The organism is Staphylococcus sp. HMSC14C01 (assembly GCF_001808085.1).
Taxonomy (GTDB): domain Bacteria; phylum Bacillota; class Bacilli; order Staphylococcales; family Staphylococcaceae; genus Staphylococcus; species Staphylococcus hominis.
In genome coordinates, this window is the sequence record NZ_KV792048.1 from 1 (window position 1) to 102,238 (window position 102,238).

115 protein-coding genes, 1 tRNA gene and 2 pseudogenes are annotated in these 102,238 nt (G+C 32.1%); 99 read left to right on the forward strand and 19 right to left on the reverse strand.

Annotated elements, in window-relative coordinates; all coding sequences use genetic code 11:
- Positions 1-30 precede the first annotated feature (30 nt).
- From rnjA to def, 3 genes are all read right to left on the reverse strand, one after another.
- Positions 31-1,710 carry a ribonuclease J1 gene (gene rnjA / locus HMPREF3131_RS08215; RefSeq protein ID WP_002448244.1) on the reverse strand — a complete coding sequence of 560 codons (1,680 nt, stop codon included), beginning with the start codon at positions 1,708-1,710 and terminating at the stop codon, positions 31-33.
- Positions 1,710-1,928, reverse strand: a complete 219-nt coding sequence (locus HMPREF3131_RS08220; protein WP_002448185.1) for a DNA-dependent RNA polymerase subunit epsilon — start codon at positions 1,926-1,928, stop codon at positions 1,710-1,712. The genes rnjA and HMPREF3131_RS08220 overlap by 1 nt, the downstream gene beginning before the upstream one ends.
- Positions 1,929-2,283: 355 nt before the next feature.
- Positions 2,284-2,835: a peptide deformylase gene (gene def, locus HMPREF3131_RS08225; RefSeq protein WP_002448106.1), complete on the reverse strand. Its 552-nt coding sequence runs from the start codon at positions 2,833-2,835 to the stop codon at positions 2,284-2,286.
- Between the two features lie 134 nt (positions 2,836-2,969).
- On the opposite strand from def, the gene HMPREF3131_RS08230 reads away from it, so the two are divergent.
- The 12 genes from HMPREF3131_RS08230 to auxB all read left to right on the forward strand — a co-directional run bounded on the left by HMPREF3131_RS08230 (position 2,970) and on the right by auxB (position 14,865).
- Positions 2,970-3,599 carry a YkyA family protein gene (locus HMPREF3131_RS08230; RefSeq protein WP_017175751.1) on the forward strand — a complete coding sequence of 210 codons (630 nt, stop codon included), beginning with the start codon at positions 2,970-2,972 and terminating at the stop codon, positions 3,597-3,599.
- Positions 3,600-3,765: 166 nt separating this feature from the next.
- Positions 3,766-4,878: a pyruvate dehydrogenase (acetyl-transferring) E1 component subunit alpha gene (pdhA, locus tag HMPREF3131_RS08235; protein WP_002448048.1), complete on the forward strand. Its 1,113-nt coding sequence runs from the start codon at positions 3,766-3,768 to the stop codon at positions 4,876-4,878.
- Between the two features lie 3 nt (positions 4,879-4,881).
- Positions 4,882-5,859, forward strand: a complete 978-nt coding sequence (locus tag HMPREF3131_RS08240; RefSeq protein WP_002448131.1) for an alpha-ketoacid dehydrogenase subunit beta — start codon at positions 4,882-4,884, stop codon at positions 5,857-5,859.
- A gap of 221 nt (positions 5,860-6,080) precedes the next feature.
- The gene (locus HMPREF3131_RS08245) at positions 6,081-7,385 is read left to right on the forward strand and encodes a dihydrolipoamide acetyltransferase family protein (protein WP_048762323.1); all 1,305 of its coding nucleotides are present in this window, start codon (positions 6,081-6,083) and stop codon (positions 7,383-7,385) included.
- A gap of 3 nt (positions 7,386-7,388) precedes the next feature.
- Positions 7,389-8,795 (forward strand): dihydrolipoyl dehydrogenase, encoded by a 1,407-nt coding sequence (gene lpdA, locus HMPREF3131_RS08250; RefSeq protein WP_002455496.1) that lies wholly within the window; start codon positions 7,389-7,391, stop codon positions 8,793-8,795.
- A 144-nt stretch (positions 8,796-8,939) separates the two neighbouring features.
- Positions 8,940-9,212 (forward strand): UPF0223 family protein, encoded by a 273-nt coding sequence (locus HMPREF3131_RS08255; protein WP_048762325.1) that lies wholly within the window; start codon positions 8,940-8,942, stop codon positions 9,210-9,212.
- A gap of 130 nt (positions 9,213-9,342) precedes the next feature.
- Entirely contained in the window at positions 9,343-9,882 is a 540-nt protein-coding gene (locus HMPREF3131_RS08260) for a helix-turn-helix domain-containing protein (protein ID WP_017175747.1), read from the forward strand.
- A gap of 13 nt (positions 9,883-9,895) precedes the next feature.
- On the forward strand, positions 9,896-10,990 hold the full coding sequence (locus HMPREF3131_RS08265; protein ID WP_049382528.1) for an ABC transporter ATP-binding protein: 1,095 nt from the start codon (positions 9,896-9,898) through the stop codon (positions 10,988-10,990).
- Complete coding sequence (locus tag HMPREF3131_RS08270) at positions 10,983-11,786, forward strand: ABC transporter permease (RefSeq protein ID WP_049382527.1); 804 nt, start codon at positions 10,983-10,985, stop codon at positions 11,784-11,786. The genes HMPREF3131_RS08265 and HMPREF3131_RS08270 overlap by 8 nt, the downstream gene beginning before the upstream one ends.
- 5 nt (positions 11,787-11,791) lie before the next feature.
- On the forward strand, positions 11,792-12,601 hold the full coding sequence (locus tag HMPREF3131_RS08275) for an ABC transporter permease (protein ID WP_017175744.1): 810 nt from the start codon (positions 11,792-11,794) through the stop codon (positions 12,599-12,601).
- Complete coding sequence (locus tag HMPREF3131_RS08280; RefSeq protein ID WP_061544461.1) at positions 12,598-13,671, forward strand: ABC transporter substrate-binding protein; 1,074 nt, start codon at positions 12,598-12,600, stop codon at positions 13,669-13,671. Before HMPREF3131_RS08275 ends, HMPREF3131_RS08280 begins: the two co-directional genes overlap by 4 nt.
- Positions 13,672-13,743: 72 nt before the next feature.
- Complete coding sequence (gene auxB, locus HMPREF3131_RS08285; RefSeq protein WP_017175742.1) at positions 13,744-14,865, forward strand: lipoteichoic acid stability factor AuxB; 1,122 nt, start codon at positions 13,744-13,746, stop codon at positions 14,863-14,865.
- A gap of 360 nt (positions 14,866-15,225) precedes the next feature.
- Here the strand turns inward: auxB and HMPREF3131_RS08290 are convergent, their stop codons facing one another.
- Positions 15,226-16,572: an Nramp family divalent metal transporter gene (locus HMPREF3131_RS08290; protein ID WP_054105434.1), complete on the reverse strand. Its 1,347-nt coding sequence runs from the start codon at positions 16,570-16,572 to the stop codon at positions 15,226-15,228.
- A gap of 179 nt (positions 16,573-16,751) precedes the next feature.
- A complete protein-coding gene (locus HMPREF3131_RS08295) occupies positions 16,752-17,363 on the reverse strand; it encodes a YktB family protein (protein ID WP_002448079.1) in 612 nt (203 codons plus the stop codon).
- A gap of 354 nt (positions 17,364-17,717) precedes the next feature.
- Between HMPREF3131_RS08295 and HMPREF3131_RS08300 the strand changes: the two are divergent.
- Positions 17,718-17,972 (forward strand): annotated as a pseudogene (locus HMPREF3131_RS08300) (GNAT family N-acetyltransferase); the annotation flags it as partial.
- A gap of 239 nt (positions 17,973-18,211) precedes the next feature.
- Positions 18,212-19,027, forward strand: a complete 816-nt coding sequence (locus tag HMPREF3131_RS08305; protein WP_002448077.1) for an inositol monophosphatase family protein — start codon at positions 18,212-18,214, stop codon at positions 19,025-19,027.
- A gap of 68 nt (positions 19,028-19,095) precedes the next feature.
- Here the strand turns inward: HMPREF3131_RS08305 and HMPREF3131_RS08310 are convergent, their stop codons facing one another.
- On the reverse strand, positions 19,096-19,287 hold the full coding sequence (locus HMPREF3131_RS08310; RefSeq protein WP_002448174.1) for a DUF5325 family protein: 192 nt from the start codon (positions 19,285-19,287) through the stop codon (positions 19,096-19,098).
- 98 nt (positions 19,288-19,385) lie between these two features.
- On the opposite strand from HMPREF3131_RS08310, the gene typA reads away from it, so the two are divergent.
- Complete coding sequence (gene typA / locus HMPREF3131_RS08315; RefSeq protein WP_017175739.1) at positions 19,386-21,230, forward strand: translational GTPase TypA; 1,845 nt, start codon at positions 19,386-19,388, stop codon at positions 21,228-21,230.
- 61 nt (positions 21,231-21,291) lie between these two features.
- On the opposite strand, the gene HMPREF3131_RS08320 is transcribed toward typA, so the two are convergent.
- Complete coding sequence (locus HMPREF3131_RS08320) at positions 21,292-21,486, reverse strand: DUF2197 domain-containing protein (protein WP_002449988.1); 195 nt, start codon at positions 21,484-21,486, stop codon at positions 21,292-21,294.
- 1 nt (position 21,487) lies between these two features.
- Positions 21,488-21,973 carry a hypothetical protein gene (locus HMPREF3131_RS08325; RefSeq protein ID WP_017175738.1) on the reverse strand — a complete coding sequence of 162 codons (486 nt, stop codon included), beginning with the start codon at positions 21,971-21,973 and terminating at the stop codon, positions 21,488-21,490.
- Positions 21,974-22,111: 138 nt separating this feature from the next.
- On the opposite strand from HMPREF3131_RS08325, the gene HMPREF3131_RS08330 reads away from it, so the two are divergent.
- The 3 genes from HMPREF3131_RS08330 (at position 22,112) to HMPREF3131_RS08340 (ending at position 27,649) form a co-directional block, all read left to right on the forward strand.
- Entirely contained in the window at positions 22,112-22,387 is a 276-nt protein-coding gene (locus HMPREF3131_RS08330) for an Fpa/YlaN family protein (RefSeq protein WP_017175737.1), read from the forward strand.
- 244 nt (positions 22,388-22,631) lie between these two features.
- Positions 22,632-23,864 (forward strand): cell division peptidoglycan polymerase FtsW, encoded by a 1,233-nt coding sequence (ftsW, locus tag HMPREF3131_RS08335; protein WP_017175736.1) that lies wholly within the window; start codon positions 22,632-22,634, stop codon positions 23,862-23,864.
- Between the two features lie 335 nt (positions 23,865-24,199).
- Positions 24,200-27,649, forward strand: coding sequence for a pyruvate carboxylase (locus tag HMPREF3131_RS08340; RefSeq protein WP_070436619.1), 3,450 nt, complete (start codon positions 24,200-24,202; stop codon positions 27,647-27,649).
- A gap of 123 nt (positions 27,650-27,772) precedes the next feature.
- On the opposite strand, the gene HMPREF3131_RS08345 is transcribed toward HMPREF3131_RS08340, so the two are convergent.
- Positions 27,773-28,693, reverse strand: a complete 921-nt coding sequence (locus HMPREF3131_RS08345) for a COX15/CtaA family protein (RefSeq protein WP_017175734.1) — start codon at positions 28,691-28,693, stop codon at positions 27,773-27,775.
- Positions 28,694-28,931: 238 nt separating this feature from the next.
- Between HMPREF3131_RS08345 and cyoE the strand changes: the two genes are divergently transcribed.
- From cyoE to HMPREF3131_RS08365, 4 genes are all read left to right on the forward strand, one after another.
- Positions 28,932-29,843: a heme o synthase gene (gene cyoE / locus HMPREF3131_RS08350; protein WP_017175733.1), complete on the forward strand. Its 912-nt coding sequence runs from the start codon at positions 28,932-28,934 to the stop codon at positions 29,841-29,843.
- Positions 29,844-29,872: 29 nt separating this feature from the next.
- Positions 29,873-30,334, forward strand: coding sequence for a DUF420 domain-containing protein (locus HMPREF3131_RS08355; protein WP_017175732.1), 462 nt, complete (start codon positions 29,873-29,875; stop codon positions 30,332-30,334).
- A gap of 245 nt (positions 30,335-30,579) precedes the next feature.
- Positions 30,580-31,641: a CAP-associated domain-containing protein gene (locus HMPREF3131_RS08360; RefSeq protein ID WP_049382518.1), complete on the forward strand. Its 1,062-nt coding sequence runs from the start codon at positions 30,580-30,582 to the stop codon at positions 31,639-31,641.
- 18 nt (positions 31,642-31,659) lie between these two features.
- Positions 31,660-32,094: a YlbF/YmcA family competence regulator gene (locus HMPREF3131_RS08365; protein ID WP_049382517.1), complete on the forward strand. Its 435-nt coding sequence runs from the start codon at positions 31,660-31,662 to the stop codon at positions 32,092-32,094.
- Positions 32,095-32,261: 167 nt separating this feature from the next.
- Here the strand turns inward: HMPREF3131_RS08365 and HMPREF3131_RS08370 are convergent, their stop codons facing one another.
- Entirely contained in the window at positions 32,262-33,197 is a 936-nt protein-coding gene (locus HMPREF3131_RS08370) for a glycerophosphodiester phosphodiesterase family protein (RefSeq protein WP_017175729.1), read from the reverse strand.
- Positions 33,198-33,341: 144 nt separating this feature from the next.
- Here HMPREF3131_RS08370 and HMPREF3131_RS08375 point away from each other — a divergent pair, with 144 nt between their 5' ends.
- Positions 33,342-33,593: a DUF2129 domain-containing protein gene (locus HMPREF3131_RS08375; protein ID WP_017175728.1), complete on the forward strand. Its 252-nt coding sequence runs from the start codon at positions 33,342-33,344 to the stop codon at positions 33,591-33,593.
- A gap of 17 nt (positions 33,594-33,610) precedes the next feature.
- Here the strand turns inward: HMPREF3131_RS08375 and HMPREF3131_RS08380 are convergent, their stop codons facing one another.
- Positions 33,611-34,000 (reverse strand): DUF7147 family protein, encoded by a 390-nt coding sequence (locus HMPREF3131_RS08380; RefSeq protein ID WP_019835748.1) that lies wholly within the window; start codon positions 33,998-34,000, stop codon positions 33,611-33,613.
- 70 nt (positions 34,001-34,070) lie between these two features.
- Between HMPREF3131_RS08380 and rsmD the strand changes: the two genes are divergently transcribed.
- Entirely contained in the window at positions 34,071-34,622 is a 552-nt protein-coding gene (gene rsmD / locus HMPREF3131_RS08385) for a 16S rRNA (guanine(966)-N(2))-methyltransferase RsmD (RefSeq protein ID WP_002450015.1), read from the forward strand.
- Positions 34,615-35,100 carry a pantetheine-phosphate adenylyltransferase gene (gene coaD, locus HMPREF3131_RS08390; protein ID WP_017175726.1) on the forward strand — a complete coding sequence of 162 codons (486 nt, stop codon included), beginning with the start codon at positions 34,615-34,617 and terminating at the stop codon, positions 35,098-35,100. The genes rsmD and coaD overlap by 8 nt, the downstream gene beginning before the upstream one ends.
- A gap of 46 nt (positions 35,101-35,146) precedes the next feature.
- Here the strand turns inward: coaD and HMPREF3131_RS08395 are convergent, their stop codons facing one another.
- Positions 35,147-36,286 carry a nucleotidyltransferase gene (locus HMPREF3131_RS08395; RefSeq protein ID WP_019835747.1) on the reverse strand — a complete coding sequence of 380 codons (1,140 nt, stop codon included), beginning with the start codon at positions 36,284-36,286 and terminating at the stop codon, positions 35,147-35,149.
- A gap of 126 nt (positions 36,287-36,412) precedes the next feature.
- Here HMPREF3131_RS08395 and HMPREF3131_RS08400 point away from each other — a divergent pair, with 126 nt between their 5' ends.
- The 5 genes from HMPREF3131_RS08400 to pheT all read left to right on the forward strand — a co-directional run bounded on the left by HMPREF3131_RS08400 (position 36,413) and on the right by pheT (position 41,893).
- Entirely contained in the window at positions 36,413-36,967 is a 555-nt protein-coding gene (locus HMPREF3131_RS08400; RefSeq protein WP_017175724.1) for a YceD family protein, read from the forward strand.
- A gap of 84 nt (positions 36,968-37,051) precedes the next feature.
- Complete coding sequence (gene rpmF / locus HMPREF3131_RS08405) at positions 37,052-37,225, forward strand: 50S ribosomal protein L32 (protein ID WP_001830121.1); 174 nt, start codon at positions 37,052-37,054, stop codon at positions 37,223-37,225.
- Positions 37,226-37,340: 115 nt separating this feature from the next.
- Positions 37,341-38,081 carry a TrmH family RNA methyltransferase gene (locus HMPREF3131_RS08410; RefSeq protein ID WP_070436620.1) on the forward strand — a complete coding sequence of 247 codons (741 nt, stop codon included), beginning with the start codon at positions 37,341-37,343 and terminating at the stop codon, positions 38,079-38,081.
- A 351-nt stretch (positions 38,082-38,432) separates the two neighbouring features.
- A complete protein-coding gene (gene pheS / locus HMPREF3131_RS08415; RefSeq protein WP_017175722.1) occupies positions 38,433-39,491 on the forward strand; it encodes a phenylalanine--tRNA ligase subunit alpha in 1,059 nt (352 codons plus the stop codon).
- Positions 39,491-41,893 (forward strand): phenylalanine--tRNA ligase subunit beta, encoded by a 2,403-nt coding sequence (gene pheT, locus HMPREF3131_RS08420; RefSeq protein ID WP_049416184.1) that lies wholly within the window; start codon positions 39,491-39,493, stop codon positions 41,891-41,893. Before pheS ends, pheT begins: the two co-directional genes overlap by 1 nt.
- A gap of 438 nt (positions 41,894-42,331) precedes the next feature.
- Here the strand turns inward: pheT and rnhC are convergent, their stop codons facing one another.
- Positions 42,332-43,258, reverse strand: a complete 927-nt coding sequence (rnhC, locus tag HMPREF3131_RS08425; protein WP_017175720.1) for a ribonuclease HIII — start codon at positions 43,256-43,258, stop codon at positions 42,332-42,334.
- Positions 43,259-43,471: 213 nt separating this feature from the next.
- On the opposite strand from rnhC, the gene zapA reads away from it, so the two are divergent.
- The 13 genes from zapA (at position 43,472) to HMPREF3131_RS08490 (ending at position 56,917) form a co-directional block, all read left to right on the forward strand.
- Positions 43,472-43,738 (forward strand): cell division protein ZapA, encoded by a 267-nt coding sequence (gene zapA / locus HMPREF3131_RS08430; RefSeq protein ID WP_017175719.1) that lies wholly within the window; start codon positions 43,472-43,474, stop codon positions 43,736-43,738.
- Entirely contained in the window at positions 43,739-44,260 is a 522-nt protein-coding gene (locus HMPREF3131_RS08435) for a CvpA family protein (RefSeq protein WP_061544464.1), read from the forward strand.
- A gap of 73 nt (positions 44,261-44,333) precedes the next feature.
- Positions 44,334-46,046, forward strand: coding sequence for a DNA polymerase/3'-5' exonuclease PolX (gene polX / locus HMPREF3131_RS08440; RefSeq protein WP_017175717.1), 1,713 nt, complete (start codon positions 44,334-44,336; stop codon positions 46,044-46,046).
- A 9-nt stretch (positions 46,047-46,055) separates the two neighbouring features.
- Positions 46,056-48,407: an endonuclease MutS2 gene (locus HMPREF3131_RS08445; protein ID WP_017175716.1), complete on the forward strand. Its 2,352-nt coding sequence runs from the start codon at positions 46,056-46,058 to the stop codon at positions 48,405-48,407.
- 180 nt (positions 48,408-48,587) lie between these two features.
- On the forward strand, positions 48,588-48,902 hold the full coding sequence (trxA, locus tag HMPREF3131_RS08450; protein WP_002449989.1) for a thioredoxin: 315 nt from the start codon (positions 48,588-48,590) through the stop codon (positions 48,900-48,902).
- A 96-nt stretch (positions 48,903-48,998) separates the two neighbouring features.
- The gene (uvrC, locus tag HMPREF3131_RS08455; RefSeq protein WP_049382514.1) at positions 48,999-50,783 is read left to right on the forward strand and encodes an excinuclease ABC subunit UvrC; all 1,785 of its coding nucleotides are present in this window, start codon (positions 48,999-49,001) and stop codon (positions 50,781-50,783) included.
- A 421-nt stretch (positions 50,784-51,204) separates the two neighbouring features.
- Positions 51,205-51,819, forward strand: a complete 615-nt coding sequence (locus HMPREF3131_RS08460) for a succinate dehydrogenase cytochrome b558 subunit (protein ID WP_017175714.1) — start codon at positions 51,205-51,207, stop codon at positions 51,817-51,819.
- 80 nt (positions 51,820-51,899) lie between these two features.
- Complete coding sequence (sdhA, locus tag HMPREF3131_RS08465; RefSeq protein WP_048762346.1) at positions 51,900-53,666, forward strand: succinate dehydrogenase flavoprotein subunit; 1,767 nt, start codon at positions 51,900-51,902, stop codon at positions 53,664-53,666.
- The gene (sdhB, locus tag HMPREF3131_RS08470; RefSeq protein WP_029376803.1) at positions 53,666-54,523 is read left to right on the forward strand and encodes a succinate dehydrogenase iron-sulfur subunit; all 858 of its coding nucleotides are present in this window, start codon (positions 53,666-53,668) and stop codon (positions 54,521-54,523) included. Before sdhA ends, sdhB begins: the two co-directional genes overlap by 1 nt.
- A 175-nt stretch (positions 54,524-54,698) precedes the next feature.
- On the forward strand, positions 54,699-55,496 hold the full coding sequence (gene racE / locus HMPREF3131_RS08475) for a glutamate racemase (RefSeq protein WP_002450014.1): 798 nt from the start codon (positions 54,699-54,701) through the stop codon (positions 55,494-55,496).
- Between the two features lie 30 nt (positions 55,497-55,526).
- A complete protein-coding gene (locus HMPREF3131_RS08480; RefSeq protein ID WP_017175711.1) occupies positions 55,527-56,108 on the forward strand; it encodes an XTP/dITP diphosphatase in 582 nt (193 codons plus the stop codon).
- Positions 56,108-56,620: a YfcE family phosphodiesterase gene (locus tag HMPREF3131_RS08485; protein WP_017175710.1), complete on the forward strand. Its 513-nt coding sequence runs from the start codon at positions 56,108-56,110 to the stop codon at positions 56,618-56,620. The genes HMPREF3131_RS08480 and HMPREF3131_RS08485 overlap by 1 nt, the downstream gene beginning before the upstream one ends.
- Positions 56,621-56,843: 223 nt before the next feature.
- Positions 56,844-56,917: transfer RNA gene (locus HMPREF3131_RS08490), tRNA-Arg, on the forward strand.
- 52 nt (positions 56,918-56,969) lie between these two features.
- Here HMPREF3131_RS08490 and HMPREF3131_RS08495 read toward each other — a convergent pair.
- The 4 genes from HMPREF3131_RS08495 to HMPREF3131_RS08510 form a co-directional block, all read right to left on the reverse strand.
- Positions 56,970-58,016, reverse strand: a complete 1,047-nt coding sequence (locus tag HMPREF3131_RS08495) for a tyrosine-type recombinase/integrase (RefSeq protein ID WP_049420380.1) — start codon at positions 58,014-58,016, stop codon at positions 56,970-56,972.
- A 60-nt stretch (positions 58,017-58,076) separates the two neighbouring features.
- Entirely contained in the window at positions 58,077-58,628 is a 552-nt protein-coding gene (locus tag HMPREF3131_RS08500; RefSeq protein WP_070436621.1) for an Ltp family lipoprotein, read from the reverse strand.
- 99 nt (positions 58,629-58,727) lie between these two features.
- Positions 58,728-59,189 (reverse strand): ImmA/IrrE family metallo-endopeptidase, encoded by a 462-nt coding sequence (locus HMPREF3131_RS08505; protein ID WP_069723836.1) that lies wholly within the window; start codon positions 59,187-59,189, stop codon positions 58,728-58,730.
- 12 nt (positions 59,190-59,201) lie between these two features.
- A complete protein-coding gene (locus tag HMPREF3131_RS08510) occupies positions 59,202-59,531 on the reverse strand; it encodes a helix-turn-helix transcriptional regulator (protein WP_070436622.1) in 330 nt (109 codons plus the stop codon).
- A gap of 156 nt (positions 59,532-59,687) precedes the next feature.
- Here HMPREF3131_RS08510 and HMPREF3131_RS08515 point away from each other — a divergent pair, with 156 nt between their 5' ends.
- The 3 genes from HMPREF3131_RS08515 to HMPREF3131_RS11350 are packed head-to-tail and all read left to right on the forward strand — an operon-like array spanning position 59,688 to position 60,837.
- The gene (locus tag HMPREF3131_RS08515; RefSeq protein ID WP_070436623.1) at positions 59,688-59,930 is read left to right on the forward strand and encodes a helix-turn-helix transcriptional regulator; all 243 of its coding nucleotides are present in this window, start codon (positions 59,688-59,690) and stop codon (positions 59,928-59,930) included.
- Positions 59,927-60,688: a phage antirepressor gene (locus HMPREF3131_RS08520; protein ID WP_070436624.1), complete on the forward strand. Its 762-nt coding sequence runs from the start codon at positions 59,927-59,929 to the stop codon at positions 60,686-60,688. Before HMPREF3131_RS08515 ends, HMPREF3131_RS08520 begins: the two co-directional genes overlap by 4 nt.
- 2 nt (positions 60,689-60,690) lie before the next feature.
- Positions 60,691-60,837, forward strand: a complete 147-nt coding sequence (locus tag HMPREF3131_RS11350; protein WP_176743908.1) for a hypothetical protein — start codon at positions 60,691-60,693, stop codon at positions 60,835-60,837.
- Positions 60,838-61,029: 192 nt separating this feature from the next.
- Here the strand turns inward: HMPREF3131_RS11350 and HMPREF3131_RS08525 are convergent, their stop codons facing one another.
- Positions 61,030-61,236: a hypothetical protein gene (locus HMPREF3131_RS08525; protein WP_070436625.1), complete on the reverse strand. Its 207-nt coding sequence runs from the start codon at positions 61,234-61,236 to the stop codon at positions 61,030-61,032.
- 128 nt (positions 61,237-61,364) lie between these two features.
- Here HMPREF3131_RS08525 and HMPREF3131_RS08530 point away from each other — a divergent pair, with 128 nt between their 5' ends.
- The 52 genes and pseudogenes from HMPREF3131_RS08530 to HMPREF3131_RS08770 all read left to right on the forward strand — a co-directional run bounded on the left by HMPREF3131_RS08530 (position 61,365) and on the right by HMPREF3131_RS08770 (position 100,618).
- Complete coding sequence (locus HMPREF3131_RS08530; RefSeq protein ID WP_070436626.1) at positions 61,365-61,550, forward strand: hypothetical protein; 186 nt, start codon at positions 61,365-61,367, stop codon at positions 61,548-61,550.
- A gap of 78 nt (positions 61,551-61,628) precedes the next feature.
- A complete protein-coding gene (locus tag HMPREF3131_RS08535) occupies positions 61,629-61,877 on the forward strand; it encodes a hypothetical protein (protein WP_070436627.1) in 249 nt (82 codons plus the stop codon).
- Positions 61,870-62,355 (forward strand): siphovirus Gp157 family protein, encoded by a 486-nt coding sequence (locus HMPREF3131_RS08540; protein ID WP_070436628.1) that lies wholly within the window; start codon positions 61,870-61,872, stop codon positions 62,353-62,355. The genes HMPREF3131_RS08535 and HMPREF3131_RS08540 overlap by 8 nt, the downstream gene beginning before the upstream one ends.
- Complete coding sequence (locus HMPREF3131_RS08545) at positions 62,356-63,057, forward strand: AAA family ATPase (protein ID WP_070436629.1); 702 nt, start codon at positions 62,356-62,358, stop codon at positions 63,055-63,057.
- A complete protein-coding gene (locus HMPREF3131_RS08550) occupies positions 63,044-64,456 on the forward strand; it encodes a DEAD/DEAH box helicase (RefSeq protein WP_070436630.1) in 1,413 nt (470 codons plus the stop codon). The genes HMPREF3131_RS08545 and HMPREF3131_RS08550 overlap by 14 nt, the downstream gene beginning before the upstream one ends.
- Before the next feature lie 17 nt (positions 64,457-64,473).
- Positions 64,474-65,019: a DUF669 domain-containing protein gene (locus tag HMPREF3131_RS08555; protein ID WP_037541329.1), complete on the forward strand. Its 546-nt coding sequence runs from the start codon at positions 64,474-64,476 to the stop codon at positions 65,017-65,019.
- The gene (locus HMPREF3131_RS08560; RefSeq protein WP_070436631.1) at positions 64,997-67,309 is read left to right on the forward strand and encodes a phage/plasmid primase, P4 family; all 2,313 of its coding nucleotides are present in this window, start codon (positions 64,997-64,999) and stop codon (positions 67,307-67,309) included. Before HMPREF3131_RS08555 ends, HMPREF3131_RS08560 begins: the two co-directional genes overlap by 23 nt.
- A 270-nt stretch (positions 67,310-67,579) precedes the next feature.
- Positions 67,580-67,900 (forward strand): VRR-NUC domain-containing protein, encoded by a 321-nt coding sequence (locus tag HMPREF3131_RS08565; RefSeq protein ID WP_070436632.1) that lies wholly within the window; start codon positions 67,580-67,582, stop codon positions 67,898-67,900.
- A 17-nt stretch (positions 67,901-67,917) separates the two neighbouring features.
- Complete coding sequence (locus tag HMPREF3131_RS08570; RefSeq protein ID WP_070436633.1) at positions 67,918-68,346, forward strand: hypothetical protein; 429 nt, start codon at positions 67,918-67,920, stop codon at positions 68,344-68,346.
- Positions 68,346-68,528, forward strand: a complete 183-nt coding sequence (locus HMPREF3131_RS08575; protein ID WP_017174805.1) for a hypothetical protein — start codon at positions 68,346-68,348, stop codon at positions 68,526-68,528. Before HMPREF3131_RS08570 ends, HMPREF3131_RS08575 begins: the two co-directional genes overlap by 1 nt.
- A gap of 4 nt (positions 68,529-68,532) precedes the next feature.
- Positions 68,533-69,075 (forward strand): sigma factor-like helix-turn-helix DNA-binding protein, encoded by a 543-nt coding sequence (locus tag HMPREF3131_RS08580; protein ID WP_070436634.1) that lies wholly within the window; start codon positions 68,533-68,535, stop codon positions 69,073-69,075.
- Positions 69,076-69,079: 4 nt separating this feature from the next.
- Entirely contained in the window at positions 69,080-69,526 is a 447-nt protein-coding gene (locus tag HMPREF3131_RS08585; RefSeq protein WP_070436636.1) for a DUF3310 domain-containing protein, read from the forward strand.
- Positions 69,527-69,528: 2 nt separating this feature from the next.
- Positions 69,529-70,245, forward strand: a complete 717-nt coding sequence (locus HMPREF3131_RS08590; RefSeq protein WP_070436638.1) for an HNH endonuclease family protein — start codon at positions 69,529-69,531, stop codon at positions 70,243-70,245.
- The gene (locus tag HMPREF3131_RS11585; RefSeq protein ID WP_061544523.1) at positions 70,242-70,427 is read left to right on the forward strand and encodes a hypothetical protein; all 186 of its coding nucleotides are present in this window, start codon (positions 70,242-70,244) and stop codon (positions 70,425-70,427) included. Before HMPREF3131_RS08590 ends, HMPREF3131_RS11585 begins: the two co-directional genes overlap by 4 nt.
- Entirely contained in the window at positions 70,424-70,804 is a 381-nt protein-coding gene (locus tag HMPREF3131_RS08600) for a YopX family protein (protein ID WP_070436640.1), read from the forward strand. The genes HMPREF3131_RS11585 and HMPREF3131_RS08600 overlap by 4 nt, the downstream gene beginning before the upstream one ends.
- On the forward strand, positions 70,805-71,149 hold the full coding sequence (locus HMPREF3131_RS08605) for a thermonuclease family protein (protein WP_070436642.1): 345 nt from the start codon (positions 70,805-70,807) through the stop codon (positions 71,147-71,149). It abuts the gene before it with no gap.
- A gap of 3 nt (positions 71,150-71,152) precedes the next feature.
- The gene (locus HMPREF3131_RS08610; protein WP_037541360.1) at positions 71,153-71,395 is read left to right on the forward strand and encodes a hypothetical protein; all 243 of its coding nucleotides are present in this window, start codon (positions 71,153-71,155) and stop codon (positions 71,393-71,395) included.
- The gene (locus tag HMPREF3131_RS11355; RefSeq protein ID WP_061544527.1) at positions 71,388-71,570 is read left to right on the forward strand and encodes a hypothetical protein; all 183 of its coding nucleotides are present in this window, start codon (positions 71,388-71,390) and stop codon (positions 71,568-71,570) included. Before HMPREF3131_RS08610 ends, HMPREF3131_RS11355 begins: the two co-directional genes overlap by 8 nt.
- On the forward strand, positions 71,571-71,882 hold the full coding sequence (locus HMPREF3131_RS08620) for a MazG-like family protein (RefSeq protein WP_061544528.1): 312 nt from the start codon (positions 71,571-71,573) through the stop codon (positions 71,880-71,882).
- 36 nt (positions 71,883-71,918) lie between these two features.
- Entirely contained in the window at positions 71,919-72,122 is a 204-nt protein-coding gene (locus tag HMPREF3131_RS08625; protein ID WP_048680220.1) for a hypothetical protein, read from the forward strand.
- Between the two features lie 15 nt (positions 72,123-72,137).
- A complete protein-coding gene (locus tag HMPREF3131_RS08630; protein WP_061544529.1) occupies positions 72,138-72,419 on the forward strand; it encodes a DUF1381 domain-containing protein in 282 nt (93 codons plus the stop codon).
- The gene (locus tag HMPREF3131_RS11210) at positions 72,412-72,585 is read left to right on the forward strand and encodes a hypothetical protein (protein ID WP_256262201.1); all 174 of its coding nucleotides are present in this window, start codon (positions 72,412-72,414) and stop codon (positions 72,583-72,585) included. The genes HMPREF3131_RS08630 and HMPREF3131_RS11210 overlap by 8 nt, the downstream gene beginning before the upstream one ends.
- A complete protein-coding gene (locus HMPREF3131_RS08635; RefSeq protein ID WP_070436644.1) occupies positions 72,585-73,010 on the forward strand; it encodes a hypothetical protein in 426 nt (141 codons plus the stop codon). The genes HMPREF3131_RS11210 and HMPREF3131_RS08635 overlap by 1 nt, the downstream gene beginning before the upstream one ends.
- A complete protein-coding gene (locus tag HMPREF3131_RS08640; protein ID WP_070436646.1) occupies positions 73,010-73,282 on the forward strand; it encodes a hypothetical protein in 273 nt (90 codons plus the stop codon). The genes HMPREF3131_RS08635 and HMPREF3131_RS08640 overlap by 1 nt, the downstream gene beginning before the upstream one ends.
- Before the next feature lie 14 nt (positions 73,283-73,296).
- Entirely contained in the window at positions 73,297-73,485 is a 189-nt protein-coding gene (locus HMPREF3131_RS08645) for a DUF1514 family protein (protein ID WP_070436648.1), read from the forward strand.
- 13 nt (positions 73,486-73,498) lie between these two features.
- Positions 73,499-73,948, forward strand: a complete 450-nt coding sequence (locus HMPREF3131_RS08650; RefSeq protein ID WP_049419963.1) for a hypothetical protein — start codon at positions 73,499-73,501, stop codon at positions 73,946-73,948.
- Positions 73,949-74,244: 296 nt separating this feature from the next.
- Positions 74,245-74,505 carry an HNH endonuclease gene (locus HMPREF3131_RS11360; protein ID WP_176743909.1) on the forward strand — a complete coding sequence of 87 codons (261 nt, stop codon included), beginning with the start codon at positions 74,245-74,247 and terminating at the stop codon, positions 74,503-74,505.
- Positions 74,506-74,648: 143 nt separating this feature from the next.
- Positions 74,649-75,116 carry a phage terminase small subunit P27 family gene (locus HMPREF3131_RS08660; protein ID WP_070436653.1) on the forward strand — a complete coding sequence of 156 codons (468 nt, stop codon included), beginning with the start codon at positions 74,649-74,651 and terminating at the stop codon, positions 75,114-75,116.
- Positions 75,106-76,815: a terminase large subunit gene (locus HMPREF3131_RS08665; RefSeq protein ID WP_070436655.1), complete on the forward strand. Its 1,710-nt coding sequence runs from the start codon at positions 75,106-75,108 to the stop codon at positions 76,813-76,815. The genes HMPREF3131_RS08660 and HMPREF3131_RS08665 overlap by 11 nt, the downstream gene beginning before the upstream one ends.
- An 11-nt stretch (positions 76,816-76,826) precedes the next feature.
- Positions 76,827-77,024 carry a hypothetical protein gene (locus HMPREF3131_RS08670; protein ID WP_049417276.1) on the forward strand — a complete coding sequence of 66 codons (198 nt, stop codon included), beginning with the start codon at positions 76,827-76,829 and terminating at the stop codon, positions 77,022-77,024.
- A 15-nt stretch (positions 77,025-77,039) separates the two neighbouring features.
- Entirely contained in the window at positions 77,040-78,278 is a 1,239-nt protein-coding gene (locus HMPREF3131_RS08675; RefSeq protein WP_070436657.1) for a phage portal protein, read from the forward strand.
- Positions 78,253-78,837: an HK97 family phage prohead protease gene (locus HMPREF3131_RS08680; protein WP_070436659.1), complete on the forward strand. Its 585-nt coding sequence runs from the start codon at positions 78,253-78,255 to the stop codon at positions 78,835-78,837. Before HMPREF3131_RS08675 ends, HMPREF3131_RS08680 begins: the two co-directional genes overlap by 26 nt.
- Positions 78,838-78,930: 93 nt before the next feature.
- Positions 78,931-80,145 carry a phage major capsid protein gene (locus HMPREF3131_RS08685; protein ID WP_070436661.1) on the forward strand — a complete coding sequence of 405 codons (1,215 nt, stop codon included), beginning with the start codon at positions 78,931-78,933 and terminating at the stop codon, positions 80,143-80,145.
- Positions 80,146-80,159: 14 nt separating this feature from the next.
- Positions 80,160-80,336: a hypothetical protein gene (locus HMPREF3131_RS11365; RefSeq protein WP_176743910.1), complete on the forward strand. Its 177-nt coding sequence runs from the start codon at positions 80,160-80,162 to the stop codon at positions 80,334-80,336.
- 8 nt (positions 80,337-80,344) lie between these two features.
- Positions 80,345-80,668, forward strand: coding sequence for a head-tail connector protein (locus HMPREF3131_RS08690; RefSeq protein ID WP_070436663.1), 324 nt, complete (start codon positions 80,345-80,347; stop codon positions 80,666-80,668).
- Complete coding sequence (locus tag HMPREF3131_RS08695; protein WP_070436665.1) at positions 80,638-80,961, forward strand: phage head closure protein; 324 nt, start codon at positions 80,638-80,640, stop codon at positions 80,959-80,961. Before HMPREF3131_RS08690 ends, HMPREF3131_RS08695 begins: the two co-directional genes overlap by 31 nt.
- Positions 80,961-81,386 (forward strand): HK97-gp10 family putative phage morphogenesis protein, encoded by a 426-nt coding sequence (locus HMPREF3131_RS08700; RefSeq protein WP_070436667.1) that lies wholly within the window; start codon positions 80,961-80,963, stop codon positions 81,384-81,386. The genes HMPREF3131_RS08695 and HMPREF3131_RS08700 overlap by 1 nt, the downstream gene beginning before the upstream one ends.
- Entirely contained in the window at positions 81,376-81,774 is a 399-nt protein-coding gene (locus HMPREF3131_RS08705; protein ID WP_070436668.1) for a hypothetical protein, read from the forward strand. The genes HMPREF3131_RS08700 and HMPREF3131_RS08705 overlap by 11 nt, the downstream gene beginning before the upstream one ends.
- 6 nt (positions 81,775-81,780) lie before the next feature.
- Positions 81,781-82,371, forward strand: a complete 591-nt coding sequence (locus HMPREF3131_RS08710) for a major tail protein (RefSeq protein WP_070436670.1) — start codon at positions 81,781-81,783, stop codon at positions 82,369-82,371.
- Between the two features lie 70 nt (positions 82,372-82,441).
- Positions 82,442-82,975, forward strand: coding sequence for a phage tail assembly chaperone G (gene gpG / locus HMPREF3131_RS08715; RefSeq protein ID WP_070436672.1), 534 nt, complete (start codon positions 82,442-82,444; stop codon positions 82,973-82,975).
- Positions 82,976-83,178: 203 nt separating this feature from the next.
- Entirely contained in the window at positions 83,179-88,434 is a 5,256-nt protein-coding gene (locus HMPREF3131_RS08720; RefSeq protein ID WP_070436673.1) for a peptidoglycan DD-metalloendopeptidase family protein, read from the forward strand.
- Positions 88,435-88,444: 10 nt separating this feature from the next.
- Positions 88,445-89,938, forward strand: a complete 1,494-nt coding sequence (locus HMPREF3131_RS08725; protein WP_070436675.1) for a phage distal tail protein — start codon at positions 88,445-88,447, stop codon at positions 89,936-89,938.
- 15 nt (positions 89,939-89,953) lie between these two features.
- The gene (locus HMPREF3131_RS08730) at positions 89,954-94,717 is read left to right on the forward strand and encodes a phage tail spike protein (protein ID WP_070436677.1); all 4,764 of its coding nucleotides are present in this window, start codon (positions 89,954-89,956) and stop codon (positions 94,715-94,717) included.
- Complete coding sequence (locus HMPREF3131_RS11370; RefSeq protein WP_037540968.1) at positions 94,695-94,850, forward strand: hypothetical protein; 156 nt, start codon at positions 94,695-94,697, stop codon at positions 94,848-94,850. The genes HMPREF3131_RS08730 and HMPREF3131_RS11370 overlap by 23 nt, the downstream gene beginning before the upstream one ends.
- 43 nt (positions 94,851-94,893) lie before the next feature.
- On the forward strand, positions 94,894-95,190 hold the full coding sequence (locus HMPREF3131_RS08735) for a hypothetical protein (RefSeq protein WP_070436678.1): 297 nt from the start codon (positions 94,894-94,896) through the stop codon (positions 95,188-95,190).
- Positions 95,191-95,201: 11 nt separating this feature from the next.
- A complete protein-coding gene (locus HMPREF3131_RS08740) occupies positions 95,202-95,621 on the forward strand; it encodes a hypothetical protein (protein WP_061815671.1) in 420 nt (139 codons plus the stop codon).
- Positions 95,605-96,003, forward strand: a complete 399-nt coding sequence (locus HMPREF3131_RS08745) for a hypothetical protein (RefSeq protein ID WP_064617406.1) — start codon at positions 95,605-95,607, stop codon at positions 96,001-96,003. Before HMPREF3131_RS08740 ends, HMPREF3131_RS08745 begins: the two co-directional genes overlap by 17 nt.
- Before the next feature lie 49 nt (positions 96,004-96,052).
- The gene (locus tag HMPREF3131_RS08750) at positions 96,053-96,313 is read left to right on the forward strand and encodes a phage holin (protein WP_069724899.1); all 261 of its coding nucleotides are present in this window, start codon (positions 96,053-96,055) and stop codon (positions 96,311-96,313) included.
- Positions 96,314-96,647: 334 nt separating this feature from the next.
- Positions 96,648-98,006: a PDDEXK family nuclease gene (locus HMPREF3131_RS08755; RefSeq protein WP_070436681.1), complete on the forward strand. Its 1,359-nt coding sequence runs from the start codon at positions 96,648-96,650 to the stop codon at positions 98,004-98,006.
- Between the two features lie 103 nt (positions 98,007-98,109).
- Positions 98,110-99,414: pseudogene (locus HMPREF3131_RS08760) on the forward strand (N-acetylmuramoyl-L-alanine amidase); the annotation flags it as partial.
- 504 nt (positions 99,415-99,918) lie between these two features.
- Positions 99,919-100,245, forward strand: coding sequence for a DUF3467 domain-containing protein (locus tag HMPREF3131_RS08765; protein WP_049420311.1), 327 nt, complete (start codon positions 99,919-99,921; stop codon positions 100,243-100,245).
- Complete coding sequence (locus HMPREF3131_RS08770; RefSeq protein ID WP_049420310.1) at positions 100,223-100,618, forward strand: hypothetical protein; 396 nt, start codon at positions 100,223-100,225, stop codon at positions 100,616-100,618. The genes HMPREF3131_RS08765 and HMPREF3131_RS08770 overlap by 23 nt, the downstream gene beginning before the upstream one ends.
- Positions 100,619-100,825: 207 nt before the next feature.
- Here HMPREF3131_RS08770 and HMPREF3131_RS08775 read toward each other — a convergent pair whose 3' ends face one another.
- Positions 100,826-101,581 carry a hypothetical protein gene (locus HMPREF3131_RS08775; protein ID WP_017174530.1) on the reverse strand — a complete coding sequence of 252 codons (756 nt, stop codon included), beginning with the start codon at positions 101,579-101,581 and terminating at the stop codon, positions 100,826-100,828.
- 432 nt (positions 101,582-102,013) lie between these two features.
- On the opposite strand from HMPREF3131_RS08775, the gene HMPREF3131_RS08780 reads away from it, so the two are divergent.
- Positions 102,014-102,148: a beta-class phenol-soluble modulin gene (locus tag HMPREF3131_RS08780; RefSeq protein ID WP_017174531.1), complete on the forward strand. Its 135-nt coding sequence runs from the start codon at positions 102,014-102,016 to the stop codon at positions 102,146-102,148.
- Positions 102,149-102,238 lie beyond the last annotated feature (90 nt).

Genomic DNA, 102,238 nt, shown 5'->3' on the forward strand with positions numbered 1-102,238 from the left:
TTATCTAGATACTTTATGTCCCGGACTCTTTTATTCTTCATTTACTTTCATAATTACTGGTAAAATCATTGGACGACGAGCTGTTTTTTCATATAAATATGGCTGTAACGTTTCAATGATTGAAGATTTAATTTGATGCCATTGAATATCATCATTTGAATTTAGTTTTGAAATAACATCCGTTTTAATTTTTCGTTGTGCATCATAAATTAATTGGCCAGATTCACGCATGTAAACAAAACCACGTGAAATAATATCTGGACCTGAAAGAAGTTTATTTGTATTAAAATCAATACTTACTACAACAATAACCAATCCTTCTTCAGATAATAATTTACGATCCCGAATGACAACATTACCAATATCACCGATACCACTTCCATCAACTAATACATTACCAGATGGAATTCGACCAGCTTTACGCGCAGAATCGTGTGTTAAAGCTAAGACATCACCAATATCAAAAATAAAGACATTTTCTTCTTTAACACCACAATCAATACCTGTTTGACCATGAGCTTTTAACATACGATACTCACCATGAATAGGTAAGAAGTATTTAGGTTGAATTAAACGAAGCATTAACTGCTGGTCGCCTTGGGAACCATGTCCTGATGTATGAATGTTAGAAATCTTACTGTGAATAACATCAGCACCAGCTTTATATAATGCGTTAATTGTACGATTGATGCTTTTAGTATTCCCTGGAATAGGAGAAGAACTGAATACTACAGTATCATCAGGTATAATTTTAATTTGTTTGTGTGTACCATTAGCGATACGCGAAAGTGCAGCCATTGGTTCACCTTGAGAGCCAGTGCATAAAATAAGTAACTCGTGTTTAGGAATATTATTAATTTTGTTAGGCTCAACAAATGTTTCGGGGGGTGCTTTGATATAACCAAGCTCCATACCAATCTTAATATTATTTTCCATTGAACGGCCAAAAGTTACAATTTTACGATTATATTTAATTGCTGCTTCCACCGCTTGTTGAACACGATAGATGTTTGATGCAAAGGTTGCGAAAATAATACGACCTTTACAGTTACGGAAAATTTTATCGACATTTTGTCCAACTTCACGTTCACTTAATGTGAAATCAGGAACTAGCGCATTTGTAGAGTCAGATAACAAGCATAATACGCCTTCTTTACCAAGCTCTGCCATTTTTGCGATATTTGCAGGCGCACCAACAGGGGTAAAATCAAATTTGAAGTCACCAGTATGGACAATTTTACCTTCAGGTGTGTCAACAACAACACCATATGCTTCCGGGATACTATGCGTAGTTAAGTAAAAAGAAATTTCAAAATGTTTAGATTTTATAACACTATCTTCTGTAATTTCATTTAAACTAGCATTACGCAGTAAATTGTGTTCTTCTAATTTATTGCGTATTAAACCTAAAGCTAAAGGGCCACCATAAATAGGCACATTAATTTGCTTTAATAGGTAGGGCACACCACCTATATGGTCTTCATGTCCATGAGTAATAAACAAACCAACAATTTTATCTTGATTTTGTTCTAAGTAGGTATAATCAGGAATAACGTAGTCTATACCTAATAAATTATCATCAGGGAATTTAATTCCAGCATCAATGATAACAATTTCATCTTTATACTCCACAGCATAAGTGTTTTTACCAACCTCACCTAAGCCGCCTAGAGCATATACACCTACTTCATTAGAATGTAATTGTTTCATTATTGAGCGTTCTCCACATTAAAGTGATCAGAATGTTCTTTTTCATATTCTAAATGTGCGCCCTCTAATTTAGTAATAAACTCGATATTATAATTGCGATCTTTTAAATAACGTCTTACTTGTTCTTCAGTTTCACCTTCAACATAAATTGTATTTGTGTTCTCACGAACAATTACTTCGTCTTTATTATGTTGAAAAAATACTTTAAATACTGCCATGATATATATTTCCTCCTAAATAAATGTCTATTTATTGTCTTATGAGCACAAGTAGAAAATAAATAAAATATACATGTTTATTTATTTTCACATCTAACGTGAATGCCACATAACAGGTATTTTAAATTTTTAATATAAAATAATATTTATTTTACTGTGCTTAAAGGCAAATCATACATGTCGTTCATTTTTGAAAGATAGTAATTTACTATGATTTCAGTTAACTTTTATTTTACCTTATGTATCAGAATAAATAAAGCAGTTTATATGTAGTAAAAGTAGTAGGAAATTGAATAAAAAAAGAAAAGCCTAACACATTTATTACAATAATGTAAAAATGCATTAGGCTTGAATATTAAACTTCAACTGAGTCTGGTAATGGAGTAAGAGGATGATCTTTATCGATATAATCGTAGAACATAATACCGTTTAAATGATCAATTTCATGTTGAAATACAATTGCTGGATAACCTTTCAAACGTAATTTAACTTCATTACCGTCAATATCATAAGCTTTAATTGTTGTTCTATAATGACGATGAACTAAACCAGGTATATTTTCATCTACGCTTAAACACCCCTCACCAGTAGGTAAATAAGCGTGTTGGACACTATGACTAATTACTTTAGGATTGACTAACATATAGTCGTAAGATTTACCTTCCCCGTCGTCAGGTAAATACACAGCTATCATTTTTTTTGAGATATTAATTTGTGGTGCAGCTAAACCTACTCCAGAGCGTAGACCGTATTTTTTAGCAATTTCATCATCTTGACTATTAATTAAAAATTCACGCATATCACGCAAAGTATTTTTATCTTCTTCAGAAAGAGGTAAATTCACGTCTTTTGCTTTTTCGCGTAACGTAGGATGTCCATCTCTAATAATATCTTTCATTGTTAACATGTTATACACCTTCCTTATATAATATAAAATATAACAGATAATATACATTTACGTACATTATATAGTTTCATTTGATTTATAAACTATCTTTATATAATATTACAATCGAAACACTATGAGGAGGAATGACATTAATGAAATTACGTAAAACCATAGTTGTTGCAGCTGCCTCTACACTTTTATTAGCTGGTTGTACAACTGATAAAAAAGAGGTAAAAGCTTATGACGAGAATGTTCAAAAAGCATTTGATAAAGAACAATCTATAAATGAGGTTAGTAAAAAACTAAATTCACTTGAAGAAAAGAAACAAGGTTTGTATAAAAAAGCAAATAGCAATGACAGTAATACACGTAGTAAAGCAGCTGACGATGTACTTGATAATATTGATAAACGAGAAAAAACCTTTGATAAGGAAGTTTCAATTTTAAAAAATTCCGAAAAGCAATTTAAAAAAGGCGATTCTCATATTAACGATATTAAAAATGATAATAAAAGAAAAGAAGTTAAACAACTTGACGATGCTATAAAAAACAAATATAAAACACATGACGACTATGCTAAGGCTTATAGAAATGTATTAAGTAAAGAAAAAGATTTATTTGAATTAGTCAAACAAGATGGAGTAACACAATCTCAAGTAGACGAAAAAAACAATGCGCTTAATAAAGCTCAAGAAAACTTTAAGAAAAAATTCCAGGCTTATGCTAAGGCAATGAATACAGTTAATAAAGAAAAACAAGACGTCGATCATTTAATCTCTTAACATCACTAATACAGTGTTAATTGTTACATTGATACAGTTTCTCAGACTGTATCTTTTTTTAGTAATACAGAACTTTATGAAAATGTTTAACAGTCTAAAATAATTGTGGTACACTATGAGTGGATAAAATGAATTTCTATTATATGGGAAAGGTATGGTGAATTGAATGGCTCCTAAGTTACAAGCCCAATTCGATGCAGTAAAAGTATTAAATGATACTCAGTCGAAATTTGAAATGGTTCAAATTTTGGACGTAGATGGTAATGTCGTAAATGAAGACTTAGTACCTGATTTAACTGATGAACAATTAGTAGAATTAATGGAAAGAATGGTGTGGACACGTATTCTTGACCAACGTTCTATTTCTTTAAATAGACAAGGTCGTTTAGGTTTCTATGCTCCAACAGCAGGACAAGAAGCATCTCAATTAGCTTCTCAATATGCTTTAGAAAAAGAAGACTTCATTTTACCTGGTTACCGTGATGTACCACAACTTATTTGGCACGGTTTACCGTTAACTGATGCTTTCTTATTCTCAAGAGGTCACTTTAAAGGTAACCAATTCCCTGAAGGCGTAAACGCATTCAGTCCACAAATCATTATCGGTGCACAATATATCCAAACAGCTGGTGTGGCATTCGGTATTAAAAAACGTGGTAAAAAAGCAGTTGCTATCACTTACACTGGTGATGGTGGTTCTTCACAAGGTGATTTCTACGAAGGTATTAACTTTGCTTCTGCTTATAAAGCACCAGCAATCTTTGTTATCCAAAACAATAACTATGCTATTTCTACTCCACGTAGTAAACAAACAGCTGCTACTACATTAGCTCAAAAAGCAATTGCAGTAGGTATCCCTGGTATCCAAGTTGATGGTATGGATGCATTAGCTGTATATCAAGCTACTAAAGAAGCTCGTGATCGCGCAATTAATGGTGAAGGTCCAACATTAATCGAAACTATGACTTATCGTTATGGTCCACATACAATGGCTGGAGATGATCCAACTCGTTACAGAACTTCAGATGAAGATGCAGAGTGGGAGAAAAAAGACCCGTTAGTTCGTTTCAGAAAATTCTTAGAAAATAAAGGATTATGGAGCGAAGAGAAAGAAAACGAAGTTATTGAACGTGCTAAAGACGACATCAAGAAAGCAATTAAAGAGGCTGACAATACTCCAAAACAAACTGTTCTTGATTTAATGGATATCATGTATGAAGATATGCCTCAAAATTTAGCTGAACAATATGAAATTTACAAAGAGAAGGAGTCGAAATAAGCCATGGCACAAATGACAATGGTTCAAGCGATTAACAATGCGCTTAAAACTGAATTGCAAAATGACGAAAACGTTTTAATTTTCGGTGAAGACGTTGGTGTTAACGGCGGTGTATTCCGTGTTACTGAAGGTTTACAAAAAGAATTCGGTGAAGACCGTGTATTCGACACACCATTAGCTGAATCTGGTATTGGTGGTTTAGCTCTTGGTTTAACTGTAGAAGGTTTCCGTCCTGTAATGGAAATTCAATTCTTAGGATTCGTATTTGAAGTGTTTGACGAAGTTGCTGGTCAAATCGCTCGTACGCGTTTCCGTTCAGGTGGTTCTAAAACTGCTCCTGTAACAATTCGTACACCATTTGGTGGTGGGGTACACACTCCAGAATTACACGCAGATAACTTAGAAGGTATTTTAGCTCAATCACCAGGTATTAAAGTAGTTATTCCATCTGGTCCTTATGATGCTAAAGGTTTATTACTTTCATCAATTAGATCAAACGATCCAGTTGTATATTTAGAGCACATGAAATTATATCGTTCATTCCGTGAAGAAGTTCCTGAAGAAGAATATACAATTGAAATTGGTAAAGCAAATGTCAAAAAAGAAGGTAATGACATTACATTAATTGCATACGGTGCAATGGTACAAGAATCTGAAAAAGCTGCAGAAGAACTTGAAAAAGAAGGTTACTCTGTAGAAGTTATCGATTTACGTACAGTTCAACCAATCGATATTGATACATTAGTTGCATCAGTTGAAAAAACTGGTCGTGCAGTAGTTGTTCAAGAAGCTCAACGTCAAGCTGGTGTTGGTGCTACTGTAGCAGCTGAATTAGCTGAACGTGCTATTCTTTCATTAGAAGCTCCAATTGCACGTGTTGCTGCTGCTGATACTGTATATCCATTTACTCAAGCTGAAAACGTTTGGTTACCAAATAAAAATGATATTATTGAACAAGCTAAAGCTACTTTAGAATTCTAATAGTATATACAAAACAGTAAGCTATATATGAATCTATATATTTAAAATAAGTATTTTCTATTTATTTTATGTATATATAATTAGTATATATAATTAATTGTAAACTAGAGACGTAGGACAAAATGATAAAGTGTTAACAGACACGACATATTATTCTGTCCTTCCTCTATGTTATAAATTTATTTAAATAATAAATATTTAAATCTTAGGAGGATAAGAACGTGGCATTTGAATTTAGACTACCCGACATTGGTGAAGGTATCCACGAAGGTGAAATCGTTAAGTGGTTTGTTTCAGCCGGAGATACAATTGAAGAGGATGACGTATTAGCAGAGGTTCAAAATGATAAATCTGTAGTAGAAATCCCATCTCCTGTAAGCGGTACAATTGAAGAAGTAGTAGTTGAAGAAGGCACTGTAGCAGTTGTAGGTGATGTCATTGTTAAAATTGACGCACCAGATGCAGAAGAAATGCAATTTAAAGGTCATGATGATGACGATGCTTCATCTAAAGAAGAAGAACCTGCAAAAGAAGAAGCTAAAACTGAAGAAACTCCAGCAGCTTCAACATCACAAGATGAAAAAGTAGACGAAAATAGACGAATTAAAGCAATGCCATCTGTACGTAAATATGCACGTGAAAAAGGCGTGAACATTAAAGCAGTTTCTGGTTCAGGTAAAAATGGACGTATTACTAAAGAAGACATCGATAACCACTTAAATGGTGGCGGTGCTCAAGCAGCAACAGCTTCAAATGAAAGTGCAGCTGCTTCAACATCAGAAGATACTTCTGCAGTTCAAACTCAATCAGTACCTGAAGGAGACTTCCCTGAAACTACAGAAAAAATCCCTGCTATGCGTAAAGCAATTGCTAAAGCAATGGTTAACTCAAAACACACTGCTCCACACGTAACATTAATGGATGAAATTGATGTTCAAGAATTATGGGATCACCGTAAAAAATTCAAAGAAGTTGCAGCTGAACAAGGTATTAAATTAACATTCTTACCATATGTTGTTAAAGCGCTTGTTTCTGCACTTAAAAAATACCCAGCACTTAATACATCATTTAATGAAGAAGCTGGTGAAATTGTACACAAACATTACTGGAATATCGGTATCGCTGCAGATACTGAAAGAGGTTTATTAGTACCTGTAGTTAAAAATGCAGATCGTAAATCTATTTTCCAAATCTCAGATGAAATCAATGAATTAGCTGTTAAAGCTCGTGATGGTAAATTAACATCTCAAGAAATGAGCGGTGCTACATGTACAATTAGTAACATCGGTTCAGCTGGTGGACAATGGTTCACTCCAGTTATCAATCACCCAGAAGTAGCTATTTTAGGTATTGGACGTATTGCTCAAAAACCTATTGTTAAAGATGGTGAAATTGTAGCAGCTCCAGTATTAGCATTATCATTAAGCTTTGACCACAGACAAATTGATGGTGCAACTGGTCAAAATGCTATGAATCATATCAAACGCTTATTAAATAATCCAGAATTATTATTAATGGAGGGGTAAAACATGGTAGTTGGAGATTTCCCAATTGAAACAGATACTATTGTAATCGGAGCAGGTCCTGGTGGATATGTTGCTGCAATTCGTGCAGCTCAATTAGGACAAAAAGTTACTATTGTTGAAAAAGGTGACTTAGGTGGTGTGTGCTTAAACGTTGGATGTATTCCATCAAAAGCGTTATTACATGCTTCTCATCGTTTCGTAGAAGCTCAACACTCTGAAAATTTAGGGATTATTGCTGAAAGCGTATCACTTAAATTTGATAAAGTTCAAGAATTTAAACAATCAGTTGTTAATAAATTAACTGGCGGTGTTGAAGGTTTATTAAAAGGTAATAAAGTTGACATCGTTCGTGGTGAAGCTTATTTCGTAGATGAAAATAGTTTACGTGTTATGGATGAGAAAAGTGCTCAAACGTATAACTTCAAAAATGCTATTATTGCAACTGGTTCAAGACCAATTGAAATTCCTAATTTTGAATTTGGTAAACGCGTTATCGATTCAACAGGCGCTTTAAACTTACAAGAAGTTCCTGGTAAATTAGTAGTTGTCGGTGGCGGTTATATTGGTTCAGAACTTGGTACTGCCTTTGCTAACTTCGGTTCTGAAGTTACAATTTTAGAAGGTGCTAAAGAAATTCTTGGCGGTTTCGAAAAACAAATGGTTCAACCTGTTAAAAAAGGTATGAAAGAAAAAGGCGTTGAAATTATCACTGAAGCTATGGCTAAAAACGCTGAAGAAACTGAAAACGGTGTTAAAGTTACTTACGAAGCTAAAGGTGAAGAAAAAACAATTGAAGCTGATTATGTATTAGTAACTGTAGGTCGTCGTCCAAATACAGACGAATTAGGCTTAGAAGAATTAGGTCTTAAATTTGCTGATCGTGGATTATTAGAAGTAGACAAACAAAGCCGTACTTCTATTAAAAACATCTACGCAATTGGTGATATCGTGCCTGGTTTACCACTTGCACACAAAGCAAGTTATGAAGGTAAAGTAGCTGCAGAAGTAATTTCAGGTCAAGCATCAGAAGTTGATTATATTGGTATGCCTGCTGTATGCTTCACTGAACCAGAATTAGCTCAAGTTGGTTATACTGAAGCTCAAGCTAAAGAAGAAGGTTTAGATTTCAAAGCATCTAAATTCCCTTATGCTGCTAACGGACGTGCATTATCATTAGATGATACAACTGGTTTTGTTAAATTAATTACATTAAAAGAAGATGACACAGTTATTGGTGCTCAAGTAGCAGGTAATGGTGCTTCTGATATTATTTCTGAATTAGGTTTAGCAATCGAAGCAGGTATGAATGCTGAAGATATCGCATTAACTGTTCATGCTCATCCAACATTAGGTGAAATGACTATGGAAGTTGCCGAAAAAGCTATTGGATTACCAATCCATACTATGTAATTTCCTTTTGAAATAATTGTGAATTAAATCGACGTATTTAATTGAAATAATTGAAATAACCATTTACGGTGGGACTATGATTTTTATAAGGAATCTAGTTCCACCTTTTTTTATAGAAATAAGTTTATATTTTGGAGGGTAACTATGGAATATCAATATCCACTCGATTTAGATTGGTCTAATGATGAAATGGTTGAAGTTATTAAATTTTTTAATCAAATCGAAAACTATTATGAAAAGTCTATAATAGGTACTGAGTTAATGGAACAATATAAAAAATTTAAACAAATTGTGCCAAGTAAAGCTGAAGAAAAACAAATTTTTAAAGAATTTGAAGAAAAAAGTGGCTATAATAGCTATAAAGTAATCCAAGAAGTTAAAAAGCATCCTGATCGAGAAAATTTTAGTAAACATTAAGATTGCTAATTCAATCTCAATTTTTTAATATACCTATTGAATTTAAAGCTGTATTTTGTTATTTTTATTAAGCATTAAACAAAATGTTTGATAATAGTAAACAATATACAGCTTTTTTAGGTGGTTAGTTATGCAGATTGGATATAAATTAAAAAATTTAAGACGTCAAAAAAATCTTACTCAAGAAGAGTTAGCGGAACGAACTGATTTATCAAAAGGATATATTTCACAAATTGAAAGTGAATATGCGTCTCCAAGTATGGAAACATTTTTAAATATATTAGAAGTATTAGGTACTACACCAAGTGATTTTTTTAAAGAAAAAGCGAAAGAGAAAGTATTATATAAAAAAAGTGAACGAACTATTTATGATGAATATGACAGAGGATATATTTTAAATTGGGTTGTACCTAGTTCAAATGAATATGAAATGGAACCTCTTATATTAACAATTAAGCCTGGATCATCGTACAAATCTTTTGAACCTTCTGAATCTGATACCTTTATTTATTGTTTAGAGGGATGTGTAATACTTACGTTAGGTAAGGAGCGCTATCAAGCTTATGAGGGAGATGTACTTTATTTTAGAGCAAATGAATTACATCAATTACATAATCATTCAGAAAATGAAGTTAAAATTCTAATTGTAGCAACAGCATCATATTTGTAAAGGAGGAAATGGATTGGAATCACTATTATCTTTTAAAAAAGTTACTAAGAAATTTAATGATACAACAATATTAAATAATATGAACTTAGATATTGAATCGGGATATTTTTATACGTTACTTGGTCCCTCAGGTTGTGGTAAAACTACGATTTTAAAGCTTATTGCAGGATTTGAACAACCTAATGAAGGTCAAATTATTTATAAAAATCAGTCTATCGAAAAATTACCTGCAAATAAACGTAAAGTAAATACAGTATTTCAAGATTATGCTTTATTTCCTCATTTAAATGTATATGAGAATATTGCTTTTGGTTTAAGACTAAAAAAGTTTTCTAAACAAGAGATTGATAAGAAAGTTAAAGAAGCATTAAAACTTGTTAAGCTCACAGGTTATGAGCAACGTCATATTGATGAAATGAGTGGGGGACAAAAACAAAGAGTCGCTATTGCCAGAGCTATTGTAAATAAACCTGAAATTTTATTATTAGATGAATCTCTTTCGGCACTAGATTTAAAATTACGTACTGAAATGCAATATGAACTGCGTGAGTTACAAAAAAGATTAGGCATCACTTTTATTTTTGTTACTCATGATCAAGAAGAAGCATTGGCACTTAGTGATTATATTTTTGTGATGAAAGATGGTGAAATACAACAATTTGGTACACCAACAGATATTTATGATGAACCAGTGAATCGATTCGTGGCTGATTTTATTGGAGAATCTAATATTGTTGATGGCACAATGGTTAAAGATTTTGTAGTGAATATATATGGTCAGGATTTTGAATGTGTTGATGCTCGGATTCCATCTGGGAAAAAAATTGAAGTAGTGATTCGTCCAGAGGATATTTCTTTAGTTGAATCGACACAAGGTTTATTCACTGCAACTGTCGATTCAATGCTTTTTAGAGGTGTACATTACGAAATTTGTTGTATTGATGAAAAAGGGTATGAATGGGTTATTCAATCTACTAAAAAGACCACAATAGGAAGTCAGGTAGGTTTGTTTTTTGAACCGGAAGCTATTCATATTATGGTTCCTGGAGAAACTGAAGAAGAATTTGATAAACGTATTGAAAGTTATGAGGATATTGAACATGCGTAATTTAAATAAATTTCTCATCATTCCATATTTATTATGGATGATTATTTTTATTATTATTCCTGTGCTATTACTTGTATATTTTTCATTTATCGATATAAATGGTCATTTTAGTTTTACCAATTATCGACAAGTCTTTTCAATGAAATATTTAAAAATGATGTGGGATTCTATTTTTTATGCGGCACTTATAACAATCATTACACTAATTATAAGTTATCCTGCAGCCTATTTTATTAGATCTTCAAAATTCCAAAATATTTGGTTACTTATATTAATCATACCAACATGGATTAATTTATTGTTAAAAACTTATGCTTTTATTGGGATTTTAAGTCACGAAGGTATGATTAATAAAATGTTAGGTATAATGCATATTGATCCCCTAAATTTGTTGTTTACATCAGGTGCGTTTTTACTTGTTGCAAGTTATATTTATATACCATTTATGATTTTGCCTATTTTTAATAGCATGAAATCAATTCCTAATAATTTATTACAAGCTTCAAGTGATTTAGGTGCAAATACATTTACTACTTTTCGTAAAATCATACTTCCTTTGACTAAAGAAGGTATAATGACAGGTGTTCAAGTCACATTTATACCAGCACTATCGTTATTTATGATTACTAGACTGATAGCTGGAAATAAAGTGATTAATATTGGTACATCTATTGAGGAACAATTTTTAGTTATTCAAAACTACGGAATGGGTTCGACAATAGCTATCTTTTTAATTGTATTTATGGCCTTTATCTTAATTATTACTAAATCTAAAGAAACAAATGGAAGAGGGTGAATTAAATGAAATGGTACGGAAAACTTTATATAGGAATATTACTTGTTGTATTATATCTTCCTATTTTTTTCTTAATGTTTTATTCGTTTAATTCAGCTGGAAATATGGTACATTTTGAACATTTTACATTAGAACATTATCAAGCTTTATTTCAAGATGATCATTTAATGTCTGTAATATTTAATACAATAGCAGTTGCATTGCTATCCGCAGCAGTATCTACTATTATAGGAACATTTGGAGCAATATCAATTTATTATTTGCGAAATAAGAAGTTTAAATTGACATTACTTACATTAAATAATGTACTAATGGTTTCATCTGATGTTGTCATAGGTGCCTCATTTTTAATTATGTTCACAGCTTTAGGACATATATTTGGATTAGGGCTAGGATTTGGAACAGTATTAGCATCGCATATTGCATTCTGTATACCTATAGTAGTCATTCTTGTGCTACCACAGCTATATGAAATGAATCATAACATGTTAAATGCAGCTCGTGATTTAGGCGCTACAGAATCTCAAGTACTCGGACGTATACTTTTACCAAACTTAATGCCTGCTATTATTGGTGGTTTTTTTATGGCACTTACCTATTCTCTAGATGATTTTACTGTAAGTTTTTTTGTGACAGGTAATGGATTTAGTGTCTTATCAGTAGAGGTGTATGCCATGGCTCGAAAAGGTATCAGTATGGAAATAAATGCTATTTCAACAATCTTATTTTTAGCTATTGTGCTAGGTATTATTGGATACTATGCACTTCAAAATACATTAAAACGTAGAAGTGCTAAAAGAGGTGCAATAGAATGAAACAATTTTTTCAGTTAATTATCGGTGCCATTGTAGTAGGATTGATATGTTTAGGAATAAGTCATTGGTTTAATTCTCAAGATAATACAAAAACTGGTAAAAAAGTCTATGTATATAATTGGGGAGAATACATTGATCCTGATTTAATAAAGAAATTTGAAAAAGAGACAGGTATGCAAGTTGTTTATGAAACGTTTGATTCGAATGAAGCCATGGAAGCAAAAATTAAAAATGGTGGTACACATTATGATGTTGCATTTCCAAGTGAATATACGGTTCAAAAATTAAAAAGAGAACATTTATTAGAACCTTTAGATCATCAGAAAATACCCAATATTAAAAATTTGGATTCTGATTATATGAATATGGCTTATGATCCACATAATACCTATTCACTACCCTATTTTTTTGGAACGGTAGGTATTCTATACAATAAAAAAGCGTATCCTAATGAACAATTTGATAGTTGGAGCGATTTATATCAGTCTAAATACAAAAATGACATATTACTTGTTGACGGGGCTAGAGAAATTATAGGGTTAGCTTTAAATAAATTGGGTTATAGTTTAAATGATTCCAATCCTGTTCATATTAAGCAAGCAGAACAAGACTTACAATCTCTTACACCTCAAGTTAGAGGGGTAGTAGGCGATGAAATTACTATGATGCTTCAACAAAATGAAGGCCATATTGCTGTAGTATGGAGTGGTGTAGCAGCATCACTTGTTCAAGAGGGAGATACTTATGATTATGTGGTTCCTAAAGAAGGTTCGAATGTATGGTTTGATAACATGGTTATTCCTAAAACTGCTCAAAATAAAGAAGGCGCATATCAATTTATTAACTTTTTATTAGATGCTAAAAATAATAAACAAAATACAGAATGGGTTGGGTATGCTACTCCGAATAAGGCGGCTAGAAATTTATTACCAAATAACATAAAAAACGATCACCGTTTTTATCCAACTCAAAAAGAACAAAAACGATTAGAAGTTTATAAAGATTTAGGGGAGAAAACATTAGGAGAATATAACGAAAGTTTCTTGAATTTTAAAATGTCGTTAAAATAAGTGATAATTAGTAGTTATTTTCCTATAAATTAGATATAATAATTTGACAAGTCAATTAAGGAGTTGTAATAAATGTCAGGAGAACGATACACACAAATCAAACGACCTGTGAGCCGTTTAACTGAGAAACTTTTAGGTTGGATTAGTTGGATTTTCTTATTAATATTAACGGTTATTACAATGTTTATTGCACTCGTATCATTCAGTAATGATACATCAATTCAAAATCTTGAAAATTCCATGAATAATAATCAATTAATACAACAAATACTAGTTAACAATAGTCTAAATACGACTCAATTTGTTATATGGTTACAAAATGGAATTTGGGCAATTATCGTGTACTTTATCATTTGTTTATTAATTTCATTTTTAGCTTTAATTTCTATGAATATTAGAATTTTATCTGGAATATTATTTTTAATTGCTTCCATTATTACTTTGCCTTTAGTGTTATTATTTATTACATTAATTATTCCAATCTTCTTCTTCATTACAGCGATTATGATGTTTGCAAGAAGAAGTAAATTAGAAACTGTTCCAGCATATGGTTCTACTTACGATTATCCCCCTTATTATAATCAAAGAGATGATTATGATGATAGATATTATTATGAAGAAGAACCTACTCAATATAATGATGAAGAAGAGTACATAGAACCACCTCGTAAGACTAAAAAATCAGAACGTCGTACTCGTCGTAAACCTTCAAGTTATTATAATGAAAGAGAACATGATTATGAGGATTATAATCATATTAATCAAAATAATAATGAGCAAGATTTTAATGATGATATTGAGGAAGATAAATATAATCAATATCCTAAACGTGCTGTAACAAGTGAATATCAACAATCTTCAAATGATGATGATACTTCTGGCGTGCTTTCAAGACAAAGAAAGTATAAATATAAATCAAAAAATAGTATGCCGAATGAAGTTAATGATGATGAAAATAATGTAGAAACAGACTCATATATTGATAAGAAAGAACAAAAAGCACAACGTAAAAGAGAAAAAGCGGAATTACGTGCTAAGAAAAAAGAAAAACGTAAAGCTTATAATCAACGTATGAAAGAAAAAAGAAAGAATCAGCCAAGTGCTGTTAATCAACGTCGAATGAATTATGAAGAACGTAAGCAAATTTTAAATAAAGAAGAAAACAAAGAGAAACACTCAGTTGATCAAGAATAATTGAAGGTTATTAGTTTTACGTATAGCTCCCAAGCAATTTGAATTAAATGGCTTGGGAGTTTATTTATAGTCAATAAAAATAAAATTAGATAAGTATGTAATAATAGAAAGATATAAATTAAAATAAAATGCGTACATCATTGAAATGATATAGTCGCAATAATCAGTTCTATTGGAGTATTTGTAAAACCTACATTAATATTAAAAATTAAATCTATACTATTCATATTATGACATTGATATGAAAGTTTAATATAGTGTGGTTTGCAATGATATTATGGAAGTTATAATGAATTAAAAGAATACAGAGAAAAACTATTGTTAAGATATCATGTTCAATACCTTAACAATAGTTTTATTTTATGCAAAAAATTCTTTAAATGTTTCGATAATTAAATAAACATTAAGTAGGCTTAGAATAATAATTAAACTCCAAGAACAAAAGTTAATCCAGTTTTTATTATAAAAAGGGCCCATTAATTTTTTGTTGCTTGTTGCAAGTTGTAAAGGAATGAGTGAAAACGGTAAAGCGATACTTAAAAATACTTGAGAAAGTACTAAAAGTTGTTCCATTTTATTTTCATTACCTTTAAATACAATTAAACAAATTATAACAGGAATGACAGCTAAACCTCTAGTTATTAATCGTCTTAACCAATTTGGAATTGATAATCTTAAAAATCCTTCCATAACAATTTGACCTGAGAGTGTTCCAGTGATTGTAGAATTTTGTCCAGATGCAAGTAGTGCAATAGCGAATAATGTACTCATGATACTGCCAAGTACTGACCCTAGAAGCGGCTGAGTTTTAAGGGCATGATATAAATCATAAAATCCTCCTAATTTATCAGCATTAACACCATAAAATAGTGCAGCACCTAATATAAGTAACAAGCAATTTACTATAAAAGCGATGCTTAATTGTATATTAGAATCAATTGTTGCATATTTAATTGCTTGTGCCTTATCGTTCTCATTAGTTCTATCATATTTACGTGATTGTACAATCGAAGAATGTAAATAGAGATTGTGAGGCATAATTGTAGCACCAATAATCCCTAAAGCAATATACAGTACACTATGATTTGTAACGATATCCTTATGAGGAATAAACCCGTTAAGAATATTAATCACTTTAGGTGATGAAATAAATACTTCGAATAAGAAAATAATTAGAACAGTAAAAATTAATGTTCCGACAATCGCTTCGATTTTTCTGAAGCCAAATTTCATAATAAAGAGTAAAAGAAAAACATCTAAAACAGTTATAAGTGCACCTATAATTAAAGGAATATTAAACAATAAGTCTAGAGCTATTGCACTTCCGATAATTTCAGCAATATCTGTAGCGATAATAGCTAGTTCTGCTATTATCCAAAATATAATTGCTAACGGGCGATTTAAATAATGACGTGTCATTTGTGCTAAATCCATCTCTGTAGCAATACCTAATCTAACTGTCATGCTTTGCAAAAGCATTGCAGCTAAACTAGAAACTAAAATAATAAAAAGAAGAATATAGCCAAATTGTGCTCCGCCTTGCATAGATGTAATCCAGTTACCTGGATCCATATATCCCACCGCTACTAATAATCCTGGACCTAAAAAAGCTAAAAATTTTTGGCTTGCACTTTTATTACTATTAAAGTCTACTGTATTATTAATTTCGTCTAAGCTACGTTGTTTTTTATTACTCATATAATTCATTCATACACTCCTAAAATCTTTTTAATTATATTAACCTAAATATATTTTTAGGTCAACCTAAAAATGTTGTAAAAAAGAATATTACTGAATTTAGATGGATCTTCAAGACAGTGAGTGATTACCAATAAAATAAAAAACACCTGAGACTTCTAGTAAAGTCCCAGGCCGAAGAATAGTATTTATTCATATAATTTTAAGAATTCATCAAATGTTTCTTTAATAAAAGCTAAAAATGTTTCATCTGATTTTAATCGTTCATCACTAGGGGCTAAAGTACGTGCTATAAAAAATTCTCCTTTTTTCACATTTTTAACACGATCAATAGCTTGATGTAAATCAGTATCACTTAAATCTTTGATATATTGTTTATCTTTTTTCATGTGATTTAAACTAATTTGATAATCATTTGGAAGTTGTTTTAATGCATTAAAATGTTTGTCAAAAACTTTAACACGTTCTTCTTTATTTTTTCCTTCATGCATTATTCCATACATGATAAATAATTGATCCCTAAAAAGGCCAATTTGGAAGTGGGGTAACATTTTATAACCACGTTTATTAGGTGCAAAAGCGACCCAGGTATCTATAGGAGGATTAACACTTCTACGCGCATGTTTAGCAACATGTGCATAAAATGTTTCTCCAGTTTGAGAAGTGAAATACTCACTAAAATAATCGCCTAACTGATGTAATTGAGGTCTAATATATTTATTTAAAGCTTCCATTCGTTCATCTAAACCCTCAACGTCAAATGCTTTAAAATCTTTAGGTGTAAATGTGTATTGTGTCATTGATCTTCCTCCTATTTTAATAGTATGTTGAGTTTATTGTAGCATATATTTCAAAGTGATAATGATAGAATAGTAATATACAATATAGATAGTTAATTTAAACTAATAAGGTAGAGTCAGTACCTAGATGTTAGTCATTTAATTTTTAGGATTTTACCCCTCGTGGTTAGGAGAGTGTCATGAGATTAATAAAAGTAAAAGAAAAAAGACTATAATACAATACTAAAAATTTGGGAGAAATCTGTAGTAAAAACACATGATTTTTTTAAAGAAGAAGATAGAATGCAATTAAAAAATGACCTTCTAACTTATTTAAAATATGTAGATGCATATCTATGATTTTATGATAAAGAAGTTATTGGTTTTTCGGGAATTAATGATGAAAATTTGGAAATGTTGTTTATAGATCCTAAACATTTTAATAAAGGTTACGGTACAATCATACTTCAGTCACTGATTCAAGAAGATAAAATCCAATATGTAGATGTTAATAAAGATAACCAACATGCATTGAAATTTTATATTAAAAATGGTTTTAAAGCATATAGTGAATCTCAAAAAGACAATCAAGGTAGAGATTACCCGATTTTACATTTAAAATTAGCTTAATGATCTTTTATTTATTTATCTTCCATAATTATAAGATGAATGTACATATTTATTCATATATTTTAAATGTTTTCAGTCTTTTATATCATGGATTTGATAGGTTGCTTTTATTGGCGACCTATTTTTATGCTTATAAACTATTCATAAGAGTTTAATATATAGTGATGAAGGTATAAAATGATGTATAACAATTATAAAATTGATTTGATGTATAATAGTAAGCAACAGGAGATGATAGTATGTCGCTATATGATTTTGCTAAAGGCTTAGTTTTAGAAGCAGGAAATAAAGTTAGAATAATGATGAAGGAAGAATTAAATATTGAAACAAAATCAAATCCGAATGACTTAGTTACAAATGTTGATAAAGCTACTGAAAATTATATATATGATGCGATTACCCATAGTTATCCAGAACATCGTGTTATTGGGGAAGAAGGACATGGTCATGATTTAACTCATGTTGAAGGGGTCGTATGGGTAGTGGATCCAATTGATGGCACATTAAACTTTGTACATCAAAAAGAAAATTTTGCTATCTCAATTGGTATCTATCGAAATGGTAAACCATACGCTGGCTTTGTATATGATGTAATGAAAGATGTTTTATATCATGCCAAGGTAGGTGAGGGTGCATTTGAAAATAAACATCCATTATCTACGATTGAATCTACCACCCTAAAGAAAAGCTTAATTGGTATCAACCCAAATTGGGTAACCAAACCTAAAATGGGTCCTATATTTCAAGATATAGTAAATGATGCAAGAAGCTGTAGAGCATATGGTAGTGCAGCTTTAGAAATTATAAGTGTAGCTAAAGGACAATTGGCTGCTTATATCACACCTAGATTACAGCCTTGGGACTTTGCTGGTGGTCTTATTGTATTAAATGAAGTTGGAGGCGTAGCTAGTAACTTATTAGGTGAACCATTAAATATTTCAAGTGCGAATTCAGTATTAGTAGGAAATTCAAATATTCATAAAGAAATATTAGAAATTTATCTAGCACCTAATACGGCTACTTTAATAGATTTACATCAACGCTTTAAAAAATAAAAAATCTTATTTCAATAAAAAAAGCTTGAGGCAAAAATATCTCAAGCTTTATATATCTTAATGGTTGATTATAGCCAATTGTTTTCACGATACTTTTTCTTAAGCGTAAATCCGGCGCCAAACGTTGCAATGAAAAGAATAAATGTTAAAATCATCATTGGAATACTTCCGGCACCCACGCTGAAACTAAAGAGCACTAAAAATATAACTGCTACAATAGAAAGTATCCAGAATATACCTTTAGATTTTGGTTTTTCCATCCCCATCCCCACCTTTTAGTTATCTTTTGTTAATATTATGATATAATAAAAAAGTTGCAATTAAAAGTGGGAATTTACTCAAGAAAGGATATTATAAAATGACTAATAGAAGAGAAGATGTTCGTAATATTGCAATTATTGCTCACGTCGACCATGGTAAAACAACACTAGTTGACGAATTGCTTAAACAATCTGGAATCTTCAGAGAAAATGAGCATGTTGATGAAAGAGCAATGGACTCTAATGACTTAGAAAGAGAACGTGGTATTACAATTCTTGCTAAAAATACTGCGATAAATTATAAAGGTACAAGAATTAACATCTTAGATACACCAGGGCATGCTGACTTTGGTGGTGAAGTTGAACGTATCATGAAAATGGTAGATGGTGTTGTACTTGTTGTAGATGCCTACGAAGGTACGATGCCACAAACACGTTTCGTACTAAAAAAAGCATTAGAACAAAATTTAAAACCTGTTGTAGTAGTTAATAAAATTGATAAACCTTCTGCTAGACCAGAAGCGGTAGTAGATGAAGTATTAGATTTATTTATTGAACTTGAAGCAAATGATGAACAACTTGATTTCCCAGTTGTTTATGCATCAGCTGTAAATGGAACAGCGAGTCTTGATCCTGAAAAACAAGATGAAAACATGCAGTCTTTATATGAAACAATTCTTGATTACGTGCCTGCTCCAATTGATAACAGTGATGAACCACTACAATTCCAAGTAGCATTATTAGACTATAATGATTACGTTGGTCGTATTGGTATTGGTCGTGTATTTAGAGGTAAAATGCGTGTCGGCGATAATGTATCGCTTATTAAATTAGATGGTACAGTGAAAAACTTCCGTGTAACAAAAATCTTTGGTTTCTTTGGTTTAAAACGTGAAGAAATTGAAGAAGCACAAGCGGGAGATTTAATTGCTGTATCAGGAATGGAAGATATCAACGTAGGTGAAACAGTTACACCACATGATCATCAAGAAGCGTTACCAGTATTGCGTATTGATGAACCTACACTTGAAATGACATTCAAAGTAAATAATTCACCATTTGCTGGTCGTGAAGGTGATTTTGTAACTGCTCGTCAAATCCAAGAACGGTTAGATCAACAACTTGAAACAGATGTATCTTTAAAAGTTACACCAACAGATTCTCCAGATACGTGGATTGTAGCTGGCCGTGGAGAGTTGCACTTATCTATTTTAATTGAGAATATGAGACGTGAAGGGTTTGAACTTCAAGTTTCTAAACCTCAAGTTATTTTACGTGAAATTGATGGTGTATTAAGTGAACCATTTGAACGTGTTCAATGTGAAGTTCCATCTGAAAATGCTGGAGCAGTGATTGAATCACTTGGTGCGCGTAAAGGTGAAATGTTAGACATGTTAACAACTGATAATGGATTAACACGTTTAATCTTTATGGTACCTGCACGTGGTATGATTGGATATACAACTGAATTTATGTCTATGACACGTGGTTATGGCATTATTAATCATACATTTGAAGAATTTAGACCTCGTGTTAAAGCACAAATTGGTGGCCGTCGTAATGGTGCATTAATTTCAATGGATCAAGGACAAGCAACAGCCTATGCCATCATTGGTCTAGAGGACCGAGGTGTAAACTTCATGGAACCAGGTACTGAAGTTTATGAAGGTATGATTGTAGGAGAACATAACCGTGAAAACGACTTAACAGTTAATATTACTAAAGCTAAACATCAAACTAACGTACGTTCAGCAACAAAAGATCAAACTCAAACAATGAATCGTCCAAGAATTTTAACGTTAGAAGAAGCATTAGAATATATTAATGATGATGAATTGGTTGAAGTAACGCCTCAAAGTATCCGTTTAAGAAAGAAAATTTTAAATAAAGCTGCACGTGAAAAAGAAGCGAAACGTGTAAAACAAATGATGCAAGATCAATAAAACTAATAAAAAGACGCAACATCAAATTTGATGTTGCGTCTTTTTATTATTGAAAAGTATACTATAAGTTTTCATTTGGAAAATGGAGATTAAATTTACGATTTTCATTTGGTCGTTGTCTAGGTGTGTCTAATCGACTTTTACAGTCACTACACATGAATGTTTTAATTGGATTATTACGTAGACGTTTAGCTTCAACTGTACGTTCATCAATTAAGACCTTAGTATCACAAATAATACATTGTACTTCTCGCAACTTAAATCACCTCAATACGAGTTACATATTTAAAGTGATATGAATAGGCGTTCTCCTCGGGATTATAAACAAAGCTATCTACTGAATTATCATCGTACAATCGCTTACCATCTTTAGCAAATTGGAAAAATAGATAAGGTAATAATTCTAATGGAATTTCAATTGAAGATGTATCATTTGAAAGTTTAATTGTAGTTGCACTTTCTAAAGGCTCTGCATTTTTAAAAAATGGTGTCATATTTATTGCAAATGAATCTTCTAATACAGCACGTTTACGATACTTAATTTCAGAGTTTAATGTAGGAGGATTGGTTTGTCCTTCTAAAATAGCCCTATTCCATTCGCGGTTATCTTCAAATTTAATAGGTTTAGTTCCTTCAAAAATACCGTTTTCAATATCTTCTATTTTTACTTTTCTATCATCAAAAATCCATGTTGTACTATCTAAAGTAATAGGAAATTTGACGTCTCCTTTAATTTGAATCATCTTGCCCACTCCCTAGTTTCAATCTAACCATTATTTTATCATATTTAAAATGAAGGGTTTATTGAATAAACTTGCTTTTTAAAAGGTAGTAGGATAAACTTCTGATATGAAGATATTTAATGATAGGGGGAGAATGTGATGCCGAAGCAAATGAACATAAATAGTGCAGCTTATGAGCAATTAAATCAAGATGCTGACCGAATCTTGCATTTAATTAAGGTTCAAATGGATAATTTAACTATGCCATCTTGCCCACTATATGAAGAGGTTCTCGACACACAAATGTTTGGTTTACAAAAAGAAGTAGACTTTGCTGTGAAACTTGGTTTAGTTGATAAAGAAGACGGTAAAAATTTAATGCTTCGTTTAGAAAAAGAATTATCTAAATTGCATGAAGCATTCACAAACGTATAACTCTAAGTCTAATGCTTTGAATATGAAAGTGTTATAATGAGCAAGAATTAATAGATGTAATAATTTATGATAGTGACTGAAATGTTATGTAAATAATATTTTCAGTCCTTTTATTTTATTTTTTACGTTTATGTTTGTTAATTAATAATTACAAAGTATATAATAGTTTAGACAGAATTTAATTTGATAAATCGTTTTAATGAGCATATATAGTTTAAATTTTTAGAATTGGATGATCTTTTTTATGAATAATTTAAAAAATATATTTCGATACATAGGTAGAACCTCTAAGTTTATCGATTATCCATTATTAATTTCATATGTTATTTTGTGTTTTATAGGTTTAGTGATGGTTTATAGTGCCAGTATGGTGGCAGCTACTAAAGGAACGTTAACAGGTGGCGTTGAGGTTTCAGGTACATATTTTTATAACAGACAATTAATTTATGTTATCATGAGTTTCATTATTGTTTTTTTTATTTCATTTATGATGAATATAAAAGTCTTTAAACAATCAAAAGTTCAACAGTGGATTATGATTATCATCTTTGTCCTTTTATTTTTAACATTATTGGTAGGTAAAAATATTAATGGTTCAAAAAGTTGGCTTGACTTAGGATTTATGAATTTACAAGCTTCAGAGTTGCTAAAAATTGCTTTAATTCTTTATATTTCTTATGTATTAAGTAAAAAATTACCGCAGTTAAGAGGTAATTTAAGAATTATCAAAGGGCCAATTATTTTAATTATCCTTTGTTTAGGTTTAGTACTTTTACAAGGAGATATTGGACAAACATTATTAACATTAATTATTATATTAGCAATGTTTTTATTCGTAGGTATAGGTGCTAAGAAAATAGTAAAAGGACCTATTTTATATATTATTCTTGGATTTATTCTTATTGCTGGGTTCTTTATTTTCACTGGAATGATGCCAGAATATTTAAAGGCACGTTTTAGTACAATTTACGATCCTTTTAGTTCTTCTTCTGGAACTGGGTATCATTTATCCAATTCATTAATGGCAATCGGAAATGGAGGATTATTTGGTCGAGGATTAGGTAATGGAATCATGAAACTTGGCTATCTTCCAGAAGCGCATACAGATTTTATTTTCGCAGTAATTTGTGAAGAATTAGGACTGATTGGTGCCTTATTAGTAATAGGATTATTATTTTTTATTGTATTCCGTGCATTTATATTAGCCACTAAAACATCTTCATATTTTTATAAATTAATATGTGTTGGTGTAGCGAGTTATATTGGTAGTCAAACGTTCGTAAATTTAGGAGGTATATCAGCTACGATTCCTCTTACAGGGGTTCCTCTTCCATTTATAAGTTTTGGTGGTTCATCAATGATCAGCTTAAGTATTGCTATGGGATTATTATTGTTAGTAGCAAGACAAATTAAAGTTGAAGAAAAAAGAGCAATAAAAAATAAAAAAACAAAAGTGGATATTCCTAGACAATATTAAAATCATTTAATGATAGATGTAAATATGTAACTAACATTATTAAGAGTGGAAGCAAGAATTAAAAAATTTGCTTCCACTCTTTTTACATTTATGTGACAAGTTAAAGGATTACTAGTCTACAGTAGCGTCTTCAAACTATAAATGATAATATAAAGTTATTAAGTATAATAATTATTAATGATTACATTTTAAAATAGTGATTAAGCTAACCTATTTACTATATTTTCATTTTATAAATTGTATGTAAAAAAGTATTAGCTTTCTCATGTATTTTAAGATAAAATTTTATTATCTAATTAGTTAGAATATTCAAAATATAAAGGGGTGTTTCTTCTTTGAATCATATAAAAAAATTATTAGTAGCCAATCGTGGTGAAATTGCAATTAGAATTTTTAGAGCAGCAACAGAATTAAATGTTCAAACAGTAGCAATTTATTCAAACGAAGACAAAAATTCATTACATAGATATAAAGCCGATGAATCATATTTAGTGGGAAAAGATTTAGGACCAGCCGAAAGTTATTTAAATATTGAACGTATTATTGAAATAGCAAAACGTGCGAATGTAGATGCAATACATCCTGGTTATGGCTTTTTAAGTGAAAATGAAGAATTTGCAAGACGTTGTAATGAAGAGGGCATAACATTTATTGGTCCTCACCTAGACCATTTAGATATGTTTGGTGATAAAGTAAAAGCAAGAACAACTGCAATTAAAGCAAATTTACCAGTTATACCAGGAACAGATGGACCAATTGAAAATTTTGATGCAGCAAAGGCATTTGCTAAAGAAGCAGGATTCCCACTGATGATTAAAGCCACAAGTGGTGGTGGTGGAAAAGGTATGCGTATTGTTCGCGAAGAAAGTGAATTAGAAGATGCGTTTCATCGTGCGAAATCTGAAGCACAAAAATCATTTGGTAATAGTGAAGTATATATCGAAAGATACATCGATAATCCCAAACATATTGAAGTTCAAGTTATTGGAGATGAATATGGTAATATTGTTCATCTATATGAGCGTGATTGTTCTGTACAACGTCGTCATCAAAAGGTAGTTGAGGTAGCACCATCTGTAGGCTTACCTGATGAATTAAGAGAACGTATTTGTCAGTCTGCATTACAATTAATGAAAAATATCAAATATGTTAACGCTGGAACAGTGGAATTTTTAGTATCTGGCGATGAATTCTTTTTCATTGAAGTCAATCCACGTGTTCAGGTAGAGCATACGATTACAGAAATGATTACAGGAATTGATATCGTTAAAACTCAAATTTTAGTAGCAGATGGAGCAAGTCTATTTGACAAACGTATCGCTTTACCTCCTCAAGAAGAAATCCAAACACTTGGTTATGCTATTCAATGTCGTATCACTACCGAAGATCCTACAAATGATTTTATGCCAGATTCTGGTACGATTATTGCTTATCGTTCAAGTGGTGGTTTTGGTGTACGTTTAGATGCAGGAGATGGTTTCCAAGGCGCTGAAATTTCGCCTTACTATGACTCACTATTAGTGAAATTATCTACTCATGCCATTACTTTTAAACAAGCTGAAGAAAAAATGGAACGCTCTTTACGAGAAATGCGTATTCGTGGTGTAAAAACAAATATTCCGTTTTTAGTTAACGTTATGCGTAATGAAAAATTCCGAAGTGGAGATTATACAACAAAATTTATTGAAGAAACACCGGAATTATTCGATATTGCACCTACATTAGACCGTGGTACTAAAACATTAGAATACATTGGGAATGTAACCATTAATGGTTTTCCGAATGTCGAAAAACGTACGAAGCCAGACTATGAGTCAACTTCGATTCCGCAAGTTTCAAAAAAGAAAATTCAACATCTATATGGTACAAAACAATTACTAGATGAAAAAGGCCCTAGTGGAGTTGCAGATTGGGTTAAAGCACAAGATGATGTTTTAATTACTGATACGACATTCCGTGATGCGCATCAATCTTTACTTGCTACGCGTGTACGTACAAAAGATATGTTAAATATAGCTTCTAAAACTGCTGAAGTATTTAAAGATAGTTTTTCTTTAGAAATGTGGGGAGGCGCTACTTTTGATGTGGCATACAACTTCTTAAAAGAAAATCCTTGGGAGCGTTTAGAAAAACTTAGAAAAGCGATTCCAAATGTATTATTCCAAATGTTATTAAGAGCTTCAAATGCTGTGGGTTATAAGAATTATCCTGATAATGTAATTCAAAAATTTGTAGATGAAAGTGCTAAAGCAGGTGTAGATGTTTTCCGTATTTTCGACTCATTAAACTGGGTAGATCAAATGAAAGTGGCAAATGAAGCGGTACAAAAAGCAGGTAAAATTTCAGAGGGTACTATTTGTTACACAGGGGATATTTTAAACTCAGAACGTTCAAATGTGTTCACTTTAGATTACTATGTTAAATTAGCTAAGGAATTAGAACGTGAAGGTTTCCATATTTTAGCAATTAAAGATATGGCTGGCTTATTAAAACCTAGAGCAGCATATGAACTGGTTGGAGAATTAAAAGCTGCAGTTAATTTACCAATACATTTACATACACATGATACAAGTGGAAATGGTTTATTAACCTACAAACAAGCCATCGATGCTGGTGTAGATATTATCGATACAGCTATTGCATCGATGAGTGGCTTAACAAGTCAACCAAGTGTGAACTCCTTATATTATGCATTAGATGGGTTTAAACGAAATATGCGTACAGATATTCAAGGTTTAGAAGAACTAAGTCACTATTGGAGTACTGTTCGCCCATACTACGTTGACTTTGAAAGTGATATTAAGTCACCTAATACAGAAATTTATCAACATGAAATGCCAGGTGGTCAATACTCTAATTTAAGTCAACAAGCTAAAAGTTTAGGTCTTGGTGAACGTTTTAATGAAGTCAAAGATATGTATCGTCGTGTTAATTTCTTGTTTGGAGATATTGTTAAAGTGACACCATCTTCAAAAGTGGTAGGAGATATGGCGTTATATATGGTACAAAATGATTTAGATGAACAATCTATTATTGAACAAGGTTATAAATTAGATTTTCCTGAATCAGTAGTGTCATACTTTAAAGGTGAGATTGGTCAACCAGTAAATGGCTTTAATAAACAATTGCAGGATATTATTTTAAAAGGTCAACAACCGCTAACTGAACGTCCAGGAGAATATTTAAAACCAGTAGATTTTGATGAAATACGAGAACAATTACAAGATAAAAATTATGGTGAAGTGACTGAGCAAGATATTATAAGTTATGTACTTTATCCAAAAGTATTTGATCAATTTATTCAAACTAGACAACAATATGGTAACTTATCATTACTTGATACACCGACATTCTTCTTTGGTATGCGTAACGGTGAGACTGTAGAAATTGAAATTGAAAACGGAAAACGTTTAATTATTAAACTTGAAACAATTAGTGAAGCAGATGAAAAGGGTAATCGAACAATTTATTACGTGATGAATGGTCAAGCTCGTCGTATTACGATTAAAGATGAAAACATAAAAACAAATGCGAATGTAAAACCTAAAGCAGATAAAACAAATCCAAATCATATAGGAGCTCAAATGCCAGGAAGTGTGACTGAAGTTAAAGTTTCAGTAGGTGATGAGGTTAAAGTAAATCAACCACTATTAATCACTGAAGCCATGAAAATGGAAACAACAATTCAAGCTCCATTTAATGGAGTGATTAAAAAAGTTACTGTTGGAAATGGTGATGCTATTGCAACGGGAGATTTATTAATCGAAATTGAAAAATCTGAGTAGGTATTAAAAAGTTTAAAAGCATAAGATAGAAAGTTAAATGACATTCTATCTTATGCTTTTTTGCATAAAAAACACGTTAGAGATTCCATGTTTTACAATAACTCTAACATGTCTTTTAAAACTTTATTTGATTTTTGATTTTTCACTTCTAATTGAACGAAGCATGAGTAAAATAAAGTAAGCGATTAAGCCAAAAAGTATAGTAATACAAAGTGCGTGTAGCAATGCAATAATTAAATTAACATGTGTGATTACAGACAATGCACCCGTAATCACTTGTAAAATAATTAAAATAAATGCAGCAGTATAGCCATATCTAATTGTACGGTTTTCAGAATAATTTTTGATGGCATGAATAAATGTAATCATAATCCAACAAAAAGTGATAAATGCCATACCGCGATGTGCAAATTGTACCCAATCTTGCTCAGTATGGGGTACTAAATTATTAAACGGCAATGGCCAGCTTCCATATGCTAAACTTGCTTTAGCGTGGCGAACCAAAGCACCAGTGTAAATAGTGACATAAACAACGCCCGTCATAATCCAAGTAAGATTGCGCAATGGTTTTTTTATAAATAATTCATCAGCCTCATATTTTTTATCCACTTCAAAAATAATAAGCATTAATACGAACACAGAAGAAAAACTAATTAATGAAATTCCAAAATGTAAGGCTAAAACGTAAGAATTTTGTTGCCAAATAACAGCTGCTGCGCCAATTAAGGCTTGAATTAATAGGAAAGCGACACTAATAATTGCTAAAGGTTTAACCTCTTTTATGTATCCTATATTTTTCCAAGCTGTGATGGCCAACCATAACACAACAATTAATGATAAACCTGATACAGCTCGGTGACTCAATTCAATGATTGTAGCAATTGGCAAATTCTGAGGTAATAAAGCGCCGTGACATAAAGGCCATGAAGCACCACAGCCATCTTCAGAGCCCGTCTTAGTTACTAAGGCGCCCCCAAGTTGTACCAATGCCATAATAATTGTTGCTACGATTGATAACCATTTAAGGTTTCGTTTGTTAAACAAGTTTAAACACCCCATCATTAATTTAAAATATTTTGTAATATGATATCCATTTATGCTCTGATTTTAATATAAAAGATATAATTATAAATATTACAACTATTATACTACAATAATTAAAGACAAAAAATTAGTGAGACAGGAAGTCGTTAAAGTGTCACAATTTAAATAGATATAACCTAGCCTTTTATAAGTAATTATTATATCATAGTACTATATGAAAATTTTAAGGAGGGGAACCATGAGTAAAGAACACACTTTATCACAGCCGTCAAGTAGAGTGTCTTTTAAAGAACTACAACAAATTATTAAAATGGGCTTGGTACAGGGTAACCTAATTCCTGCTTTTGCAGGCGCTTGGTTAGCTATTGTAATGACAAATCATTCCTTCCTATCGTCAATACCTCAAATCCTATTAATGTTGATAGGTTCGACATTAATTATGGGTGGTGCTTGTGCATTAAATAATTATTATGATCAAGATATCGATAAAATTATGCCAAGTAAACAAAGTAGACCAACAGTAAACGATAGAATTTCAGATAAACATTTATTAATGTTAAGTTTTGGTATGATGTTAGTAGGAGAAGCATGTTTATTCTTATTAAATGTGCCATCAGGTGTTTTAGGACTTTTTGGTATAGTAGGATATGTATCATATTATTCAATCTGGTCTAAAAGACATACGACTTGGAACACAGTAGTAGGAAGTTTTCCAGGTGCTGTGCCACCTTTAATTGGATGGACAGCTATTGATGGACAAATAAGTCTTGTAGCTTTTGCTTTATTTTTAGTTGTCTTTTGTTGGCAGCCTATTCATTTCTATGCTTTAGCTATTAAACGTAGTGATGAATATTCATTAGCAAATATTCCTATGTTACCTTCAGTAAAAGGCTTTAAACGTACAAGAGTAAGTATGTTTATTTGGTTAGTATTTTTATTACCATTACCGTTCTTATTATCTAGTTTAGGCACTACGTTTGTTGTATTAGCAACTTTATTAAATCTTGGATGGATTTTTATAGGTTTAACAACATTTAAGAAAAATACTGATCAAACTAAGTGGGCAACAAAAATGTTTATCTATTCACTAAATTATTTAGTAGTATTCTTTGCATTAGTTGTTGTCATCTCTTTAATAAAAATGATTTAAAATATCTAAGTTAAATAAGGATGGAACATATGAGTTTACCAATTCTACCAACTATTAGTACAAGCTGTATCGTAATTAGTGCTATTTTAGTAGCAATAGGATGGTGGCAAATTGCTCATCGTCATGTTAATACTCACAAAAAAGTTATGTTATGGGCAGCATTTTTCGCATTAACGTTTTTTATAATTTACGCAACTCGAACGATATTTATAGGTAATACAGATTTTGGTGGTCCAGATTCTGTTAGAACATATTATAAGATATTCTTAATCTTCCACATTAATCTTGCTACGATTGGTGGCGTATTAGGATTAGTTCAAATTATTACTGCATTTAAAGATAAATTTAAATGGCATAGAAGAATCGGACCTGTCGCTTCAATTATATGGTTCTTTACTGGTATTACAGGTGTGGCAGTATACTTATTACTATATGTAATTTATCCAGGTGGAGAAACTACATCGGTGATTAAAGCCACACTAGGTTTATAACAATATTGAATATTTTAAAGAATAGCCTGGGACATAATGAGTGTCTCAGGTATTTTTAATATTTTGGCAGTCGATGATCAAATTGTTTAGTATAAATTATGTTTTAATATTAATTGTTTATTTTATTTGTAAATAGGTATAATGTAGTTTAATTAATAAATTTGGAGTTTAGAAAAAAAGAATGGCTTGATTGTTAAAATAGTTATTTTGTACAATATATATAATTCTAAAGAGGTGGGGGAGCAATGACTAAGTTAGTAATCAAAGTTTTAGGAGTCGTATTTTTAATTACATTTTTAATTTATTTATTTTACTCACCAAGATTAAAATTTGATGTTCTTGAAAATCCTAATAACAACAATAAAATAAGTCATTCAAATCAAGTATCACATTCCGTGAAAAAACAGACTGAAAATCCTGCTCCCAAAAATGGGATAGGTACTTGGATAGGTAAAGATATTAATTATCTTACAAATAAATATGGACAAGCAAATCGTACATATCCTGTTAAAGGCGGATATACTGATTATATATTTAAGAGAAAACAACAATATTATATTGTTACTACAAAACATGATGAAATTAAATCTGTTTATGCTACTGGAGAAAAAGCTCAAACCGGATCATTAAAAATCAATGAAAATGCTTCACATATATTTGAAAAAACTAGTATTAATCCTGACCCCTCTTTTAAAGTGAATGGAAAACAATATAATTTTGAGTTATCAGATGAAGATATTAAAACTCAAACTCTAATTAAATATGGTAATATTTATGCTCAAGTTTATGTGGATCAACAATCAAATCGAATTATGGGTATTCGATATCTAGATAAAGAACTATTAGCATTTATAAAACCTTATCAATTAACAGATGAAGAAGATATTTCAGATGATAAATTTAATAATGACAGAAATAATAAAGATTCATTACCATATGAACAAAGCCCAAATCAATTGATAACTCTCTATGAAATTACTAATCAAATGAGAGATTTAAAACATATTCCACCATTGAAAGTAAATTCAGACATTTCACATATTGCTTCAGCAAATTTATATGAAGCAACTGGTACAGAAGATGTTGAATTTACAGAAGAAGCCCTTAAGAGCCAACTTGGTAACGAAAACATTGACTTTATAGCTACAAGTCAAAATGTGGGCTATGATTTTGATGACGTGCCTACATTAATTCATAGTTGGATGAATTCGGATATACACCGTTCAAGAATGTTAAATAAAAAGTATAATGAAATGGGTGGAGAAGTAATGAGAAATTATTATTCACTTATTTTTGTACAAAAATAGGTTGTGAGGTGACCGATAATGTATACAGAGGAAACATTATCAATTTTAGATGAAATTGAAGATTTATCAGACATGATTGTACAATCAAAAGTGTATTTTAATTATAGAGAAGCTCAAAAAACACTTAAACAAGATGATGAAGCACATTTACTGTATCAAGCTTTTTTAAAATCAAAAGAACGTTATGATGAAGTGATGCGCTTTGGTAGATATCACCCAGATTATCAAAATGTAATGTTAGATACACGTCGACGTAAGCGAGCTTATGAAATGTTGCCTAATGTAATGGATTACAAATCTAAGGAAGTACAATTACAAAATTTAATAGATGAAGTGTTGACTACAATCGCATTATCTGTGTCAGAAAATGTAAAGATTGAAGTGGGTAATCCATTTTTTAAAACGGATTCTAAAGGCTGCGCCTCAGGAGGTACATGTAATTGTCGTTTATAATTAAAAATAAAATCTAGTAAATCAGAGGTTGAGTTGCAAAATGAGATGTCAGCATATTTTTACTTTAATTATTGAAGATTAATATATTAAAAGAATCTGAGACAACTATGATGTATGTCCCAGATTCTTTTATGTATATATTTTAATTTTATATAGAATGAGTGTATTTAATTTGAGGTATGTTGTTTTAGTAGTGATTTAAATTGTTTACCTAAATCAGGACGGTCAGTAACAATGGTGTGGACACCTTTTTGATACAAATCATACATTAAGTCAACACTATTGATGCCATAATAACCTGGCACAATATTTAATAAGTTAAGCCATTGAATAAAATGAGTTGATGATAATGGGATACCTTTGAATTTTATAGGCATTTGAAATGTGTCAGCTTGAGGATGATAATGATAACCTAGTCCTAAAATAAACTTAATCACACCTTCAGTCACTTCATGTTGACTTGCACCAGTAGCTATTTCTCCATTGCTTATTGCTCTAAAACGTTCATTTTGTTTTTTATGGAAACTTGTTACAAGTACACGTTTCTCAGCATGATGATGCTTTATAATATCATACATTTTTTTAGGCGCAATAGCTCCTTCATAACTACTTGGAGTATCTTTTAAATCTACATTGATATATTTGCTAGGATACATTTCTAAAAGTTCATCGAAAGTTAAAATTTTAGCTTGTTGATGACCTCTATAAATATGGCGACCATTGATATCAGTAAAATGAAATCCTGCATCTAATTTTTTTAATTCTTTTAATGTGTAATCACATACTTTTCCTGAACCATTAGTAGTACGGTCGACTGTAGCATCGTGAAAAACAATCAATTCTTCATCTTTAGTTAGTCTCACATCTGTTTCAAAGCCATCTAAACCATAATCAACAGCATTATCGAAAGCTAATTGTGTTTGTTCTGGTCGAACTGACATTCCACCTCTATGTGCAAAAATATAAGGTGCTGGTCCATTAAAAAAGTAAGGTATGTCTTTAAGCATTTTAGGCTTTTGATTTCTTTTTAAAAGTAATAAACTGCTTAGTATACCCATACTAGTGATACCCAAATTAAAAAAATTCTTCTTAATGTGTTTCAAGGTATAACCTCCTAAAGTTCATTTAAAATTAATAATTAAAGAAATATTTTTCGAAAGTTAAGTGTTGAGATATTGAATGTATTTTATAAAATTATTAGTCATGGTATAGTAATTATGCATAATAAATGGAGTGAGTGAAATAATATGGAATTGATTCCAAGAGTTAGCTTAATTATTTACTTAAAGCATATTAAACATGAAAGACAGATACGTAAATATGGACATATCGTTTATACTAATAAACCTCGAAAGTATGTAGTAATGTATGTTAATGAACATGAAGTAGACGATATTCTCCAGAAATTAATGAAATTAAAATATGTTTTACATATTGATGGATCCCCTTATAAAAACTTGAAAAAAACATATGATAAAGAAAAGCATGAAAAGCTTTAAGATGTATTTAAACATTGTTATTGCATCGGTGGGATCCAATTTTGTAAACGAAGTACGCTAATTAAATATTTAAAATATAAATCATTCGTATGAAATGCATTTGGCGGTTGAACATCAATGCCGACAATAGGAATATCATACGATTGAGCTTGTTCATTAATCATCTCAAATTTTTTATTACTATTTGGGTAAGGATATTTTAAAGCGTTTAACATCATATATATGGCTTGAAATTGTTTACCGGTCGTAGGATTCATAATAATTGCGACTGATGATAATTGTTTGTCTGACTGTGGTGTATGGAAATAGACAACCTTGTCTATTCTTGCATGATTATATTCAATAAGAGTAAGAAATTCGAATAAATCTGTAAGTCCTTCTCCTAAAATAATAAATGATTGTTTCATAAATATTTAATTCTCCTTTTTCAAAATAAATTATAGTAAATAAATGAATGAAATGGAAGTGTAAGTCAAAATGAGAGTCATTGCTGGAAAACATAAAAGTAAACCACTAGAGAGTTTAGAAGGACGTAATACACGTCCAACAATGGATAAAGTTAAAGAAGGTATTTTTAACAGTTTACATGAAGTATACGGCTTAGGTTTAGACTTATTTGCTGGTAGTGGTGCTTTAGGAATTGAAGCACTTTCTAGAGGTATGGATAAAGTTATATTTGTAGACCAAAACTTTAAAGCAGTTAAAGTGATCCAAGCTAACTTGAAACAATTAAATTTAGAGGAACAATCTGAAGTATATAAAAATAATGCAGATAGAGCGTTAAAGGCTATCAATAAAAGAGACATTCAATTTGATTTCATTTTTTTAGACCCTCCTTATAATAAAGGGCTAATAGATAAGGCTCTAGATCAAATTTCTAAGTTTAATTTATTAAAAGAACATGGTATTATCATTTGTGAGTTTAGTAATCAAGAAAAAATCAATACATATGATTTTGAAGTAATTAAGCAATATCATTACGGTTTAACAGATACTTTGTTATTAAAAAAAGGAGAACACAATGACTAAGACAAAAGCAGTCATTCCAGGTAGTTTTGATCCTATTACTTATGGGCATTTAGATATTATAGAAAGAAGTTCTGATCGATTTGATGAACTTCATGTATGTATATTAAAAAATAGTAGTAAAGCAGGTACATTTTCTATTGAAGAACGTATGGAATTAATACGTGAATCTGTAAAACATTTGCCAAATGTGAAAGTACATAATTTTAATGGATTACTTGTCGATTTTTGTGATAAAATAGGCGCTAAAACAATTATTCGTGGCTTAAGAGCAGTGAGTGATTTTGAATATGAATTACGTTTAACTTCAATGAATAAAAAATTAAATAGTAATGTAGAAACAATGTATATGATGACAAGTACAAACTATTCATTTATCAGTTCAAGTGTTGTGAAAGAAGTGGCTCAATATAAGGCAGATATTTCAGATTTCGTACCTAGGCATGTTGAAAGAGCATTAAAAGAAAAATTTGAAGATTAAAAAATTAGCGTATAGAACAGAAATGAAATGTTCCATACGCTTTAATTCAATTATTTAATCTAATTACAGGGGTATTAAAATCATTTTTCTGTTGACCTGATAATAAGTTATAAATATCGGTAGATTTAATTTCATTTTTAAAAAAATGAGCAGATGTTTTATTAATATTAGTGATGAATTGACGCTCTGGAAATTTGGTTTTTAATTGTTTGAGATAACTTTGTCCGCGACGATTCATTCCTAAAATTCTTACAGCTGAAATGGATTGAATAGAATCTTCTTTTTTTACATTTAAAAGAATTTGCATAAGTATGCGTTGTAAATGAGTATAGGTAAAGCGTTTTGTCTTCAGTAAAGACATAAAGGATTCAAAAGAAGTGGCTTGATTGATATATTTTTTTAATCGATGTTCTAGTCCTTCAGATATAGTGTATATATGAGCCATTTCATGAATTGAATGACTTAAGATATGATATTTAATCAAGCTAAATGTATCCTCTTTAGTTAAATGAGGTGTTGTATACAGTGATTGAATTGAAGAGGGAACAACTGTAGTCCACTGAGTTTCTTGAGTGATTAACGACTGCCTAATTGCAGAACCACTTGCAAAGGATGATGTTTCAATTGTCGCATCATGATGATGAGCATGCACACGTTGGATAGCAAGTCCTTTCATGTGAGGTGCAAATTGTTGTATAGCTTTTAAGTAAGTGATTGCTAAAATATTATTAGGCATTTTCAGTAAAGTATTATCGCTAATTAAATCATTTATAATTTTTGCATAATTACTACCTTCTTTTACTTTTTGATTAAAAGTTGAACTATGTTCTAAATTGATTATTTCATTTGCAACGTTTTTAAGGCGAGTTATATCAGGTGTTTCACTTCCAAAAGCAATAGTATTAACATCTAGATAACGAGCAACTTGAACAGCTATTTGTGCAAAATAATCACTTGAAGAAAGACTAGCGATAAGGGGTAACTCAACAACTAAATCGACATTGGAAAGTGCCATTTGTGTACGTAGGAATTTGTTATAAATAGCAGGTTCACCTCTCATAACGAAATTACCACTCATGATTGCAATAGAGATCTCTGCATCGGACTGTACTTTAGCTTGTTGCGCATGATAAGCATGACCGTTATGAAATGGATTATACTCTGTAATCAATCCAACACTTTTCATTTGCAATTCGTCCTTTCAGTATTCATTATTAGTATTGTAACAGATAATAAGATGTTAAGAAAAAATCTTGACAACTTATAATAGTAAAGTTAAAATAAATTTTGTGTTTGTTAGAGGTGAAGCCATATGAAATGGTCAATAACGCAATTGAGAAAATATCAAGGTAAACCTTTTGAATTCAATGAAAAGGCGAACTTTGACGATTTAATAGAACCTTTAGGTCTGATTGATTTATCAGAGATGAATATCGAAGGTGAATTAACCATAAAATCAAATGAAGTGATAGCAGATATGCATGTTACTGGTACGTATACTATGCCTTGTGCTCGTACATTAGTGCCTGTAGATGTGCCACTTGATGTCAGAACTTCCGAAATATTTGATTTAGAAGGTTATAATAGTTATACCGATGAAGAAGTAGATGAAGATGAACATTATCATCTTGCTACAGATGGTATGATTAATATCCGAGATATTGCTAAAGAATTGGTTATTATTGAGAAGCCAATGCGTGCATTTTCTGAGAATAGTGATCAAATGCTTACAGAAGGTAACGGTTGGGAAGTTATTGATGAAGAACAAGCGCTTGAGCTTGAGCACTCTAAAGATAACGACGATTCCCAAACACGCCAAGTTGATCCTAGGCTTCAAAAATTACAACAGTTATATGATAAAGAGTAATAGCAGGTTAATTTAATTTATAGTATAATAATTAAATGACCGAATACTTGAGATTATGTGTTTTAATATTAAGGAGGATATATCATGGCAGTACCAAAAAGAAGAACGTCTAAAACTAGAAAAAATAAACGTCGTACTCATTTCAAAATTTCAGTACCTGGTATGACTGAATGCCCAAACTGTGGCGAGTACAAATTATCTCACCGCGTATGTAAAAACTGTGGTTCTTACAATGGTGAAGAAGTCGTTTCTAAATAATTTATATCTATTTAAAAAAGGTGGAATACGAATTCATTATGAATTCTATCCCACTCTTTTTTTATATTATCTCAATTTATACCATTGCTATCAAAAATAATTTGGAGAGACTATTATGGAACAAATTACTTCAACACAAAATAATAAAATTAAATTAGCAAATAAACTTAAAAAGAAAAAAGAACGCGATAAAACAGGATTAGCTCTCATCGAAGGCATACATTTAATTGATGAAGCATTTAAAAGTAATATGATGATTAAACAATTATTTGTAATTGAGCCAGAAAGAACAGATTCTAGACTTTTAGAGTATGCAAAAGAAGCTTACGAAATTAATATGAAAGTGGCTGAATCATTATCAGGGACTATTACACCGCAAGGTTTTTTTGCAGTCATTGAAAAACCTAAACATGATATCTCAAAAGCGAAACAAGTGTTATTACTTGATCGTATACAAGATCCTGGTAACTTAGGCACGTTAATTCGTACAGCAGATGCTGCGGGTATAGATATGATTGTAATGGAAAAAGGTACAGCAGACGCATACCAAGATAAAGTAATGAGAGCCAGTCAAGGAAGTGTATTTCATATTCCTATTGTCACAACAGAATTAAATAAATTTATTGAACAATTTGATGGCCCAGTATATGGTACAGCCTTAGAAAATGCTGTGTCCTATAAAAACATCGAATCGCAAGACACATTTGCCTTATTACTTGGTAATGAAGGAGAAGGTGTTAATAAAGAATTATTAGCACATACCTCGCAGAATCTTATTATACCTATATACGGCAAAGCGGAAAGTTTAAACGTGGCGATTGTTGGAAGTATTTTGCTTTATCATTTGAAAGGTTGACCTTTTGATTTAAAATCGACTATACTTAATTGTATACAAAATTAAAATAATATGTTTATTAAAGATAAATATAAACCGATAAAAAGACGTAAACTAAATGATTAATTGCACAGGGAAAGTAAGCGTGACTGAAACTTACTTCAATTTACATTAGTTTTTTTCACCTTTTTGGTTACTTAAAGAAATTTAAGTCGGAGTGCATCTTCGTTAACAATGCTAACAAGTGTATGCTTAGGCATAAATTTGGGTGGTACCACGGAAGGCTTTCGTCCCAGTTATTTAGGGATGAAAGTCTTTTTTTAATTTAATAAAGTAAATTTTATGATAAATAGAAAGTATGAGGTGTAAGTCATGACTCAAAATGATTCAATGACAGAATTAAGACAACAAGCTTTAGTAGATATTAACGAAGCGCAAGATGAACGTGCTTTACAAGATGTCAAAGTAAAGTATCTAGGAAAAAAAGGCTCTGTAAGTGGTTTAATGAAAAATATGAAAGATTTACCAAATGAAGAAAAGCCAGCTTATGGACAAAAAGTAAATGAGTTAAGACAAGCAATTCAAAATGAACTTGAAGAAAAACAAGAATTATTAAAAAATGAAAAGTTAAACCAACAACTTGCTGAGGAAACAATTGATGTTACATTACCTAGTCGCCAAATTAATATTGGCTCAAAACATCCATTAACTAGAACGGTTGAAGAAATTGAAGATTTATTCCTAGGATTAGGATATGAAATTGTTGATGGATACGAAGTAGAACAAGATTATTATAATTTTGAAGCTTTAAACCTTCCTAAATCACATCCAGCCCGAGATATGCAAGATAGTTTTTATATTACAGATGAGATTTTAATGCGTACGCACACGTCTCCAGTGCAAGCACGTACAATGGAAAAACGTCACGGTCAAGGACCAGTAAAAATTATTTGTCCTGGGAAAGTGTATCGACGAGATTCAGATGATGCTACACATAGTCATCAATTTACACAAATTGAAGGTTTAGTAGTAGATAAACATATCAAAATGAGTGATTTGAAAGGAACGTTAGAGTTAGTAGCTAAAAAATTATTTGGTGCTGATCGTGAAATTCGATTACGACCAAGTTATTTCCCATTCACAGAGCCATCAGTGGAAGTAGACGTCTCTTGTTTCAAATGTAAAGGTAAAGGATGTAATGTATGTAAACATACTGGATGGATTGAAATCTTAGGTGCAGGTATGGTACATCCTAATGTTCTAGAAATGGCCGGTTTTGATTCAAATGAATATTCTGGCTTTGCATTCGGTATGGGGCCAGATCGTATAGCAATGTTAAAATACGGAATCGAAGACATTCGTCATTTCTATACAAATGATGTGAGATTCCTTAATCAATTTAAAGCTGTAGAAGATAGAGGTGAAGCATAATGTTGATTTCAAATGAATGGTTAAAAGATTACGTAGATGCTGGTGTACCTGCTAAAGACTTAGCTGAGCGTATTACACGTACGGGTATTGAAGTAGCAGATATTATAGATTACTCAAAAGATATTAAAAATGTAGTAGTAGGATATGTAACATCTAAAGAAAAACATCCAGATGCAGATAAATTGAATATCTGTCAAGTTGATATAGGTGAAGAAGAACTTGTTCAAATTGTTTGTGGGGCACCTAATGTTGATGAAAATCAATATGTGATTGTGGCTAAAGTAGGTGGACGTTTACCTGGAGGTATTAAAATAAAACGTGCCAAATTACGCGGAGAACGTTCGGAAGGTATGATTTGTTCCTTACAAGAAATTGGTGTCTCAAGTAATGTTGTACCAAAAGACTATGAAAATGGAATTTTCGTATTTCCTAGTGAAGTGACACCGGGAACTGATGCATTAGACGCATTATATCTTAATGATCAAATTATGGAATTTGATTTAACACCTAACCGTGCAGACGCTTTAAGTATGGTGGGAACTGCATATGAAGTTGCAGCATTATATCAAACTGAAATGACTAAACCAAACACAACGCTTAACGAAACTGAAACTTCAGCAACAGATGAGTTATCAGTGACAGTTGATAATCCTGAAAAAGTTCCTTATTACAGTGCAAGAGTTGTTAAAAATGTGAGAATTGCACCATCACCTATCTGGATGCAAGCACGTTTAATTAAAGCTGGTATCCGTCCAATTAATAATGTAGTTGATATTTCTAACTATGTATTACTTGAATATGGTCAACCACTTCATATGTTTGATCAAGACCATATGGGTTCTAAAGATATCGTTGTACGTCAAGCGAATGAAAATGAAACAATGACAACATTAGACGATACTGAAAGAACGCTTATTGATACAGATATCGTTATCACAAATGGTAAAGAACCTATTGCATTAGCTGGTGTTATGGGTGGAGATTTTTCAGAAGTGACTGATCAAACAATGAATGTCGTAGTAGAAGGTGCGATTTTTGACCCTGTATCTATCCGTCACACATCACGTCGTTTGAATTTACGTAGTGAGTCTTCAAGTCGTTTTGAAAAAGGTATTGCAACAGAATTTGTTAATGAAGCAGTCGATAGAGCTTGTTATTTACTTGAACATTATGCTTCTGGTGAAGTATTAAAAGATAGAGTGGCACAAGGAGATTTAGGTTCACTTGTTACGCCAATTGATATTACTGCGGAAAAAGTAAATCAAACAATTGGTTTTAATTTATCAAATGATGAGATTAAAGCTATTTTCGAACAATTAGGATTTAAAACGATTCAAAATGCCGATACTTTAACAGTATATGTACCTTCACGTCGTAAAGATATTTCAATTAAGGAAGATTTAATTGAAGAAATAGCAAGAATATACGGATATGATAATATTCCTTCAACTTTACCAGTGTTTGATGATGTAACTAGTGGAAAATTGACAGATCGTCAATATAAAACGCGTACGGTAAAAGAAACACTCGAAGGTGCAGGATTAAATCAAGCCATCACATATTCACTTGTGTCTAAAGACCATGCCAAAGATTTTGCATTACAAGAACGTCCTACAATTAGTCTACTTATGCCAATGAGTGAAGCGCATTCTACATTACGTCAAAGCTTATTACCACATTTAATCGAAGCAACAACTTATAACGTAGCACGTAAAAATAAAAATGTAAGATTATATGAAATTGGACGTGTGTTCTTTGGTAACGGCAAAGATGAATTACCGGATGAAATCGAATATTTAAGTGGTATTCTAACTGGAGAATATGTAGTTAATACTTGGCAAGGTAAAAAAGAAGAGATTGATTTCTTTATTGCTAAAGGTGTAGTCGATCGAATTGCTGAAAAATTAAATTTAGGTTTCACTTATAAAGCTGGCGAAATAAAAGGCCTTCATCCAGGTAGAACTGCGATTGTTTCATTAGAAGGTAAAGAGATAGGATTTGTAGGAGAATTACATCCTCAATTAGCAGCTGAAAATGATCTTAAACGCACATATGTATTTGAATTAGACTATGATGCAATGATGCAAGTAGCTGTAGGTTACATTAATTATGAACCAATTCCAAAATTCCCTGGTGTGTCAAGAGATATCGCTATGGAAGTAAAACGTGACATGCCTTCATCAGAATTATTAGACATTATTCATGAGAATGGTGAAGACATTCTAAAAAATACACTTGTATTTGATGTGTATGAAGGTGAACACTTGGAAGAAGGTAAAAAATCAGTAGCCATTCGTTTAAATTATTTAGATACTGAAAATACACTTACAGATGAACGTGTTTCTAAAGTGCATGATAAAATTTTAGAAGCATTAAAAGCTAAAGGCGCTACAATTCGATAATAAATTAAAGAAGAGATTGGGATATACATCCTAAAAAAATAGCCAGTAAATGAGTTTATTATAAAGTCATTTACTGGTTTCATTATTTACAATACTTTGTATAGTTGGTTCGCTTTATTAGGGAATAAATTTAGTCTGTAGTCTTTAGCGTATCCTATTTTATCAAGAGTCGCGCTAAAATGCTTTTTTTATGTAATTTTACATTGAAATACTTTTAAAAAATAAGGCACTTTCGTATAATTTAATAAACTTCATTAAATTAACGAGGTACCTTATGTATAAAGATTCTAACATGACTCAACTTACTTGACCGATAGAAACTTCAGCACTTGTTCCCGCAAACGATGTGTCACGATATGTAAATAAAAGTGTTGAAACAATTCTCGATACTGAATTTGATGAATTTAGACATCATCGTATAGCATTCTAAAATGTTCTTTATTGATACTTTTTATTAACCAACGTCCATGCTTTATCACGATTTTTAAAATGTTTTTTTGAAATAGAATCTAACTTACTAATATTATATTTTTCAATAATTTGAGCAGCGATTAAATCTACTTTATGACTCGCGCCTTTTGGAATATCAAAATGCATCATTTTTGATATTGAATCCATGTGCTTAATAAAAGCATAGCGAGAAATGATACTTGCTGCTGCAATAGCAAGGGATTTAGATTCTCCCTTTGTTTCAAATTTTGTTTGATTTGGAAAAGGTAAGTCGCTTAGAGCATAACGCTTGTAGACGTTACGTTCTGCAAATTGGTCAATGACAATGTAGTCTAATGCTTTAGTATCTATCTTGTTAGTTACATTTTTTATCGCTTCATTATGAAGGACTGCTTTCATTTTTACTTGAGACCAACCTAGTGCTTGTCTTTCATTATATTTAGTATTGTTTAATGTAAGTAATGAATGAGGAATAAAGGTAATCAGTTGTTCTGCAAGTTCTATAATTTTAGTGTCTGTTAATTTTTTCGAATCATCTACGCCTAGCGTTCTTAAAATATCTATATGCTCTTTAGATACAAAAGCAGCACAAACCGTTAATGGACCAAAATAATCGCCACTTCCCGCTTCATCACTACCAATACAGTTATAATCATTATATGTTATATTATGTAAATCATCTGCCTTTGAAGATTTTGAATTAGTTACAGAATCAGTAGTACAAAATTGACGCGCTATATGTTCAGCATGTTTTCCTTGAAACATAACTTTACCAGAATTGTAAATACTAATGACAGTGTCATGATATTTGGTTCTTGCTTTCATCCCATTAGGTAAATTGGATGTACTAAAGTTAATTTGGTTCAACAGTTGCTCAATATCTTGATTAGTTAATTTATGTACTACATTTCCCATAAAATGTTTAAACCTCTCTTTTAAAATTCTAATAGATATACTTTAACATAATGAAGATAAAAACGTAGGTTTAGTGGTATAAATAAATAGTATTTTAAATCTATAATTACAAATAAGAGACGCTCATGTATAATAATAATAATCTACTTATTCACTCAACAAAACATTAGTCAAAGAAATTTAAAATATTATCAAAAGTCAGGAGTTAATACAATGGGAGAATTTAAAAATCGTATTAATGTATCGATCAATGATCAAAATTTTACGATTATCGGTGACGATGATCCTGAACACATACGTTATGTAGCACATTTAGTAGATGAACAGCTAAGATTATTAGGACGTAAATCAGCAGGATTAGATACAACAAGAAAAGCAATTTTAACTGCAGTGAATATCATGGACGAAAAAGTGAAATTGGAAGAAGAAAACGAAATATTAAAACAAATGATTTATGAATTAAAACAACAGGATAGCTAAATGACTATAGATTTAGTAATGATACTTATTATTTTGATGTATATGATAATTGGTTTTAGAAGAGGCCTTTGGCTGAATAGTCTTCATTTGTCGTCTACGCTTGTCTCACTATTCATTGCGCATCGTTTTTACCAATATATATCAAAACAAATGATTGTTTTTGTTCCATTTCCTAAAACAGTTGCTTTTGATACGCACTTCGCATTTCAATATCATGATGTACAACAACGTTTTGATACTATTGTGGCATTTTTATGTATTGCTTTTATAAGTAAGTTGCTTTTATATCTTATTATTGTAACTTTTGATAATATAGTGTCATATCATAATATTCATGTTACAAGTCGAATATTGGGAAGCTTATTAGGTAATATTGCCAGTGTGATTGTACTGCAACTTGTTTTATATTTAGTATCTTTATATCCTAATGAATGGATTCAAGAAAGTTTAAAACACGGTTATTTAAGCCATATTATTCTATTTAAGATGCCGTTTTTATCATCTTATATACTAAATTTATAAATAAAAAAAGATAAAAGGTCAGGACTAGGTGATGGATATAAACCTCCTGGTCTCTTTTTATGGAGTGAATGTAATGACAAAGAAAGATGTAATTCAACTACTAGAAAAAATTGCTATATATATGGAATTGAATGGAGAAAATACGTTTAAAGTATCTGCTTATCGTAAAGCAGCACAAAGTCTTGAAATAGATGAACGTTCTTTAGATGAAATAAAAGATGTTACTGAATTAAAAGGAATTGGAAAAGGGGTAGGAGAGGTCATTAGCGAATATCGAGAAACAGGTACCTCATCAACTTTAAAAGAATTGCAACGTTTAGTTCCTGAAGGATTAATTCCTTTAATGAAAATTCAAGGTTTAGGTAGTAAAAAAATTGCAAAGTTGTATAAAGAGTTAAATATTACAGATAAAGAACATCTTCAAGAAGCTTGTGAAGCGGGAAAAGTTAGTGAACTAAGTGGATTTGCTAAAAAAACGGAACAAAACATACTTGAAGCAGTAAAAGCACTAGGAGCTAAAAAAGATCATTATCCTATTGATTTGATGCGACATTTAAATAAAGATATTATGACTTATCTAGAACAATTAGAAGAAGTTGAACATTATTCTGAAGCAGGTAGTTTCCGTCGTTATAAAGAAGTAAGTAAAGATTTAGACTATATTATTAGTACACGACACCCTCTTCATGTACAACAACACCTTTTAAATATTCCAAATAAAGTGAAAGAAGTCGCAGTTGGAGAAACGAAAGTGTCACTTGAATTGGAATATGATGATGAAACGATTGGTGTAGATTTTAGACTTGTTGAACCAGAAGCCTTTTATCATACCTTACAGCACTTTACAGGTTCCAAAGATCATAACATTCGCATTAGACAACTTGCTAAAGCACAAAATGAAAAAGTGAGTGAGTATGGTATCGAACAACAAGATGGAACGTTACTCCAATTCCAAAGTGAAGCTGAAATTTACCAACACTTCGGTAGACATTGGATTGCTCCAGCAATGCGTGAAGATGGCAGTGAGTTTGATCGTGATTTAAATTCAATCATTACATTAGATGATATTAAAGGTGATCTTCATATGCATACAACGTATAGTGACGGCGCTTTTTCTATACGAGAGATGATTGAAGCAAACATTAAAAAAGGCTATGAATACATGGTCATTACGGATCATTCAAAGAGTTTAAAAGTTGCGCATGGATTACAAGTTGAACGATTATTACGTCAAAATGAAGAAATAAAAAATTTGAATGAAGAATACACAGAAATAGATATTTACTCAGGTACAGAGATGGATATTTTACCTGATGGATCATTAGATTATGAGGATGATATACTATCGCAACTTGACTATGTTATTGCAGCTATTCATCAAAGTTTCAATCAATCTGAAGAAGAGATTATGAAGCGCCTAGAACATGCATGTCGTAATCCTTATGTTAGACATATTGCACATCCAACTGGTCGTATTATTGAGCGACGTGAAGGGTATCAACCTAATATAGAACAGTTGATGCAACTTGCAGAAGAAACACAAACGGTAATGGAAATTAATGCTAATCCAAAACGATTAGATTTAAATGCTGCCACTGTAAAAAAATATCCAAATATTAAATTAACAATTAATACAGATGCTCATCATGTGGATCATCTTGATTTTATGAAATATGGCGTAGCTACTGCGCAAAAAGGATTTGTAAATAAAGATAGAGTGATTAATACAATGACGCGTGACGCTTTTAAAAACTTTATTAATAATAATATTAAATTACAGAAATAGAGGGATTGTATGAGACAAAAAACATTAGACGTCTTAGAGTTTGATAAAATCAAATCATTTGTAGCTTCTGAAACGATAAGTGATTTAGGACGTGAAAAAGTGTCTAAAATGTCTCCAGCAACTGATTTTGAAACTGTAGAATTTCAAATGAATGAGACAGATGAAATATCACAAATTTATAATAAACATCGTTTACCTAGTTTAAGTGGTTTATCAAAAGTATCACCATTAATTCACCGTGCTAAAATTGGTGGAGTGCTTAATGTTACCGAATTAAATGTAATTAAGCGGTTGATACAAGTACAAAATCAATTTAAAACATTTTATAATCAACTGCTTGAAGAAGATGAAGGCGTCGTAAAGTATCCAATTTTAAATGAAAGAATGAATCAACTACCTGTACTTACTGATTTATATCAAGAAATAAATGAAAAATGTGATGCTTACGATTTATATGATAATGCAAGTTATGAATTGCAAGGTATTCGAAGCAAAATATCAAGTACGACTCAACGCATTAGACAAAATTTAGATCGTATTGTTAAAAGTCAAGCTAATCAAAAGAAACTTTCAGATGCCATTATTACAGTGCGAAATGATCGCAATGTGATACCGGTAAAAGCAGAATATCGACAAGATTTTAAAGGGATTGTGCATGATCAATCAGCTTCTGGACAAACCCTTTATATTGAACCATCTTCTATTGTTGAAATGAATAATCAAATTAGTCGATTAAGAAATGATGAAGCAGTAGAACGTGAACGTATATTAACAGAATTAACAGGTTTCGTAGCTGCCGATGATGATAATTGTTTAGTGGCAGAGTCGGTTATGGGTCAAATTGATTTCTTAACGGCTAAAGCGCGCTATGCACGATCAATTAAAGGGACAAAACCTACTTTTTATAAGGAAAGAACGGTTTATTTACCTAATGCTTATCATCCTTTATTGAATAAAGATACAGTCGTAGCAAATACAATTGAATTTATTGATGATATTGAAACGGTTATTATTACGGGACCTAACACAGGTGGTAAAACTGTCACTTTAAAAACGTTAGGACTTATCATTGTGATGGCTCAATCCGGGTTACTCATTCCTACATTAGATGGTAGTCAATTGAGTGTATTTGAAAACGTATATTGTGATATAGGTGATGAACAATCGATTGAACAATCGCTATCTACGTTTTCATCACATATGAAAAATATTGTAGAAATTTTGAAAGAAACGGATAAAAATAGTCTTGTTTTATTTGATGAATTAGGTGCTGGAACCGATCCGAGTGAAGGTGCAGCTTTAGCTATGAGTATTCTCGATCATGTGAGGGAGATTGGTTCACTAGTTATGGCAACGACACATTATCCAGAGCTTAAAGCTTATAGTTATAATCGTGAAGGCGTTATGAATGCAAGTGTTGAGTTTGATGTGAATACATTAAGTCCAACTTACAAATTATTAATGGGTGTTCCTGGACGTTCCAATGCCTTTGATATTTCTAAAAAATTAGGTTTAGGATTAAACATCATTAATAAGGCTAAAACAATGATTGGTACAGACGAACAAGAAATTAATTCAATGATAGAATCATTAGAGAAAAACTCTAAACGTGTGGATGAACAACGTATTGAGCTTGAAAAATTATTGAGAGAAGCACGAACGACGCATGATGATTTGGAACGTCAGTATCAACAATATAAAAATTATGAACAAAAATTAATGGATGAAGCTAAAGATAAAGCAAATCAGCGCATTAAATCAGCTACAAAAGAAGCAGATGACATTCTAAAAGATTTAAGAGAAATGCGAGATAAAAAAGGGGCCGACGTAAAAGAACATGAATTAATAGATAAGAAAAAACATTTAGAAGATCAATATGAAGCTAAATCCTTAAAACAAAATGTAAAAAAACAAAAATGGGATGATATTCATGCTGGCGATGAAGTTAAAGTATTATCTTATGGCCAAAAAGGCGAAGTATTAGAATTAAGCGGAGAAAATGAAGCTGTAGTTCAAATGGGTATTATCAAAATGAAGTTACCTATTGAAGATTTAGAAAAAACGAAAAAGAAAAAAGAAAAACCAACGAAAATGGTGACACGCCAAAATCGTCAAACTATTAAAACAGAATTAGACTTAAGAGGCTATCGTTATGAAGAAGCGGTTGGAGCTTTAGATCAATATATTGACCAAGCTGTATTAAGTAACTATGAACAGGTTTATATTATTCATGGTAAAGGTACAGGTGCACTTCAAAAAGCAGTTCAAAATCATTTAAAAAAACATAAAAGTGTTCAATCTTTTCGTGGTGGACTGCCAAGTGAAGGCGGATTTGGTGTTACAGTAGCAGAACTTAAATAATATAAAACTAGAATGTTGATTTTTTTAAAATTTGACGTACAATAAAGCAAGCGTTTAATCTTAACACAAGTTTATGACAAGATTAATAAATAGTGATAAAGATGAGCAAGAGCAATGCAGATATATGGAAAGTCTGTTATAATTTGCTCATCATTTAATATTTAAGGAGGATTGGCAATTATGGCAATCGTAAAAGTTACAGATTCAAATTTTGATGAAAACATTCAATCAGGTGTTAAATTAGTAGATTTTTGGGCAACTTGGTGTGGACCTTGTAAAATGATCGCCCCTGTGTTAGAAGAATTAGCTGGAGACTATGATGGTAAAGCAGACATCTTAAAATTAGATGTAGATGAAAATCCATCTACTGCTGCTAAATATGAAGTAATGAGCATCCCAACTTTAATCGTATTTAAAGATGGAGAAGCAGTAGATAAAGTAGTAGGTTTCCAACCTAAAGAAAACTTAGCAGAAGTTTTAGATAAACATCTATAATATTTAGTACAATTATAAAAGAATGGGGCATTACATGTTATGTAATCGCTCCGTCTTTTTTATGTGAACGTCAAGTTAATAGAAAGGAGGAGACGGATGACCGACTACGAAGAAAAAATTAGAGATAAATTAAGTGTCGTCCCATTTGAACCAGGCTGTTATTTAATGAAAGATCGAAATGACCAAATTATTTATGTAGGTAAAGCAAAACGATTACGAAATCGACTACGTTCTTATTTTACTGGTGCACATGATGCAAAAACTACACGTCTTGTAAGTGAAATTCGTAACTTCGAATTTATTGTAACTTCAAGTGAGACAGAATCATTATTACTTGAGTTGAATTTGATCAAACAATATCAACCTCGCTACAATATTTTATTAAAAGATGATAAAAGTTATCCTTTTATAAAGATTACTAAAGAAAAACATCCTCGTTTACTTGTGACACGTACAGTAAAAAAAGGTACAGGAAAATATTTTGGACCTTATCCTAATGCATATTCAGCACAGGAAACTAAAAAATTATTAGATCGTATTTATCCTTTTAGAAAATGTGATAAAATGCCTGATAAATTGTGTCTATATTATCATATCGGTCAGTGCATGGGACCATGTGTGTATGATGTAGATCAACAAAAATATGCACAAATGACACGTGAAATTACTGACTTTTTAAATGGAGAAGATAAAACAATTCTTCATAATCTTGAAACACGCATGCTAGATGCTAGTGAGAAGTTAGATTTTGAACGTGCTAAAGAATATAGAGATTTAATTCAACATATTCATAATTTAACTAAAAAACAAAAAATTATGTCTTCAGATAATACAATTAGAGATGTTTTTGGATATAGTGTTTCTAAAGGTTGGATGTGTATTCAAGTATTCTTTATTAGACAAGGAAATATGATTCAACGTGATGCAACAATGATTCCTCTACAACAAACAGAAGAAGAAGAATTTTATACATTCATTGGACAATTCTACAGCTTAAATCAACATATTTTACCTAAAGAAGTACATGTACCGAAAAATTTAGATAAAGATATCATTCACTCTGTGGTTGATACAAAAATTGTTCTACCTGCGCGTGGAACAAAGAAAGAAATGGTTGATTTAGCTAATCATAATGCTGAAGTTGCACTAGAAAATAAATTTCAATTAATCGCTAAAGACGAATCTAGAACGATAAAAGCTATCGAAGAACTTGGTGAAAGAATGGGCATTCAAACACCGATAAGAATTGAAGCATTTGATAACTCAAATATCCAAGGTGTTGATCCTGTTTCGGCAATGGTAACATTTGTGGATGGTAAACCGGATAAAAAAGGATATCGTAAATACAAAATTAAGACTGTGAAAGGTCCTGATGATTATAAGTCGATGAGAGAAGTTGTACGTCGTCGTTATACGCGTGTACTTAATGAAGGTCTTCCATTACCAGATCTTATTATCGTTGATGGTGGTAAAGGACATATGTCTGGCGTCATAGATGTACTAGAAAATGAACTGGGTTTAGATATTCCTGTTGCTGGATTAAGAAAAAATGATAAACACCAAACATCTGAATTATTATACGGTACAAATGCTGAGGTTGTACCTCTAAAGAAAAATAGTCAAGCCTTTTATTTGCTTCATAGAATCCAAGATGAAGTACATCGTTTTGCGATAACATTCCATCGTCAAACTAGACAAAAAACTGGATTACAATCTGTTCTTGATACAGTAGAGGGTATAGGAAGTAAACGAAAAACAAAATTATTAAGAACATTTGGTTCTATTAAAAAAATGAAAGAAGCTAGTATAGAAGATTTAAAAGCTGCAGGATTACCTAAAAAGGTAGCTGAAAATCTACAATATGCTTTAAAAGAAGATTAATTTCAAAAAAAGGGGTATGACTTTGAATTTCATACCCCATACATTTAGAAAGAATGTTACAATATAGTTAACAAAAGGCTTATTTTTTTAAGAAAGTATGGAAGCGTTTTCTAAATAAGAAATATTATCATTTTATAGTAGTTACACAATTATCATGTAATACTTGTATATCTCATTTATTCGTCTTGTTTTTAATTATATTTACTTTTTTAAGACATACTTGTAGTTATGAAAAATAATAATACTCAAACTAATAAAAAGTAGATGTTTGATTTGTTTAATTTTCAGAAAATTTACAATCATTATAACTATTATATTTTTATGCATACGAGTACTAAATAAAATAGTAAATGCGTTTATAGTACTATCTTAAAAAGAAGCTATTTAAATTTATTATGTTTTATAACAGGGGGGACTCCTTTTGGCTAAGTCTAAAAATGAATTTTATCTTAGACGTCTTCATTCACTACTAGGGATTATTCCGATTGGTGCGTTTTTAATTGTTCATTTAATGATTAACCACCAAGCGACTCAAGGAGCTGAGGCTTTTAATAAGGCTGCAGGCTTTATGGAATCTTTACCATTTTTATTAGTAACTGAACTTATTTTGATTTACATTCCAATTTTATATCATGGACTATATGGTATTCATATTGCTTTTACTGCTAAAGAAAATATCGGCCATTATTCATTATTTAGAAACTGGATGTTTGCGCTACAAAGGTTAACAGGGATTATTGCTTTCGTATTCATCTTTGTACACCTATGGCAAACACGTTTACAAAAACTTTTCTTTGGTAAAGAAATCAGTTATGACATGATGCATCAAACGTTACAAAATCCAATTTGGGTTATCGTATACATTATTTGTGTTATTGCTGTCATTTTCCATTTTTCTAATGGTATTTGGTCATTCTTAGTGACTTGGGGATTTTTACAATCTAAAAAATCACAACGTATTTTCACATGGGTTTCATTAATTATTTTCTTAATTCTGTCATACATAGGTGTGACTGCAATTTTAGCTTTTGCATAAAAAATGAAAGTAAAAAAAGCATAGTTATAAAAGGAATCAATAGGTTAGTTTCAGATATATTTTAGGGGAGTGACAATTCTATGGCAGAGAAAAAAATTATTGTTGTCGGAGGTGGCCTTGCGGGGCTGATGTCAACAATTAAAGCTGCAGAACAAGGTGCACATGTGGACTTATTCTCAATTGTACCTGTTAAACGTTCGCACTCTGTATGTGCCCAAGGTGGTATTAATGGTGCGGTAAATACTAAAGGTGAAGGAGATTCACCATGGATTCATTTTGACGATACAGTATACGGTGGAGATTTTTTAGCGAACCAACCACCAGTCAAAGCAATGACTGAAGCTGCACCAAAAATTATCCATTTATTAGATCGTATGGGCGTTATGTTTAATAGAACAAATGAAGGATTGTTAGACTTTAGACGTTTCGGAGGTACACTTCATCATAGAACAGCATATGCTGGTGCAACTACAGGACAACAATTACTTTACGCTTTAGATGAACAAGTTCGTTCTTTTGAAGTTGATGGTTTAGTTACTAAGTATGAAGGATGGGAATTTTTAGGATTAGTTAAAGATGATGAAAATGCAGCAAGGGGTATTGTTGCTCAAAATTTAACTACTTCTGAAATTAAATCTTTCGGTTCTGATGCTGTTATTATGGCTTCAGGTGGTCCGGGTATTATTTTTGGTAAAACAACGAATTCAATGATTAATACTGGATCAGCTGCATCTATCGTATACCAACAAGGCGCTAAATATGCAAATGGAGAATTTATTCAAATACATCCTACGGCAATTCCAGGTGATGATAAATTACGTTTAATGAGTGAATCAGCACGTGGTGAAGGTGGTCGAATTTGGACTTATAAAGATGGAAAACCATGGTACTTCTTAGAAGAAAAGTATCCTGATTATGGTAACTTAGTACCACGTGATATTGCAACACGTGAAATCTTTGATGTATGTATCAATCAAAAATTAGGTATTAATGGTGAAAATATGGTGTATCTTGATTTATCTCATAAAGATCCACATGAATTAGATGTTAAATTAGGTGGTATTATTGAGATTTATGAAAAATTCACTGGTGATGATCCACGTAAAGTACCTATGAAAATATTCCCAGCAGTACATTATTCAATGGGTGGATTATATGTAGATTATGATCAAATGACAACTATTAAAGGGTTATTTGCTGCAGGAGAATGTGATTTCTCTCAACATGGCGGTAACCGTTTAGGTGCTAACTCGTTATTATCAGCGATTTACGGCGGTACAGTAGCAGGTCCAAATGCAATTAAATACGTTGAAAATATCGAAACATCATATACTGAGTTAGATGACAGTATTTATCAAAAACGTGTAGATGAAGAACAAAAACGTTTCGACGAATTACTTAATATACGTGGTACTGAAAATGCTTATAAACTTCACCGTGAATTAGGCGAAATTATGACAGCGAACGTTACAGTAGTACGTGAAAATGACAAATTATTAGAAACGGATAAAAAAATTGTTGAGTTAATGGAACGTTATCAAAATATTGATATGGAAGATACACAAACTTGGAGTAACCAAGCTGTATTCTTTACACGTCAATTATGGAACATGTTGCAACTAGCACGTGTCATAACAATTGGTGCGTATAACCGTAATGAATCTCGTGGCGCACATTATAAACCAGAATTCCCAGATCGTAATGACGATGAATGGTTAAAAACAACTTTAGCTGAATATCAAGGTGAATATGAAGCACCTAAATTCACATATGAACCTGTCGATATCAGTTTAATTCCACCACGTAAACGTGACTATACAAGTAAATCTAAAGGAGGTAAAAAATGATGGCTAACAATCAATCAGTAAAAGAAACTCCAGAAGAATTACGTCATACAGATGAACAACATAATCAAGAAACAACACATAAAGAAGAAAAACACACGCAAAAAACAGTTAAATTAATTGTTAAACGTCAAGATAACCAAGAAGCAAAATCGTATGAAGAAACATTTGAAATTCCTTATAAAGAGAATTTAAACGTGATTGCTTGTTTAATGGAAATAAGACGCAACCCTGTGAATAGTAAAGGAGAAAAAACAACGCCAGTAGTATGGGATATGAACTGCTTAGAAGAAGTATGTGGTGCTTGTTCAATGGTTATTAATGGTCGTGCACGTCAAGCCTGTTCAGCAATTGTTGACCAATTAGAACAGCCGATTCGTTTGGAACCTATGAGTACATTCCCAGTCATTCGTGATTTACAAGTCGATCGTACAAGAATGTTTGATAACTTAAAACGTATGAAGGCTTGGATTCCAATTGATGGTACGTATGATTTAGGACCAGGTCCACGTATTCCAGAAAAGAAACGTCAAACAGCATATGAATTATCAAAATGTATGACGTGCGGTGTATGTTTAGAAGTGTGTCCTAATGTAACACGTAATAATAAATTTATTGGTGCACAAGCTATTTCACAAGTACGTTTATTTGATCTACATCCAACTGGTTCAATGACTAAAGATGAACGGCTGAATGCTTTAATGGGTGAAGGTGGTTTACAAGAATGTGGTAATTCTCAAAACTGTGTTAATGCATGTCCAAAAGGTATTCCGTTAACAACGTCAATTGCAGCAATGAACCGTGAAACATCATTCCATATGTTTAAATCATTCTTTGGTTCTGATCATCAAGTAAATTAAATATGACATATTTGCCAGCAAAGTAAAAACTTTGCTGGTTTTTATTAATGGGGAATTCAATACGGATATAAATGTTTATTGAGTAAAATAAAAATGAGCAAAAATATCAATTAATGAATGATTAGGTTTGTCTATGGTAAAATAAACGTATTATGTATTATAAGGATGAATGTAAATGAATAAACCCATTGGTGTCATAGACTCTGGAGTTGGAGGACTAACTGTAGCTAAAGAAATTATGCGACAACTTCCTAATGAGACAATATATTATTTAGGCGATATCGCAAGGTGTCCATACGGTCCAAGACCTGGAGAAGAAGTAAAAACTTTTACGACGCAACTTGCTAATAAACTGATGGAATTTGATATAAAAATGTTAGTCATTGCTTGTAATACTGCAACTGCAGTGGCGTTAGAACATTTACAGCAGTTATTACCAATTCCAGTTATTGGAGTCATTGAACCTGGTGCTAGAACCGCTATTATGACTACAAAAAATCAAAAAGTTTTAATTTTAGGTACTGAGGGCACGATTAAATCAGAAGCTTACCGCCATCATATTAAAAGAATAAACCCAAATGTCGAAGTATATGGGGTAGCATGTCCAGGTTTCGTACCACTCGTTGAACAAATGCGTTATGATGACCCTACAATAACTAGTATTGTAATACATCAGACTTTAAAACATTGGCGTAACACAGATGCCGATACTGTTATTTTAGGCTGTACGCACTATCCATTATTATATAAACCTATTAATGATTATTTTGGTGGAAATAAAAAAGTTATTTCTTCTGGGCTTGAAACTGCACGTGAAGTAAGTGCATTACTTACGTTTAGTAATGAACATGCAAGCTATACGCAACATCCAAAACATCGATTTTTTGCAACAGGTGATACGGTTCATATTAAACATATCATTTCTCAATGGCTGAAATTAGATGTAGAAGTTGAACGTATAAAAGTAGATTAAATTTAAAACAGAAGTGAAAGGAAGATTTAAGTGGCAGACATTGTTATAGCTTCTAACAACAAAGGTAAAATAAATGATTTTAAAGCTATTTTTCCAAATGATAATGTTATTGGCATTTCAGAAATTATAAAGGACTTTGATGTTGAAGAAACAGGCACTACCTTTGAAGAAAATGCACGATTAAAATCTGAAGCGGCAGCTAAAGCACTCAATAAAAGAGTGATTGCCGATGATAGTGGTCTAGAAGTATATGCTCTAAATGGTGAGCCTGGTGTATATTCTGCACGTTATGCTGGTCTTGAGAAAAATGATGAGTCAAATATTGATAAAGTACTTAAAAAGTTAGAAGGTGAGACAAATAGAAAGGCACAATTTGTATGTGTCATTAGCATGAGTACGCCAAATGAACCAACACATATGTTCAAAGGAACTGTATCAGGAGAAATTACAACAGAACGTAAAGGTGATCATGGATTCGGATATGATCCTATTTTTTATCTTCCAGAGAAGAACAAAACAATGGCTGAATTAACTACAGAAGAAAAAAGCGATGTGAGTCATCGTGGAAATGCAATTAAAGCTTTAAATGAATTTTTGGAGCGTGAAAAATAATGTCTAAATGGTTAATTGTAAGTGATAATCACACTGAATCTGGAATTCTGTATCAATTATACGACTATCATAAAGACGCAGATATATGCTTACATTTAGGAGATTCTGAATTTAAATATAATGATACTGAATTAAGCTTGTATCAACGTGTAAAAGGTAATTGTGACTTTTATCCTGAATTTCCAAATGAAGACATCATTGAAAAGAACAGTGTTAAAGCATTATACACCCACGGTCATCTTTATGGTGTAAATCAAACACGTATGCGTTTGGCTGAAAAAGCACAATCTCTTGGTTGTCAATTTGCGTTTTATGGGCATACACATATAGCTAAATATGAAAAATTAGGCGACGTCCATATTATAAATCCTGGTAGTATTTCACAGTCGCGTAGTAATATAGAAGAAACATACGCAGAACTACTTATAGAGGATGAAAGTAAAAAAGCTACGCTGAATTTTAGAAATAGAGATCATCAAGTCATACAATCAATAGAATTTGAAATTAATTAACTATTAAAAGGGCTAGGACTACAATGCAAGATAGTCTAGTCCTAGCTAATTTCAAATTTGATACCAAACATTTAGCTATTTAGTTTAACTAAATAGCAACGAAGAAAGTATGTGATTAGTTGCAATTATACGTAATTAGTGGAAAATATAAACTTTTTTTATATTAAAGCTATTGCTAAATAAGATTTCTTTAGATATAATAATACTTGTGTTAAAAAATAATGTCCTGGTAGCTCAGCTGGATAGAGCAATGGCCTTCTAAGCCATCGGTCGGGGGTTCGAATCCCTCCCAGGACGCTATAACCCGTTGATATATCAACGTTTACAGCGAGCAAGTGTCAAATAAGTGTCAAGAAAATATTTCTCTGACCTTTTGGCCTTGCTCTTTTTTATGTTCATCAAGAAGATGTGTATAAACATCTAATGTGATAGCTATACTTGCGTGACCTAATCTTTTACTAATGTACTCAATTGGAATACCTTTACTAATTAAGTAACTTGCATGTGTATGTCTTAATGAATAAGGTGTGACATCTTCATTGATGTTATATTTCTTTTTAGCTTTGTTAAACACTTTAGAAATCGCTGCATGAGATAAGCCAAATAACTTATTATCAATTCTGTGTGGATGTGTCTCTAACGCTTTATATATATGCTTTAAATCATTTTTAGAAACTTCGACAAATCTATCAGCATTTTCTGTTTTAGTTCCTGGCAAGTGAATTAGTCCTTTAGTTATCAGTAAGTCATCATAGGTCATTCTATTCACTTCCGAAAATCTCGCTCCTGTAATCAAAAGTATATATAACATAATCGTACTTTTATCTGTTCTTAACCTAAAATGCTCTCTTAATTCTTCATACTGTCTAATCGTTAAAAATTTTACATCTTCTTTTTTAGCTTGTTTTGTTCCTTTTGCTTTAACGTTATATGTTGGATCTTTTTTGATATAACCATCATACACTGCATCTTTAATACAACTAGATAAATAAAGATTAACTTTTCTAACTGTTTCTGATGTTCTACCGTTTGCATAATTAGATATAAATTTTTGATATTCACTTCGAGTAATATCTTTAATCTTAATATCTTCACCGAAATGTTTTAAAAATAAATCAAGCGAGTGTTCATACCAATATTGCTGTTTTGATGATAATTCATATTTTCCATTCAACTTAAGCCATTCTTTATAATAATCTTTAAACAATCTGTTGCTATCTACTTGTTTACCATCCTCTAAATCTCTAATCAATTGTTGCGCTGCATTCGTTGCTTCAGCTTTTGTCTTAAATCCTGATTTACGTTTCTTACCCGACTTAAAAGAAGGGTGCTTTACATCATATTGCCACGATGTTGAGTTCTTATTTTTCCGTTTTGTTACTGTAAATGAAGCCATTTTTATCACTTCTCCTTAAAAAAAGTAAAAAATAATAAGGGTAGGCAAGCTACCCATAAATTAATCGTCTAAATGATCCACTGCATATTGCGCTTCTTCTTCCGTAAATTTATCACCAGAACTTGAGATTAATTGATCATAAATTCCATCTTTAGACATATTCATATCTTCTTGATAAGATTTTGCGCTTTCTAAGGCATTTTCCTTATAATCAGCTTTCAAGTGGTCAACCGCATATTGTGCATCTTCTTCTGAGAATTGGTCTCCAGCACTAGAAGTTAATTGATCATAAATTCCTTGTTTAGACATATGCATTCCATCTGCGTAGTTTTTAGCTGAGTTTAATGCTGCAGTTTGTTCTTTAGAAGCATTTTTATCTTCTTTAACTTCTGAATTACCATCATTCATTTGTTTATCGACTTCATTAACAAAGGCTCCGGTACATGATGTAAGACCAATAATTAATAGAATTAATAAAACTAAACAACCACCACAACCCCATAGCCAGCCTTTTATACGTTTTTTCTTTTTCTCTTCTTCTTGTTGTTTTTGATATTCCTGAAACTGTCTAAATTGTCTTTCTTCTTGTTCGTTATTAAATTTTTCTTCCATGACTTATCTCCTATATGTAGATTAGACTTTTATATTCATTTGTATTCTAAGGTGCATCGTCCACTTATTTATAGCACCACCACCTTTAATATGTAATATTCATATATCTTTATATTCAAACACTCGTAATGGCTCAAACTGAATAACGTATTTACCACAACGAGTGGAATAACCATATTTTTGTTTATAATGTTCAATACTTTGTAGGACAAAACTTTCTGTAACTTCAAAAAAATTAGCAAGTTCATATAAATTATGAATACCTTGCAAAAATGCTTTTACAATATCTTTTAGAGGAACTAACTTTTCATAGGCTAATCTACGTGCATAACCTTCAAATTTTCTATGATTAAAATTACTTTGATCAACTATGTTTCCATATGTAAGTTCGTTATGAGCAAGTTCCTCCGCAAGTGTTTCAAGTTTGGAAGTGATAGGCAGATTACGATTAATTAAAATCATATCCCCGAGCCATAAACCAGATAACCTTTTAGGTAAGTTATCACATTCAATGACTTCAATATAGTCATGTTCAATTAACATATCCTCATATTTCCCCACATAAAACACCCTTTATTTTCTTTTACTTCTTATGTATTCAGCGTAATCAAGAATTTCTTGCCATTCTTCATCTGTTAAATCACCATCAAGATGTGCTGCTAAATGATTAGGTTTTTCTTGTTGTTCATTTTTAGGAAAGAAATCATCAATGCTGCAATTTAAGATATGTGAAAGGTCGAATAAAACATCTTGATTAGCTTTTCTTAGACCTTTTTCGTATCTACTAATTGCTTGTCTACTAACATCTAATTTATCGGCTAATCCCTGTTGAGTTAAACCTTTTCTTTCTCTAAGGCTTTTAATTTGATTTCCAATGTAAAGTGCTAGTTCTTCTTGGTTCATTTTAAATTTCCTCCGTTGTTTTGTTAAATTTATTATACATTATATGTCACCAATTTGGTAGCTTTATTTTGCAAAAATATATTTTTTTTAGCACTTTTCTATTTACATGTCACCGTATTGGTGCTAATATTGATTTTGTAAGTGAGGTGATTACTTATGCAATATAAATTATATGCCTTGCGTAAAGGTGACTTTACTCAAGAAGAAATGGCTAAAATTTTAAATATTAGTCGTAACTCTTACATCAATAAAGAGAAAAGTAAAACACCATTCACTTCAGATGAAATGTTTATTATTTCAAATTTATTAGGTAAGAGTATGGAAGAAATTTTTTTACCACGTTGTCACCAATTAGGTGACAAAAGCACCAAAATTAATTTTAAGGAGGAACTAAAATGAATGAATTACAAGTTTTCCAAAATAAACAATTTGGAAATTTAGAAATTTTAAGTATTGAAGGTAAGGAATGGTTTCCTGCAATTCAAGTAGCAGAAATTTTAGGATATGCAAACCCTCGTGATGCTATTAGTCGTCACACAAAATCAAAGGGGGTCGTAAATCACGACGTCCTTTCTAACGGCGGAGTACAAAGTAAGAAATTCATTGATGAAGGTAACTTATATAGATTAATCACTCGTTCTAAATTACCTCAAGCAGATGAATTTGAAGAATGGGTGTTTGAAGATGTTCTACCTTCCATTCGTAAACATGGCATTTACGCAACGGACAATGTAATTGAACAAACAATTCAAAACCCTGACTACATTATCCACGTATTAACAGAATTTAAGAAAGAACGTGAAGGTCGATTAGTCGCAGAGCAACAAGTGAATGAACTTAAGCCTAAAGCAACTTATTACGACTTAGTTTTACAGAATAAATCATTACTATCAGTAAGTAAGATTGCTAAAGACTATGGAATGAGTGCGAGAAGTTTAAACAAGTTACTGCATAGCTTAGGTGTTCAATACAAGCAGGGCGACATTTGGTTGTTATATGCGAAGTATCAAGATAAAGGATACACGCACACAAGCACATATGCATTAGATGAAGAACATTCAAAAGTAACTACAAAATGGACGCAAAAAGGTCGCTTATTCATCTACGAATTATTGAAAGAACATGACATTTTACCAGTAATAGAACAGGAGGAATAACAATGAACTTTTTATACAAAGTAGCATTAGTTTTTGTAACAACAACTATATTATGGAAAATTTCAAAAATAGAAAAATATTTAAAACCTATTCAAATAGAATTTTCAGGTGTTTCTAGCGATTTAAGAGCAAGCAAATTTAGAGGATAAAAATAAGTAGAAAATAAATAATGTTTTAAAAACATAAGTAAAGGAGGCATAACCATGCTAAAGAAACTAAAAATAGCACTCCTAATCGTCATCTTGGCGGAGGAGATTAGAAGTGCTAGGAAACCAAATATCGAATTAAACGGAAAGCAACTAGCTAAAATAGTGAACGATGAAAACGCGAAGAATGCTGAATTATTTATTTTCTAATAAATCTAGTTTTTCTAAAAGTTGGATAAGCATTTCATCATTAGCTTCTCTAACAGCGCGAGTTTTATAACCACTAATTACTAAAGGGTTATTGTCTGGATTTTCATCTCTAAATATTTTTATCAATTCTTTAGCGCGTTCATTACGTTGGTTAAAAAACTCTTGTAATTCATACGGTTTGATTTTACTCATATTCACACCTCCTTAGAGGTGATTATACACGAAAGGAGTGATTGAGATGTCAGAAGAAATGTATAACTACTTTTTAAACTTCATGTACAAAGCTGGTGCATTACAAAAAGTAATTGAGGAGGAAGAACGTGAGAAAGCCAAAAGTAAGTAAAGAAGATAAAAGCATTTATATCGCTGGAACAATGGCATTAGCATTATTCACTTTTCTAACACTATGTGGAGTGTTCATTGCACAAGCATTAGGTGTAGGAGTGATTGCTGGAGTAGTAACACACGTATTCTTCAACGAATACTACTACAAAATAAAAGACTGAATGCTATCGGCAAATAGCAAACAGTCGAAGTATCAACAAATAATATTCAAGTTAATCATATAACAATGGAGGTTAGTTATGCAAGACAATATTGTTCTCACAAAAGATGAATACGAAATATTGCTTAAAGATAGTATTGATTTATCAATGTTAAGCAATGACTATAAACACTTAAAACGCAGAAACGAAGCGCTAGAAGAACATATAGAAGATTTACGAAAAGACGTTAAGTTTTATATCCGATTATACAAAAACGCCGATGCAAGAGCTAATCAATTACAGAAGATGTTAGATGAAAAAGAAATGGAGGATCTGACTAATGACTAACCTTTATGACTTATCAACAAAATATCAACAATTACTTAATATGTTAGACGAAGGTTATTCTATCGAAGATTTACAAGATACATTAGACAGTATTGAAGCAGATATGAATACCAAAGTGGATAATACAGTTGGCTTAATTAGAAGTATAGAAGCTGACACTGACGCAATAGATAAAGAGATTAAACGTCTACAAGCATTGAAGAAACAAAAGAATAATTTCATCGATAGATTAAAACAGCACTTACAAGACGCTTTAGAGGTGCAGCAAAGAGATAACTACAGAACATCAACTAACTACATTTACAAACGCAATAATCAACCTAGTCTGAATATCACAAATGAAGCACTTATCGATAAAGCGTACCGTATACCACAACCAGATAAATACGATAAAAAAGCAATGAAAGAAGATATTTTAGCAGGTGCAGATGTTGAAGGTGCAGAGTTAGTGAGTTCAACAAGTTTGGTGGTGAAGTAGATGGAATTTAATATTTCAAACGCTAAAGAGATTACAACAGATAAATCAACGTATCTCATATATGCAAAACCTGGCACAGGTAAAACGCACACATTAAATTTCTTACCTGGCAAAACACTTTATATCAACGTAGATAAATCAGAACGACCTTTAAAAGGCAATGAGAACATCGACATTTTAGAATTCAATACTCACGAAGCGTGGGAAGAGTGGGGCGAATTGATGAAATGGCTTAGTAAAAATAAAGAAACAGTTGATCAGTACGACACGATTGTCATCGACAACATATCAGAGTTATTCCGTTCAATGCTCGCTAATCTAGGGCGTAATGGTAAGAACGAGCGAGTACCTGAAATGAGCCATTATCAACGCGTAGATTTCTTCACAATAGATAGCTTGCGTTTCTTACAATCGCTAGGAAAACGACTTGTTTTTATTGCTTGGGAAACAAACTTCGAATCTTATACACCAGCAGGACAACAAATTACTCAGGCAGTACCAGATATTCGCAAAACTATTCGAGATAATGTCGCAGGGCTTTGCCAAGTGGTTGCTCGATTAGTTTTCAATGAAAAATCAGGCAAACGTGGTTTTATATTAAGTCCAAGTAACAATGTATTTGCTAAAAATCAATTAGATAATAGAGAACATTGTTTGCAAGAAGAATTGTTTAAAGTCGGTGATGTGGATGACGGAGTTTAAACTCTACGACTACCAAGAAAATCTCGTTGATCAAGCAAGGCATATATTGCTAAAAAAATCTGGTGTACTAATTCAAAGTCCTCCAGGAAGTGGTAAATCGGTCATGATTGCAGAAGTTGTAAAAAACGCTGTGAACAAAGGTAGTCACATTTTGTTTATTGTTCATCGTAAAGAATTAAGTTATCAAATCGAGAACACTTTAAAAAAACACGGTGTCGATTTAACTCATGTCGATATTCTTTCAGAAAAACGTGCAAAAAATATTTTGTCTGAACTTACACCACCTAAGATTATCGTTACTGATGAAACACATCATAGTAGAGCAAAAACTTACAAAGATATTTACGATTATTTTCCTAACGCTTTAAGAGTTGGATTTACTGCAACCCCCTGGCGTGCTAATGGTAAAGGTTTTACAGATATTTACGATGAAATGGTAAAAGGTCCAACTGTTGAATGGCTCATTAATAACCACAAACTGGCGGACTACGATTACAAAAGTGTTGTGCTTGCAGATGAAAGTAAATTAAAAAAATCAAGTACAGGCGACTTTACAAAACAATCAATGGATAAAGCGATACCTAAAGCGATATACGGCGATATTGTAGAAAACTATAAAAAGTATGCAAACGGTCAAAAAACTATTCTTTACGCACATAGTGTTGAAGCAAGTGAAAATATCGCAGAACAATTTAGAAATGCTGGTATTTACGCAGAACACGCTGATGCTAAAACAAGTGCAGTTAAAAGAAATGAAATCATGATGAATTTTAAAAGTGGCATTATCAAAGTTTTATGTAATGTTGATTTGATTTCAGAAGGCTTCGATGTTCCAGATTGTACATGCGTCATTTTAGCAAGACCAACAGATTCACTTGTTCTATTCATGCAGCAAGCAATGCGATCAATGCGATATCAACCTAATAAAAAAGCTTTAATTATTGATCATGTTGGAAATTATGCAAGACATGGCTTACCTGACACGCCACATGATTGGAATAAGCATTTTAAAGGCTACAAAAAGAAGCGTAGCAAAAAAGAAAACGACGCACCGAAGTTAACCGAGTGTCCTGAATGTTTTACTGTCTATGCTTCTGAATTAGATGAATGTCCTAATTGCGGTCATAAAAATGAAACAGAAGAAAAGAAAGATTTAGAACAAAAACATGCAGAACTTACAGACATCAAGCCTTTCAAAGTTGATTACACAATCAAACGATACAGCAAAGATTTAAAAGACAAAAAAGATTTAGAAACGTTAGAGGACTACTACCTCTATACAAAAGCGAATAACTATAAAGAATCATGGATTAAATTTAATCATCCATATTACAAACAAGCACCATTCCCAGTCTTATATGCAGACTTAAAACCAATTAAACAAAAATATAACAATTAAAAAGGAGTTTTTATACTATGGCATTATTTACTACAGATTACTCAAATTTAGAAAGCAATGATTTCAGTCCACTACCTGAAGGCGAATACGAAGTGGTTATTAAAAGCGCAACAGAACGTGCAACTAAAAATGGAAAAGAAGAAACACAATTACAACTTGTTGTAAGAAACGATTTAAAGAAAACATCAGAATTACAAGCTAAATATGCAAATAGAGTAATTTTTGTTGATGAATGGAAACGCACAATCGATGGTCAATATAAATATAAAATGGATAACTTCATGCACTACTTAAATGGTATTGGTGTTCCAGAAGGTACACCTATTGAAAGTTTTGAACAGTTACTAGATATGTTTAGAGGCAAACCAGTAAGAGTTTATGTTAAGCAAGAAGAAAACGAATATAAAGGTGAAAAACAAATCACCAATCGAGTAGCACCATGGAACTTTAAAAACACTAAATTTCCACAAGTGAATCATGAGTGGAAGTCAGATGATGATAAACCAAGCAACAATGAGTTCTCAGGTGGTGCAGAAATCAATGATGACGACTTACCTTTCTAATATTCCAGATGAATTAAAACAACTCAATAACTGGTGTGTATGGAAGTTTGAGAATAGAAACGGTAAGCGTACTAAAATACCTTTTAATGCAGCGACAGGTGAATTCGCTAAATCAAACGATAAAAGTACATGGTCCAGTTATGAAACAGCAGTTAATGCCGAAGGTGTCGATGGGATAGGGTTCTTCTTTGAACCTCCCTATCTCGGCATTGACATTGATGATATTGATGATGATCTTCATAGATTTAAACAAGGTGATAAGTTAGACAATATTGTCAGTGAATTTAACGAAGCATTTAAAAGTTATACAGAAGTCAGTCCTAGTGGTAATGGCTTACACATTATTGTAAAAGGAAAAATTCCAGGAAGTCGTAGACGTAAAGGCAATATTGAAATGTACGATAGTGGTCGTTTCTTTACAATGACTGGAAAAAATATCGGTAAATACAAAGACGTTACCGAAGTGTCAGAACAAGTATTTAAAACTATTTATAACAAATACCTACCAGATAACACTATTAAATATCCAACTACAAATAACTACCAAGAAAATATTCATAACCTTTCAGAAATTGATGTAATTAATGAAATTTACAATTCAAAACAAGCAAAGCTATTCGATGACTTAATGAAAGGGAATTATGAACCTTATTATACTTCTCATTCTGAAGCAGATATGGCGCTCGCTAATATTTTAGCTTTCTGGTGTGCAAAAGATTATTCACAAATGGATAGTATTTTCAGACAGTCGAATCTATATCGAGATAAATGGGATGAAAAGCGTAAAAATTCAACTTATGGCGAGCAAACATTATTTAAAGCAATCAATGAAGTTAATAACATTTATACCCCTAAACAAGAAAAAGAAGAAAATCCATTAAGATATGCACTTAGTCACATATTTGATGCTGAAAAGAAGGATAAAGAATATCCGATTCGCAGCTATGATGATACAGGAAATGCTGATCGTTTTATCGATAGATACGGTCATTTATATAAACACAGTTATATTACTAATAAATTCTATATCTATGACGGTCAAAAATGGAAAGTTGATGACAGAGGCGCTATTAGGAAGCTCATTGATGAAATGATTGAAAGTATCAAAAATGAAAAAGTACTTCATAGTGAAGATGTAACAGAAGAAGAAGCTAGAGAAGCCTTTCAAAAATACTACAAAAAAACTAGAGGTACACAGTCCAAGAAAAACATCATGAACGAATTAATGCACAGAAAAACAGTGACACCTGATGAGTTCGATAAAGACGATATGCTTTTAAACGTTGCAAATGGCTATATTGATTTAACAAGTAGAGAACTTTATAAACACGATATTAATCGAATGTTTTCTCAAATTGCTAATACAGACTATAGCGAGAAAATGCAACCTGCTGTATGGCTAGACTTTTTAAACGACATCTTTGCAGGAGATAAAGCAGTAATTCGATACATTCAAAAAGCATTAGGTTACTCATTAACTGGAAGTACAAGAGAACAAGTCATGTTCATTCTATTTGGTAAAGGTCGAAATGGTAAAAGTATTTTTGTTGAAACGATTGCAGAAATACTAGGTGATTATTCGAACAACATGCAAGCAAAATCATTAATGGTAAAGAAAAATGACAATGTTAATACAGATATTGCTCGTTTGAGTAAAGCAAGATTTGTCACAAGTTCTGAACCTAACGAAGGTTTTAGATTTGACGAAGGTTTAATCAAACAAATCACTGGTGGAGATAAAGTCACTGCACGTTTCTTATATGCCGAAGAATTTGAATATACACCTAAGTTTAAAATTTGGGTTTCAACAAACCATAAACCGATCATCAGAGGAACAGACGATGGTATTTGGAGAAGATTAGTATTAATTCCATTTGATGTACAAATACCTGAAGAAAAAGTTGATAAAGATCTCAAGTATAAATTACTAAGAGAAGCACCTGCAATCTTAAATTGGATGGCAGAAGGCGCATATATGTGGATGAGAGAAGGACTTGAGTTGCCAGAGAAGTTAAAAGACGCTGGTCAAACTTACCGTACTGAAATGGATGTTGTTGAGCAGTTCATTCAAGAAAAGTGCAAGAGAGCAGAGGATGTTAGAGAAACAGGAAAAGCACTTTATCAAGAATACAAGAAATGGGCAGATGAAAACAACGAGTACAAAATGGATAAGAATAAATTCGGTAAGAAACTAAAAGAGAAATTCAAAAGTAAAAGAATGACTAATGGTGTTAATTATTTAGGTGTTGAACTTGTAGAAAAATATCCTGGTTTACGCGGATTAAATTAAAAAAATGTATACCTAAATGTATACCTATTTTCATAGTTTTATAGTCTGTAAGTGTTGATATATCAAGCTTTTTAATACTTTTATGTATACCATGTATACCTATGTATATAAAAGTCCTATACAAAAATATAAAAGAATATATATGTATATATATTTCTATAGAGAAACTTTTTATCGCTAGGTATACATGATTATCTTAAAACCTTACAGCAGTAAGCGTTAGAGCCTATTTTAGGTATACATTTTGGTCTACATCATCGAGGTGATCAAGTGTCGGAACAAAAAATACAAAACGAAATAATCTTAACAATCAATCAACGTGGTCATAGACTTTGGAGAGCAAATGCTGGAAAAGTACAGACGAAAGATAACAGAATAATCAAATTACTCCCTAAAGGGTTTCCTGATACATTCGGTTATCGTAAATCGGATGGCAAGTTTATAGCAATCGAAGTAAAAACAGAAAGTGGACGATTAAGACCTGAACAAAAGAAATTTAAAGACTTCGCAAAAACGCAAAACATTTTATATGGCGTAGCAAGAAGTGTGGAAGAAGCAATCGAAATTGTGGAAGGTACGCAGAAAGCGTAAAAAGGAGAAGATGAAGAATGGTAAAGATTAAGAAGAGAGTAGCATTAGAGCCTAAAGAATTTTTAATACATTTATTAAAAAAAGAAGAAACAGAAGTAGAGTTAGACGGTTATACGTTTAATTACAACGAAGAACACTATTCATTCGACCCAGAAATAAAGGCAAATGAAGTTATAAGTTACGATCCGTATTCAAGCACTTTCACAGTTGAAGTTGAAGAAGAAATTACAGAAGACACTCAAATATATAGACTTTTAGAATTAAAAGATAGTTTTATATTCAAAGATGGTGGTTGGAAAGATTTAAACATAATGAAATCTAATATGTATGGAAACCAATCAATTTCCGAAGTAAAAAATGATGAGAGTAAAAAATTCTATATGTTAAACGAAGACGATACAATGACACTCATTTGGAAAGATGGCGAATTGGTAGGTGATGAGTAATGGCAAAACTAAAAGTTAATTTTGTAATTGAAGGTACAGCTTATATTGATGCTGAAGATGAAACACTAGACGAAGAAGAACGTGTAATGGCGTTAGCAGAAGAACGTCCTAATGAATTTGATAGACAGTTAGATATTACCAATGTAAAAAGCGTTGGTGTCATTTCAGAAGGTTGGAAGTGATCGTATGCGTGAGATAAAAATAGGAAGTCAAAAATTTTATGAAATAACTCGTGATGGTAAAACACTAACTTTACCATCACTGGCAATAAAAGAAGCTGAAAAGAACGGTATTAGCGTCGATGTACTTATAAGACGAATATCAGACGGTTGGGCATGGGAAGAAGCGACCACTAAACCATCAAGACCTCATGAAATTGTTACAGAAGTGTTTGGAGAAGAACTTTCGCTTAGTGAGATAAGTAAAGAGTACGGAATACCAAGAGGGACTTTATACAAACGATATAAAGCTGGTCTAAAAGATGAAGCATTGGTTAGTTTTGAAGGACTTCATATAGATAGATTTAAAAACGATGAGTATATAGATCAAGAAAAACTTGATGAAAGATACAAAAAGAACAAAGAAGCGATAGAGAAACAAAAGATTAAACGTTCTAAAGAAAACGTTGCTAAACACAGAGTATGCAGCGACTATTTCACAAACCTAGTAACTAACAATTTATTTATGAAAATTAAAACTGACAAATATGGCAGAGTGCAAAGGGGATAAGCGAATGGAGAATGTAAGAGTAGCAGAACTCAACCGAAATGATATTGTGCAGTTCCAATGTGCTAATAAAAAGTTTAGTGCTTTTCAAACTGCAATTGTCAATCGTGTGTACGCAGAAGAAATAAAATTTAAAACGGTATGGAAAGCGGAAGTGGAAAACCAAGGTGGCTATAAATTTACGATAACTGATAATGATGACTTTATTAGAGTGAAAGAGCCTTTCACTCGTAAGGTGGATATGGTTAAAGAACCTAATCATTATACAAGCGATGAAGGTATCGACTTAATTGAATTTTGTAAACAACAATTTACCGAAGAAGAATTTATAGGTGCAATGAAGTTCACTCAATTACGTTATGCACTTAGAACAGGTAGAAAAGAGAACGACTTACAGGATCAGCAAAAGTTAAAAGAATATGCAAATAGATTTATCGAAGTATTGGAGGGGTAAGCATGGCAAAGAAATTACCAGTATATATGTGGGAGCCATTATTCAATCGGCTTACTCGCATTTCAACTGAATATGCTCATAAAGTATTAGGTATTATACCGTCATCACTTACAGGATATATTCAAAATAGAACATATAACCAAAAGTTAGAGTGTTATTTCATTAGAGAACCTTTATCTGTTAAAGAGAAACGCCAACTTATCCAGCAAATAGAAATACCTAACGAAGTATGGAGAGAAACTAAATTAGAAGGTTTGTATGTAAGTGATCATGCTAGATTTAGAGCAAAAACTAATACAGGTTGGCGTTATTATTTTGTGTTTAATCAAAAAGGTTATCCGTCTATCAAATATCAAAAGAAACATTATCGAGCTAATAGGCTTGTTTATGAAGCGTTCTACGGAAACTTAGGTAAAGACGACGTTATCCATTCTAAAAATGGACTGAAATATGATATCAGAGCGAGTAATTTAGAAAAGACTTCTAGAGAAGAATTAGGTCGTCTTACCGGTCATAAAAGTAAACGCAGGGGCATTGTTTTTATCGGAGAACATGGCGAATTGTTAGATGAATTTAAGAGTGCAAGAGAAGCCGAGCAAGTGACGTTATACAACAGACAAACAATTTGTGATAGCTGTAATGATATTCGAAATGAATATTATTCAATCGGATATAGAGCGTTCATGTGGGCTGATGAGTACGAGAAGGTAAACGCATGATATTATCCAACACAATCAACCAACGCTATCGCTACAACACACAAGGTAAGACACCTACACAAATACAGCATGAGTTACGTGAGTTAGGTGTCAAAGGCTTTGTGGTTAAGGTAGCAGGAAGTAGAGTGACGATGAAAGTTAGTGAGTGTGACATAAAAAGGAACAGGGAGTGTTTGAGATGATACCTAAATTTAGAGCGTGGAATAAAGTAAGAGAAGAAATGATTGATGACTGTGATTTATCTATAACTTCAGACGGTAGCGTATTAGCTGGAGATTTAAATTATGATGTAGAATCAGGCATGCTTGCAGATGTTACAGATAATGTAGTAATAATGATGTCAACTAGATTGAAAGATAAGAATGGTACTGAGATTTATGAGGGCGATATTGTAAAAAATGAGTATGCTGAAACTTATGTAGTTAAATGGCTTGATGCAGGTTTTTATTTAGAAGAAAGGTACAATGGTGGTTTTGATTATTCTGAATTACATTTTGGAAATAATAAAGAAGTTATAGGCAACATCTACGAAAACCCAGAATTATTGGAGGATAACTAATTGGACATCAACAATCTATACACCTACAAAGCAACATGCACCAATGTTGTGGACGGGGACACTTTGGATATATTACTCGATTATGGCTTTGATACCTACGCTAAACGTCGTGTACGTTTGCTAGGTGTCGATACGCCAGAAAGAGGACAGGAGAACTACAAAGAAGCTACCGACTTTACTAAAACGTGTGTAGAAAACAAAGACATCTACGTGCAGACGTACAAGAGTGATGTGTTCGGTAGATATCTTGCAAATGTGTGGTACGAGGACGGGACACGTAGTTTGAATGATGATCTAAGGGACGCAGGGTTATTGAAAGAGAATTCTAAATGGAATGAGGGATAGGAAATGGCGGAAGTTAAGTTATCGCAGGCAAGTTATGATGAACTGTTAGAAGATATAGAAGAATTGAGATTACAGTCAGATACTTATTTTGAACTATGGCAAAATGCAAGATTAAAGGCAGAGGCGTTTGATGAGATAAAAGAGTTGGTTAATTGGTTTGAAGAAAATGACCGCTATGAATTTGAAGGGCAAGTAGGAAAAATAATAAAAATTATTAACGATTTGGAGCGTGGTAGTGATGAGTAATTATGAAAAGATGTGGATTAGTTTGAGAAGTAGTTTAAATACAAGAATTAGACAATATCAAAATGCTGATTGTGTTACGGGATTAGATGAAATTGCAGAAACAGAGCTAGATGCTTGGGAAGGTATCGTTCAAGAAATGGAAGGACTTGAAAGAAAATTCGAGGAGGAACAATAAATGACATTAGATCAATTAGTAGAACAAGTACAACAATGGAGTATTGATAAAGATTTACACAATGGTAATTCAGATAGACAAGCACTTAAATTCTACGAAGAAGCAGGCGAAGTTGCATCAGCATTATCTCGTGGGCAAATGGACGCATTAAAAGACGGTATAGGCGATACAGTCGTTACATTAATTATATTGGCACAACAACATGATATGACGTTACAGGAGTGTTTACAGTATGCATATGATGAGATTAAAGGAAGAAAAGGAAAGACAATCAATGGCACATTCGTCAAAGAAGCAGACCTTAAAGAGTAAGGATATATTAGAAAAAGTAAAAGAGGTGTTGAAAAAGTGAAAGACTTTGAACAACCGACAATAAAAATATTAAAAAGATTATTTAACGGTAAAGATGAAACTAATATTCATATATCTCATCTGAACCTAGTAGATTATGAAGTAATTGAAATGATAACTAATTATAAACTTTCAGAAACTCATACAAGAAACCAACATTTTAGAGATGTAGTGACTTTGAAATTTAAAAAGAAAGAGTAAAGAGGTGCTGGGGAAGTGAAACAATTCCTAATCAGAGAATTCACAGATAGCACAGGTTATGTGCATGTAAATGTAGAACAACCTAGAGAGAATGAACGTATGACGTTGGTAAAGGCAGAGGATAAGGAAGAAGCGAAAGAGAAATATAAGAAAATCACAGGATTAAGTGAATGTCCTAATTGCAAAATATTAGGTGGAAATCTAATGGCCAAAGATTATAACAGCCCAATCGAATATATGAGATGTAATCATTGTGGGCATAACTATCATAGATTAGGAGGTAAGTATGATGTTTAAACGCATATTAATTAATCTTATATTTGCAGAGTTATTATACCTACTTATTAAACCAATCATCATCAAGCTAGAAAGCGAAGATGATATTGATACTGCACCTAAGGACTTTGCTAGTGAGTGGGATCAATACGACTTGAACAGAATTAAAGCAGAGGTGAGTGAGTAGTGTTCGAAAGAATAAAAGAACCAACAGTATTTGCTAAACAAAAAGAAAAATGGGTTGTAGTTTTAGATGAACCTGAAAACAGAAAGTTATTTGAAGAAAAGTATTCGAACAATAATGACGAATGGAAAATTTACTATAAACCTCATGACGAGTTTTACAAAAGTTTAGAAATAGAAATGGAGAAAGCTGAACAAGAAGTACAAGCAGCAAGAGAAAAAGAAATCAAAAATCCAAGGATAAATGAAGATATTAAATGTATAAACAGTAAAGAAAGTTTGGTTGATTATTTATTAAAAGAATACTACCGCAGTTCCAAAATAATCATAGATGAATTCTCAACTGACGCCGAAGTATCAGAAGCAAAACTTAAAGCTAATTATAATGAGTTATTAAAACTTAAAGATAAATATATTGGAGGTAAGTAATGGATATTTTAGCATCATCAATCTTAACAGCTATAATCGTAATCGTTGCAATTATTATAACGAATAAAGAAAAGCATACAGGTTATTCAGAAACATATCATACCATGTATATCGACCATCAACATAAAATTATTCAATTAACGATTAAAGGTGAAATTGACCAAGACAAAAAAAGAACTATAGAACAGGATTTACAAGCTTATATAGATGACGGATACAAAGTTCTAGTGCTTGACGATACATTCACTTTGAGAATAGAAACAAATGAATAAGGGAGGTTATAGACATGTGGATAGCATTAACCATTATACTCGGCGTACTTCTACTCATTGCGATAGGTAACAACACAGTCTTACGTCAGGAGTTAGATGCACAGAGATATACAAATGTATATCTGTTTACTAAGTACGTAAGAGATTGCGACATAGAAGATGTGGAGTTTGAAATACAAAGAACGAAGAAACAGTTTAAGTAATGGAGGTAATCACTTGTACACACACGAACAAATAAGGGATATGATATATAGTTATCATTGGCGTAAGAACATACTTATAGATGAAGGGTACATTCAAGATAGTAATGGTACAGCGCAGTATGGTATTGAAGCAGCTATGCCAAAGCCACAAGGTAAGACAACAGATAAGGTACAAGCGATTGCTACTCGTAATTATGTGCTATCGAGAATACATGATGAACATATAGAAGTTGTGTCGTTTATAGATAAGTATGAACATAACATTAACAATGATATGAATTTAAATATTCTTTACTTATTCAAGAAAGGAAAGAAACCTAAAGATGTTCGAGAGATCATGAACATTGGAAGAACAAACTTAGATAGTCGAATTAATGAGATTGTAAATGTATATGTAAAACAACAAGATAAACACAATCAACAACTTCAACAACTTCAACAAGATAAGCAACATCAACACTAATTTTATATTTGAATAAATAAAACTTATAATTGAGTTGTGATAATAATATCTAACAATCAGAAAGAACATTCAACTTCATTGTTGTTTGTTCTTTTCTTTTTGTCTTGAAAGAAGTGAAAGTTATTCCGAAAAAGAAATGTAATAAGATTGGATGTAATCAATTAATTAACTTCAATCAATCATATTGTGAGGAACATTCCTATCTTGTTAATGAAGCTAGGAATAGCTATGCGCAAAGTAGGTATGCTAGGGAAAAGCCTATTGCCACCTTTTATAACAGCAAAGCATGGCGAGAAGTGAGACGTACAGCAGCTTTAAGAGATAACGAACTATGTCAGTATTGTTTAAATCAAGGAATTGTTAAAAGATATGAAGTTGTTGATCATTTCATTCCTATTAAGTATGACTATGAGAAACGATTGGATCTAGATAATCTTGTCGCAAGTTGTATTCGACACAATACGATAAAAGAACGAGATGAGAAATTGCTCAGACAAGGAAAAATCACCCTGCCAGATTTTAAAGGTAGATGGCAATTTGGACTTTCGAGAATATAAGTTCAAAAAGGGGTACGAGAAAAACACCGCCTAAGATTTGTATTTTCTTATATCGTTCGTCCACTTTTCTTTCAGTGAAAGTATCAATAAAATCTTGAAAATGTGGGAAAACGCATAAATTTTATAGAAATGAGGTGAAGTAAATGGGAAAAAGTCGAAAAACGTTAGACCAACGAAAAGGGAAATTGACAGTATTAGAACGAGAAAAACGTAAAGCATCTGAGGAAAAGGCCAACAGCTTACAAAAGATAGGTTTAGATCCTCCTTATTGGCTTGATGATAAAGCAAAAGAAGAATACAAGCGAATTGTTCCTTTACTTTCTGAATTGCCTATTGCTAGCCTCGATTTAGCGTTAGTATCAGCTTATTGTCAAGCATTTTCAGATTATGTCAATGCAACTATTCGAATGAATGAAGGAGATGCGATTATTGAAACTGAAAGAGGTACAAAACTCAATCAGAATCATGCAATTAAAAGAGATGCGTTAGCACAAATTAATTCTATCGCACCTAAGATTGGATTAAGTATTGATGCAAGATTGAAAATCTTTACACCTAAAGAAGATAAAAAAGAAACGGATGAATTTGAGGAAATGATAAATGGCAAATAATATAGATCAAGTAACTGAATATGCTAGAGAAGTTGTTAAAGGAAATGTATTAGCGAGCCAAAAGAATATTCAAGCGTGTAAGCGTCATTTAAAAGATTTAAACACAGATAATTTCAAATATAAGTTTGATGTGGAAGAATCAGAAAAAGTTATTAAGTTCTTAGAAATGTTGCCAGATCCTAAATCTGGAAAACCGATGAAGTTAGCAGGTTTCCAAAAATTTATTGCTGGTAGTTTAATGGGTTGGAAAGACCATTTAGGTAACAGACGTTTCACTAAAGGTTATATCTCAATGAGTCGTAAGAATGGGAAAACATTATTAATTAGTGGTTTGTCATTATATGAATTGTTAATAGGGAAAGAGCCTGCAAACGAAAGGCTGATAGGATTAAGCGCAAACTCAAGAGAACAAGCAAGTATAGCTTATGATATGACAATATCACAGGTGGAATCAGTCAGAATGAAGTCACCAAAGGTAAAACAACTCACTAAAATTACTGAAAGTAAAAAAGAAATCTCAAACCTACAAGACAAGAGTAAAATTAAAGCAGTTTCGAATGAAGCAAGTAACTTGGAAGGTTATCAATTTAGTTATGCTATTATTGATGAATTTCATGAAGCTAAAAATAGAAGAATGTACGAAACTTTAAGACGTGGCCAGGTTTTACTTAATAATCCTTCACTCATTATTATTTCTACAGCAGGTAATAACTTAAATAGTCCCATGTTTGAAGAATATGAATATGTAACTAAAGTGTTATCAAGAGAAGTTGTGAATGAGAATTATTTCATTTATGTAGCAGAACAAGATAGCGAAGATGAGGTGCATAAGCCAGAAACTTGGATTAAATCTAATCCGCTATTTGAATTAGATGATTTAAGAGCAGTATTACAGCGTAATTTGGAAGCTGAAGTTCAAGAAGGTATGGATAATCAAGGTCTACATGGAATACTAGTAAAAAACTTTAATATGTGGAGACAAGCTAGTAAAGATACTTATATTCCTTATAACGATTGGATTGAAGGTCATGTTGAGAAACCATTAGAAATTGATGGTAGAGATGTTTATATAGGTGTCGACTTATCAAGAAGCGAAGATTTAACCGCACTAAGTTTTATATATCCAACAGATGACAGAAAGTATTATGTTGATTCACATGTTTTTGTGGGTACTAAACATTCATTATATGAGAAATCTCAAGCTGATAAAATTGATTATATGAGATTGATTGACACTAATATGGCTACACTTACCCGTGCAGAGTCAGGAATTATAGATTATGAACAAGTGATAGATTATTTAATTGAATTTATTGAAGAACATAACTTAAATGTGAAAGCTATCGCTTATGATAGTTGGAGTGCTTCGGCATTTGTAACTAAGATGGAACATGAGACAGATTATTTGTTAGTTGAAGTACCCCAAAACTACAAGTATATGTCACCAGCATTAAAACAGTTTCGATTAGATGTGTTTGAGAACAAAATTAAACATCAAAATAACCCTAATTTAAACTTAGCGATTAACAACGCTATCGTTAAAACTGATAACAACAATAATATTTTGCTGGATAAACAAATGAACAGAAATAAAATAGATGCGTTGGTTGCATTAGTTACTGCTTATACATTAGCTATGAATTACGAATTCGAAAGTAGTTTGCAAGACTATATTTTATCTGATGACTTCGGATTTTAGGAGGAATATAAGTGAATACATTGAAAACATTAGGACAGTTCTTGATTAACAATCTTGTAGCTATCCTTTTTTTATTAGGATTAACATTACTGAATATATCAATATATTTAAAATTTGATTATATTATTGGATTATTAGCAACGGGAGTAACACTTATTGTGATTTCTTTAATTTATCAATTCGAGAAATCACAGCAACCAATTAAATAAAAGGAGGTGTGAACTGTGGGTATTTTCTTCGAAACTAGATCACTACCTGAAGAAAGCACTTTGACTGAAAAAGATTTAACTATTTTCCCTTATAACACAATTCCGTTAAATGAGATTTCATGGAAAGATTATGAAACTTTGATGAATAGTGATATATGGACTGCAGTTACTTTAATTTCACGTGATATTGCTAAATTAGATATCAAGGTATTGAAAAACGGAGTAGCAAGTGAAAGAGATAGATTAGAAATGTTGCTCAATAAAAAACCTAATCCCTATTACAATGGTTATATGCTTAAATTCATTACTATGTTAAACGCGTTACTCACTAAACACGGTTATATTAAAATCGAACGCAATCCACAAGGTGGAGTGAATGAACTTTATCATATAAAGACGAGTAGGTGTCATTTAAAAACAGATGATAAAGGTGAAAATTATTACGAAATAGACAATGATGGTGAATTGTTAGAAGTTCCTTTTTCAGATGTTATAGACATTAAACCTTTTTCTAGTGATGGATTAAATGGTTTATCTGTTATTGATGCTTTAAAAGAAGATATTAATGCACAACGTTTTGCTAAAAAGTTCTTTACTAATTTTTTCAATAATGGCGCTCAAGCTGGCTCATTGTTAAAAATGAAAGATGGTAAATTATCACCAGAAGCTAGAAATAAAATTAAAGAAGAATGGCAAAAAGCAAACAGTGGTGAAGATCAAGCAGGTAAAGTATTAGTTTTAGACTCCACTATGGAATATGAACAATTAGAGATTAGTACCGATGTATTGAAAGCTATCAATGAAAATGATTTAAGTACCAAAGCCATTGCTAAAGCTTTTCAAATTCCTTTATCGAAATTTGGAATTGAAATGAATAATACTTCATTGAAAGATGTAAACAATGATTATCTAATGAATTGTTTAGGAGGATACATGAAGATGTGGACCTCTGAATTAGATTTTAAGTTGGTTACTCAAAAAGAAATGTATAATAAGGAATTCATGTTTGATACAAGTGGCTTTAGAAAGATTGATTGGGATAGTTATGTAGAAACATTAAACAGTCAATTAAATAACGGTGGCATTTCTTTAGATGAGTATCGTAAAGAATTAGGTTTGATACCTTTACCTAAAGGCTTAGGACAAATACCAAGAGTAGATTTAAACCATGTTTCATTAGAATATGCTAATCAATTTCAACTTTCTCAGTTGAAGGGAGGTGGAAATGATGAACAAGGAATTCAGAACGAGTGATAATATTATCGCTAAAGATGATGAGAATATGATTGTTGAAGGTTATGCTCTGAAATTTAATAGAGAAAGTAATTTATTAGGAGAATTTGTAGAAGTTATTTCACCAGAAGCATTAAGAAATGCAGATTTATCTGATGTGAGATGTTTAATTGATCATAACTCCAGTTATGTTTTAGGTCGTACAGTAGCTGACACATTAAAACTTGAAGTAGATGATGTTGGTTTACGTTTCAGATGTGAACTACCTAATACATCGTATGCTAGAGACTTATATGAAAACATTAAATTAGGAAATATTAATCAATGTTCATTCGGTTTCACCATTGAAGAAGATGGAGATGAATTTGAACGACGTGAAGATGGCATATTTAAGCGTACAGTAAACAAAATCCGTTCTTTATTCGATGTGAGCATTGTTACTTATCCAGCTTACGAAGATACTGATGTAGCACCAGCTTTAAGAAGTATCAAAAATATTAAAGAGAATGAGCAAAAGCAAATTGAACAACGTAGATTAATGGAAAAAGCTAATGCAGCATTAAAAATGATGAATATTTAACTTGGCGAAGGTGAACGCCACAAATCATACACTCATAAAGCACATTCAATGAATGGTGCTTATTTTTTATGACTAAATTTAGGAGGTTCAATAATGAACAAAAAAACAATTTTATTAGGTTTACGTTCTGAAAGAAAAGATTTAGAAATCAGAGCGCAAGAAGCATATGATAACGAAAAGCCAAAAGAAGCAATTGATTTAGTGGAACAAATTAGAAAATTAGATGAACGAATCACTAAATTAGAAGATGAAATTAAAAAAGATGATGAACAAAATAAAGGAGATAATGATTCTACTTCGACATCTTCAACTAATGGAGAACAACGTAGTGTTTCACCTTTTGCACCTCGCGCAACAGAAGGTAGCAAATCTAAGGATAGCAAAGAAGTTCGTGACTTTAAGCGTTATATCGAAACACGAGCAGATATTCCAGGTGGTAGCTTAAAAACTGATTCTGGTTTTGTTGTTATCCCAGAAGAAATTGTAACTGACATTTTAAAGTTAAAAGAAGTTGAATTTAACTTAGATCAATATGTAACAGTGAAGAAAGTTAAAAACGGATCAGGTAAATTCCCAGTAGTACGTCAATCAAGTGTAGCAGCTTTACCAGTTGTTGAAGAACTAGCTGAAAACCCTGAATTAGCAGTTAAACCATTCTTCCAACTAGCGTATGATATTAAAACTCATCGTGGATATTTCAGAATTTCTCGTGAAGCTATTGAAGATTCACAAATTGATGTATTAGGAGAATTGAAACAATGGTTAGCACGTACAATTGCAGCAACTCGTAATGCAGCAATTATTGATTTAATTAAAAATGGTGGGTCTGGTGAAGAAGGAGAAAATACACGCATTCCTTCTGAAACTGTAACAGGAGCAACATCTAAAGAAATTGTAGATGGATTGAAAGACGCTATTAATAAACATGTTATCCCTAACTATGAACATAATGTAGCGATTGTCTCTCAAACAGCATTTAATACAATCGATAAATTGGCAGATAGAGAAGATAGATATTTATTACAACCAGACGTTAAAGAAGCGACTGCTCAACGTTTATTAGGTGGTAAAGTGGTAATTTTACCTGATGAAATGCTTGGAGAAAATGGTGCAAATACACTTATCTTTGGTAACTTGAAAGATGCTATCACTTTATTTGACCGTTCTCAATATCAAGCAGCATGGACTGACTATATGCACTTCGGTGAATGCTTAATGGTTGCAGTACGACAAGACGCACGCCTATTAGACCATAAAGCAGCAGTAGTAGTTGATTTACAAACTACAAATTCTGAACCTATCGCATAAAAGGAGGCTAAATAATGGCGAATTTTAAAGTTAAACGACAATATAACGATTTAGAGTTTAAGCGTGTACTTAAAAAGAACGAAGAAGTCGAAATGACGGTAAAACGTGCTGATATAGTAGAGAAAACATTGAGTGAAAAAGGATTTAAAGGTCCTTTCTTAGAACGTATTGATAATAAAGAGAAAAAGTAGGTGATTAAATGCTTACTTTGGAACTTGAAGAAGTTAAAAATCGTTTAAGAGTTGACCATGATTTTGATGATGATGAAATTCTAGGGTTGATACAAGCATCTGAACAAGAAATACAAGGTGCTGTAAGTGGTTATGGCAAAGCAAATGCCTTTTATAAAGGTAATGCACTTTATAACTTAGCTGTGATTAACCAAGTTGGCCACCACTACGAGAATAGATCAACTACAAGTCAATTCGCTAAGCACAATGTAGCACCTTCATCACTAGCACTTATTCAAAGTTTGAGAGGAGCGTATGCTTTATGGAAATCGGAAGGCTCAAACATAGAATAAAGATTTATGACCAAACTGAAACAGTCAATGATGAAGGTGTTTATGTAACAGATAAGAAGTTGATTGCCACTCCTTATTGCGAAGTGTCAAAAACCACAATAAAAGAATTTAGAGAAATGGGCCTAGAGGCAAGAAAAGGAACAATCGACTTTATTATCCGTTATAGACAAAAGGCTGATATACAGTCAGATATGATAGTTGAATTCAAAGGGAAAGATTACAAAATTAAATATATTGAAACAGACTTACAAGATTTAGAGCGTCAAATGTTGAAATGCGAGGTGGTAGAGTAATGGTTAAACAACGTTACGACAGTGACAAGGATATATCAGATAAAATTAGAAAATTAGTTATCAATAGTGAAAAGCAATCAAAACAGGCAGTAACAAAGGCTGCAAAACTCTACAAAGCTAACATTGAGGCTAATACACCAGTACACAAGCGACAAACTCATTCGACACATGCAGTAGAGGTATTAAAAATATCTAATTTTAGTCGTGATGAACTTAATCCAACTAAAACAGTTGGTTTTGATAAAGGTCGTAAACGTAAAGATGCTGGTTGGTATATCCACTTTCCCGATGTCGGTACTCGTCCCTCTAATCGTTCTATGGGACAACCACCACAACACTTTATGCGACGTTCATTAGAAATGAGTAAATCCCCAATTCTTGCAATATATAAAGAGGCAGTAAGGAACATGGTCGATGTCGACTAGACACCCTATCGTACGTATATACTCGTGGTTAAAAAGCGATAAAGAGTTAGAGAGATCACTCAATTCTAGTAAGCAACCTAAAATATTTAATTTTGAAATTCCCGAAAACTATCAAAAAGCAGAATACACACCTTTAATAAGAATTACAGAAATTTTATTACAAAACACAATATACAGAGATGGCGATAGTGAATACTATCGCTTTTTATTTGCAATTGAAACGTTTGGTAATGACATCAATACCACTTACACAGTAAGTGAGTATGTGAACGACATTATCAAACAACACAATGGCAGAGTGATAAGCCGAGACCTTTCGAAAGATAAGGAACTCGGCCTTTTTAATCAAATGAATGAATACGAAATAATTTTACCAGTAAAGGAGTAATTAATAATGGCAGATAAAAAAGTAGCAATTACATGTGAAGGTTTCAAAGCGCGTCGTCAAGCAGGTAATGGTTTTGAACTAGGTCTTTTAACAGACGTTCCAGGCTTACAAGAAATCGAATTAGAATTAGAACAAGGTAACGAACCAGTATATGCAGATGGAGTTAAAAAATTAAACTTATTCAGTGGTATTACTGGTGCAACAGTTACAGCAAACTTAATGGAATTAAACAAAGAAGAACGTGAACAGTTCTTAGGAGTAAAAGTTGACAAAGGTATGGAATTATACACTTCTGATTTAGTACCTCCATATTTATCAGTTTCATGGAAGTATCGTTGCAATGATGGTTCTTACATCTACTACGGGTTAACTCGTGGTAACTTCAATATTCCTAATACAAGTGCATCTACTATGGAAGATAGTCCAGAGCAACAAGACCAAGTAGAAATGGAAGGTTCATTCGTACAACGTGATAATGACAAATTAGTATTTGCACGTATTCATAGTGCAGATCCAGATTTCAACGAAGAAGATTTCTATAAAGCAATTCATGGTGACGACGCAGTGACGACTGCCGACAATACACCAGCTGCATAAATGATTTAAGGCGACTGTAATAAGTCGCCTATTTTTGTATACAAAAATAACTGATAAGGGAGTAGTTTGAATGGCTAAAGTAATTTTAAAAATTGATGGTAAAAACAAAACATTTGTTAAAGATAAATTGAATTTAGGTGCAGTTAAAGCACAAGCAGAGTTCGAGCAAAAATTACAAACAGGTTTTAGTACAATCGGCGAGTTACAAAACTTATACCGTAAACATCGTTCAATCTTAAACAAAATTGAAAAAGTAGAGAATAAATTAGCAGATGTAGAGACGGATGAAGAAGCAGAAAAATTATATCAAGAACTAGACGAGCTAGAAGCAACAGATGAGTATAAAGAGTTCTTAAATAAATCAGAAGAACTAAACGAGCAAATCAAAGAAGAAGGCAACGATGAAGAATTTGAAATTTATGACGAGTTCGCAAATTTATTAGTTAAAGTATTCGACAATCAATTCACGATTGATGAAGTGTTTGACGGTTTAGAAGTCGAAAACAGTTTGCCAGATACTTATAGCAAAATCTTCGCTAGTAATGACGCGGGAAAGTCAAAGAAAAAAGCGACTACAACAAAGACAAAACAGCAGACGAAATAGTCGAAGATATTTATCTGGTTTACCGTCATTTTATCGAAGATGCACAATACAAACCACATGAAGTTGACGCAATTGTTATGGAAGATTTCGATAAATACTTCAATACGAAAAAACGTAAACGTAAGGCTTCTAAAGTGGCTAAAGCAGGAGCATTAAGTCCTGAACAAATGATGGCATTAATTTAAAAATAAGGAGGTGGAATAATGGCAGATTTTAACTTAGGTGCAGAGGTTTCGATGGATGTCGACCCCATAAAAGCCTCCTCAAGAACATTAGAACGAGAACTAAAGAACATCAATAAATCTTTACGCTCTCAACGCTCAGAATTCAAGAAAAATGAGTTAAGCGCTGAACAATTAGCAAACAGAGAAAAAGATTTAGGTAAAGCAATCACAGCACAAGAGGGTTTACTTAAAAAACGACAAGATAGCTTGGAAGATGTTAGAAGTGAAATCAGTAAATCTAATGTGGTTACTGAAGAACAAAAAAGAAAGCTTAATAGTGCCTCAAGAGCAGTACAACAAGCAGAAAATCAACTTTCTACTTATAATCGTGAATTAAAAGAGACAGAATTAGCTTACAAGCAATTTAATCGTTCAAGTGACCAAGTAAAGAATAGCTTAGGTGAACTTAAAAACAGAGCAAAACTTAGTGAAATCGCTTTTAAACAAGGTACACGTTCAGTTGATAACTACAAAGATCACTTAACAGAAATGAACTATACTATCACTAAATCAAAAGCTAACATTAGCTTACTTAAACAAAATTTAAAAGAAGTTTCATTAGCACATGGTTCTACAAGTAGACAAGCCGACAAATTGCGTAACGATATTTTAAAAGAAAGTATCGCTATGCAAATTGCACAAGGTCGAGCAGATGAGCTTTCAGATGAATTAGATGAAGTTGCTAGGTCACAACGTAAAGTGAGATTAGCTACTACTCTAATGGGAGCAGGGTTTGCAGGTGCTAGAGGTAGTATGGATCGTATCGCTACTACATTAAGAAGTTTAGGCGAAATTACACAAGGTGTAGTCGGTGAAGTCATGGCTACACAATTTGCCAACTTAGTACCTATCATGGGTTCAGTCGTAAGTGCTGGTGCTGGTATTGGCGGTATGCTCACATCATTAGCTGGTGGTGCTATCGGTCTAGGTGGCGCATTTGGTATTGGTATGGGCGCTATTAATGTGTTTGCAGGTCAAGCAACATATGCACTTAAAAAACTAGAAGATGGCGAATTAGCACTAACTAATGAAACAAGACGTTATCAAAGTGTGTTAAGTAGTTTGAAAAACGAATGGGAAGGACTTATCGCTCAAAATCAAGCTAAAATTTTCAACACACTTAGTAATGGTATTAATATTGCTAGAACTTCTTTATCTAACCTCAATCCTTTCTTAACACGAACAGCAGGACAAATAGAAGGCATGAGTGGAAAGATGTTAAATTGGATTAAAACTTCAGCTAATGCAAAAACTGCTTTCAATATTCTAAATACACAAGGAACACAAGCGTTCGGCCATTTATTACAAGGTGCTTATCATTTTGTAGACGGTACGACTGCTGTATTTAACAAGTTAAGTCCATTATTCGTGTGGGCATCAAAAGGCTTTGAAAATATGGCTTTATCGTTCAGAAAATGGGCAAATAGTGTTGAAGGCTCTAAAGCGATAAACGGTTTTGTTGAATACACTAAAACTAACTTACCTATTGTTGGAAGAATATTCGGTAATGTATTTGCTGGTTTATTCAATCTATTCAGTGCATTTAGTGGACATTCTCACAACGTTTTACTAGGTATAGAAAGCGTAACGGAAGGTTTCAGGAAGTGGAGCGAAGAATTAAAACGTTCAGACGGTTTCAAACAGTTTGTTGAATACCTAGAAACGAATGGTCCTAAAGTATGGCAATTAATTAAAAACATCACTGGTGTACTTTGGGGGCTAGTGAAAGGTATGGCTCCCGTTGCGTCAGTCACATTGTCGGTAACTAATGCTATAACTGGTTGGCTATCGAGCATGATTAACACACATCCTATGATAGGTAAAATACTAGGTTCAACAGTAGCTCTAACAGGTGCTATCTTACTATTACTTAAACCAATATTCCTAGTTAAAGGTGCTTTAACTGGTATGAGAGGCGCTTTACTTGCTGTTACAGGTGCAGAGAAGTTATTAGGTGCGCAAGGCGCATTTGCAACGCTAGGAATGAAACGACAAGCTATACAAGCAAAAATAACAACTGCTGCAACTAAAGCATGGTCAGTCGTTACTAAAGCTGCTGCACTTGCGACTAGAGGTTTAGGTCTAGCACTAAGATTTATGACAGGTCCAATTGGCATTGCAATAACAGTTATTGGTGCTTTAACTACTGCCATTATTTACTTATGGAAGAATAATGAAACATTCCGTAACTTTGTAATAAAAGCGTGGAATTCTATCAAGAATACCGCGACTTCTGTATTTGGATTTTTAAAGGTTTTTATACCAGGTTCGTTTAAATTTATTAAAGATATGTCAATTAAGTTTTTAGTATCTTTAAAAAACGGATTTGTCACAATAGTAAAAAGTTTGGTTAATGCTGGAAAAAGAAATTTCAATATTTTGAAGGCATTTTTATCCGTTTTGTGGTCGTCTATCAAGAATAATACATTAAAAATTTGGCTGTTAATCAAAACTGGAGTATTAAATATAATTCGTGGTTTAACTAACGGAGCTAAAAAAATTATAGGCTCATTGAAAGTTTTTATAACTAAAACTTTTAATTTAATTAAAACGACATCATTAAGAATTTGGCTATCTATAAAGAACGGTACAGTTAACGCCATACGTTCAATGTATAACGGTATCAAGAAAATAATTACTAACTTGAAAAATTTCATGATTAGAAGTTGGCAATTTATTAAAAACAAAGTTGTTGCATTTGCTAAATCTTTAGCGAATGGAGTAAAGAAAAATTTCAGTAATTTATATAATTTTTCAAAAAATATATTTGGGAAATTGAAAAACTTTTTATCTAATGTTTGGAAAAACATCAGAAATAATACAGTTAAACTTGCAAAATCTTTATATAGTGGCGTAAGAAATACGTTTAGTAAATTATTTAATTTTACACGTTCTATTTTTAGCAAATTAAGAAATTGGATGTCGTCTATTTGGCGGAAAATCAGAAACTCAACTGTTGATTTTGCACGTAGTTTATATAACGGAGTAAAACGAAATTTCTCAAATTTATATAACGGAACAAGAAATATTTTTTCTAAAACGAAAAATTTCATGTCTAATACTTGGCGAAGTATCAAAAATAATACAGTAAATATGGCAAAAAGTTTGTGGAATAGTGTCCGTAAGGTGTTCAACAATATGTCTAACGGACTTAAAAATATTATTGGAAAAATCAAAGGTCATATTACTGGAATGGTAAATGCAGTAAAAAGTGGTTTGAATAAATTGATAGGTGGAGTGAACTGGGTAGCTGATAAAATTGGAATGAAAAAAATACCTACTTTCAAATTCCATACAGGTACAGAAAGTACACATACACAAAATTTAGTGACTAATGGTAAGTTAAACCAAAATACTTTAGCTACTGTTGGAGATAAAGGTAAGGGCAACGGTCCTGGAGGCTTTAGACACGAAACAATCATACCGCCTAAAGGTAAACCATTTATAACTCCAGCTAAAGATACGACTATGCCGTTATCTAAAGGTACTCGTATTTTAAATGGTGCGCAAACTCATGCTATGTTAAGTAACGGTATGACACCTATGTTTAATACTGGAACTATACCTCGTTTTGCTAGTGGTACTAAGAAAAAATTATTCCAAGCAGTAGGAGAAACTGCAGGAAAGTTTTTTAATAGTGCAAAAAAACTAAAACACAATGCTATGGATAGTATTGGCGATAAAACCAAACAAGCTAAAGAATGGGGAGGCGAAAAGCTTTCTCAAATTAAAGGTGCAGTAGGGAAAGGCACTAAATGGCTATCGGATAAAGTTGGAGACATAGCTGATTGGGTTGGTAAACCTGGCAAATTACTTAATAAAGTGCTTGAAGCGTTTGGAATAAATATGGACGCATTCGGAATTGCTAAAAGCGCAGAAATACCATACAACTTAATGAAAGCTATGTTTGGAAAATTAAAAGAAGCTGCTAAAAACTTGATTGATGGTTGGTTAGAAGATGAATTTAGTGGTGGTGGAGGATATAATCCATACACCAAATCACCATTCCATATGACAAGAGGATGGACACCTTCAGGACATGCAGGTATTGACTATGGTGCGCCGACAGGTACACCTATTCCTTCGCCGATAGGCGGTAAAGTAATTCAATCATGGTTCTCACCTAACCAGCCATCTGGCGGTAATGAAACTCAAATTTGGGACGGACAAAAATATACACATATTTTCATGCATCAATCTAAACGTAAAGTAAAAATTGGCGACAGAGTTCATCAAGGTCAAATCATCGGATTAGTAGGTAATACAGGTAACTCGTTCGGCTCCCATTTACATTGGCAAGTTAACAAAGGAAAAGGATATTTAAACAACCATCCAGATAGTGTAAACCCATTAACATGGGCTAAACAAGCAGCTAAAAGTGGTGGTGGCGTAAACAAAGCTGCAAGTGCTTGGAAACCAGATATTAGACGTGCAGCTAAAGCAATAGGAGTAAGAGTTTCAAATGCTGATGTGAATGATGTTGCTCGACTTATCCAAACAGAAAGTAGCGGTAATGCTGGAGTTACTCAACAAATTCATGATGTAAACAGCGGAGGGAACGAAGCGCAAGGTTTATTACAATATACACCAGGCTCATTTAACAGCTACGCAATTAGAGGACATAAAAATATTAAAAACGGTTATGACCAATTACTTGCTTTCTTCAATAACACAGATTGGCGTGCTAACTTATCTTACTGGAAACGTCGTATGGCTAGTGGCTTAACTGGTTGGGGTCCAACTGGTAGACGTAAAAAATACGCCACAGGAACAAACAATGCTCGTAAAGGTTACGCTACTGTGTTTGAAAAAGGTGGCGAAATCATGAACTTGCGAGGTGGCGAGCAAATCATACCTAATGATGTATCGATTGCTGCTATTGAACGTGTCATTAATAGTGATATCTTTAACCGTACTCAATCGGCAGTATACGAAGCAATCTCTCGCTTTGCAGATGGTATTAGAGAAGAAAAAGACAAACAACAACAAACAGAAATGCGTAGAAATTTAGAATATCAAGCGTTAAAAGAACAAAATGTTAAATTAACATCCTTAGTAGAGAAGATGGACGCAATCATTTCTACATTATTCAACTTAGAAGATAGTAATGAACGTATTGCAAACAAATCTAATGTGATTGATAGATATTCGTTAGGTGAAGAAGTAAATACAATCGTTGATAAAAGAGAACGTCATAAAAATAGAAAAGCTAGATTTAAACCTAGTGTGACTTAGGAGGGATATTTTGAGCGACGCTTTAATTATTAATGGTAAAAAAGTGGATGATATTTATATCGAAAGAGGGTTCAAAATACCCTCTTTTAATTATGCTTTAGAAGTTGAAGAAGTAGCAGGTAGAGTTGGGGGTGTATTAAAAGATAGAAAGATAGGTCCATTAGAATTTGAAATACCTTTGATAGTAAGGAATGACACTCACACAAACAGAAACGGTCAAAAAAATCATGATGATATCATAAATGATTTAGTAAAAAGAGTGGATAGTGATAAACCAATTAAATTGCAGTTCGAAAGCCAAAACTGGTATTGGAATGCTTATATCACTGGTCCTTTCGAATTAGATAAAGATGTAGGTATGCAAGCTGAACTCTCTCTAAAAGTTACATTACTTGATCCATACAAATACGCAGTCGAAGGCACTAAAAACACAGCTATTTCAGACCAAGTATCAGTCGTAAGTACAGGAACAGCAGACAGTCCTATTATTGTACAAGCAACAGCATTAAAGAATGCGAGTTATTTCTCTATCACGAAGAATGATGAAGATTATTTCATGATTGGTGATGATGATTTAGATAAAAAGGTCGAAGATTATACACCAACTTTATTTAATGATGAAATGCGTTCATTCTTTGGTTGGACTAAAGTAACCAATGGGTCTATTAATGACAATGTAACAGGTGGAACAGTTGGTGGTTCTATGGCTATGAGTTCTTCTAAAGACGCTTTTATGCTTAATGAAAGTTCGATTACATCTACAAGTGGATGGAACGGTGCAGAATATAAGCATTCATTCGGTAAAAGCACTCAAGATTTTAGTTCAACGATAAAAATTCATGTTAATCAAGGTAAAAAGGGCGCAACTCATGCGACACAGTATGTATATGACACAGATAATCGTGTCATTGCTTCAATAGGTTACAGCAACCCTAGAGCAACACAAAACATTGGAGTTATTTATGTAACACTCTTTGACCAAAACGGTAATCAGAAAGTGATATATAACTATACAAACACTCCAGAATTCTATACATGGAAACATATAGTGGTTTACATGCGTTTAAAACGTATCGGGGATAAATTTTACATCAAAACATGGAAATATGATGAAGTAGACTATCCTAAGCGAATTACACCCATAGATGTTCATGAAAAGGTGTTTATTGATAGTGGTAACTTCTATCAACGACCTATATCAGCAGTAAGTATCTATATTGCTAAGAATGGTAATAATTATCATATGCCAACAACGATATTAGGTAGTTATAATCATGAAATATTACCCAAACCACCTAAAGCAAGAGATTTAATTATTAAAAAAGGTGATTTAATCAACATCAATATGAAAGAAAAAACAGTAACAATTAATGAAGAGCCTGCGCTTGATTTAAAAACATTTGGTAGTGACTTCTTCAACATAAATAAAGGGATGAATGAATGTATGATTTATCCTGAAAACACATATGACACGACAGTGTATTGGCAAGACAGATTTTTATAGATTGGAGGTTAGATAGTGAAGAATGTAGGAATACATGTACTTGATTTTAATGACAACATCATTGATTTCATTAGTCAAAGTGATGGTGCATTGATTAATGCTGAAATGAGTATGAATGTAGAAGAAAAAACAGAAACTTTTGATTTTACAATTGAAAATACTCGAGCAGAGAAATTAAGAGAACGCAATCGTATTATCGCTCAAGACAATAACGGTACATTCAGAGAGTTTATTATCATCCACATTACAGATAACTTTGACGGTACAACCGAAATTGAATGTAACGCAAGTTACTTAGAAGATTTGAAAACAGCTAAACCTATTCCACCAGGTAAATTAGAAGCCAACACAACAACACAAGCGCTACTTAAAACACTTGCCGATACAGGTTGGGAAGTGTCTGACGATACAGAATATGGTGGCAATCGTACAACTTCATGGACTTCTCACACTAATCCATTTGATTTAATTTATATGCTTTGCACTACTTATAACATGGTCCCTAGTTTTTATATTGAATTAGGCGCACATACTGTCGAACATCGTTATGTATCAATTACTAAACCTAAAAACTTATTCAAAGGTAAGGAAATTACTAAAGGTAAAGACTTAACAGGTATGACAAGAACGATTGATTTATCTGAAGTGAAAACTGCTTTACTTGCAGTTGGTCCTGAAAAAGAAGATGGCTCAAGAATTGAAACTGTTGTAATAGATGATGAAGCACAAGAGATTTTTGGACTACCTAATCGTTATATTTGGGATGTATATGAGCCTGAAAGTAACGATGAGAACATGACGCTTAAACGTTTAACCACACTTGCTAAAACAGAACTTAACAAACGTAATCAAGCAGCAATAAGTTATGAAGTATCTTCAATCGATATTCATAAATATTATAACGATGTAACAGTACATCTTAGAGATATCGTAAGGGTAAAAGATAGAGATTTCAGACCACCTTTATATATAGAAGCAGAAGTTATAGGTATTAAATACAACTGGTTAGCAGATGAAAGTGAATTTACCTTTGGCAATGTTATTGAATACGAAGAAACTAAACTAAGAGAATTCTTTACTAGAAAACTTGATGAAATTACTAAAAAACTTAACGACAATATTTCGAATGTAAACACAATCGTGAGTGACGTTGTAGCTGGAGAGTTAGAATATTACGAACGTAAGATATTTAAAGGTGCAGAGCCACCAGAAAACCCACAAAACGATACATTATGGTACGATACGTCAAACCCTGATGTTGCAGTACTACGTCGTTACTGGAATGGTAAATGGATAACTCAAACAGCTGATGATGTAGAAAAAATCGGTGGTTTAAGACGTGAACAAGTAATGTATCGAGATTTAAATAATAGTTTCATCAATTTAACTATTCAACATAGCAAGTTACAAAATGATGTGTACGATGTGTTAAATAATGAATATCTTGTCGATGATGATTTAAAAGCAAACTTAAACCAAGCATTATCAGATGTAGACAACGTGTATCAAAACATCAAGACAAATTTAGATAGCATGGATGAAGATACAGCAACAATAGGAAAATTAGTTGATACACAAACTTTATTTACAGTGTATCGAGAAAAGTTACAAACATTATATAAATACGTTACTGACGCTAAAATTTCTATTGATAAACGGTTGAAATTACTTCAATCACAATATACTGATGAGAAATTCAATGACGCTATGGATAAAATAGCACAAACGTTACCTAATGGTCGTTGGGATAGCGAAAATCAACAGTTATATGCTGATATACCTAATAAGGAAGAACTAAATAACTTAAAACAAACACTGCAAGATTATTACGACGGTAATATAAAAAAATTAGAAGGGCGTTTGAATAATAGTGTAGATAGTAAGGTGAAAGTAGCAAAAGAAGAGATTAGCACAAGTGTAAAAAGTGTCGAAAGTAAAATTGATGGTTTGAATATTGGCACTAGAAATTTACTGTTAAACTCAGAGGAACGTAGCGATAGTATTATTAATGATACCCACGCTTATATAACCTATTTACTAACGCAACCTTTAGAAGTAGGTGAAGATTATACTATATTGAGTGAAGTTTATACTACATCTCCTGAACAAAGTGGAAAAGTGTCAATTAGAGGGTACTTTCCAGATAACGGTCTAATAAACGTTCCGATAATTGATAATAAAATTAAGTTAACCTTTAAAGCAAAAGTGCCTAGTGAAAGAATATTACTGTATAAAGATATTGCAGGACAATCATCCGATAAGTTAGATACTACATTTAAAAACACAATTCTGGTAAAGGGAAATAAAATAGGCGACTACGCACAAGCACCAGAAGATTTGAAACAGGACTTTATAAATACAGCTGAAGAAAACACAGAAAACGCATTAAAACCAATCACAACAAGAGTAATAACAAACGAAACTAGCATTTCTGAATTAGATAAACAAATTAGTTTAATGGCTAAAAATGAAGATGTAGCACAAAAATTAAGAGATGTTGACGGACGACTTACACCTTTAGAAACAACAGTTAAAAGCAATAAAGCAACACTTGATATTTTGCCTACACAAATTGATAGTAAGGTATCAAAACAAGATTACACTTTAGATAAAGATGATATAGTTGAAAGATTAAATAATGCTGATAGTGAAAGAAAACAACTTTCAAATGAAATCACTGATAAAGTTACTTTAACTAAATTTGAAAGTGGTATAACAGAAGCTAAAAATTATACTGATAACGTAAAAAAAGAAACAGAGAACTATACAGACAATCAAATCAACAATTTAGATGTTGGAAGTGAAAACTTACTTTTAGACAGTGAAAGTCGAAGTGATTTTTCAACTTTTACTGGTTATTCCTATACAAGATATTATTTAACACACCCTTTAGAAATAGGTAAAACTTATAGTGTAAAAGCTGATATTGTTACTACCGATGAAAGACAAAGTGGGAAAACCTCTATTTTCCCATATAGTCCTTCAGGAATAAGAGATACAGTAGATATTAAAGACGGTAAAATTACCTATACATTTACAGCACAAGTTGAAAGTACACAATTCTTAATTTATAAAGATGTAGCAGGTCAATCTAACGTCGATTTAAACGTAACAATAGAAAAAGCTATCCTAGTTGAAGGCGATAAAGTTACAGGTTGGTCGCCAGCTAACGAAGATGTAAAAAAAGATATACAACAAGCTGAAACAAACGCTAAAAATTACACAGACGATTATAAACAATCTAATGATATAGCCATGACTAAACTAGAAACATCTATATCTCAAAATGGCGATAAAATAGCTTTAAAAGTTGACGAACAAAAGTTTAACGCTAGTCGTAAAACATTATCTCAAGTGATTTCAGAAATATCGGCCACAACTAAAGGGATAAATTTAAGTTACGATGAAAATGGTAATATTCAATCTTACACAATGGATAGGAACGGTATTCAACTTAGAGGCGATAAGGTAGATATTACAGTCAATAAAGACTTCAATGTTATGGCAAGTAAAGTTGATGATAAGGTCGGTAAAAACGAGATTATTAACCGTTTAAATTTAAGTCCCGAAGGTCTAGATATTAATGTTAATAATATTGGTATTCGTGGTGGGGATAGTGTTGATTATTTAGATATTAGAAATAATTCCATCCTTTCTTACGGTTCTTTCACACGTACTTGGGCTAATGTAACTGATACCGCTAATTTAAGACTAGGTATTCAAGGTGGTACTGTAAAAGTACAAAATAGAACAACTGGTTATAACTTATATTTAACCGAAAAAGGTTTATCAACAATGCTTGCTGGTGCTGGTGATGAAACAGCAGGTACATTAGAATTTCATTCTACAAAATATAATGATACTTCTCGTGGTGTACGACTACACTCCACATACGGTGCAGTAGCATTAGAAAGTGATTACAGTCGTATTATTTTAAATGCGAACTTAACTGTAAATATTGAAAGTAACTATGGTATTTATTTCAGACCATATCGCGATAATCGAACTGGTAACAACGAATTTGCTATGTATGTAAAACAAAATGATAGTGGAGCATATACAGATGGTGTTCTTAAATACGGTAATGTTTCAAGTGATACGTCACAATATGGTTCAGGAATAAGATTTAGTAAAAGTTCTATTAACAGTACAATTTATGCTACCAATAAAGATGGTGATATTGGGACAGGTCATTTCTTTGCGGATAAATTATATGGAGATTTAACTGCTAAAGGAAGTAATGCTTATATTTTAGTAGATGACGCATTACGTATAACCGATAAAAAAGGTTACAACAACGGCAATGTGAAATATAAAGATTTACAATGCTTAGATGTACAAGCGAACTCTATAAGAGTTAATACTGCTAAAGATTTCTATATCGGCGTATCTACAAACGAATTACGTGTTACAAACAACTTATTCTGGAACGGTGGCGATACTGGTTACAAACCAGTTAGAGCATCAGCCTTCAACAACGCATCACTCGAACAATATAAAACAGATATTAAGAAGTGGGACTATGACGCTCTAACTGTCATCGCTAATGACTTAGATCTTTATCAATTCAAATATAAAAATGAAGAAGGTAAAGAAAAAGGTTTAAACCATAGAGGTGTAATTATCGGTAGAGATTATAAAACGCCTGATGAATTTATTTATGGTGATGGCGTTAATATTTATGAAATGGTTACATGGGCACTTAGATCAATACAACAACTAAACGAAAAAACAAACACATTGGAGGAACAATTAAATGAACAATCAATTACAAGCTAATCCAAGTTATGTTATCGAGGAGTTAGTTACTCAAAACGCTAAACTTTCACAAGAAAATGCAATGTTAAGAGCAGTAATTAGAGAGCAAGAAGAACAACAAAATAATGAACAAACAAGTGCTGAGGGAGAGTAACCTTTAGCACTCTTTTTATACCAAATTTTAGGAGGAATTTATCATGGCAAATGAAATCGTAAAAAACACAGAAAGTTATATCTTAGTACAAGTGAATGAAAAAGGAGAAGAAGCCGTTTTAGATAATGACTTCAGAGGTCAATTCTATCCAACATCTAATATTAATATTGCGACTAAGTTTGATAATTTAGATAAAGTTAAAGCACTTGCTGAACGCTTAAATAGTCTAAATGAATTAAATTATGAATTTGGTATTATTGCTGAAAAAGTAACTGTTAAACCAGTAAAGCTAACAACTTTATTAGAGTACGTGGGAGAAACTGAAACTAACGCAGAATAGGAGTTTTGAATATGAAAGAAAATTCATTTAACTACAAAGTGTTAGCTATCTTTATCTTTGGTTTTGGCTTACTTATGTTTGAAAGAGGTTTCTTTTGGACTAAGGAACAAAATACAGTATTAAGTGATAGTGATTTCTATCTAACACTCCATCAAGTTATGCCTATTTGGTTATGGGGCGTTTTAGGAATGCTTTTTAGTTTGTTTATTATTCTTGCACCTATCTTCTTACCTAAACAACAAGTGAATAATAAATTTAACTTCTTACTTATCTTTGGTGGTAGTGGGAATGCAATTTATTATTTCTTACTCACTTCTGCAAGTATTTTTAATGCGATTAATTGGTTAAGTCCAGTACAGTTTGCAACCTTATCAATGATTAATGCATTAATCGCTTACTATGGGGGTGCAGACTTTGCAGGAAAAAGATGAACGTTTCGTATTAAGAGAAGAGTGGATAGATAACACGAGTAAAATTCATCGAAAAATAGATGAGAATGATAAACGACACACTAGTGAATTGAAAGACTTGAATAATAAGGTAGATAAACAAATCATCTATCAAAAACAAGCGTTTGAAAGTCAAGAACGCTCAGAAAAGCATTTAGAGAAATTGAACGAAACAATGAAGAAATTCGGTGAAGATTTCACTGATGTTAAGTATCAAGTTAAAGATCATAGCAAACAACTTGAAACGTTTAGTGAAGTCATTAAAGAAAAACAAGGTTACAACGTAAAAATTATAGTTGCAATTATCAGTGGTATTGCTTCGGTACTAGTCGGAGCATTAGGTTTTGCAGCTGCATTCTTTTAAGTCGGCACATTGTGTCGGCTTTTTATTTTGAATAAGGAGTGGAATAAAGATGAAAACAGATGTAGGTTCGATTGCACGCACAATCGCTTTGGCGTTAGCGTGGATAAATCAAATTTTAGCAATGAATAAAATATCACCAATTCCAGTAGACGAAATGACGATAAGCACAGTGATAACTGGTGTAGTATCGCTTTTAGCTTGGTGGAAAAATAACAACTTTACTCAACACGCACATAAAGGTCAAAAAGAAATCAATAAATCTAAAGCAGGCGTGACTGGTGGTACTGGTTCGCCTTTAGGAGATGATTAAATGGCGAGTAAAAGGACATACAAAGATGCGATTAAGTATTTAAAATCAATGGAAGGCAAAGCTTACAACCCGGACAGAGCCTATGGGTTAACTATATAGCCCATGTAAAATCTTGTGAATTGCTGGAAAACCCTTAGAGCCTCAAAAACTACAACGTAACTGGCAACGGTAAGCGTGAAAGTTCAAAAATATTGAGGATTGGGCAATCAGCAGGCAAGCCTCTATGGTAACAGTAGAGGAAGCTTCAACGACTAAGTTTCACTAATTAGTGAACAGTACAAGATTATCGTATTGAAAAGTCATCTATATGGTATAATAACTGTTAGGTGATGATATGGATAAAGTAATCAATGTGTCAGATTTACCAAAAAGAAAACATGGAAAAAAAGATATAATAGATTGGATAAATATTAAAAATAGAGACGTGCGTTTTAACTATAAAGGGATTGAAGGAATTTTAAAAGTCAGTTTCTTAAAAAAAGTAAACGGTGGAACACTGCTAGAAGTAATATATAAAGATAAAAGAATAGAAATGTATAACGGGAATTTTATAAAGGGTAAAATAGGAGTTCTTATTGGCGAAGTTAATAAAGAACACAAATATCAAGTGGGAGATGTAGTGAACAATGTAACTATTTTAGAGCAAACTAGAAAAAAAGACGCTAGACAGCATAATATATTGGCGTACAAAGTTAGTTGTAATCTTACCAAAAAAGAATTTTACCAAACTCAATTTAATATAGATTATGGTTACGGTAGTCCATACGCATCGGGTAATAAAGTTTGGGAAGGTAACTGGTTATTCAATGAAAAACACATACTTCCTTTGTTGAAAAATCAGGAAGATGCTAAAAAACATAGCATTGGTGGAGATGGCAAAATATTATGTATTTGTCCGAATTGTAATCGAGAAAAATATATGATAGCGAGAAACCTTTATTTATACGGAGTTTCGTGCCAATATTGTGGACCATATTTAAGTTATCCCGAGAAATTTATGATGGCTTATCTAGAGGTTATGGGTATTAGGTATTTACATCAGTTTAAATTAGGTAATTATAGGAGATTTATAGACTTCTATTTACCAGATAAAAACATTGCCATAGAGGTGCATGGATTTCAACACTATGGTGCACACCCTAAATCAAAATGGAAAAATGCGTATAAACTAACCATGGCTTCAGATGAATTTAAAAGAGAGTATTGTAAAAATAATGGAATTAAACTAATAGAAATCGATGCTAGAAAAAGTTATTTCAATTTCATTAGAGATTCAATAAACAATAGTGTTTTGCCCAATGTTCCTCTTAATAAAATTAAAGATATTCAGAGAAAAATAAATGAAAGACGCTTTAATAATAGTGAATTATCCATTTTATCAGACTATAAAGGAGGAAAATCTAGTAACTCTATAGCACTTAAATATAATGTAAGTGTAAAACACGTTACTAATATTGCTAAAAGACATGGGGTATACAAAAATAGGGATAGAAATATTAAAATCAGATGTATAAATACTAATATAGTTTATAATTCGATATCAGAAGCGTCTAAATGCACTGGAATGAACGCTTCATCTATTGGTATGGTTTGTCATGGTAAACGCAAATATAATAAAGGTAAGAATGGCGAAAAGATATATTGGGAAATTATTCAGAATTCAAATTTCAATACGATAAATGATATAGTCTAGTCTCATGTGAAAGCATGAGGCTCTTTTTATAGAGCAATTTAATGTTATACAAGTGTATTAAGAAATTAATACAGGGAAAGACGTTAAGTTAAATACAAACGATCAGTGCTTTGATTTAGCTAATCAATGGTGGTTGTATCTATTTAATCACACTTTAAAAGGTGTGGGTGCAGCAGACATACCTACATGGAATAATTTTACAGGCGAAGCTACGGTATACGAGAATACGCTTACTTTCCAAGCACAACCGGGCGATTTAGTTATTTTTAACCGTAATTACGGGCAAGGTTACGGTCATGTCGGAATTGTATTAAGTGCTACATTAAACTCAATACAAATTTTAGAGCAAAATTGGTTGGGCGGTGCATACTGGAACCCGCCAGAAGTTGCTACACGTCGTACACATGGCTATGACTTCCCTATGTGGTTTATCAGACCGTTCTATGCAAAAGAAACAACAGTTAACAAGGTTAAAAGCAAATCTAAACCAGTTGCTAAAGCTACTAAAAAGAAAGATAAAAAGATTTTACTTGTTGCCGGACATGGCAAAGGTGCATATTCTAATGACCCAGGTGCGGTAGCGAATGGTTACAACGAACGTGATTTTAACCGTAAAAATATTATTCCTAAAATTAAAAAGTATCTTGAGAAAGCAGGACACAACGTTGTGTTATACGGTGGTTCAACAATGAATCAAGATTTATATCAAGATACCAAGTACGGTCAACAAGTCGGTAACTATACTGATTACGGATTATATTGGGTTAAATATAACGTTAAACCAGATGTAATCGTTGAATTCCATTTAGATGCAGCAGGGGTTAGTGCAAGTGGCGGGCATGTGATTATTAACAATCAATACCCGGCTGATAATATCGATAAGGCGATTAGTAGTGCGTTAGATAAAACAGTTGGTAAAATCAGAGGCGTGACAGCACGTAATGATTTATTGAATGCAAATGTTGCAGGTAAATTAAACCTTAACTATCGTTTAGTTGAATTAGGTTTTATCACATCTAAAAAGGACATGAATTACATCAATGATCACTTAGATAGCTTTACTAAACGAATTGCAGAAGCTATTCATGGTAGACAAATTGAAGCTAAACAAAGTAAGCCTAAAGATACTAAGTGGAATTGGAAAGGACATATTCACTTTACAACTCTAATGAAAGTACGCAAAAAACCAGGACTAACTGGCACTGTATTAAATAGTAAACAATGGTTTAAAGCAGGCGATTATACAGATTTCGACCAAATCATTAAGAAAAATGGATACTGGTGGGCGCGATTTAAATTTGATAACAAAGGCGAATACTTTTATGTAGCATTATGTAGAATACATGATAAAAAACAACGTATTAAATCAGAAACTAAAGAGTTGTATGGCAATATTAGTTGGTATTAATATGATATAATATACTCACACGACATTTCACTATCAGTTCGTTCGTATAGGGATAAGCATAACGGTGCTTGTCCCTCTTTTTTTATGTTATAATCAAATAGAAATTGCGGTACACATCTGAGGGGTGTATCTGAGTATAACTGTTGCGACGGTTATCTCTTTTTGTGTTATAATATATTTACAAAGAGCCAAGCGCTCATCCTAAATTCCCGGTAACCATTCCGGTTTATACGGAGGACTTACTTGCGTTTAGCAGTGAGAAGCTGACCGTATCTTTTTAAGCTACCTAACATGTCACTGGGTAGCTTTTTATGTTACAATAAAGATACCCAGTTTGTGATAATTAAAATAATTATCAGATTTATAAGAGGCAACACTATATTCTAACCACGTTCTTATGAGCGTGGTGTTTTTTTTATGTTCGCTATTATGTTCTGTCTGTTGCTCAGGAATTAAAAAAGATATTATTATTACAGATACTTTTTTAGGCAAAGGAGAAACATTATGGGTTATAATTATAATGAAAATGATGATATGGAATTTAACAGAGAAGATGGATATGTATATGGTGAAGATTTTTCTATGTTTTATGCTAATTCTTTAGATATTCAGACAAGCATCACTGATTTTATTATTAATTTTAAACAAAGTACTCCTAATGGATTTTTAGATAATAAGAAAATTATCATGAATCCGAGTCTGGCTAAACAATTACATAAAGCGCTATCAGAAGCAATAGAACAATACGAATCTGTTCATAATGAAGTAAAAGATATAAACACTCTACAAAAAGAGATGGACACATATTATGACATCGAAGAACAAGAGTAATATAATTGCTATCAATAATGATCCAAGATACAAAAAAACTAAAATCAAAACTGATTTTAGAAAAATGTTTAGCACAGGAACAGTTGGTTATTCGGAAATAGAAGGTGATGGTATGAATACTAATTATATAACTCGCCCAGAGTTTGAAAAACATGAAAAACATATGGACTATAGATTCGATAATGTTGAAGGAAAAATCGATGATTTAAAAGGTAAAGTTAATGAAGATGTAAAGGCTGCCAAAAACGAAATTAAACTTGATATTAATAAAGAAAAACTTACAACTAAAAGGTTTTGGGTTGGGATTACTATTCCTGCTTTAATAAGTACGGGTTCTTTAATAGTATCTATTGTTTCTTTATTTATAAAATAAAGTGTCAAGCGCGTGTCAAAAATGTTCTAATTCATTCTATTTAGTTCTAAAGTTTATCTTTAAAATTACGATAGTTAAGCCATTTTCATACATATCACAATGTACAAAAATGGCCTCCCAGGACGCTAATAAACCCCGTTAACCATTGTGGTTACGGGGTTTTTGCTTATCTATTTTAAACTCACTATGATGACTTGCTTCAAGAATTTAATTATTATATTTATCCCATTTTCCAGCTGCTATGTCAGCTTCTTGTTCTTTAATGTTTTGATAGACTTCTTCAGCGTCATCACCTTCGTAGTAACCTTGCTCAATTGCATGTTTTGTTTGAAGTTCTCCAGATGAAAGACCGCCATTATATTTTTTTCTGAGTGCATCATAATACTCATCTTCAGTTTCTGCTGCATTGATTTCAGCATTAGGATCCGGAGTTGCATTTTCATCATCTACTGAAACATCTGACTCATTTGGTCGGTCATAAATTGATTTTTCTTGACCATTTTCAACTCTAAGTGAACTTTGATACGCTACACTAGCAGGACCTTCCATTACATTTCCTTGTGGAATAATTCCATTTGCAACTGCACTATTGTAAGCTTGTATCTTTTGTTCTTCACTATAATTTCCATAAATAATTGATTCTAATGTACTTCTATCTTTAATATTAGAGAAATCAATTTGATTATTATTTTGAGATGAAACATCTTCTATGGTATCTTTTGAATCTCTTTCTTCGTTTGACTTCTGTTCATTACTTGTATTTTCAGTATTTTGATTTTGGATAGTTTTGTCATTATGTTCTATAGAATTCTTATCTGATTTTGAAATATGCTTATCTTCTTTCTCTTTTTTATTGTTGGTATCATTCTGTTCTTTTTTATTATCACCAGTTAAAGAAAAATCATTATCACATGCACTTAATATTAAAAAACTACTAAATAATAAAATGAAATATTTTTTCATATGTATTCTCCGTTCGTTCACTCAATTAGTAATTATTAATAACACAGTCCTTTTATTCACATTTTACGTAGGAATTACTTTTAATATCACCACCTTATAACCATTTAATTAAATTTACTAGAATAAATATAATGAAAATATACACTTTTGGATTATATCATATAATTATGTATTAAATATTTTTAATTATTTTATTTTTATAATCTAAAAAACTTTGACGAGATAGACATATTTGAATTCCTAACTGTAAATATAAATTTTTAAATTGCACAGTTTTGATGATTTAAGTATAAGTTACGGAAAATGACACAACTATCTAAATAAACCCTTTATAGTAAAGATAACAAAACGATAGTTAAACAAAACAAAGCAAGCAATACAGTAACCTATCGTTTTAGAATTTTACCAATTAATTTCTAAGGAGTGTATGAAATGGAAGGTTTATTTAACGCAATTAAAGATACAGTAACTGCAGGTATTAATGGTGATTGGACAAAATTAGGTACAAGTATTGTTGGTATCGTAGAAAACGGTGTAGGTTTAGTTAGTAAATATTTAGGTTTCTAATTTAAAGATAATTATAAATAGTACAAAGGAGATAACAAACATGGAAAAATTATTCGACGCAATCAAAAATACAGTAGACGCAGGAATTAA

Coding starts and splice junctions, on each gene's coding strand:
- HMPREF3131_RS08500 (WP_070436621.1), bottom strand. CDS start 58,628: ATGGAAGAAAAATTTAATAACGAACAAGAAGAAAGACAATTTAGACAG.
- HMPREF3131_RS08305 (WP_002448077.1), top strand. CDS start 18,212: ATGTCGCTATATGATTTTGCTAAAGGCTTAGTTTTAGAAGCAGGAAAT.
- HMPREF3131_RS08230 (WP_017175751.1), top strand. CDS start 2,970: ATGAAATTACGTAAAACCATAGTTGTTGCAGCTGCCTCTACACTTTTA.
- HMPREF3131_RS08720 (WP_070436673.1), top strand. CDS start 83,179: ATGGCAGATTTTAACTTAGGTGCAGAGGTTTCGATGGATGTCGACCCC.
- HMPREF3131_RS11370 (WP_037540968.1), top strand. CDS start 94,695: ATGAACAATCAATTACAAGCTAATCCAAGTTATGTTATCGAGGAGTTA.
- HMPREF3131_RS08665 (WP_070436655.1), top strand. CDS start 75,106: ATGGCAAATAATATAGATCAAGTAACTGAATATGCTAGAGAAGTTGTT.
- HMPREF3131_RS11350 (WP_176743908.1), top strand. CDS start 60,691: ATGAACTTTTTATACAAAGTAGCATTAGTTTTTGTAACAACAACTATA.
- pheS (WP_017175722.1), top strand. CDS start 38,433: ATGACTCAAAATGATTCAATGACAGAATTAAGACAACAAGCTTTAGTA.
- HMPREF3131_RS08735 (WP_070436678.1), top strand. CDS start 94,894: ATGGCAAATGAAATCGTAAAAAACACAGAAAGTTATATCTTAGTACAA.
- uvrC (WP_049382514.1), top strand. CDS start 48,999: ATGACCGACTACGAAGAAAAAATTAGAGATAAATTAAGTGTCGTCCCA.
- HMPREF3131_RS08410 (WP_070436620.1), top strand. CDS start 37,341: ATGGAACAAATTACTTCAACACAAAATAATAAAATTAAATTAGCAAAT.
- HMPREF3131_RS08660 (WP_070436653.1), top strand. CDS start 74,649: ATGGGAAAAAGTCGAAAAACGTTAGACCAACGAAAAGGGAAATTGACA.
- coaD (WP_017175726.1), top strand. CDS start 34,615: ATGACTAAGACAAAAGCAGTCATTCCAGGTAGTTTTGATCCTATTACT.
- HMPREF3131_RS08765 (WP_049420311.1), top strand. CDS start 99,919: ATGGGTTATAATTATAATGAAAATGATGATATGGAATTTAACAGAGAA.
- trxA (WP_002449989.1), top strand. CDS start 48,588: ATGGCAATCGTAAAAGTTACAGATTCAAATTTTGATGAAAACATTCAA.
- polX (WP_017175717.1), top strand. CDS start 44,334: ATGACAAAGAAAGATGTAATTCAACTACTAGAAAAAATTGCTATATAT.
- HMPREF3131_RS08270 (WP_049382527.1), top strand. CDS start 10,983: ATGCGTAATTTAAATAAATTTCTCATCATTCCATATTTATTATGGATG.
- def (WP_002448106.1), bottom strand. CDS start 2,835: ATGTTAACAATGAAAGATATTATTAGAGATGGACATCCTACGTTACGC.
- HMPREF3131_RS08525 (WP_070436625.1), bottom strand. CDS start 61,236: ATGAGTAAAATCAAACCGTATGAATTACAAGAGTTTTTTAACCAACGT.
- HMPREF3131_RS08485 (WP_017175710.1), top strand. CDS start 56,108: ATGTCTAAATGGTTAATTGTAAGTGATAATCACACTGAATCTGGAATT.
- zapA (WP_017175719.1), top strand. CDS start 43,472: ATGGGAGAATTTAAAAATCGTATTAATGTATCGATCAATGATCAAAAT.
- HMPREF3131_RS08580 (WP_070436634.1), top strand. CDS start 68,533: ATGCGTGAGATAAAAATAGGAAGTCAAAAATTTTATGAAATAACTCGT.
- HMPREF3131_RS08275 (WP_017175744.1), top strand. CDS start 11,792: ATGAAATGGTACGGAAAACTTTATATAGGAATATTACTTGTTGTATTA.
- rpmF (WP_001830121.1), top strand. CDS start 37,052: ATGGCAGTACCAAAAAGAAGAACGTCTAAAACTAGAAAAAATAAACGT.
- HMPREF3131_RS08545 (WP_070436629.1), top strand. CDS start 62,356: ATGGAATTTAATATTTCAAACGCTAAAGAGATTACAACAGATAAATCA.
- HMPREF3131_RS08280 (WP_061544461.1), top strand. CDS start 12,598: ATGAAACAATTTTTTCAGTTAATTATCGGTGCCATTGTAGTAGGATTG.
- HMPREF3131_RS08310 (WP_002448174.1), bottom strand. CDS start 19,287: ATGGAAAAACCAAAATCTAAAGGTATATTCTGGATACTTTCTATTGTA.
- HMPREF3131_RS11365 (WP_176743910.1), top strand. CDS start 80,160: ATGGCGAATTTTAAAGTTAAACGACAATATAACGATTTAGAGTTTAAG.
- HMPREF3131_RS08550 (WP_070436630.1), top strand. CDS start 63,044: ATGACGGAGTTTAAACTCTACGACTACCAAGAAAATCTCGTTGATCAA.
- HMPREF3131_RS08575 (WP_017174805.1), top strand. CDS start 68,346: ATGGCAAAACTAAAAGTTAATTTTGTAATTGAAGGTACAGCTTATATT.
- typA (WP_017175739.1), top strand. CDS start 19,386: ATGACTAATAGAAGAGAAGATGTTCGTAATATTGCAATTATTGCTCAC.
- HMPREF3131_RS08685 (WP_070436661.1), top strand. CDS start 78,931: ATGAACAAAAAAACAATTTTATTAGGTTTACGTTCTGAAAGAAAAGAT.
- HMPREF3131_RS08240 (WP_002448131.1), top strand. CDS start 4,882: ATGGCACAAATGACAATGGTTCAAGCGATTAACAATGCGCTTAAAACT.
- rsmD (WP_002450015.1), top strand. CDS start 34,071: ATGAGAGTCATTGCTGGAAAACATAAAAGTAAACCACTAGAGAGTTTA.
- HMPREF3131_RS08365 (WP_049382517.1), top strand. CDS start 31,660: ATGTATACAGAGGAAACATTATCAATTTTAGATGAAATTGAAGATTTA.
- ftsW (WP_017175736.1), top strand. CDS start 22,632: ATGAATAATTTAAAAAATATATTTCGATACATAGGTAGAACCTCTAAG.
- cyoE (WP_017175733.1), top strand. CDS start 28,932: ATGAGTAAAGAACACACTTTATCACAGCCGTCAAGTAGAGTGTCTTTT.
- gpG (WP_070436672.1), top strand. CDS start 82,442: ATGGCTAAAGTAATTTTAAAAATTGATGGTAAAAACAAAACATTTGTT.
- HMPREF3131_RS08435 (WP_061544464.1), top strand. CDS start 43,739: ATGACTATAGATTTAGTAATGATACTTATTATTTTGATGTATATGATA.
- HMPREF3131_RS08600 (WP_070436640.1), top strand. CDS start 70,424: ATGATACCTAAATTTAGAGCGTGGAATAAAGTAAGAGAAGAAATGATT.
- sdhB (WP_029376803.1), top strand. CDS start 53,666: ATGGCTAACAATCAATCAGTAAAAGAAACTCCAGAAGAATTACGTCAT.
- HMPREF3131_RS08590 (WP_070436638.1), top strand. CDS start 69,529: ATGGCAAAGAAATTACCAGTATATATGTGGGAGCCATTATTCAATCGG.
- rnjA (WP_002448244.1), bottom strand. CDS start 1,710: ATGAAACAATTACATTCTAATGAAGTAGGTGTATATGCTCTAGGCGGC.
- HMPREF3131_RS08295 (WP_002448079.1), bottom strand. CDS start 17,363: ATGACACAATACACATTTACACCTAAAGATTTTAAAGCATTTGACGTT.
- HMPREF3131_RS11355 (WP_061544527.1), top strand. CDS start 71,388: ATGAGTAATTATGAAAAGATGTGGATTAGTTTGAGAAGTAGTTTAAAT.
- HMPREF3131_RS08290 (WP_054105434.1), bottom strand. CDS start 16,572: ATGAATTATATGAGTAATAAAAAACAACGTAGCTTAGACGAAATTAAT.
- HMPREF3131_RS08620 (WP_061544528.1), top strand. CDS start 71,571: ATGACATTAGATCAATTAGTAGAACAAGTACAACAATGGAGTATTGAT.
- HMPREF3131_RS08560 (WP_070436631.1), top strand. CDS start 64,997: ATGATGACGACTTACCTTTCTAATATTCCAGATGAATTAAAACAACTC.
- HMPREF3131_RS08535 (WP_070436627.1), top strand. CDS start 61,629: ATGCAAGACAATATTGTTCTCACAAAAGATGAATACGAAATATTGCTT.
- HMPREF3131_RS11210 (WP_256262201.1), top strand. CDS start 72,412: ATGTTTAAACGCATATTAATTAATCTTATATTTGCAGAGTTATTATAC.
- auxB (WP_017175742.1), top strand. CDS start 13,744: ATGTCAGGAGAACGATACACACAAATCAAACGACCTGTGAGCCGTTTA.
- HMPREF3131_RS08515 (WP_070436623.1), top strand. CDS start 59,688: ATGCAATATAAATTATATGCCTTGCGTAAAGGTGACTTTACTCAAGAA.
- racE (WP_002450014.1), top strand. CDS start 54,699: ATGAATAAACCCATTGGTGTCATAGACTCTGGAGTTGGAGGACTAACT.
- HMPREF3131_RS08380 (WP_019835748.1), bottom strand. CDS start 34,000: ATGAAACAATCATTTATTATTTTAGGAGAAGGACTTACAGATTTATTC.
- sdhA (WP_048762346.1), top strand. CDS start 51,900: ATGGCAGAGAAAAAAATTATTGTTGTCGGAGGTGGCCTTGCGGGGCTG.
- HMPREF3131_RS11585 (WP_061544523.1), top strand. CDS start 70,242: ATGATATTATCCAACACAATCAACCAACGCTATCGCTACAACACACAA.
- HMPREF3131_RS08355 (WP_017175732.1), top strand. CDS start 29,873: ATGAGTTTACCAATTCTACCAACTATTAGTACAAGCTGTATCGTAATT.
- HMPREF3131_RS08680 (WP_070436659.1), top strand. CDS start 78,253: ATGAACAAGGAATTCAGAACGAGTGATAATATTATCGCTAAAGATGAT.
- HMPREF3131_RS08705 (WP_070436668.1), top strand. CDS start 81,376: ATGTCGACTAGACACCCTATCGTACGTATATACTCGTGGTTAAAAAGC.
- HMPREF3131_RS08520 (WP_070436624.1), top strand. CDS start 59,927: ATGAATGAATTACAAGTTTTCCAAAATAAACAATTTGGAAATTTAGAA.
- HMPREF3131_RS08690 (WP_070436663.1), top strand. CDS start 80,345: ATGCTTACTTTGGAACTTGAAGAAGTTAAAAATCGTTTAAGAGTTGAC.
- pheT (WP_049416184.1), top strand. CDS start 39,491: ATGTTGATTTCAAATGAATGGTTAAAAGATTACGTAGATGCTGGTGTA.
- HMPREF3131_RS08325 (WP_017175738.1), bottom strand. CDS start 21,973: ATGATTCAAATTAAAGGAGACGTCAAATTTCCTATTACTTTAGATAGT.
- HMPREF3131_RS08540 (WP_070436628.1), top strand. CDS start 61,870: ATGACTAACCTTTATGACTTATCAACAAAATATCAACAATTACTTAAT.
- HMPREF3131_RS08255 (WP_048762325.1), top strand. CDS start 8,940: ATGGAATATCAATATCCACTCGATTTAGATTGGTCTAATGATGAAATG.
- HMPREF3131_RS08740 (WP_061815671.1), top strand. CDS start 95,202: ATGAAAGAAAATTCATTTAACTACAAAGTGTTAGCTATCTTTATCTTT.
- HMPREF3131_RS08610 (WP_037541360.1), top strand. CDS start 71,153: ATGGCGGAAGTTAAGTTATCGCAGGCAAGTTATGATGAACTGTTAGAA.
- HMPREF3131_RS08260 (WP_017175747.1), top strand. CDS start 9,343: ATGCAGATTGGATATAAATTAAAAAATTTAAGACGTCAAAAAAATCTT.
- HMPREF3131_RS08755 (WP_070436681.1), top strand. CDS start 96,648: ATGGATAAAGTAATCAATGTGTCAGATTTACCAAAAAGAAAACATGGA.
- HMPREF3131_RS08710 (WP_070436670.1), top strand. CDS start 81,781: ATGGCAGATAAAAAAGTAGCAATTACATGTGAAGGTTTCAAAGCGCGT.
- rnhC (WP_017175720.1), bottom strand. CDS start 43,258: ATGGGAAATGTAGTACATAAATTAACTAATCAAGATATTGAGCAACTG.
- HMPREF3131_RS08750 (WP_069724899.1), top strand. CDS start 96,053: ATGAAAACAGATGTAGGTTCGATTGCACGCACAATCGCTTTGGCGTTA.
- HMPREF3131_RS08555 (WP_037541329.1), top strand. CDS start 64,474: ATGGCATTATTTACTACAGATTACTCAAATTTAGAAAGCAATGATTTC.
- HMPREF3131_RS08780 (WP_017174531.1), top strand. CDS start 102,014: ATGGAAGGTTTATTTAACGCAATTAAAGATACAGTAACTGCAGGTATT.
- HMPREF3131_RS08695 (WP_070436665.1), top strand. CDS start 80,638: ATGGAAATCGGAAGGCTCAAACATAGAATAAAGATTTATGACCAAACT.
- HMPREF3131_RS08645 (WP_070436648.1), top strand. CDS start 73,297: ATGTGGATAGCATTAACCATTATACTCGGCGTACTTCTACTCATTGCG.
- pdhA (WP_002448048.1), top strand. CDS start 3,766: ATGGCTCCTAAGTTACAAGCCCAATTCGATGCAGTAAAAGTATTAAAT.
- HMPREF3131_RS08445 (WP_017175716.1), top strand. CDS start 46,056: ATGAGACAAAAAACATTAGACGTCTTAGAGTTTGATAAAATCAAATCA.
- HMPREF3131_RS08770 (WP_049420310.1), top strand. CDS start 100,223: ATGACATCGAAGAACAAGAGTAATATAATTGCTATCAATAATGATCCA.
- HMPREF3131_RS08700 (WP_070436667.1), top strand. CDS start 80,961: ATGGTTAAACAACGTTACGACAGTGACAAGGATATATCAGATAAAATT.
- HMPREF3131_RS08375 (WP_017175728.1), top strand. CDS start 33,342: ATGGAATTGATTCCAAGAGTTAGCTTAATTATTTACTTAAAGCATATT.
- HMPREF3131_RS08360 (WP_049382518.1), top strand. CDS start 30,580: ATGACTAAGTTAGTAATCAAAGTTTTAGGAGTCGTATTTTTAATTACA.
- HMPREF3131_RS08220 (WP_002448185.1), bottom strand. CDS start 1,928: ATGGCAGTATTTAAAGTATTTTTTCAACATAATAAAGACGAAGTAATT.
- HMPREF3131_RS08400 (WP_017175724.1), top strand. CDS start 36,413: ATGAAATGGTCAATAACGCAATTGAGAAAATATCAAGGTAAACCTTTT.
- HMPREF3131_RS08640 (WP_070436646.1), top strand. CDS start 73,010: ATGGATATTTTAGCATCATCAATCTTAACAGCTATAATCGTAATCGTT.
- lpdA (WP_002455496.1), top strand. CDS start 7,389: ATGGTAGTTGGAGATTTCCCAATTGAAACAGATACTATTGTAATCGGA.
- HMPREF3131_RS08395 (WP_019835747.1), bottom strand. CDS start 36,286: ATGAAAAGTGTTGGATTGATTACAGAGTATAATCCATTTCATAACGGT.
- HMPREF3131_RS08330 (WP_017175737.1), top strand. CDS start 22,112: ATGCCGAAGCAAATGAACATAAATAGTGCAGCTTATGAGCAATTAAAT.
- HMPREF3131_RS08570 (WP_070436633.1), top strand. CDS start 67,918: ATGGTAAAGATTAAGAAGAGAGTAGCATTAGAGCCTAAAGAATTTTTA.
- HMPREF3131_RS08510 (WP_070436622.1), bottom strand. CDS start 59,531: ATGAACCAAGAAGAACTAGCACTTTACATTGGAAATCAAATTAAAAGC.
- HMPREF3131_RS08775 (WP_017174530.1), bottom strand. CDS start 101,581: ATGAAAAAATATTTCATTTTATTATTTAGTAGTTTTTTAATATTAAGT.
- HMPREF3131_RS08495 (WP_049420380.1), bottom strand. CDS start 58,016: ATGGCTTCATTTACAGTAACAAAACGGAAAAATAAGAACTCAACATCG.
- HMPREF3131_RS08585 (WP_070436636.1), top strand. CDS start 69,080: ATGGAGAATGTAAGAGTAGCAGAACTCAACCGAAATGATATTGTGCAG.